This is a genomic window from Sphingomonas sp. RS6 (assembly GCF_054489705.1).
Window position 1 is genome coordinate 1 of the sequence record NZ_JBTMWM010000007.1, and the last position, 114120, is coordinate 114120.

At 65.8% G+C, this 114120-nt stretch carries 99 protein-coding genes, 4 tRNA genes and 1 pseudogene (1 of these 104 only partly in view); 56 read left to right on the forward strand and 48 right to left on the reverse strand.

Translation table 11 applies throughout. The annotated features are described in order from the left end of the window. Positions 1 to 50: 50 nt before the first annotated feature. Complete coding sequence (gene ispH, locus ACX40Y_RS13060; RefSeq protein ID WP_459120169.1) at positions 51 to 995, reverse strand: 4-hydroxy-3-methylbut-2-enyl diphosphate reductase; 945 nt, start codon at positions 993 to 995, stop codon at positions 51 to 53. Positions 996 to 1131: 136 nt separating this feature from the next. Then, on the reverse strand, positions 1132 to 1602 hold the full coding sequence (locus ACX40Y_RS13065) for a TspO/MBR family protein (protein WP_459120007.1): 471 nt from the start codon (positions 1600 to 1602) through the stop codon (positions 1132 to 1134). 51 nt (positions 1603 to 1653) lie between these two features. Between ACX40Y_RS13065 and ACX40Y_RS13070 the strand changes: the two genes are divergently transcribed. Genes ACX40Y_RS13070 through ACX40Y_RS13085 form a run of 4 tightly spaced genes read left to right on the forward strand, consistent with a single transcriptional unit; the run spans position 1654 to position 5352 of the window. Beyond that, a complete protein-coding gene (locus ACX40Y_RS13070) occupies positions 1654 to 2658 on the forward strand; it encodes an ATP-binding protein (protein ID WP_459120008.1) in 1005 nt (334 codons plus the stop codon). Continuing rightward, a complete protein-coding gene (locus tag ACX40Y_RS13075; protein ID WP_459120009.1) occupies positions 2655 to 4352 on the forward strand; it encodes a magnesium chelatase subunit D in 1698 nt (565 codons plus the stop codon). Before ACX40Y_RS13070 ends, ACX40Y_RS13075 begins: the two co-directional genes overlap by 4 nt. Beyond that, positions 4349 to 5224 (forward strand): alpha/beta fold hydrolase BchO, encoded by an 876-nt coding sequence (bchO, locus tag ACX40Y_RS13080; protein ID WP_459120010.1) that lies wholly within the window; start codon positions 4349 to 4351, stop codon positions 5222 to 5224. Before ACX40Y_RS13075 ends, bchO begins: the two co-directional genes overlap by 4 nt. Beyond that, positions 5224 to 5352, forward strand: coding sequence for a hypothetical protein (locus tag ACX40Y_RS13085; RefSeq protein ID WP_459120011.1), 129 nt, complete (start codon positions 5224 to 5226; stop codon positions 5350 to 5352). Before bchO ends, ACX40Y_RS13085 begins: the two co-directional genes overlap by 1 nt. A gap of 4 nt (positions 5353 to 5356) precedes the next feature. Here the strand turns inward: ACX40Y_RS13085 and ACX40Y_RS13090 are convergent, their stop codons facing one another. Continuing rightward, positions 5357 to 6262: a hydratase gene (locus tag ACX40Y_RS13090; RefSeq protein WP_459120012.1), complete on the reverse strand. Its 906-nt coding sequence runs from the start codon at positions 6260 to 6262 to the stop codon at positions 5357 to 5359. Beyond that, positions 6190 to 7743: a 1-hydroxycarotenoid 3,4-desaturase CrtD gene (crtD, locus tag ACX40Y_RS13095; protein ID WP_459120013.1), complete on the reverse strand. Its 1554-nt coding sequence runs from the start codon at positions 7741 to 7743 to the stop codon at positions 6190 to 6192. Before crtD ends, ACX40Y_RS13090 begins: the two co-directional genes overlap by 73 nt. A 51-nt stretch (positions 7744 to 7794) precedes the next feature. Between crtD and ACX40Y_RS13100 the strand changes: the two genes are divergently transcribed. From ACX40Y_RS13100 to ACX40Y_RS13150, 11 genes are all read left to right on the forward strand, one after another. After that, the gene (locus ACX40Y_RS13100) at positions 7795 to 8919 is read left to right on the forward strand and encodes a methyltransferase (protein WP_459120014.1); all 1125 of its coding nucleotides are present in this window, start codon (positions 7795 to 7797) and stop codon (positions 8917 to 8919) included. A gap of 94 nt (positions 8920 to 9013) precedes the next feature. After that, the gene (gene bchC, locus ACX40Y_RS13105; protein ID WP_459120015.1) at positions 9014 to 9940 is read left to right on the forward strand and encodes a chlorophyll synthesis pathway protein BchC; all 927 of its coding nucleotides are present in this window, start codon (positions 9014 to 9016) and stop codon (positions 9938 to 9940) included. Positions 9941 to 9942: 2 nt separating this feature from the next. Continuing rightward, positions 9943 to 10920 carry a chlorophyllide a reductase iron protein subunit X gene (locus tag ACX40Y_RS13110; protein WP_459120170.1) on the forward strand — a complete coding sequence of 326 codons (978 nt, stop codon included), beginning with the start codon at positions 9943 to 9945 and terminating at the stop codon, positions 10918 to 10920. 2 nt (positions 10921 to 10922) lie between these two features. Next, complete coding sequence (bchY, locus tag ACX40Y_RS13115) at positions 10923 to 12437, forward strand: chlorophyllide a reductase subunit Y (RefSeq protein WP_459120016.1); 1515 nt, start codon at positions 10923 to 10925, stop codon at positions 12435 to 12437. Next, positions 12434 to 13879, forward strand: a complete 1446-nt coding sequence (gene bchZ, locus ACX40Y_RS13120) for a chlorophyllide a reductase subunit Z (protein ID WP_459120017.1) — start codon at positions 12434 to 12436, stop codon at positions 13877 to 13879. The genes bchY and bchZ overlap by 4 nt, the downstream gene beginning before the upstream one ends. 156 nt (positions 13880 to 14035) lie before the next feature. Then, entirely contained in the window at positions 14036 to 14191 is a 156-nt protein-coding gene (gene pufB / locus ACX40Y_RS13125; RefSeq protein ID WP_459120018.1) for a light-harvesting antenna LH1, beta subunit, read from the forward strand. A 45-nt stretch (positions 14192 to 14236) separates the two neighbouring features. Beyond that, a complete protein-coding gene (gene pufA, locus ACX40Y_RS13130) occupies positions 14237 to 14416 on the forward strand; it encodes a light-harvesting antenna LH1, alpha subunit (protein ID WP_459120019.1) in 180 nt (59 codons plus the stop codon). A gap of 124 nt (positions 14417 to 14540) precedes the next feature. Further along, positions 14541 to 15365 (forward strand): photosynthetic reaction center subunit L, encoded by an 825-nt coding sequence (gene pufL / locus ACX40Y_RS13135; RefSeq protein WP_459120020.1) that lies wholly within the window; start codon positions 14541 to 14543, stop codon positions 15363 to 15365. Between the two features lie 14 nt (positions 15366 to 15379). Then, the gene (gene pufM, locus ACX40Y_RS13140) at positions 15380 to 16354 is read left to right on the forward strand and encodes a photosynthetic reaction center subunit M (protein ID WP_459120021.1); all 975 of its coding nucleotides are present in this window, start codon (positions 15380 to 15382) and stop codon (positions 16352 to 16354) included. Continuing rightward, on the forward strand, positions 16351 to 17454 hold the full coding sequence (pufC, locus tag ACX40Y_RS13145; RefSeq protein WP_459120022.1) for a photosynthetic reaction center cytochrome PufC: 1104 nt from the start codon (positions 16351 to 16353) through the stop codon (positions 17452 to 17454). Before pufM ends, pufC begins: the two co-directional genes overlap by 4 nt. A gap of 61 nt (positions 17455 to 17515) precedes the next feature. After that, complete coding sequence (locus ACX40Y_RS13150) at positions 17516 to 18766, forward strand: DUF3422 domain-containing protein (RefSeq protein WP_459120023.1); 1251 nt, start codon at positions 17516 to 17518, stop codon at positions 18764 to 18766. Positions 18767 to 18855: 89 nt separating this feature from the next. Here ACX40Y_RS13150 and hemA read toward each other — a convergent pair whose 3' ends face one another. Genes hemA through bchF form a run of 14 tightly spaced genes read right to left on the reverse strand, consistent with a single transcriptional unit; the run spans position 18856 to position 34113 of the window. Then, positions 18856 to 20079 carry a 5-aminolevulinate synthase gene (gene hemA, locus ACX40Y_RS13155; protein ID WP_459120024.1) on the reverse strand — a complete coding sequence of 408 codons (1224 nt, stop codon included), beginning with the start codon at positions 20077 to 20079 and terminating at the stop codon, positions 18856 to 18858. 1 nt (position 20080) lies between these two features. After that, entirely contained in the window at positions 20081 to 20869 is a 789-nt protein-coding gene (gene puhE / locus ACX40Y_RS13160; RefSeq protein ID WP_459120025.1) for a putative photosynthetic complex assembly protein PuhE, read from the reverse strand. Continuing rightward, complete coding sequence (gene acsF / locus ACX40Y_RS13165) at positions 20866 to 21945, reverse strand: magnesium-protoporphyrin IX monomethyl ester (oxidative) cyclase (protein ID WP_459120026.1); 1080 nt, start codon at positions 21943 to 21945, stop codon at positions 20866 to 20868. The genes puhE and acsF overlap by 4 nt, the downstream gene beginning before the upstream one ends. After that, a complete protein-coding gene (locus ACX40Y_RS13170; protein ID WP_459120027.1) occupies positions 21942 to 22238 on the reverse strand; it encodes a hypothetical protein in 297 nt (98 codons plus the stop codon). Before ACX40Y_RS13170 ends, acsF begins: the two co-directional genes overlap by 4 nt. Next, positions 22235 to 22732, reverse strand: coding sequence for a photosynthetic complex assembly protein PuhC (puhC, locus tag ACX40Y_RS13175; protein WP_459120028.1), 498 nt, complete (start codon positions 22730 to 22732; stop codon positions 22235 to 22237). The genes ACX40Y_RS13170 and puhC overlap by 4 nt, the downstream gene beginning before the upstream one ends. Then, positions 22729 to 23379 carry a photosynthetic complex putative assembly protein PuhB gene (gene puhB / locus ACX40Y_RS13180; RefSeq protein ID WP_459120029.1) on the reverse strand — a complete coding sequence of 217 codons (651 nt, stop codon included), beginning with the start codon at positions 23377 to 23379 and terminating at the stop codon, positions 22729 to 22731. The genes puhC and puhB overlap by 4 nt, the downstream gene beginning before the upstream one ends. After that, the gene (puhA, locus tag ACX40Y_RS13185; protein WP_459120030.1) at positions 23376 to 24149 is read right to left on the reverse strand and encodes a photosynthetic reaction center subunit H; all 774 of its coding nucleotides are present in this window, start codon (positions 24147 to 24149) and stop codon (positions 23376 to 23378) included. The genes puhB and puhA overlap by 4 nt, the downstream gene beginning before the upstream one ends. A gap of 12 nt (positions 24150 to 24161) precedes the next feature. Further along, positions 24162 to 25667, reverse strand: coding sequence for a BCD family MFS transporter (locus ACX40Y_RS13190; protein WP_459120031.1), 1506 nt, complete (start codon positions 25665 to 25667; stop codon positions 24162 to 24164). Next, entirely contained in the window at positions 25664 to 26347 is a 684-nt protein-coding gene (gene bchM / locus ACX40Y_RS13195; protein ID WP_459120032.1) for a magnesium protoporphyrin IX methyltransferase, read from the reverse strand. Before bchM ends, ACX40Y_RS13190 begins: the two co-directional genes overlap by 4 nt. Then, complete coding sequence (gene bchL, locus ACX40Y_RS13200) at positions 26347 to 27252, reverse strand: ferredoxin:protochlorophyllide reductase (ATP-dependent) iron-sulfur ATP-binding protein (protein ID WP_459120033.1); 906 nt, start codon at positions 27250 to 27252, stop codon at positions 26347 to 26349. The genes bchM and bchL overlap by 1 nt, the downstream gene beginning before the upstream one ends. Positions 27253 to 27262: 10 nt before the next feature. After that, positions 27263 to 30799, reverse strand: a complete 3537-nt coding sequence (locus ACX40Y_RS13205) for a magnesium chelatase subunit H (RefSeq protein ID WP_459120034.1) — start codon at positions 30797 to 30799, stop codon at positions 27263 to 27265. Then, complete coding sequence (bchB, locus tag ACX40Y_RS13210; RefSeq protein ID WP_459120035.1) at positions 30789 to 32315, reverse strand: ferredoxin:protochlorophyllide reductase (ATP-dependent) subunit B; 1527 nt, start codon at positions 32313 to 32315, stop codon at positions 30789 to 30791. The genes ACX40Y_RS13205 and bchB overlap by 11 nt, the downstream gene beginning before the upstream one ends. After that, positions 32315 to 33592, reverse strand: a complete 1278-nt coding sequence (locus ACX40Y_RS13215; RefSeq protein ID WP_459120036.1) for a ferredoxin:protochlorophyllide reductase (ATP-dependent) subunit N — start codon at positions 33590 to 33592, stop codon at positions 32315 to 32317. The genes bchB and ACX40Y_RS13215 overlap by 1 nt, the downstream gene beginning before the upstream one ends. Then, positions 33589 to 34113, reverse strand: a complete 525-nt coding sequence (gene bchF / locus ACX40Y_RS13220; protein WP_459120171.1) for a 2-vinyl bacteriochlorophyllide hydratase — start codon at positions 34111 to 34113, stop codon at positions 33589 to 33591. Before bchF ends, ACX40Y_RS13215 begins: the two co-directional genes overlap by 4 nt. A gap of 246 nt (positions 34114 to 34359) precedes the next feature. On the opposite strand from bchF, the gene ACX40Y_RS13225 reads away from it, so the two are divergent. Genes ACX40Y_RS13225 through ACX40Y_RS13255 form a run of 7 tightly spaced genes read left to right on the forward strand, consistent with a single transcriptional unit; the run spans position 34360 to position 40963 of the window. Next, positions 34360 to 35268: a cobalamin B12-binding domain-containing protein gene (locus ACX40Y_RS13225; protein ID WP_459120037.1), complete on the forward strand. Its 909-nt coding sequence runs from the start codon at positions 34360 to 34362 to the stop codon at positions 35266 to 35268. 33 nt (positions 35269 to 35301) lie between these two features. After that, on the forward strand, positions 35302 to 36744 hold the full coding sequence (gene ppsR / locus ACX40Y_RS13230) for a transcriptional regulator PpsR (protein ID WP_459120038.1): 1443 nt from the start codon (positions 35302 to 35304) through the stop codon (positions 36742 to 36744). Positions 36745 to 36792: 48 nt separating this feature from the next. Beyond that, on the forward strand, positions 36793 to 37701 hold the full coding sequence (gene chlG / locus ACX40Y_RS13235; RefSeq protein WP_459120039.1) for a chlorophyll synthase ChlG: 909 nt from the start codon (positions 36793 to 36795) through the stop codon (positions 37699 to 37701). After that, positions 37698 to 39038 carry a BCD family MFS transporter gene (locus ACX40Y_RS13240; protein ID WP_459120040.1) on the forward strand — a complete coding sequence of 447 codons (1341 nt, stop codon included), beginning with the start codon at positions 37698 to 37700 and terminating at the stop codon, positions 39036 to 39038. Before chlG ends, ACX40Y_RS13240 begins: the two co-directional genes overlap by 4 nt. Then, on the forward strand, positions 39035 to 40222 hold the full coding sequence (locus ACX40Y_RS13245; RefSeq protein ID WP_459120041.1) for a geranylgeranyl diphosphate reductase: 1188 nt from the start codon (positions 39035 to 39037) through the stop codon (positions 40220 to 40222). The genes ACX40Y_RS13240 and ACX40Y_RS13245 overlap by 4 nt, the downstream gene beginning before the upstream one ends. Positions 40223 to 40226: 4 nt before the next feature. Next, positions 40227 to 40709, forward strand: a complete 483-nt coding sequence (locus ACX40Y_RS13250) for a TspO/MBR family protein (protein ID WP_459120042.1) — start codon at positions 40227 to 40229, stop codon at positions 40707 to 40709. A gap of 5 nt (positions 40710 to 40714) precedes the next feature. Continuing rightward, the gene (locus tag ACX40Y_RS13255; RefSeq protein WP_459120043.1) at positions 40715 to 40963 is read left to right on the forward strand and encodes a hypothetical protein; all 249 of its coding nucleotides are present in this window, start codon (positions 40715 to 40717) and stop codon (positions 40961 to 40963) included. Positions 40964 to 41009: 46 nt separating this feature from the next. Here ACX40Y_RS13255 and ACX40Y_RS13260 read toward each other — a convergent pair whose 3' ends face one another. The 11 genes from ACX40Y_RS13260 to ACX40Y_RS13310 all read right to left on the reverse strand — a co-directional run bounded on the left by ACX40Y_RS13260 (position 41010) and on the right by ACX40Y_RS13310 (position 55910). Further along, entirely contained in the window at positions 41010 to 41567 is a 558-nt protein-coding gene (locus ACX40Y_RS13260) for a c-type cytochrome (RefSeq protein ID WP_459120044.1), read from the reverse strand. Between the two features lie 274 nt (positions 41568 to 41841). Beyond that, on the reverse strand, positions 41842 to 43029 hold the full coding sequence (locus ACX40Y_RS13265) for a PepSY-associated TM helix domain-containing protein (RefSeq protein ID WP_459120045.1): 1188 nt from the start codon (positions 43027 to 43029) through the stop codon (positions 41842 to 41844). Positions 43030 to 43031: 2 nt separating this feature from the next. Further along, complete coding sequence (locus ACX40Y_RS13270) at positions 43032 to 45113, reverse strand: TonB-dependent siderophore receptor (protein ID WP_459120046.1); 2082 nt, start codon at positions 45111 to 45113, stop codon at positions 43032 to 43034. A 513-nt stretch (positions 45114 to 45626) separates the two neighbouring features. Further along, positions 45627 to 45941 carry a cytochrome o ubiquinol oxidase subunit IV gene (locus ACX40Y_RS13275; RefSeq protein WP_459120047.1) on the reverse strand — a complete coding sequence of 105 codons (315 nt, stop codon included), beginning with the start codon at positions 45939 to 45941 and terminating at the stop codon, positions 45627 to 45629. After that, on the reverse strand, positions 45938 to 46564 hold the full coding sequence (locus ACX40Y_RS13280; RefSeq protein WP_459120048.1) for a cytochrome c oxidase subunit 3: 627 nt from the start codon (positions 46562 to 46564) through the stop codon (positions 45938 to 45940). Before ACX40Y_RS13280 ends, ACX40Y_RS13275 begins: the two co-directional genes overlap by 4 nt. Further along, positions 46561 to 48645 carry a cbb3-type cytochrome c oxidase subunit I gene (locus ACX40Y_RS13285; protein ID WP_459120049.1) on the reverse strand — a complete coding sequence of 695 codons (2085 nt, stop codon included), beginning with the start codon at positions 48643 to 48645 and terminating at the stop codon, positions 46561 to 46563. The genes ACX40Y_RS13280 and ACX40Y_RS13285 overlap by 4 nt, the downstream gene beginning before the upstream one ends. After that, positions 48642 to 49514 carry a cytochrome ubiquinol oxidase subunit II family protein gene (locus ACX40Y_RS13290; protein ID WP_459120050.1) on the reverse strand — a complete coding sequence of 291 codons (873 nt, stop codon included), beginning with the start codon at positions 49512 to 49514 and terminating at the stop codon, positions 48642 to 48644. The genes ACX40Y_RS13285 and ACX40Y_RS13290 overlap by 4 nt, the downstream gene beginning before the upstream one ends. A 5-nt stretch (positions 49515 to 49519) precedes the next feature. Then, positions 49520 to 51811, reverse strand: coding sequence for an FdhF/YdeP family oxidoreductase (locus ACX40Y_RS13295; RefSeq protein WP_459120051.1), 2292 nt, complete (start codon positions 51809 to 51811; stop codon positions 49520 to 49522). A gap of 43 nt (positions 51812 to 51854) precedes the next feature. Next, positions 51855 to 52112, reverse strand: coding sequence for a hypothetical protein (locus tag ACX40Y_RS13300; protein ID WP_459120052.1), 258 nt, complete (start codon positions 52110 to 52112; stop codon positions 51855 to 51857). A gap of 133 nt (positions 52113 to 52245) precedes the next feature. Continuing rightward, positions 52246 to 54324: a beta-galactosidase gene (locus tag ACX40Y_RS13305; protein ID WP_459120053.1), complete on the reverse strand. Its 2079-nt coding sequence runs from the start codon at positions 54322 to 54324 to the stop codon at positions 52246 to 52248. A 44-nt stretch (positions 54325 to 54368) separates the two neighbouring features. Beyond that, positions 54369 to 55910, reverse strand: a complete 1542-nt coding sequence (locus tag ACX40Y_RS13310) for an alpha-L-fucosidase (RefSeq protein ID WP_459120054.1) — start codon at positions 55908 to 55910, stop codon at positions 54369 to 54371. Between the two features lie 457 nt (positions 55911 to 56367). Between ACX40Y_RS13310 and ACX40Y_RS13315 the strand changes: the two genes are divergently transcribed. Next, positions 56368 to 59247: a TonB-dependent receptor gene (locus tag ACX40Y_RS13315; RefSeq protein ID WP_459120055.1), complete on the forward strand. Its 2880-nt coding sequence runs from the start codon at positions 56368 to 56370 to the stop codon at positions 59245 to 59247. A gap of 161 nt (positions 59248 to 59408) precedes the next feature. Beyond that, on the forward strand, positions 59409 to 60911 hold the full coding sequence (locus tag ACX40Y_RS13320) for a tryptophan halogenase family protein (RefSeq protein WP_459120056.1): 1503 nt from the start codon (positions 59409 to 59411) through the stop codon (positions 60909 to 60911). 18 nt (positions 60912 to 60929) lie between these two features. Here the strand turns inward: ACX40Y_RS13320 and ACX40Y_RS13325 are convergent, their stop codons facing one another. Continuing rightward, complete coding sequence (locus tag ACX40Y_RS13325; protein ID WP_459120057.1) at positions 60930 to 61106, reverse strand: hypothetical protein; 177 nt, start codon at positions 61104 to 61106, stop codon at positions 60930 to 60932. Positions 61107 to 61474: 368 nt separating this feature from the next. Between ACX40Y_RS13325 and ACX40Y_RS13330 the strand changes: the two genes are divergently transcribed. Together ACX40Y_RS13330 and ACX40Y_RS13335 are read left to right on the forward strand one after the other, a co-directional pair. Continuing rightward, complete coding sequence (locus ACX40Y_RS13330; protein WP_459120058.1) at positions 61475 to 62017, forward strand: hypothetical protein; 543 nt, start codon at positions 61475 to 61477, stop codon at positions 62015 to 62017. A 250-nt stretch (positions 62018 to 62267) separates the two neighbouring features. Further along, positions 62268 to 62729, forward strand: a pseudogene (locus ACX40Y_RS13335) (tyrosine-type recombinase/integrase); the annotation flags it as partial. A 169-nt stretch (positions 62730 to 62898) separates the two neighbouring features. Here ACX40Y_RS13335 and ACX40Y_RS13340 read toward each other — a convergent pair. Continuing rightward, complete coding sequence (locus ACX40Y_RS13340; RefSeq protein WP_459120059.1) at positions 62899 to 63303, reverse strand: MerR family transcriptional regulator; 405 nt, start codon at positions 63301 to 63303, stop codon at positions 62899 to 62901. Positions 63304 to 63369: 66 nt separating this feature from the next. On the opposite strand from ACX40Y_RS13340, the gene ACX40Y_RS13345 reads away from it, so the two are divergent. Further along, positions 63370 to 64038 (forward strand): cation transporter, encoded by a 669-nt coding sequence (locus ACX40Y_RS13345; RefSeq protein ID WP_459120060.1) that lies wholly within the window; start codon positions 63370 to 63372, stop codon positions 64036 to 64038. On the opposite strand, the gene ACX40Y_RS13350 is transcribed toward ACX40Y_RS13345, so the two are convergent. The 4 genes from ACX40Y_RS13350 to gyrA form a co-directional block, all read right to left on the reverse strand. Continuing rightward, the gene (locus ACX40Y_RS13350) at positions 64001 to 65974 is read right to left on the reverse strand and encodes a TonB-dependent receptor plug domain-containing protein (RefSeq protein WP_459120061.1); all 1974 of its coding nucleotides are present in this window, start codon (positions 65972 to 65974) and stop codon (positions 64001 to 64003) included. The genes ACX40Y_RS13345 and ACX40Y_RS13350 overlap by 38 nt on opposite strands. 420 nt (positions 65975 to 66394) lie before the next feature. Then, positions 66395 to 66470 (reverse strand) — tRNA-Glu (locus ACX40Y_RS13355). Positions 66471 to 66538: 68 nt separating this feature from the next. Beyond that, positions 66539 to 66892: a DUF952 domain-containing protein gene (locus ACX40Y_RS13360; RefSeq protein WP_459120062.1), complete on the reverse strand. Its 354-nt coding sequence runs from the start codon at positions 66890 to 66892 to the stop codon at positions 66539 to 66541. 3 nt (positions 66893 to 66895) lie between these two features. Continuing rightward, positions 66896 to 69649, reverse strand: coding sequence for a DNA gyrase subunit A (gene gyrA / locus ACX40Y_RS13365; protein ID WP_459120063.1), 2754 nt, complete (start codon positions 69647 to 69649; stop codon positions 66896 to 66898). Between the two features lie 301 nt (positions 69650 to 69950). Between gyrA and ACX40Y_RS13370 the strand changes: the two genes are divergently transcribed. Further along, the gene (locus tag ACX40Y_RS13370; RefSeq protein WP_459120064.1) at positions 69951 to 71234 is read left to right on the forward strand and encodes a tetratricopeptide repeat protein; all 1284 of its coding nucleotides are present in this window, start codon (positions 69951 to 69953) and stop codon (positions 71232 to 71234) included. Between the two features lie 59 nt (positions 71235 to 71293). Here the strand turns inward: ACX40Y_RS13370 and ACX40Y_RS13375 are convergent, their stop codons facing one another. Beyond that, on the reverse strand, positions 71294 to 71761 hold the full coding sequence (locus ACX40Y_RS13375) for an Lrp/AsnC family transcriptional regulator (RefSeq protein ID WP_459120065.1): 468 nt from the start codon (positions 71759 to 71761) through the stop codon (positions 71294 to 71296). 182 nt (positions 71762 to 71943) lie between these two features. Here ACX40Y_RS13375 and ACX40Y_RS13380 point away from each other — a divergent pair, with 182 nt between their 5' ends. The 11 genes from ACX40Y_RS13380 to ACX40Y_RS13430 all read left to right on the forward strand — a co-directional run bounded on the left by ACX40Y_RS13380 (position 71944) and on the right by ACX40Y_RS13430 (position 85992). Next, the gene (locus ACX40Y_RS13380) at positions 71944 to 73575 is read left to right on the forward strand and encodes a sensor histidine kinase (protein ID WP_459120066.1); all 1632 of its coding nucleotides are present in this window, start codon (positions 71944 to 71946) and stop codon (positions 73573 to 73575) included. An 84-nt stretch (positions 73576 to 73659) separates the two neighbouring features. Beyond that, a tRNA-Ile gene (locus ACX40Y_RS13385) sits at positions 73660 to 73735 on the forward strand. A 44-nt stretch (positions 73736 to 73779) separates the two neighbouring features. Then, positions 73780 to 73856, forward strand: a tRNA-Pro gene (locus tag ACX40Y_RS13390). A 265-nt stretch (positions 73857 to 74121) separates the two neighbouring features. After that, positions 74122 to 77253, forward strand: coding sequence for a TonB-dependent receptor domain-containing protein (locus ACX40Y_RS13395; RefSeq protein ID WP_459120067.1), 3132 nt, complete (start codon positions 74122 to 74124; stop codon positions 77251 to 77253). An 85-nt stretch (positions 77254 to 77338) separates the two neighbouring features. Beyond that, positions 77339 to 78526 (forward strand): alpha/beta hydrolase, encoded by a 1188-nt coding sequence (locus tag ACX40Y_RS13400; protein WP_459120068.1) that lies wholly within the window; start codon positions 77339 to 77341, stop codon positions 78524 to 78526. Between the two features lie 46 nt (positions 78527 to 78572). Beyond that, the gene (locus ACX40Y_RS13405) at positions 78573 to 80213 is read left to right on the forward strand and encodes a carboxylesterase/lipase family protein (RefSeq protein WP_459120069.1); all 1641 of its coding nucleotides are present in this window, start codon (positions 78573 to 78575) and stop codon (positions 80211 to 80213) included. Between the two features lie 64 nt (positions 80214 to 80277). Next, complete coding sequence (locus ACX40Y_RS13410) at positions 80278 to 82566, forward strand: glycoside hydrolase family 3 C-terminal domain-containing protein (RefSeq protein WP_459120070.1); 2289 nt, start codon at positions 80278 to 80280, stop codon at positions 82564 to 82566. A 161-nt stretch (positions 82567 to 82727) separates the two neighbouring features. Next, complete coding sequence (locus ACX40Y_RS13415; protein ID WP_459120071.1) at positions 82728 to 83780, forward strand: LacI family DNA-binding transcriptional regulator; 1053 nt, start codon at positions 82728 to 82730, stop codon at positions 83778 to 83780. Between the two features lie 68 nt (positions 83781 to 83848). Continuing rightward, the gene (msrB, locus tag ACX40Y_RS13420; RefSeq protein ID WP_459120072.1) at positions 83849 to 84301 is read left to right on the forward strand and encodes a peptide-methionine (R)-S-oxide reductase MsrB; all 453 of its coding nucleotides are present in this window, start codon (positions 83849 to 83851) and stop codon (positions 84299 to 84301) included. 48 nt (positions 84302 to 84349) lie between these two features. After that, entirely contained in the window at positions 84350 to 85441 is a 1092-nt protein-coding gene (gene dinB / locus ACX40Y_RS13425) for a DNA polymerase IV (protein ID WP_459120073.1), read from the forward strand. Then, positions 85441 to 85992 (forward strand): alpha-ketoglutarate-dependent dioxygenase AlkB, encoded by a 552-nt coding sequence (locus ACX40Y_RS13430; protein WP_459120074.1) that lies wholly within the window; start codon positions 85441 to 85443, stop codon positions 85990 to 85992. The genes dinB and ACX40Y_RS13430 overlap by 1 nt, the downstream gene beginning before the upstream one ends. A gap of 54 nt (positions 85993 to 86046) precedes the next feature. Here ACX40Y_RS13430 and ACX40Y_RS13435 read toward each other — a convergent pair. After that, a tRNA-Arg gene (locus ACX40Y_RS13435) sits at positions 86047 to 86123 on the reverse strand. 138 nt (positions 86124 to 86261) lie between these two features. Here ACX40Y_RS13435 and ACX40Y_RS13440 point away from each other — a divergent pair. Both ACX40Y_RS13440 and ACX40Y_RS13445 read left to right on the forward strand, forming a co-directional pair. Next, a complete protein-coding gene (locus ACX40Y_RS13440) occupies positions 86262 to 87008 on the forward strand; it encodes a queuosine precursor transporter (protein WP_459120075.1) in 747 nt (248 codons plus the stop codon). A gap of 107 nt (positions 87009 to 87115) precedes the next feature. Continuing rightward, a complete protein-coding gene (locus tag ACX40Y_RS13445) occupies positions 87116 to 87895 on the forward strand; it encodes a sulfite exporter TauE/SafE family protein (RefSeq protein WP_459120076.1) in 780 nt (259 codons plus the stop codon). 5 nt (positions 87896 to 87900) lie between these two features. Here the strand turns inward: ACX40Y_RS13445 and purQ are convergent, their stop codons facing one another. From purQ to ACX40Y_RS13465, 4 genes are all read right to left on the reverse strand, one after another. Beyond that, positions 87901 to 88566, reverse strand: a complete 666-nt coding sequence (gene purQ / locus ACX40Y_RS13450) for a phosphoribosylformylglycinamidine synthase subunit PurQ (RefSeq protein WP_459120077.1) — start codon at positions 88564 to 88566, stop codon at positions 87901 to 87903. Then, entirely contained in the window at positions 88563 to 88793 is a 231-nt protein-coding gene (purS, locus tag ACX40Y_RS13455; RefSeq protein ID WP_459120078.1) for a phosphoribosylformylglycinamidine synthase subunit PurS, read from the reverse strand. Before purS ends, purQ begins: the two co-directional genes overlap by 4 nt. A gap of 206 nt (positions 88794 to 88999) precedes the next feature. Beyond that, the gene (purC, locus tag ACX40Y_RS13460) at positions 89000 to 89779 is read right to left on the reverse strand and encodes a phosphoribosylaminoimidazolesuccinocarboxamide synthase (protein ID WP_459120079.1); all 780 of its coding nucleotides are present in this window, start codon (positions 89777 to 89779) and stop codon (positions 89000 to 89002) included. 142 nt (positions 89780 to 89921) lie between these two features. Then, positions 89922 to 90767 (reverse strand): DUF4349 domain-containing protein, encoded by an 846-nt coding sequence (locus ACX40Y_RS13465; protein ID WP_459120080.1) that lies wholly within the window; start codon positions 90765 to 90767, stop codon positions 89922 to 89924. Positions 90768 to 90970: 203 nt separating this feature from the next. Here ACX40Y_RS13465 and ACX40Y_RS13470 point away from each other — a divergent pair, with 203 nt between their 5' ends. From ACX40Y_RS13470 to ACX40Y_RS13485, 4 genes are all read left to right on the forward strand, one after another. Then, positions 90971 to 91975, forward strand: a complete 1005-nt coding sequence (locus ACX40Y_RS13470) for a phytanoyl-CoA dioxygenase family protein (RefSeq protein WP_459120081.1) — start codon at positions 90971 to 90973, stop codon at positions 91973 to 91975. A 12-nt stretch (positions 91976 to 91987) separates the two neighbouring features. Next, the gene (locus tag ACX40Y_RS13475) at positions 91988 to 93970 is read left to right on the forward strand and encodes a hypothetical protein (RefSeq protein ID WP_459120082.1); all 1983 of its coding nucleotides are present in this window, start codon (positions 91988 to 91990) and stop codon (positions 93968 to 93970) included. A gap of 49 nt (positions 93971 to 94019) precedes the next feature. After that, positions 94020 to 96260: a DNA topoisomerase IV subunit A gene (gene parC, locus ACX40Y_RS13480; RefSeq protein ID WP_459120083.1), complete on the forward strand. Its 2241-nt coding sequence runs from the start codon at positions 94020 to 94022 to the stop codon at positions 96258 to 96260. A 168-nt stretch (positions 96261 to 96428) separates the two neighbouring features. Beyond that, positions 96429 to 98042: a putative bifunctional diguanylate cyclase/phosphodiesterase gene (locus ACX40Y_RS13485; RefSeq protein ID WP_459120172.1), complete on the forward strand. Its 1614-nt coding sequence runs from the start codon at positions 96429 to 96431 to the stop codon at positions 98040 to 98042. Here the strand turns inward: ACX40Y_RS13485 and ACX40Y_RS13490 are convergent. Genes ACX40Y_RS13490 through ACX40Y_RS13505 form a run of 4 tightly spaced genes read right to left on the reverse strand, consistent with a single transcriptional unit; the run spans position 97982 to position 101026 of the window. Further along, positions 97982 to 99220, reverse strand: a complete 1239-nt coding sequence (locus tag ACX40Y_RS13490) for a CCA tRNA nucleotidyltransferase (protein ID WP_459120084.1) — start codon at positions 99218 to 99220, stop codon at positions 97982 to 97984. The genes ACX40Y_RS13485 and ACX40Y_RS13490 overlap by 61 nt on opposite strands. Continuing rightward, complete coding sequence (locus tag ACX40Y_RS13495; RefSeq protein WP_459120085.1) at positions 99217 to 99813, reverse strand: CoA pyrophosphatase; 597 nt, start codon at positions 99811 to 99813, stop codon at positions 99217 to 99219. Before ACX40Y_RS13495 ends, ACX40Y_RS13490 begins: the two co-directional genes overlap by 4 nt. Next, positions 99810 to 100376, reverse strand: coding sequence for a DUF1285 domain-containing protein (locus ACX40Y_RS13500; RefSeq protein WP_459120086.1), 567 nt, complete (start codon positions 100374 to 100376; stop codon positions 99810 to 99812). Before ACX40Y_RS13500 ends, ACX40Y_RS13495 begins: the two co-directional genes overlap by 4 nt. A 53-nt stretch (positions 100377 to 100429) precedes the next feature. Further along, entirely contained in the window at positions 100430 to 101026 is a 597-nt protein-coding gene (locus tag ACX40Y_RS13505) for a GNAT family N-acetyltransferase (RefSeq protein WP_459120087.1), read from the reverse strand. Between the two features lie 113 nt (positions 101027 to 101139). Between ACX40Y_RS13505 and ACX40Y_RS13510 the strand changes: the two genes are divergently transcribed. Next, the gene (locus tag ACX40Y_RS13510; RefSeq protein ID WP_459120088.1) at positions 101140 to 101511 is read left to right on the forward strand and encodes a dihydroneopterin aldolase; all 372 of its coding nucleotides are present in this window, start codon (positions 101140 to 101142) and stop codon (positions 101509 to 101511) included. A 35-nt stretch (positions 101512 to 101546) separates the two neighbouring features. Here ACX40Y_RS13510 and ACX40Y_RS13515 read toward each other — a convergent pair whose 3' ends face one another. Next, complete coding sequence (locus ACX40Y_RS13515; RefSeq protein ID WP_459120089.1) at positions 101547 to 102383, reverse strand: hypothetical protein; 837 nt, start codon at positions 102381 to 102383, stop codon at positions 101547 to 101549. A gap of 226 nt (positions 102384 to 102609) precedes the next feature. Here ACX40Y_RS13515 and ACX40Y_RS13520 point away from each other — a divergent pair, with 226 nt between their 5' ends. The 10 genes from ACX40Y_RS13520 to ACX40Y_RS13565 all read left to right on the forward strand — a co-directional run bounded on the left by ACX40Y_RS13520 (position 102610) and on the right by ACX40Y_RS13565 (position 113242). Then, entirely contained in the window at positions 102610 to 103284 is a 675-nt protein-coding gene (locus ACX40Y_RS13520; RefSeq protein WP_459120090.1) for a TonB family protein, read from the forward strand. A gap of 73 nt (positions 103285 to 103357) precedes the next feature. Next, positions 103358 to 104152, forward strand: coding sequence for a MotA/TolQ/ExbB proton channel family protein (locus tag ACX40Y_RS13525; protein ID WP_459120091.1), 795 nt, complete (start codon positions 103358 to 103360; stop codon positions 104150 to 104152). An 85-nt stretch (positions 104153 to 104237) separates the two neighbouring features. Then, the gene (locus tag ACX40Y_RS13530) at positions 104238 to 104717 is read left to right on the forward strand and encodes an ExbD/TolR family protein (RefSeq protein WP_459120092.1); all 480 of its coding nucleotides are present in this window, start codon (positions 104238 to 104240) and stop codon (positions 104715 to 104717) included. 26 nt (positions 104718 to 104743) lie between these two features. Then, positions 104744 to 105172, forward strand: a complete 429-nt coding sequence (locus ACX40Y_RS13535) for an ExbD/TolR family protein (protein WP_459120093.1) — start codon at positions 104744 to 104746, stop codon at positions 105170 to 105172. Positions 105173 to 105331: 159 nt separating this feature from the next. Further along, positions 105332 to 105688 carry a tetratricopeptide repeat protein gene (locus ACX40Y_RS13540; RefSeq protein WP_459120094.1) on the forward strand — a complete coding sequence of 119 codons (357 nt, stop codon included), beginning with the start codon at positions 105332 to 105334 and terminating at the stop codon, positions 105686 to 105688. Between the two features lie 203 nt (positions 105689 to 105891). Continuing rightward, positions 105892 to 106503 (forward strand): TetR/AcrR family transcriptional regulator, encoded by a 612-nt coding sequence (locus ACX40Y_RS13545; RefSeq protein ID WP_459120095.1) that lies wholly within the window; start codon positions 105892 to 105894, stop codon positions 106501 to 106503. Positions 106504 to 106889: 386 nt separating this feature from the next. Further along, positions 106890 to 107300: a hypothetical protein gene (locus ACX40Y_RS13550; protein WP_459120096.1), complete on the forward strand. Its 411-nt coding sequence runs from the start codon at positions 106890 to 106892 to the stop codon at positions 107298 to 107300. Next, entirely contained in the window at positions 107278 to 108549 is a 1272-nt protein-coding gene (locus tag ACX40Y_RS13555) for an efflux RND transporter periplasmic adaptor subunit (RefSeq protein ID WP_459120097.1), read from the forward strand. Before ACX40Y_RS13550 ends, ACX40Y_RS13555 begins: the two co-directional genes overlap by 23 nt. A gap of 83 nt (positions 108550 to 108632) precedes the next feature. After that, positions 108633 to 111809: an efflux RND transporter permease subunit gene (locus tag ACX40Y_RS13560; RefSeq protein WP_459120098.1), complete on the forward strand. Its 3177-nt coding sequence runs from the start codon at positions 108633 to 108635 to the stop codon at positions 111807 to 111809. Between the two features lie 11 nt (positions 111810 to 111820). Beyond that, positions 111821 to 113242 (forward strand): efflux transporter outer membrane subunit, encoded by a 1422-nt coding sequence (locus ACX40Y_RS13565; protein ID WP_459120099.1) that lies wholly within the window; start codon positions 111821 to 111823, stop codon positions 113240 to 113242. Between the two features lie 39 nt (positions 113243 to 113281). On the opposite strand, the gene ACX40Y_RS13570 is transcribed toward ACX40Y_RS13565, so the two are convergent. Together ACX40Y_RS13570 and ACX40Y_RS13575 are read right to left on the reverse strand one after the other, a co-directional pair. Continuing rightward, positions 113282 to 113800, reverse strand: a complete 519-nt coding sequence (locus ACX40Y_RS13570) for an META domain-containing protein (RefSeq protein WP_459120100.1) — start codon at positions 113798 to 113800, stop codon at positions 113282 to 113284. Continuing rightward, on the reverse strand, positions 113769 to 114120 hold the end of the coding sequence (locus ACX40Y_RS13575; RefSeq protein ID WP_459120101.1) for a TrmH family RNA methyltransferase. The gene runs 452 nt beyond the window's last position; only the last 352 of its 804 coding nucleotides appear in the window; its start codon lies off the right edge, out of view; its stop codon occupies positions 113769 to 113771. The genes ACX40Y_RS13570 and ACX40Y_RS13575 overlap by 32 nt, the downstream gene beginning before the upstream one ends.

Below are 114120 nucleotides of genomic sequence, written 5' to 3' on the forward strand. Positions count from 1 at the left end.
CGTCGGCACCGTTTCTATCATTGGATGTCTTCCATCGATGGGCGCGCGCGTCAGGCGGGCGTTCTTTGGCGTCCCAGCCGCAGTCCGGCGGGCAGGGTAAATTCGATATTCTCCTCGACGCCCCCGAGTTCGGACACGACCACCGGCCTGATCCGGGCAAGGGCGGAGACGAGGCCGTCGACGATGACGTCGGGTGCCGATGCCCCCGCGGTGATCCCCACGGTGCGCACGCCTTCCAGCCATGCCGGATCAAGGCCGTCGGCATTATCGACGAGATGGCTGTAGACCCCCATTTCCGATCCGATTTCGCGAAGGCGATTGGAGTTCGAACTGTTCGCCGCCCCGACGACGATCAGCAGATCGCTGATCCGCGCCAGATCGCGCACCGCGCTCTGGCGGTTCTGCGTCGCATAGCAAATCTCGGAGACGTCCGGGCCGATCACATCGCTGAACCTGGCGTGCAGCGCTGCGATGATAGCGCGGGTGTCGTCGACGCTCAGCGTCGTCTGGGTGATATAGGCAATCGGCGTGTCAGGCTTGATCGGCAGCGTTGCGACGGCTTTGGCGCTTGCCACCAGATGGACCGGTGCATCGACCTGGCCGATCGTGCCGTCGACCTCGGCATGGCCGCGGTGGCCGATCAGCACCAGCGTGCGCCCCGACCGCGCATATCGGCGGCCCTGAAGATGCACCTTGGTGACCAGCGGGCAAGTGGCGTCGATGACGGGCAGGCGGCGCCGCGCTGCCTCCTGCTCGACCGACCGGGCGACGCCGTGCGCGCTGAAGATCGTCAGCGCACCGGGCGGAACCTCCGACAGCTCGTCGACGAAGATGGCGCCCTTGCGCCGCAGGGCGTCGACCACGTGACGATTATGGACGATTTCGTGCCGGACATAGACCGGCTCGTCCGACTGGGCGAGCGCCCGCTCGACGATGTCGATAGCTCGCACGACCCCCGCACAAAATCCGCGTGGCTTGGCAAGAACGACGTGCAGCTGAAGCTCAGCATCATCGCCGCGTTGTTGCCCGATGCTCTCCTGTCGACTGTCCACAATGTTGGACATATCCTCTATTGGCGGCTTTGGGAATTCGTCTATCGGGACAGCTTGGAAATTTCTTCGAACCTGTCGTTCAGGCGAAGGGACGATTGAGCCTGACGATCGCGCTGTTGAGCCATGCGGCAAAGCTGACCCATAACAGATAGGGCAGGATCAACAGGCTCGCGAACGGCGAAATCGGCCACAACCCGACAACAAGTGCGACCAGCGACGCCCAGAGAAATACCACTTCGACCAGCGCCCAATCGGGCCGCTTTGCGCGAAAGAACAACGGGCTCCACAGCGCATGAAATACCGCGTTGGTGGCGAACAGGATGACGACATCGGTGCGCGCGGCCGAATCAGGCGCCGAATTCCACGCGGTGACCGCCGACCAGGCCGCCAGACCCAGAATGATCGTCCATGCAGGCCCGAACAGCCAGTCGGGCGGCTGCAGCGACGGCTTTTTGAGGTTGCGGTACCACGGCCCGATCGGGGTCATCAGCCCACCGAACACGCCGAGGAAGATCGCCACCCCGGCGGAAATGATGATCGGTGTCCACATCAATGTCGTGTCCGTGTTTGTAGAGTGTCAACTCCGTGTTACAGCGTGTGAGTGCGCGTGTCGTTCCCCTTTTCCGCGATCGTCGGCCAGGACGAGATGAAGGCGGCCCTGCTGATCGCCGCGGTCGATGCGCGAATCGGCGGGGTGATGGTGTTCGGAGACCGCGGCACCGGCAAATCGACAGCGGTGCGCGCGCTCGCCGGACTGTTGCCGCCTGTGCCGGCGAGCGCGGCCGGCTATCAGGATGGCACGCCGCGAAAGGGCAATGTGCCGGTGCCCTTTGTCGATCTCCCGCTGGGGGCCACCGAGGATCGCGTGGTCGGCGCGCTGGACCTTGAGCGCGCGCTGAGCGCCGGCATCAAGGCGTTCGAGCCGGGGCTATTGGCGCGTGCGCATGGCGGTTTCCTCTACATCGACGAGATCAACCTGCTGGAGGACCATATCGTCGACCTGTTGCTCGACGTCGCCGCGTCGGGCGAGAATGTTGTCGAGCGCGAAGGGCTGAGCGTGCGGCATCCGGCGCGATTCGTGCTCGTCGGCAGCGGCAACCCGGAAGAGGGCGAATTGCGCCCGCAACTGCTCGATCGGTTTGGGCTCTCGGTCGAAGTGCGCACGCCACAGGCGCTCGACCAGCGTGTCGAAATCCTGCGCCGCTGCGATGCATTCGAGCGTGACCCGGCCGGCTTCGCAGATGCGTGGCGCAAGGCCGAGCGGAAAACGCTCAAGCGGATCGCCGCCGGACGGGCGGCACTGGCTGACATTACGATGTCCGACGATGTGCTCGCGTTCGCTTCGCGCCTGTGCATGGCGGTTGGCGCGGATGGCCTGCGCGGCGAACTGACGCTGATGCGCGCGGCGCGGGCGCTGGCGGCGCTGGACGGCGCGGAGGCGGCCACGACCGATCATGTCCGCCGGGTGGCGCCGCTGGCGCTGAGGCATCGCCTGCGCCGCAACGTGCTCGACGAAACCGGATCGACGGTGCGGATCGAGCGCGCGCTGGCGGAACTCGACGAGCCCGCGACGATCCGGCCGGTTGGCAGAGTCGCGGCGGCGTGACCGCGTCGGGCGACGCGCTGGCTGAGGCCTGCATCGCCGCCCGACTTTGCGCGATCGACCCCGGCCTTGGCGGCATGGTCCTGCGCGGCGGGGGCGAATTGCGCGACGCGATCGTGGCGCAACTGGCGGCCGCGCTGCCCACCGGCGCGCCGATACGGCGCGTGCCGCCGCATATCGACGACGAACGACTGCTCGGTGGCGTCGACCTGACGGCGACGCTGGCGAGCGGAAGGGCCGTCTCGCGGATCGGGCTGCTGGCCGAAGCGGATGGCGGAATCGTCGTCCTGCCGGTGGCGGAGCGGGCGGGCGACGCGTTGGCCGGGCGGCTCGCCGCGGTGCTCGACAGCGGAGCCCTGACGGCCGAGCGAGACGGCGTCGCGCTGCGCAGCGCGACCCGCTTTGTGCTCGTTGCATTCGATGACGGCATCGGTGAGGACGAGCGCGCGCCGGCATCGCTGTTCGAGCGAACAGCGTTCCATGTCGACCTGTCGGCTAGTCGCGCGGACGAACTGCCCCCAATGGCGGTGGCGCCGGCGGCGCAACTGCCGGCGGTGCCGCCCTTCGTGTTCGACGCGCTGGTTTCGGCAGCGGCGGCTCTGGGCATCGACTCGGCGCGCGCACCGATCTTCGCTCTTCGGGCGGCGCGGGCGGCGGCGCAGCTTGCCGGGCGGGCCACCGTCAACGAAGAGGATGTCACGCTGGCCGCGCGGCTTGTGCTCGCCCCGCGTGCGACCCGGCTGCCGGGACCGGCGGACTCCGAGCCGGCGGAGGCGACGGAATCCGAACCATCCCCGCCTTCATCCGGCGAGCAACCCAGCGGCGAGACCGGCCGGATCGAGGACAGGGTGCTGGCCGCTGCGCTTGCGGCTCTGCCGCCCGATGTGCTGGCGCGGATCGGCGAGGGCGGGGCACGCCGTGCGCGATCGATCAAGGGCGGCGGCGCCGGCGAGCGCCGCAAATCGCCCGAGCGTGGGCGCCCCATCGGTACGCGCTCGGGGGCGCCCGGCGGTGGCCGGCGGCTGAGCCTGATCGACACGCTGCGCGCCGCGGCGCCGTGGCAACGGCTGCGCGGCCGCGACGGCCGGATTCTCGTGCGCCGCGACGACCTGCGCATCCGCCGGTTCGAAACGCGCGCCGAGGCGCTGACGATCTTTGCGGTCGATGCATCGGGTTCGTCCGCGCTCGCGCGGCTCGCCGAGGCGAAGGGCGCGGTCGAGCTGCTGCTCGCCGAAGCCTATGTGAAGCGCGCGCAGGTCGCGCTAGTGGCGTTTCGCGGCACGGCGGCCGACCTGGTACTGCCGCCGACGCGATCGCTCACGCGCGCCCGCCGCTCGCTGGCCGAACTGCCGGGCGGGGGCGGGACGCCGCTGGCGGCGGGGCTGCAGGCCGCGCGCGAACTGGCGGAAGCGGCGAGGGCGCGCGGGCGCACGCCGTTCGTCGTGGTGCTCACCGATGGCCGCGCCAATATCGCGGCCGATGGCGGTGCGGTGCGTGCCGCCGCCGAGGCCGATGCCGCTGCCGCCGCCAGGGCCATCGCCGCGGCCGGAATCGCCGCCGCGTTCGTCGACATTTCGGTGCGTCCTCGCCCAGAAGGCGCTGCGCTGGCGGCGGCGATGCGCGCCCGTTACCTGTCCTTGCCGCGCGCCGACGCCGCCACGATGCACGCGGCGATCAGCGCCGTGCAGCGCGGGTGAGCGACGCCCCGCGCTGGTCGGTCGAGGGCCGCGACTGGCCCAATCGCACGCACAGCCAGTTTGTCGAAGCAGCCGGGTTGTGCTGGCACGTCCAGCGCCTCGGCGAAGGGCCGGTGTTGCTGTTGCTGCACGGCACCGGCGCCGCCACGCACAGCTGGCGCGATCTGGCGCCGCTGCTTGCCGAGGGATTCACGGTCGTCGCACCCGATTTGCCGGGGCACGGCTTCACCCGAGGCCGCCCGCGCGACGGCATGACGATGACGGCGATGGCCCGTGCGACAAGCGAGCTGATGCGCGTGCTGGCCCAGCCGCCCCAATTCATCGTCGCGCATTCGGCCGGCGCGGCGATTGCGGCGCGAATGGCGCTCGACCATCTCGCCGTGCCCGAGCTGATCGTCGGGCTCGGCGCGGCGCTGCTTCCGTTTCCTGGCGCTGCCGCCGCGCTGTTCCCGACGCTGGCCCGCTTGCTGTTCGTCAATCCGTTCGCGCCGCATCTGTTTGCCGGCTTTGCGCGGGGTGGTGGCGAGACAGCCCGTTTCCTGCTGCGCAGCACCGGCTCGCGGATCGATGATGTCGGCCTCGATTGCTACACGCGCCTGTTCGCAACGCCTGCCCACTGCGCCGGCGCGATCGCGATGATGGCGGATTGGGACCTCGACGCGCTGGCCCGCGATCTTCCCCGCCTTCATACGCCGTTGCGGCTGCTGCATGGTGACCGCGATCGGGCGATACCGATCGATCGGGCGCGGGCGGCGGTAGCGCTGGTTCCCGGTGGCCGGCTGACCATATTGCCGGGGCTTGGGCACCTCGCGCATGAAGAGCGTCCGATAGAGACCGCCCAGCGCATCAGGGCAATGGTGGAGGCACGATGATGGACCGCTATCTCAGCCTGCTCGATCTTGCCATCGCAGGCATTCCTGCGCTGGCATTCGGCATCTGGCAGCTCATTTCGGTGAACCGCGAGATCGCCGAGGACCGAAAGCCACCCGAAGAGCTTTGACTCGTCACCAGAAGGCGCGGGGCATCCGGTAAGGCAGCATCGAGAGCACGATCGGCGAGCGGAAGCGGCCGAGCGACAGGCTTTCGTGCACCGCCTGCACATCCTCGCCAAACAGCCGCGTCGACAGCGCGGATCGTGCATAGAATGGCGCGTCGATCCAGGTCTTGAGGATGCGCGGCCGGTGCCCGGCATCGGCTCTGGTCGCCCGTTCGACCAGCCATCCGCTGCGCGCCAGGCGCGCGGGCGCGGGCTGCACCATATCGTGCCAGCGCCCCTGGCGATCGACCTTGAGCGCGAGATCGAACGGCGTGCCGTCGCGCCGCCGCCCTTCGTACAGCACGGCGACGTCGTTCTTCAGGTGCGCGCGCGACCAGTGCCAATCGTTGAAGCCCGTCTCCAGCGGTTCGTCACCGAAGTTCGAATCGAAATAGCCGGTGCCGCGCCAACGCGTGCCGGGATGCGTCATCTCAACCTCTATCTGCGCGCGCGGCGCCACCGGGTGCCAGCGATGCCGGCCGGCGGAATCCAGCGCGAAGGCCGTGGTCGCGATCATTTCCGGATGGACGCGCACCGTGCCCCGAACGCGGTAAGGCAGGGGCGCCGAGATCTCGTCGATTTCGATCACCAGCGTGTCGCCGTCCCAGCGGATCGTGCTCGGACCAACGCTGAAATGGTCGCGGCCGCGATCGACGCGGCGCGCCGACCGCTCGGTCATCGCCCAGGCCGATCGCCGCGGCCCGTTCAGCGAAACGTTGATCGCGCAGTGATTGTCCGGCCGGGCGCGGCCCGAAAGCTTGTAATAGGGGGAAAAGACGCTGCCGATAAAGGCGATGATCGTCAGGCCGTGCGAGCCGTCTGCGCTCGTCGCGTCGACATACCACCAGGCATAGCCGTCCGCTGCGACCGCCACGTCGAAGCGAGGTCCTTGAGCAAGCATTCGGCGGCTAGCCGGCCGGAAAGCGCCGCCATCGGCACGCCAGCGCCGGGGTGCGTGCTCCCGCCCGCGCAGTAGAGCCCAGGGATCCGTGTCCGGCTGCCCTGGCGGCGGAAGGAGGCCGCCCACCCGTGCGAGGCCGGTCCATAAAGGGCTCCACCCGTCGACGGAAACAGGCGCTCGAACGCGCTCGGCGTCGTCAGCACCGCGCCGTTCCCCAGATCGAGCGAAAGCCCCGCCCGCGATACGCTGTCCAGCATCCGCAACCTGCATGTCTCGATCTCCGCTGGCGTGAAGTCCGCGCCGTCCCCGTTGGCGGGCGCGTTGACGATGATCTGGATACGCTCGCGACCCTGCGGCGCCCCCTGGGCGGTGCCGCGCTCCTGGGCGCAGAGATAGACGCTGGGCGCATCGGCGAGCCGGCCGGCGGCAAGCGCGGCGAATTCGCGCGCATAGTCGGCCGAAAAGAACACATTGTGGCGCTCGAGCGGAAAGCCGCCGGTGGCGGCATGCGCGGTCCACACCATCGCGCTCAGCGAGCGGCGGGCGGGCGGGACCGGCGCCACCGCGCGCTGGGCTGCCGCGCCCAGCCGGCCGGCGCCGATCGCCGCCGGATCGGCATTGCAGACCACGGCACCCGCAGCGATGCGCTCGCCATTCGCCAGGGTGACGCCCGATGCGCGCCCCTGGGCAATATCGATCGTGCAGACCGCTTCGCCATATCGGAACCGCGCGCCGTTCCGCTGGCCAAGCGCCGCCATCGCATGCGCCAGGCGGTGCATGCCGCCATCGATCAGCCAAACGCCGCTGGCCTCGACATGGGCGATCAGCATCAGCGTGGCCGGGCAGCGAAAGGGCGAGGAGCCGCAATAGGTGGCATAGCGGCCGAACAGCTGGCGCAGCCGCGGGTCGCGGAAATAGCCGCCGATCGCGCGCCACATCGAACCATAGGCGCGAAGGTGGAGATAGTCGCCAAAGCCGCGCACGCCCATACGAAAGCCCAGCGTGATCGGATCTGTCTTGGTATCGCGCAGGAACGGGCCTTCGAGCGCGTCGAACAGCCGCTTCGCCTCGCGGCGGAACCGGCGATAGCCGCGCGCCTCAACGGCGCCGGCAAAGTCCCCGATCGCCGCCTCGCTGGCCGCCGGATCGGCGAACAGATCGAGCCGCGCATCGCCCCAGGCATGGCGGGCGAGCGTCGTCGCCGGCCGGATCGACAGGCCGTCGTCGAGCGATCCGCCACAGGCATCGAACAGATCGTCGAACACGCTGCGCATCGTGAACACGGTGGGACCACCGTCGATATCGACACCGTCTGCGCTTACCGCACGCAGCTTGCCGCCGGGTCCGGCCGTAGCTTCGACGACGGTCACGTCGCAGCCGCGCGCGGCAAGGATCGCGGCGCTTGCCAGCCCGCCGACGCCTGCGCCGATCACGACGATGGGTTCGCCCGGCATTCCGCTACCTCCCGATTGACGATCCTAGCATATGTCAACACAATTGGACACATGAAAACGTCAAACAGTAGAAAATCGCGATGGCGGCGGCTCTGGATCGGGTTGCGGAACCGGGTGCTCTCGTCGCCTCGCTTTCAACGCTTCGCCAGCCACTCCATCCTCACCAGATCGGTCGCGCGGCGCCGTGCGAGCGGGATTTTCGATCTGGTGGCGGGCTTTGTCTATTCGCAGATTCTGCTCGCCTGCGTGCAGCTCAAGCTGCTCGACATTCTGGCCGAGGGACCAAGCGATACCGCGACGATCGCCAGGCGAGTCGATCTGCCGCGCGAGGGAGCCGAGCGGCTGCTTCGCGCGGCAGCGGCGCTCGAACTCGTCGAGCCGATCGGCGAGGAATGGGCGCTGGGCAGTGCAGGCGCGGCGCTCCGCGGCAATCGCGGCATTGCCGAGATGGTTGCACATCATCCGCTGCTCTATGCTGATCTCGCCGACCCGGTGGCGCTGCTTCGGCGTGGTGGCGGTGGGGGGCTGCTCTCGGGACACTGGCGCTATGCTGAGTCTGCCGGGTGCGGCGATGCCGAGTCGGTCGCCCCCTATTCAATGCTGATGGCGAGTTCGCAGCCAATGGTCGCGGCGCAGGCGATCGACAGCTATCCCTTTCACCGTCACCGCCGGCTGCTCGACGTTGGCGGCGGGGCGGGGGTCTTCGTCGAACAGGTGTCGGCGCGGGTGCCGGGGCTCGAACTGGGGCTTTTCGACCTGCCCGCCGTCGCTGCGCTTGCCACGAACCGGCTCCAGCACGCCGGACTGTCCGGCCGACTCGCAGTGTTCGGCGGCGATTTTTTCAACGATCCGCTGCCTGCCGGCTATGATCTCGTCTCGCTGATCCGCGTGCTGCACGATCATGACGACGCGCCTGCGCTGGCGTTGTTGCGCAATATCCATGCCGCGCTCCCACCCGGCGGACGGCTGTTCATCGCCGAGCCGATGGCGCGAAGCGATGGCGCCGCTCGAGTCGGCGACGCCTATTTCGGCATGTACCTGCTTGCAATGGGATCGGGCCGCGCCCGCTCGCCGTCAGAAATCGCAACGTTGCTGCGTCTGGCCGGCTTCCGCCAGTCGCGTCGACTCGCCACGGCCATGCCGTTGACCGCTAGTGCGATGATTGGACTGCGATAATTGCAACTGTCCAATCTTATTGACAACTATGGAAGTCTAGCGCAGTTTACTTAGGTGGATGCCCTGAAGGCCTCCCGATGGAAGGGGATGCTTGGTGGAATCGCTGGCGATCATTTTGGAAGCACCTGAACAGCTGGCATTGCGCCCGCTGGTGCTGACCGCGATGTCGCCCGCCGACATCTGCGTCGAGATCGATTGGAGCGGGATTTCATCGGGCACCGAAAAGCTGCTCTGGACCGGCCGGATGCCGAACTTCCCCGGCATGGGGTATCCGCTCGTCCCCGGTTATGAATCGATCGGTCGCGTGGTCGATGCCGGCGCGGACGCGCGGGCCAGGATCGGCGAATGGGTCTTCGTGCCGGGTGCGAACTGCTATCGCGATGCGCGGGGCCTGTTTGGTGGCAGCGCGCGCCGCGTGGTTCTGCCGGCAGCCCGGGCGATCCCGATCCGTGAGTCGCTTGGCCGCGACGGCATTCTGCTCGCGCTGGCGGCCACCGCGCATCATGCCATCGCGATCGGCGGCGTTCCCGATCTGATTATGGGCCACGGCGTGCTCGGTCGGCTGATCGCGCGTATTGCTGTGGGCAGTGGCGGCGGCGCGCCGACCGTATGGGAAACCGATCCGAAGCGGCGTGACGGCATCGACTATCCGGTCATCGATCCGGCTGAGGACGCGCGGCGCGATTATGGCGTGATATGCGACGCCAGCGGCGCTGCCGATGCACTCGATCTCGCCTTTCCGCGGCTGAGCAAGGGCGGTCAGGTGGTTCTGGCCGGGTTCTATGACCGGCTTTCCTTCGCCTTCCCGCCGGCCTTCATGCGCGAGGCGCGGATGCGCATCGCCGCCGAATTCACTCCTTCCGACGTCGCCGCGACACTGGCGCTGATCGATGCGGGCCTGCTCGATCTGGGCGGCCTCATCTCCCATGCGCGCCCGGCCGCGGACGCCGCCGAAGCCTATCCGCAGGCCTTCACCGACCCTGCGTGCCGCAAGATGGTGCTCGACTGGAGAATGATGTGAGCATGTTCGACCCGGAGCCGCTGCGCGAGGAAGCCTCGTTCGAACCCGATCCGGTGCCCACCGGCCCGGTGACGAAGGAAACGCAGATCATCGCCATCTATGGCAAGGGGGGCAGCGGCAAATCGTTCGCGCTCGCCAATCTGAGTTACATGATGGCGCAGCAGGGCAAGCGCGTGCTGCTGATCGGCTGCGATCCCAAGAGCGACACCACCAGCCTGTTGTTCGGCGGCAAGTCGACACCGACGATCATCGAAACGAGCGCGAAGAAGAAGCTCGCCGGCGAAGAGATCGGGATCGAGGATGTCTGCTTCCAGCGCGACGGCGTGTTCGCGATGGAGCTGGGCGGGCCGGAGGTCGGCCGCGGTTGCGGCGGACGCGGCATCATTCACGGTTTCGAGACGCTGGAGAAGCTGGGGTTCCACGAATGGGGCTTCGACTATGTCCTGCTCGATTTCCTGGGTGATGTGGTTTGCGGCGGGTTCGGCCTGCCGATCGCGCGCGACATGTGCCAGAAGGTGATCGTCGTCGCGTCGAACGATCTCCAGTCGCTCTACGTCGCCAACAATGTCTGCAAGGCAGTCGAATATTTCCGCAAGCTGGGCGGCAATGTCGGCGTCGCGGGCATGATCCTCAACAAGGATGACGGCACCGGGGAGGCGAATGCCTTTGCCGAGGCGGTGGGCATTCCGGTGCTGACGGCGATCCCGGCGAACGAGGATATCCGCAAGAAATCGGCGAATTACCAGATCATCGGCAAGCCCGGTGGCCAATGGGCGCCGCTGTTCGAGACGCTGGCGCGCAACGTCGCGGCCGCGCCGCCGCTGCGGCCGGCACCACTCGATCAGGATGGCTTGCTCGGGCTGTTCAGTGCCGATGTCACCGGCGCCGATTTCGCGCTTCGCCCGGCGACCCAGGCCGATATGCGCGGCGCCGACTATGTGCCCCGGCCGAGCCTCGAAGTCGTGTACGACGAGGTTTGATGATGGCGACGCAGGCTCCTTCCCGCGATCGCGATCGGATCGACCTTGCCGCCGAGGGCGGGTGCGGATCGAAGGCGACGCTTCAGGCGGCGGCGGTCGCGGCCGGCAAATCGGCGGTGCTCGATCGCTATGCCGCCGATTATCCGATGGGGCCACACGACCAGCCGCAATCGATGTGCCCGGCGTTCGGCTCGCTTCGGGTCGGGCTGCGCATGCGGCGGACCGCGACCGTGCTGTCGGGTTCGGCCTGCTGCGTCTACGGCCTCACCTTCACCGCGCATTTTTACGGCGCGCGCCGAAGCGTGGGCTATGTGCCCTTCGATTCGGAGACGCTGGTCACCGGAAAGCTGTTCGAGGACATTCGCGACGCGGTCCACGATCTCGCCGATCCCGCGCGGTACGATACGATCGTGGTCACGAATTTGTGCGTGCCAACGGCAAGCGGCGTGCCGCTGCAACTGCTGCCGGATCAGATCAACGGCGTCCGGGTGATCGGTATCGACGTACCCGGCTTTGGCGTGCCGACCCATGCCGAGGCAAAGGATGTGCTGGCCGGCGCGATGCTCGCCTATGCCCGCAAGGAGGCGGAGCAGGGTGCCGTGGCCGCGCCCGCCGAACGCACCGATCGGCCGACGGTAACGCTGCTTGGCGAGATGTTCCCGGCCGACCCGCCCGGGATCGGGCTGATGCTGGAGCCGCTTGGGCTGGCGGCGGGGCCTGTCGTTCCCACGCGCGAGTGGCGCGAGCTGTATGCGGCGCTCGATTGTGCCGTTGTTGGCGCGATCCATCCTTTTTACGCAGCCAGCGTGCGCGAGTTCGAGGCTGCGGGCCGAACCGTGGTCGGCTCGGCCCCGGTCGGCGCGGACGGGGCCGCCGCTTGGCTCGATGCGATCGGCAAGGCGTGCGGCGTCGCGCAATCGCGGATCGACGCATCAAAGAACCGTTTCATTCCGGCAATTCGCGGTGCGCTGGCGGCGAAGCCGATCCAGGGCCGGATCACCGTATCGGGCTATGAAGGTTCCGAACTGCTGGTTGCGCGGCTGCTGATCGAAAGCGGCGCGAGCGTCCCCTATGTCGGCACGGCCTGTCCGCGGACGGTCTGGTCCGATGCGGATCGCGACTGGCTGGAATCGCATGGTTGCCGCGTCCAGTATCGCGCGACGCTGGAACAGGACATTGCGGCCGTCGACGAGTTCGAGCCCGACCTCGCGATCGGCACTACGCCCGTCGTCCAGCACGCCAAGCAACGCGCGATTCCGGCGCTGTATTTCACCAATCTGATTTCGGCACGCCCGCTGATGGGCGTGGCGGGCGCGGGCAGCCTGGCGACCGTCATCAACGCCGCACTCGCCAACCGCGAGCGGTTTGATCGGATGACGGCGTTCTTCACCGGCGTCGGCGCCGGTGAGACAGCGGGCGTCTGGGAGCACAAACCGGCTGACCGAAGCGACTTCAAGGCAAAGTTCGCGGCCCGGCGGATCGCCGCCGCGAAGGCAGAAGGGCATATCGGCACATGACCCTGATCCTCGATCATGACCGCGCGGGCGGCTATTGGGGCGCTGTCTATGCGTTCACCGCGATCAAGGGGTTGCAGGTGATCATCGACGGGCCGGTCGGGTGCGAGAATCTGCCGGTCACATCGGTGCTCCACTATACGGACGGGCTGCCGCCGCACGAATTGCCAATCGTCGTCACCGGGCTGAGCGAGCAGGAACTGGGCCGCGACGGGACCGAAGGCGCGATGAAGCGCGCCTGGGCGACGCTCGATCCCGATCTGCCGGCCGTGGTCGTCACCGGCTCGATCGCGGAGATGATCGGCGGCGGCGTGACGCCGGAAGGCACCAATATCCAGCGCTTCCTGCCAAGGACGATCGACGAGGATCAGTGGCAATCGGCCGATCGCGCGCTGACCTGGCTGTGGACGCAGTTCGGCCCGAAAAAGGTGCCGGCGCCGCGCCCGGTTCGCGCGAACGAAAAGCCGCGGGTGAACATCATCGGGCCGATGTACGGCACCTTCAACATGCCGTCCGATCTCGCCGAGATCCGTCGCCTGATCGAAGGGATCGGCGCCGAGGTGGGCATGGTGTTTCCGCTTGGCAGCCATCTGGCCGATGTCGGCAAGCTGGCGCACGCACAGGTTAATGTCTGCATGTACCGCGAATTCGGTCGCGGCCTCTGCGAGACGCTGGAGCGTCCGTATCTTCAGGCGCCGATCGGGCTTGAATCGACCACGCTGTTCCTCCGCAAGCTGGGCGAACTCACCGGGCTCGATCCCGAGCCGTTCATCGGGCGGGAGAAGCACACGACGATCAAGCCGCTCTGGGATCTGTGGCGATCGGTGACGCAGGACTTCTTCGGCACCGCCAGTTTCGGCATCGTCGCGACGAGCACCTATGCGCGCGGCATCCGGAAATTCCTCGAAGAGGATATGGGGCTGCCCTGCAACTTCGCGGTTTCGCGATGCGCGGGGGTGAAGTCGGACAATCAGGCGGTCAGCGAGATGGTGGCGACCAATCCGCCGCTGATCCTGTTCGGCAGCGTGAACGAGCGGATGTACATGGCCGAATCCGGCGGCCGCGGGGTCTATATTCCCGCGAGCTTTCCGGGGGCCGTCATCCGACGCCACACGGGTACGCCGTTCATGGGCTATGCCGGGGCGACCTATCTGATCCAGGAAGTGTGCAACGGCCTGTTCGACGCGCTGTTTCACATTCTTCCGCTCGCCGGCCAGCTCGACAAGGTCGAGGCGACACCTGCGCGGATCGAGCGCGAGGTCACCTGGGACGAGGCGGCCAAGGCCGAATTCGACGCGATCATGGATCAGGCACCGGTTCTGGTCCGAATTTCGATGGCAAAGCGCATCCGTGATGCTGCCGAGCGCGCCGCGCGCCGCGCGGGCGAGGCTTCGGTCAGCAAGGAGCGCCTGACCCTCGCTATCACTGAAAGCCGACGCCTGTGAGCGCGGCCCGTCTTTCCCGCTCGTGCGCGGCAGCATCGCTGCCCGCATCGCCGATGCGGGGCACCCGATCCACGCGGACGACAGCCCGCGCGGATGCCGCCCGGGAGCGCGCTTCACGCTCCTGCCCTCGTTGGGAAAGTACGGAGACGTAGAGAAATGAGCGATCCAAACGACAGGATGGGGCCTGGAACTTACCTCACTCCTGAAGAAGCGAAAGAGTTCCACAAGCTGTTCATCACCAGCTTCCTGGTCTTCACCGTCGTGGCGGTCATCGCGCACGTACTGGTGTGGAACTGGCGGCCTTGGCTCTGACGAGCCGGGATCTGAGCTTGGACCATAACTAGGGAGTACCACGTCATGTGGAGACTATGGCTGATATTCGATCCGCGCCGGGCGCTGGTCGCGTTGTTTATCTTCCTGTTCGTGCTGGCATTGCTGATTCATTTCATCCTGCTCAGCACCGACAGGTTCAACTGGCTGGATGGTCCGCGCCAGGCAGCACCTGCTGCGATGGCGCCGGCGCAACCCGGCACCTGAGCGATGATGCCACCGCGTCGGCCGAGTGCCGGCGCGGTTGGACGGCGCCGGGTTCGCCTCGGACTCGTCCGAATTGGTTTGACGCGGCGATCCCTGGCGTGCCGCCGGGGGACGGAGACTTGCCATGGCACTGTTGAGCTACGAACGAAAATACCGGGTACGCGGGGGCACGCTGATCGGCGGCGACCTCTTCGATTTCTGGGTTGGTCCATTCTATGTCGGCTTTTTCGGTGTCACGGCAGCAATCACGGCCACGCTCGGCACGGCCCTGATCCTCTATGCGGCCTCGCTGGGGCCGACATGGAATCCGTGGCTGATCAGCATCGCGCCGCCCGATCTCAGCTATGGTCTGGGGCTCGCGCCGCTTCGCGAAGGGGGCTTCTGGCAGATCATCACGATCTGCGCGATCGGCGCGTTCGGATCATGGGCGCTGCGCCAGGTGGAGATCTGCCGCAAGCTGGGCATGGGCTATCACGTGCCCTTCGCCTTCAGCTTCGCGATCTTTGCCTATGTGTCGCTGGTCGTGATCCGTCCCTGGTTGCTCGGGGCGTGGGGCTTCGGCTTCCCCTATGGCATTTTCAGCCATCTCGATTGGGTGTCGAACACCGGCTACCAGTATCTGCACTTCCACTACAATCCGGCGCACATGATCGCGGTGAGCTTCTTCTTCGTAACCGGGGGGGCGCTGGCGTTCCATGGGGCGCTGGTGCTCTCGGCGGTCAATCCGGCCAAGGGCGAAGCGGTCAAGTCGCCTGAATATGAGGACGCCTTTTTCCGCGACACGATCGGCTATTCGATCGGCACGCTCGGTATCCATCGCCTCGGACTGTTCCTGGCGCTTTCCGCCGGCTTCTGGAGCGCGATCTGCATCATCATTTCCGGACCGCTGTGGACGCGCGGCTGGCCCGAATGGTGGACGTGGTGGCTCAACCTGCCGATCTGGTCTTGAAGGGGGGACGCGCGATGCTTCGCTATCAGAACATGTTCACCCAGGTTCAGCTGCGCGGCCCGATCGAAACGGGGCCGCCGCTGCCTGCCGGCTCGTTCACCCGCACGGGCGGGGGCCTCTACAATTACTGGGCGGGCAAGCTCGGTGCCGCGCAGATCGGGCCGATCTATCTCGGGCCGCTCGGCATCGCTTCGCTGATGTGCGCGTTCCTTAGCTTCGAGATCATCGGGCTGAACATGTTCGCGTCGGTGAACTGGGATCCGGTGCAGTTCGCCCGTCAACTGCCGTGGCTCGCGCTCGAGCCGCCGGGGCCGCAATGGGGCTTCCAGCTGTTCGTGCCGCTGGCCGAAGGCGGCTGGTGGCAGTTTGCCGGCTTCTTCATGGTCAGTTCGCTGGTGCTGTGGTGGGTTCGCACCTATCGGCGTGCTCGTGCGCTGGGGATGGGAACGCATGTCGCCTGGGCGTTCGCGGCGGCGATCCTGCTGATCGTGACACTTGGCTTCATCCGGCCGATGCTGATGGGCAGCTGGGCGGAGGCGGTGCCGTTCGGCCTCTTCCCGCACCTCGACTGGACGGCGGCTTTTTCGATCCGCTATGGCAACCTGTTCTACAATCCGTTCCACTGCCTCTCGATCGTCTTCCTCTATGGCTCCACATTGCTGTTCGCGATGCATGGCGCCACGATCCTGGCCGTCGGCCGCTATGGCGGCGAGCGCGAGATCGAACAGATCACGGATCGCGGCACCGCGGCCGAGCGCGCCGCGCTGTTCTGGCGCTGGACGATGGGGTTCAACGCCACGATGGAATCGATCCATCGCTGGGCCTGGTGGTTCGCCGTTCTGACGCCGCTGACCGGCGCGATCGGCATCCTGCTGACGGGAACCGTCGTCGATAACTGGTATCTCTGGGCCGTGCTGCACGGGTACGCGCCGAGTTACCCTGGGACCGGGGTGATCGACCCCGCCACCCTGCCGGGAGCGCCGCAATGAGCCGTTCGTTGAAGAGCATCGCCGCTGGCGCGGCCGCCGGCATCTGCGTCCTACTGCTCGGCGCCTGCGAGCTGGGGCCGAAACAGGCAACGCAGACCGGCTATCGCGGCGCCGCCATCGAGCAGATCGTCGACCTGGATACGGTCGCGAAGGCCAAGGCGATCCCACCCGAGCCCTATCCGCTGCCGCCGGACGGCGGGCCGACCGCCGGCGAGAGCTATGAGAACATCAAGGTTCTGACCGACCTCAGCAAGGACCGGTTCGACCATCTGATGGCCGAGATGAACCAGTGGATCGCGCCGCCGGCCGAAGGCTGCAGCTATTGCCACAATCCCGAAAACATGGCCTCGGACGAGAAATACACCAAGATCGTCGCGCGGCGCATGTTGCAGATGACACAGACGATCAATTCGCGCTGGTCGAGCCATGTGAAGGGCACCGGGGTCACCTGTTACACCTGCCATGGCGGCAATGCGGTCCCCGAAAACAAATGGGCGCTCGCCGAAGGTACGCCGCATCCGGGATCGATCCTGGGGAACCGGCACGGGCAGAATTCGCCGAACATCAACGTCGGCTATAGTTCGCTGCCCTATGATCCGTTCGCCGCCTATCTGAAGGGAAAGGCGCAGATCCGCGTGGCCAGCGCGAGTGCCTATCCTTCGCCGGATCACGTGGTTTCGATCAAGGATGCGGAAGGCAGCTACGGGCTGATGATGCATGTCAGCACCGCGCTAGGCGTCAACTGCACCTATTGCCACAACAGCCAGTCGTTCCGGGCGTGGAACCTGAGCAGCGCACAGCGTGCGACCGCCTATTACGGCATTCGCATGGTCCGCGACGTCAACGAGAATTACGTCGATCCGCTGCAAGGCGTGTTTCCGGCGAACCGCAAGGGGCCGAGGGGCGATCCGTACAAGGTGAATTGCGCAACCTGCCACCAGGGCCTTTCCAAGCCGCTTGGCGGGGTGAGCATGATCTCGCAAGCGCCGATCCTCAAAGGCTCGCTGCCGAAGGCGGTGCCGATCGGCGGGCCGGGGGCAGGGGAGGCGGTGCCAGAGGCGTTCGCCAGGCCGGCGGCGATGACCACCGGCACGAAGTGATCAGCGTGGGCGCCACCGTCCGATCCGGTGGCGCCATCTGCATGATCGCGGATTTCCGCCTGTGACGATCCGAAGCCATCCGCTGCGCGCTGCGCTCTCGGAAGAGATGCACGTCCGGCGGCTCCCGAGCTTCTCGGCGCCGTGCCGCCTTCTCCAGTTCGTGACGGTCCTCGGTGAGGGAGCGGCCGATTTCGCCGGCGCACATATCGCGGCGCTGGCGGGAACGGCACGGCCCGTGCCGCCATCGGCGCGTTATCTCGTCCTGGACCTGAAGGGGATGACGCTCGTCTGGGAGCGGCACACCGAATTCGTGACCTATACGCTGTTGTGTCCCGGTGCGTTCGAGGTGCCATTCGATCCCGCGCTGTTCGAGCCGGTTTGCGCCGAGATGCTTGCCGACATGCCCGGCGAAGTGATCCGCGCGACGCAGATTGCCTTTGTCGCCGCCGACCAGCCGGCGCCGACGCCTTCCGATCTCGATCGCTGGTTCGTGTCCGAGGCGCTGATCGTCTGCGACGTGTCTGCTGGGCTGGCGACGGTGACGTCGGATTTCCGGCTGCATGATGACGGGTTCGGCCGCCTACTGATCCATGATCGCGGCCTCGAGCGGGACGAGCCGGCACAGCTGCTGCTTCGGCTTCAGGAACTGGGCAATTATCGAAACATGGCGCTGCTCGGCTTGCCGCTCGCGCAGCGGCTGACGCCGGCGGTCACAAGCCTGGAGGGGCGGCTTGCCGGACTGACGCACGCCGTGTCGGAACGGACGTCAGAGGACGACCAACTGCTCGACGAGCTCAGCTTCCTGTCGGCCGAACTTGCGCGGCTCCTGGCCGAGACACGATACCGGATGAGCGCGACCCGGGCCTATGGGCAGCTCAGCATCGACCGGCTGGCGGGCCTCGGTATCGATGCGGTTCGCGGATATCAGACATTGGCCGATTTTACCGAGCGCCGCCTGATGCCAGCGCTGAGGACGTGCGAGTCATTTTCGGCTCGGCTCGACGATCTGTCGCGGCGGGCGTCGTGGACCAGCGAACTGCTCCGCACCCGGATCGACACCGCGCTCGCCAAGCAGAACCGCGATCTGCTGTCGTCGATGAATCGTCGCACACAGTTGCAACTGCGCCTCCAGCAGACGGTGGAAGGGCTGTCGATCGTCGCGATCAGCTATTATCTGGTGGCGCTGCTCAATTATGTTCTCGGCGCGCTGCCGGGCGTCAGCCATGATCTCGCGATGGCGGCAGCGGTGCCGATCGTGCTCGGCGCGGTGGCGTTGCTGATTTGGCGTGTGCGGCGCCACCTGGCCGAATAACCCGCACGGGTTTCAGCAGGCATTTCAGGGTTGGAGCGGCCATTCGCAACCCCCGCCGAAGCGGGGGCAGCGTCTTCGCGGCGCTCCGGTCAGGCAGCCACCGATTGCCGGGCCAGCGCGCATTGCGACCAGATCTCGCTCAACGCGGTGACGAGCCGGTCGACATCGCCATCGGTGTGCACCGGCGAGGGCGTGATGCGCAGCCGCTCGGTTCCCTTGGGCACGGTCGGATAGTTGATCGGCTGCACATAGATGCCGTGATTGGCCATCAGCCAGTCGCTGATCATCTTTGCGTGGTGCGGATCGCCGACCATCACCGGAATGATGTGGCTGGGATTGTCGAGATGCGGAATGCCGAGCGCGTCGAGCCGCCGCCGCACGGACGCTACCCGGTTCTGGTGCCGCAATCGTTCGATCTGGCTTTCCTTCAGATGCCGGATCGAGGCCGCGGCACCGGCGGCGACGGCCGGGGGCAGTGCGGTGGAGAAGATGAATCCGCTCGCGAAACTGCGCACGAAATCGCACAGGTTCTTCGACGCAGCGATATAGCCGCCCATCACGCCAAAGGCCTTGCCCAGCGTGCCTTCGATCACGTCGATGCGATCCATCAGCCCTTCGCGTTCGGCGATGCCGCCGCCGCGCGGTCCGTAAAGCCCGACTGCGTGGACTTCGTCGATATAGGTCAGCGCGCCGTGCCTTTCGCACACATCGAGGATCTCGGCGATCGGTGCGATATCGCCGTCCATCGAATAGACGCTTTCGAACGCCACCAGCTTGGCCCGCCCAGGCGCCACTTCGGAAAGCAGCCGATCGAGATCGGCAACGTCATTGTGCGCCCAGCGCTTGCACTCGGCGCGGCTGTGGCGGATGCCTTCGATCATCGAGGCATGGTTGAGCGCGTCGGAGAGGACGACGCAGTCCGGCAGCCGCGACGCGAGCGTCGAAAGCGCCGCCCAGTTCGAGACATAGCCCGAGGTGAAGATCAGCGCGGCTTCCTTGCCGTGCAGGTCGGCCAGCTCGGCTTCCAGCAGCACATGCTGGTGATTGGTGCCCGAAATGTTGCGCGTGCCGCCGGCGCCGGCGCCGCAGCGATCGAGCGTTTCGTGCATTGCCGAAAGCACCTTCGGGTGCTGGCCCATGCCGAGATAGTCGTTCGAGCACCAGACGGTGACGTCCGCGACCTGACCCTCATGGGTCCAGCGTTTCGCGCGGGGGAATTGGCCGGCCTGGCGTTCGATCTCGGCGAAGATGCGGTAGTTGCCCGCTTCCCGCAGCTGATCGAGCTGTCCGGCGAACACAGCCTCATAGTCCATTTTACCCTCTCCCCATGCGTCGGGTGGCGTCGTCCACCGTCTTGTTGTTGGAAGCCCAGCGCCACATCCGCGCATCGCGAAGCGGCAGTACCAGGAAAAGATGCTCGACCACGCCCAGCACGGCGAGCCCCGCGATCAGCGTCGCGCCGGCGCAGGCGGCGCTCCCCGCCGGCGCGCGTTCGGCGACCAGCCAGGCCCAGGCGGCGGCACCGCTGCCGAGCAGGATCGAAAACGGGAACAGCACATTGCAGCGCGCCTTGCGGAAGTAGCTTTTCAGATAGGCCAGGTGGGCCGGGAACACTTCGTCGCTCAGATTGGGCACGCCCAGATACAGGTTGAGCTTGGCCGAGACGCGCATCACGAACAAGAGCAGGAAGGTGAGCGGCGCGGTCTGGTCGGGCTGGCCCCATGTCACCGCGAACAGCAGGATCGCCGTGGCCGCGATCGCCAGATCATGGTGGATCACCGTGGCCGTCGCCGCGCGAAACCGCGCCCAGCCCTCCGCGCCCGCCGGGCACGTCGCGCGACTGGGCCCGGCGACATAGCCCATCAGGAAGCTCATTTCGTGCCAGCCCCAGATGATGATCGCCGCCGCGAAGCCGATATAGGCGTTCGCTGCATCGCTGCGCCCGGCATTTGCCCAGACGATCGCGATCGCCGCGATCGCAACCGTTCCGCTCAGCATCAGGCTGGTCCGGAACGTCTCGCGCGGTCGGCTGTCCAGCCACACGATCGTGGCTGTGCCGATGAACCACATCAGCAGCGCGAACAGGAGCGGCGGAATGCTCACCACGCCGGGACCAGGCGGACCGCCGCCGGCGCGGCGTTGCGCTTCACCGGCGTCAGGTACAGCCAGGCGAAGTTCGCGGCGGCGGCGCCGACGAATGCGGCGCGCTTGATCCGGCCGATGATGCCGCCCTGCTGCTTCGCCGCGTCGATCCGCGCCGCGATCTTGCTCATCCGCTGGAGTCCGCGCATGAACCGGGGGTTGTCGGTATCGAGCACGATCGGGAAGACCTGTCGCGTGATCTCCGAACAGATCGCGAAGACGCGGCGGTCGTAATCGGTGGGATCCATGCCCAGCGCCTTGTGGAACGCCGGGCGATTGTGATCGCGGACATACATCGTCGTATAGACCGCGACGAGGAAGAAGCGCACCCACAGCGCGTTGATGCCGCTGAGAAGCTTTGGATCGTTGCGCATCAGGATGGCGAACGCGTCGCCGTGGCGGAACTCGTCGTTGCACCACTGCTCGAACCAGTTGAAGATCGGGTGGAAACGCAGTTCCGGGTGCTTCGCCAGGTGGCGATAGATGGTGATGTAGCGCGAATAGCCGATCTTCTCGCTGAGATAGGTGGCGTAGAAGATGAATTTCGGCCGGAAATAGGTGTATTTCTTGGTCTTGGTCAGGAAGCCCAGATCGATGCCGATGCCGGCGTCCTTCAGCGTGTCGTTGATAAAGCCGGCGTGGCGGCTTTCGTCGCGGCTCATCAGGCGAAACAGCTGCTTGATGTCCGGATTGGTCGCGCGCTTGGCAATTTCGGCATAGAGGATGCAGCCGGAAAATTCGGCGGTCAGCGAACTGACGAGGAAATCGATGAACTCCTCGCGCAGGCCATCGGGCAGGCTTTCGATCACGCCGTCAAAAGCGGCCGTGCGCTTGAAATGCAGGCGGTTGGGGTCGGCGACCATCTCGGCGATCAGGGCGTCCCATTCGGCTCGCACGGCGGACACGTCGATCCGGTCCATCGCGGCGAAGTCGGTCGTATAGAAGCGCGGCGACAGCACCGTGCTCTCTCGCGCGATGGCCATGGTATCGGGTGCGCGCGACGCGGTGGCGGTGATGGCGGTGATGGCGGTGTTCATAGCTGTGTCCGATCCGTGAAGCTGACTTCATAGAGTTCGGCCATTTCGAAATGGCCGGCGAACTTGGTCCAGAGGCGTTCGATGGTGCTCGCGCGCTCGACGGTGGCGATCCGATCGACGACGCAGCGCTCGCCAAAGCCGACGCTGATCGGCGCACCATGGACGCGCACCCGGTCCCCCGGGCCGATCGGCACGTCGCCGGCGAGTTCGACATGGGCGCACAGAAACTCGTCGCTATGCTCGACCTCGACGCGGCAGGCAGTTTCGAAGCGGGTTCGGCGCAGCGCGATCATGACGCGGGATCCATCGAGCGGGCGTCGTGCGCATCGAGCAGTGCGGCGAATGTCGCGCGATTGGTCGATCCGAACGCGGTGAGTTCGAGCGCGCGTCCGGTGGCGCTGTCGACCAGCGATAGCTGCCCGTCCTGCCAGAGCGTCAGCCGGAATGCCGGACCGTCGCCGATGCCGCGGGCGCGGCGCTCGCGGGCGAGACCGCGCATCACGCCGCGCATGAAGCCGGTCTGTTGCCCCGGCACGACCACCGCGGCGATGCCGCCCTTCACGTCCTGGATGACGACGGCGCCGTCGCTGCGATCGATGAAGCGCAGATCGCGCGATTTGACCGGCCGGATTCCCGCCTCCGCGCGCATCAGCACGGGCGATGCGGCGGGCGGGATGTGCGCGATCCGGACGAAGCTCGCCGCGGCCAGCGCGAACAGCACCATCGCGCCGGCGATGACCAGCGTGCCGCGCGGCAGCATGTCGCCGTGATGATGGGTCCCGCTCATGCTGCCACCGCCGTACCAAGCGCGCGCGCCGGCATCGGCTGGGCCTGCGATGTGCCTGTCTGTGCTTCCGGATTGGCGGCGTTGCACGTCCGGGCGATCAGCGTGGCCACCCGCGCCGCATCCGGGATCGCGCGCAGCATCGGCTGGGGCCGGGCGATCTTCCAGGGCCGGGCGTGCGGCCAGAGCGCTAGATAGCCGAGCTTGGGCGAGCCGACGAGGGTGAGCGGCATGTCGCCCGATCCGTCGGCGCGGGTGCCCAGATCGACTGCGCCGATCATCGCGAGCGGCAGGTTGATGCATTTCGGGACGGCGATGCCGATGCGAAACACCATCCGCCGACTGGTCAGCGTATAGATCGTCGTGCGCGCGGAGGCCCAGGCGAGCAGGTGCAGCAACGCCACGCAGGCGGCACCCATCACCAATGTCATCGCCGCGCCGATCAGGCCAGCCGGGGATCGAACGCCGCCGACGATTGTATCGATCAGCGCCCATGCGGTCAGCAGCGCGAAATAGCCCGCGATCAGCCGCGTATGGAACGCGGTTCGTGCCAGTACTCGCCAGTCGGGCGAACCCTGCCAGAGGATCTGTTCGCCGGTGGGCGGCACGCCGGGCAGGCCGGGGATCGGCTCGATCTCATGCTCGGTCATATCAGTGGCTCCTGACGTTCGGGCGTCGCGTAGAGATAGCCGCCGCCGAAATAGGCCTGGACGCGCTCTTCCTCGTACAGCGTGATCGTGTCGGGGCCAGCGATGCGCGGTGCGCTGGCGAACTGGCCTGCGAGCAGCGCGTCGATCACCACCCGCCGGCGGCCGCGGTCGACCGCCGCCATCATCATCGGCGCCAGCACCGGGGCGATGCCGACGCCCAGCGCGATCTGGATGTAGCGCACCAGCCGGTCCGAACGGTCGATCCACAGATCGCTGACGGTGCCGGCGACCGCACCGTCGGCGCCGACCACGGGCCAGCCCGCGAGATCCGAATCCTGATGCGCGATCCAGAAGCCGGTGGCGGTGCTGAGCGGAACGATGCGGGGATGGCCCTCCATATCCAGGTCGGGGCGCTTCGCCCGGTTCGCCCATGCCGCCGGGCCAATGCCGTCGACGAGTGGGTTGCCGGTGGGGGCGTAGGGCGCCCCGGCGAAACGCTCGATCCGGCGCGCGGCGATGTCGACGGGTTCGCGACCATGCGTGGGCGCGGTGACGGTGCCGTGGCCAAATGGCAGCAGAAACGTCTTGGTCGATGCAGTGTGCAGCGGCCCGCCGAACGTATCAATGCGCCCGCTCGCTTCGTCTTCCAGCGGATAGCCTTCGCGCCGGTCCTCGCGTCGAAGGTAGAAGACGAGGCAGATGAAAAACAGCACGAACGCCCAGAAGACCAGAAGCGCTACGTCGATACCGGGGGTCAGTTGGGGATGCATGGCGGTGCCCTTTCAGATCGGGAATTCGCTGAGGCCGAAACGCGTATCGACGGGCCGGCGATCGTGATGACGGCCGACGAGCGGACCGAGCGCGACGAGCATCCCGAGCAACAGGACGATCTCGACGCCGTAGACAAAGGCATAGCCGGTCGCTGAGTTTGCCAGCGTCGGCCCGAAGTCGCGCGCGACGGCGGCGGCGGAGATCAGGTCGCGCAGAAAGGCGCCGATGGCGACGGCGAGCCCGGCGCAGCTCGCCTGCACGGCGCCCCATGCGCCCAGCGCCAGCCCGGTGCCGCCAGGCGCATCGCCACCGGCGAGCGCCATCGCGGCGGTCAGCGTTCCAACGGAAAAGAGGCCGCAGCCCAGGCCGATCAGCGTGGCGCCGATTCCAAGCATCGCGACGGATCCCGTCGGCCCTGCGAACATCACGAAGAAGAAGGCGACGATGCCCGCAACGCCGCCGAAGCCCGCCAGGCGATGCGGATCGCCGCCGCCGCCAAGCCGCCTCGCCGCATGGGCGAAACCGGCAAGCATGCCGAGCGCCCAGAGCGCGGTGAGCGATGTCGTCGCGCCCACGGTAAGGCCCAGAACCTGTCCGGCATAGGGTTCAAGCAGCACGTCCTGCATGCTGAACGCGGCGGCGCCGAGGCCGACCGTCACCAGCAGCCGAAGCGTCCTCGGCGTTGCGGCGAATGCGGCCCAGACGGCGCGGAAGGGCGGGTTGGGCGCGGCCACCCGGGGCGTGCGCTGGCGCGCCTCCTGCTTCCACAGCGCAGTGAGGTTGAGGATCATCGTCAGCGCGGCCGCACCCTGGACGATCTGGACCAGCTTTGTCGGCGTGAAATCGTCGAGCAGGCGGCCGACGACGAGGGCGCTCAGCATCATTCCGGCAAGCAGCATCATGTAGAGCAGGGCGACGACGCGCGGGCGGGCGGCCTCGGGCGCCAGGTCGGTCGCGAGCGCCAGCCCGGCGGTCTGGGTGGTGTGCATGCCGGCGCCGACCAGCAGGAAGCCCAGCGCGACGCAGACCTGCCCCACCGTCGACGATCCGGTGCCGTCTCCAGACATGACCAGCAGCGCGAAGGGCAGGATCGCAAGACCGCCGAACTGCATCAGCGTGCCGAACCAGATATAGGGCACCCGCTTCCATCCGAGCAGCGATGCATGATGATCGGAGCGGAACCCGATCAGCGCCCGCAGCGGCGCGAACAGCAGCGGGAGCGAAATCATCGCCGCGACCAGGCTCGCCGACATCTGCAGCTCGACGATCATCACCCGGTTCAGCGTGCCCGTGAGCAGCACCGCCGCCATCCCGACCGAAATCTGGAACAGCGCCAGCCGGAGGATGCGGCGCAACGGAAATTCGGCGCTGGCGGCATCGGCGAACGGCAGGAAGCGCGTTCCCAGCCGGTTCCAGAAAGCGCCGTTGCGCAAGGATGCCACGCCCCCGGCCACTGCCGTCCGTCCACCGGAAGGACCGCCGGCCAGCGAGGCCCGCAGGGCGCGAAGGTAGCTCACGGGATCAGCTCGATCGCATGGCTGGTGTAGAAGCTTGCCGAAATGCGCTGGCTTCGGCCGATGGTCGCGGCAGGGCGCGCATCCTGGATCAATCGCTGCAGCACGCGCTCGCGCACCGGAATGATCGCGGGCGAACGGTCCGCCCGCGGAAACAGCCGGCCGGCACCCAGCATCGCCATCAGCAGCGGCGTCTGCGGCGCGAAGGTGAGCAGCATCGATCGCGATGTGCGGCGTGCCAGCGTTCGAACGACGTCGACGATGTCGGTGGCCTGATAATGGATCAACGAGTCCATCGCGACGACATGGTCGAAGCGCCCCAGCATCGGATCGAGCATGTCGCCGACGCGCCAGTCGATCGCCAGCCCCGCCGGCGCCCGTTCGCGGGCGACGCCGATCAGGCTCGCGGCGACGTCGATCGCCACCACTTCCGCGCCGCGCTCCGCCGCTTCGATCGAGAGCGTGCCGGTGCCGCAACCGGCATCGAGCAGGCGCAGCCCGGTCATGTCCTCGGGCAGCCAGCCGAGCAGTGTCCGGCGCATTTCGGCGCGCCCGGCACGAACCTTTGCCCGGATGCCGCTGACCGGCGCATCCGATGTCAGCTGTTCCCAGGCCTTGGCGGCGGTGCGGTCGAAATAGGTTTCCAGATCGCCGCGGAAGCGCGCGTAGCTTGCCGTTGTCATCACTCGAACCCCAGAAATTCGAAGATGTCGCGATCCTTCATCGGTTCGGCATCGAGCGCGTCGCAGCCGGCCCACATCGCGGCCGCGAGCTGCTTGTATTCCGCGCAGGCGGCGGCGACTTCGGGCGTCTGCTCCATTTCGAACAGCGTGCATTTCTTGAGCCGCGAGCGGCGGATCGCATCGAGGTCCGGGAAGTGCGCGAGCGTCTTCAGGCCGGTCGCGGCGTTGAAGCGGTCGATCTCGTCGGTCGCGGCCGAGCGATTGGCGATCACGCCAGCCAGCCGAACGTCATAGTTCTTTGCCTTCGCCTTGATTGCGGCGACGATCCGGTTCATCGCGAAAATGCTGTCGAAGTCGTTCGATGCAACCACCACCGCGCGTTCGGCATGCTGGAGCGGGGCGGCGAAGCCCCCGCAAACCACGTCGCCCAGCACGTCGAACAGCACCACGTCGGTCTCCTCGAGCAGATGGTGCTGCTTCAACAGCTTGACGGTCTGCCCGACGACATAGCCGCCACAGCCGGTGCCGGCGGGTGGTCCCCCCGCCTCGACGCACATCACGCCGTTATACCCCTCGAACATATAGTCCTCGGGCCGCAGTTCCTCGGCATGGAACTCCACCGATTCCAGCACGTCGATGACGGTCGGCATCAGCTTCTTCGTCAGCGTGAACGTCGAATCATGCTTGGGGTCGCAGCCGATCTGAAGCACGCGCTTGCCGAGCAGCGAAAAGGCCGCGCTGAGGTTCGACGAGGTGGTCGATTTGCCGATCCCGCCCTTGCCATAGACCGCGAACACCTTGGCGGTGCCGATGCGATCCTTGGGATCGAGCGCCACCTGGACGCTCCCTTCACCGTCGAGGCCTAGTCTGTCGCGGTTGCGGGCGGGGGGATCGAGCAGGGCCATCATCAATTCCTTATGCCGCCACCGCAGTGACGCCTTCGAGGCGGTCTTCGAGTTCGTCGCTTGCCGCGTGCAGTGCGGCCAGGGTCGCTTCGTCGGGCGACCAGAATTGCCGGTCGCTCGCCTCGATGAGGCGATTGGCGACGCGCGCCGACGCCTTGGGATTGAGCGCTGCCAGTCGTTCGCGCATATCGGCGTCGAGCACATAGGTCTCGCTGATCCGCTGGTAGATCCAGGGGCTCACCTCGCCGGTGGTCGCCGACCAGCCGATCGTGTTGGTGACATGCGCCTCAATGGTCCGCACGCCTTCATAGCCGTGCTTGAGCATGCCTTCATACCAGACCGGGTTGAGCATCCGCGTGCGCGTTTCGAGATCGACCTGTTCGGCCAGCGTGCGGACCCGCGTTTTCCCCTGCGTCGCATCGACGATGTAGATCGGCGCAGCTTCGCCCTTTGCGCGGGCGATCGACCGGCTGATCCCGCCCAGCGCGTCGACATAATGGTCGATGTCGGTGACGCCGAGTTCGACCGAGTCGAGATTCTGATAGGCAAGGTCGACGCCGGCCAGCGCCGTCTTGAACAATTCGGCATGGCGCGCGGGGATGCCGCTTCGGCCATAGGCATAGCCCTTCTGGCGCTCGAACACCTCGGCGATCTCGTCGGAATCGGTCCAGGCGCCGTCGTCGATCAGCATGTTGACGTTCGCGCCATAAGCTCCCTCGGCGTTGGAGAAGACGCGTAGCGCCGCCGTTTCGAGGTCGCACTGGTGCTTTTCGGCATGCGCCAGGCTGTGCTTGCGGACGAAATTGCGGTCGAGCGGCTCGTCGGCGCTCGCGGCAAGCCAGGCGGCTTCGGCGAGCATCCGGGTCTGAAGCGGAAGCAGATCGCGGAAGATGCCGGACAAGGTGACGACGACGTCGATCCGCGGACGGCCGAGTTCGCCAAGCGGCACCAGTTCGGCACCTGCGAGCCGGCCAAATCCATCGAAGCGGGGCCGCGCACCGATCAGCGCCAGTGCCTGCGCAATCTGCGTGCCTTCGGACTTCAGATTGTCGGTGCCCCACAGCACCATCGCCAGCGTCTCGGGGAAGGGGGCGCCGGCCCCGGTGTGGCGGGCGATCAGTTCGTCGGCTTGACGGGTGCCCTCGGCTACCGCGAACGTTCCGGGGATACGAAACGGATCGAACCCGTGGATGTTGCGCCCGGTGGGCAGCACCTCCGGGTTGCGCAGGATGTCGCCCCCGGGCGCCGGACGGATGAACCTGCCGTCGAGTGCATGGACCAGCGCGTCGAGTTCGCCATTCCCGTGCGACAGCCGGTCTTCGTTTGCACCGGCGGCGATCAACTGCGCGCGTGTTTCCTCGGCGATCGGCGCGCCCAGCACGTGCAGCCCGTGCGGGATCAGTTCGCGTTCGATCTCGTAGAGCCGGCCGGCGAGCGCGGCGACGTCGGCGCCGTCGAGATCGAGCGTTTCGGCCGACGCGCGGATCAGCGGTTCCAGTGCCGCGCGTTCGTCTTCCGAGGGCGAGGAGCGCCAGCGCTCGACCAGCGGCTTGAGCTCATTCAGCCCCTTGTAGAGGCCCGCCTCGGCGAGCGGCGGAGTCATGTAGCTGACCAGGGTCGCACCCGAGCGCCGCTTGGCGATCAGTGCCTCGGACGGGTTGTTTGCCGCGTAGAGATAGACGTTCGGCAGGTCGCCGATCAGTCGTTCGGGCCAGCAATCGCCGCTCAGGCCGGTCTGCTTGCCCGGCATGAATTCCAATGCGCCGTGCGTGCCGAAATGCAGCACTACATCTGCCGCAAAGTCTTCACGCAGCCAGCGGTAAAAGGCGCTGAATGCATGCGTGGGGGTGAACCGCCCCTCGAACAGCAGCCGCATCGGATCGCCTTCATAGCCGAACGTAGGTTGGATGCCGACGAACACATCGCCGAACCGGGCGCCCAGCACATGGATGCTGCCGCCGTCGCTCTGCTGCTTGCCCGGCGCCGGCCCCCACTGTGCTTCGATCTGGGCGAGATGCGGTTCGCGGCGGACATGATCGTCGACCGGGATGCGCGCATGGACGTTCGCATCGGCGCCGTAGCGCGCAGCGTTGCCGGTGAGGATGGCGGCCCGCAGCGCATCCGCATCGGCCGGTACGTCGATCCGATAGCCTTCCGCCGCCAGCTTCGTCATCGTCGCGTGCAGCGATTCCCAGACCGCAAGGTGCGCCGCCGTGCCGGTGGCGCCCGCGTTCGGCGGGAAGTTGAACAGCACGATGGCGAGCTTGCGTGCGGCCCGCGCGGAGCGTCGCAGCGCGACAAGCCGGCTCACCTTGGCGGCGAGCGCTTCGGCTCGTTCGGGGCAACTCGTCATTGCTCTCGCCAGCCCGGCCGGGAACACGCAGCGCCGGTTGCAACCGGTGCACGGGTCGCCCGATCCGTCCGATCGCCCGCCCAAGACGCTGGGCAGCACCGCGCCGTCGAGTTCGGGAATGGCGATCATCATCGTCGCCTCGATCGGCAGCATCCCCTGACGGCTTGCGCCCCATTGCTGGAGCGACTGGAACTCGATCGGGTGCGCGGCGACATAGGGTACGTCGAGTTGGGCAAGCACGGCCTCGGCGGCGCTCGCATCGTTATAGGCGGGTCCGCCGACCAGGCTGAACCCGGTGAGCGAAACGACCGCGTCGACCGTCGCCCGCCCGTCCTTCATGAAAAAAGCGTCGATCGCCGGCCGCGAATCAAGCCCACTGGCAAAGGCCGGCACGACTCGAAGCCCCTGCGCCTCCAGCGCCGCGATCACGCCGTCATAATGGCCGGTGTCGCGGCTGAGCAGATAGGAGCGCAGCAGCAACAGCCCAACCGTCCCCTTCGCGTCTTTCACCGCCGGCAGCGCGTCGATCCGCTCTGCCATGCGGCCGGCGAGCCCGGGATGATAGACGCCGACCTCCGGATAGTCGCGCGGCGCCTCCGCGCGCGTCGCATGGCCAGCGTAGCGGTGTGCCAGCGCCAGCACCATGTTGACGACATTGTCGTCGCTCCCCGCCAGCCAATATTGCAGCGTCAGGAAATAGGCGCGGACGTCCTGGGCAGTGCCGGGCACGAAGCGCAGAATCCGCGGCAGGCGGCGCAGCATCCGCATCTGCCGCGCGCCCGCCGATGCCCCCGGCTTCGACGAGCCGCGCAGCCGCTTGAGCAGCGCGATCGGCCCCTTTGCGGGCCTGTCCATGCGATAGTCGCCCATGCGGGTCAGCTTGACGACCTCGCTGCCCGACATCAGCCCGAGCATCGCCGCACAATGTTCACGCCGCGCGGTCAGCGCCGGCATGACCGCGCGGATATGATCGTCAAGGAACAGCATCGTCGCGATGACGATGTCGCCACGCGCGATATCGGCGAGGCAGCGCCCCAGCGCATCCGGGTCGCGATCCCAGTCCGACGCGGCATGGAACCCGATCGTGATCGGCACCCCGTCGCGCGCGAACTGCGCCGCTGCGCGTTCGGCCGCGCCTGACAGGTGGTTGTCGAGCGTCACGATGACGACGTGGAGGGGTGCGCTATCGGGCATAATGCGCCTTTGCGTCGTAGAGCGTGGCGAGCGTGATGGTCGCCAGGCCTTGTTCTGCGGCGAATTTCTCGGTGTTGCGCCGCGCCTTGCCGCGAACGAAGAACGGGATCTTGAGCAGCTCGCGTTCCGCCTCGGCGCTCCAGCCGCCGATCGGCTCGGGCGCCACGGTTGCCGGCGCTGCCTCCACCGTACCGTGGCCGAGATGGCTGGCGCCGCTGGCATCGGAAAACTCGAAATCGTCGCGGAACATCGTCAGCAGATGTTCCTCCAGCCCCATCACCAGCGGATGCACCCAGCTGTCGAACAGAACGTTCGCGCCTTCGAACCCCATTTGCGGCGAATAGCGCGCGGGGAAATCCTGGACATGGACCGGCGCCGAGATCACCGCGCACGGGATCCGCAGCCGCTTGGCGATGTGCCGCTCCATCTGGGTGCCCAGCACCAGCTCCGGCTGGAGCGCCTGGATCGCTTCCTCGACGGCGAGATAATCGTCGGTGATCAGCGGATCGACGCCGTGATCCTTTGCTGCATCGCGCAACCCGCGGGCGAATTCGCGATTATAGCAGCCGAGCCCCACCACCGTGAAGCCGAGCTCGTCGCGCGCAACCCGCGCCGCTGCGATCGCATGGGTCGCGTCGCCGAAGATGAAGACGCGCTTGCCGGTCAGATAGGTCGAGTCGACCGAGCGGCTCCACCAAGGGAGGTTCGACGTGTCGACCGCGGCTTGCGGCACCGCGATGCCGGCGATTGCGGCGACCTCTCCGATAAAGTCGATCGTCGCGCCGTGGCCGATCGGCACGGTGCGGACGCAGGGCTGGCTGAAGGTCTTTTCCAGCCAGCGCGCGGCGGTGTCGCCGATCTCCGGGTAGAGGAGGATGTTGAAATCCGCCGCGCCGATCGTCGCGATACTCGCCGGCGATGCGCCGAGCGGCGCGACCAGATGGACGTCGACGCCGATCGTATCGAGCAGCCGAGTGATCTCGATCACGTCGTCGCGGTGACGAAAGCCAAGCGACGTCGGCCCGAGCAAGTTGGCGCGGGGACGCCGGCCTACGCGCGGATCCGGGCGGGCATCCTTGTCGGCAAGCGTGCGGACGATCTGATAGAAGGTCTCGGCCGCGCCCCAATGCTCCTTGCGCTGATAGCTTGGCAGTTCGAGCGGGATGACCGGGCAGGGCAGGGCCATCGCCTGCGCCATGCCGGCGGGATCGTCCTGGATCAGCTCGGCGGTGCACGACGCGCCGACCAGGATCGCCTGCGGCGCGAACCGGGCATAGGCATCGCGCGTCGCCGCCTGGAACAGTTCGGCGGTATCCTTGCCCAGGTCGCGCGCTTGGAAGCTGGTATAGGTGACCGGGGGCCGCTTCTGTGCGCGTTCGATCATCGTGAACAGCAGGTCGGCATAGGTATCGCCCTGCGGCGAATGCAGCACGTAATGGACCCCGTGCATCGCCGTGGCGACCCGGATCGCGCCGACATGAGGTGGTCCCTCATAGGTCCAGACCGTCAGCTGCATCAGACCCTCAGCACGTCGCGGCGCCGCAGCGGCCGCGCAAAGAGTTCGGCAAGATCGCCCGCCTGGTCGAAGCCGTGGACCGGCGAGAAGACCAGCTCGATCGCCCATTTGGTCGTCAGCCCCTCCGCCTCGAGCGGATTGGCGAGCCCGAGGCCGCAGACGGTCAGATCGGGCCGGGCAGCGCGCAGCCGATCGAGCTGCCGCTCGACATCCTGGCCCTCGCTGATGAGGGTGCCGGCCGGCAGTTGCGCCAGCTCCTGTGCCAGATGGCGGCGGTGGAGATAGGGGGTGCCCACCTCCACCGGGATCATGCCGAGTTCGGTCGCGAGGAAACGGGCCAGCGGCACTTCGAGCTGGGAATCGGGCAGGAAGGTGATGCGCTTGCCGGCAAGCTGCCCCGCGGAATGCGCGATCGCCCGCTTGGCCCGCTCGCGCGCCGGTGCGATCGTGCGGCGGAACTGCATCTCGTCGACGCCGAACGCGCTTGCCGCCGCCTGCAGCCAATGCGTCGTCCCCTCCGCCCCGAACGGGAACATCGCGTCGAGCCGGACGGCGCCGCGATCCTCCAGCATCCGCGCCGTCTCCCCCAGAAAGGGCTGGGCGAGCAGGAAGCGGGTGTTCGGCCCCACGGCGGGCATCTGCCCCGCACGGCGGGCCGGAAACATGCGGACATCGTCGATGCCGAGTTCGTCGAACAGCCGCAGGAACTGGTCCTCGACAATGTCGGGCAGCGCGCCGACGACCATCAGGTTCGGTGTGTCCGAGCGGTCCTCGGGAAGATCGGCGGCGAGCGCGGCCAGGCAGGCATCTTCGCCCTCGGTAAAGGTCGTCTCGATCCCCGAGCCCGAATAGTGCAGCACCCGCGTCGTGCCCGAATGCCGGATCGATAGTCGCGCCGCTGCGCGCGACAGGTCCAGCTTGATCACCTCGGATGGGCAGGAGCCGACGAGGAACAGCAACTTGATGTCCGGGCGGCGGGCGAGCAGCCGTTCGACCACTCGGTCCAGCTCCTCGTTACAATCGGCCAGGCCGGCGAGGTCGCGTTCCTCGATGATCGCCGTGCCGAAGCGGGGCTCGGCAAAGACCATGACGCCCGCCGCGGACTGGAGAAGATGTGCGCAGGTGCGTGACCCGACGACCAGGAAGAAGGCGTCCTGGACCTTGCGGTGCAGCCAGACGATGCCGGTCAGCCCGCAGAACACCTCGCGCTGCCCACGCTCCCGGAGCACCGGCGCGTTGTCGCATGCCAGCGACATGGCGGGCGCGGCGGGCATCATCCCGCCACCGCCAACGACGCCCCGGCGTCGTTCCCCTGAAGCCGTGCCGCGCGCAGCTTGAGCACGAACTGCCCCGCATTGATCGCGTAGGTCGCATAGGCAGCGAGTGCCAGCAGCATGCGCTCCCGCTCGGTGCCGATGCCTGCCAACAGCGCCACGAGATAGGCGGTGTGCAGCGCCAGCACGAGCATGCTGAACACGTCCTCCCAGAAGAAGGCGGGCACGAACAGCCATTTGCCGAACACGACCTTTTCCCAGATCGAGCCGGTGACCATGATCGTGTAGAGCACCATCGTCTTGACGACGATCGAGAGGGTGGCGGCAAACGCGCCTTCTCCGGTGGAGAGATAGCGCAGCACCAGTGCGACGCTGACGAGGAAGATGATGAACTGGATCGGCGCGAGGATGCCCTGCACCAGCGTCCAGCGTGTCTCGTCGCGACGACGCCGCTGATCGGGCGTGTACAGCGGCCGGATCAGCGCTTCACCTGTGCCCGAAAAGGAAGGGTCGCTCGATCGCATTGCATCCCGCCAGACCATTGCCAGTACGGCAAGACTATGCCCGTGACCAGCAAAGTGTCAATAATATTTGACGTCCAATAAAATTGACAAATGCTGCGGTGCGGCGGCGGATAGCGGTTGTAAGCTGCACGAAAATGATCGTATGATCCCGACTCGGTGGGTCAGGCTAAAGATGGCGGCACATCCGGTAATCGGGCGTCATCCACCAGGCCGTTTGGTCTGGCCCGAATTCGGAGGGGCATTAACATGCCGTCGCTGATGCGATCTGTTGGCAACGCCTCGTCCGACGACGATCCCGTCCTGACGTGTGACTGGAATGACCCGCCTGTTGGTCTTGCAGCATTCAGGACGCGGATTGATATTGAACATAGCCGTTCGCTTTCATCATTGATCGAAAGCGAAATTATTCCGCGGTTGATGATGGCACATGCTGTCGACCTGCCAGCGCCGGTGCGGCTTTCGGATGGCGACTGCGGCGCGATCGATCCCGCCGAAGTCGCCGAAATCGTGCCGATGGCGCTTCAGGTCGAGGCAGACGCGCTGCTGGCGCATGTCGAGGCGATCCTCGCGCGCGGCATATCCGTCGATACGGTGATGATCGATCTTCTTGCGCCTGCGGCCCGGATGCTCGGGAAATATTGGGAGGAGGATCGTTGCGACTTCATCGACGTCACGATGGGTCTTTGGCGGCTTCAGGAAATCGTTCACGAAATCGCCGTTCCGGCATCGCCGCGGCGGCATGGTGGCCACAGCCGCAGCGCGCTGTTTGCGTCGATGCCGGGCGATCAGCATAATTTCGGCACGGTCGTAGTGGAGGAGGTGTTTCGCCGCCATGGATGGGAAACGGCGCGGCTCAACAACGTTGAGGCACCCGATCTGCTCAAGCGCGTGGCCGAAGATTGGTTCGATCTGGTTGGATTGACGATCAGTTGCGACTGCCATATTGGCCAACTCCCTTCGCTTATCCTTGGTATGCGTAGTGTTGCGAGGAACTCGAGCCTTTGCGTAATGGTTGGGGGCGGTGTGTTGGTCGCGAACCCCGATCTCGCTGTGCAACTTGGAGCCGACGGTACTGCATGTGACGCGAAAGTTGCTCTCCAAATTGCCGACACGTTGGTGCATGAGCGGTCCAGGGGGGCTGTTCAACGCCGTTGACAACATTCTGCGGATGGAGCTTTGCGATCGTCGATGAACGAGCTTGCAGCCCAGCCCAAACACGCCAGCTTCGGCAATGCGGAATCGATTCCGGGGTCGTTGAGCGCCAGTAGCGCGGCTTCCCTGCTGGCAGCCGTCGGCGACGTGACGGTCATTCTCGGTATCGATGGAATCGTTCTCGACGTCGCGGTTGCGCCGAGCGAGCTTGCCGGTTGCGGCTTCGAATCCTGGGTCGGCGAAAGCTGGATCGACACGGTGACCGTGGATAGCCGGTCCAAGGTGCGTGAGATGGTTGCGTCGGCACGCGAACAGGGCACGGAGCCGCGCTGGCGCCAGGTCAACCATGCGGTGCCGGGCGGCGACGTGCCGGTGCGCTATCTCGTCATGGCGCTGGGCGACAGCGAGCGCCTGATCGCGATCGGGCGGGACATGCGCGGCGCCGCCGCGACGCAGCAACAGCTGCTGCGCGCCCAGCAATCGCTGGAGCGCGACTATATCCGGCTGCGGCAGGTGGAAACGCGGTATCGGATGCTGTTCGATATCGCGTCGGAGCCGGTGCTGATCGTCGATGCGCAGACGCGCCTGATCCGCGAGGCAAACCCGATGGCGCACCGTGCGCTGGGGCTGAGCGACGGCAGCCTGGCGGGCGTATCGGTGAACACGATCGTCGATCCGGCCGATCGCGACAGTTTCATCGCCCATCTCGGTGCCGCCGAAGTGACCGAGCATGTCGAGCCGATCACGGTGCACCTGCGCGAGCGGCGCGGCGTGGCGCGCATCTCCGCCCAGCTGTTCCGCGAGTCGCGTGTCCCGCTGCTGCTTATCCGTGCGCTGCCGATCAGCGCGGTGACGGCGGCTGACCGGGAAAAGGCGACGCTTGCCGAGGTGCTGGAGCGGATGCCCGACGCGTTCGTGTTGGTCGATCGCGACCTGGCGGTGCTCACCGCCAATGCGGCGTTCGTCGAGCTGGCCGAAATGCCGTCCGAGGACCGGGTCGTCGGCGCCAAGCTCGGCCGGTGGCTGGGTCGGCCGGGAATCGATCTCGACCTGATCTGCGGTCAGCTTCGCGAGCATGGCTCGGTGCGCAACGTCGCGACCATCCTCCGCGGCGCCGCCGGCGCGCAGGAGGAGGTGGAAGTTTCCGGCGTGGTGGCGCCGACCGCCAATGGCGAATGCTATGGCTTCACGATCCGCAATGTCGGCCGCCGGCTGCGCGATCTGCCGCCGGTGGCGCGCGGCGTGCCGCGTTCGGTGGATCAACTGACCGAACTCGTCGGACGGATGTCGCTCAAGGAAATCGTCCGCGAGTCGACCGATCTGATCGAAAGCCTCTGCATCGAGGCGGCGCTCAACTTCACGTCGAACAATCGCGCCTCGGCCGCCGAAATTCTGGGGGTGAGCCGCCAGAGCCTCTATTCCAAGATGCACCGGCACGGGCTGGGCAACCTTGCTCCGGGAGACGGCGCAGACGCGTGACTGTCAATTCAGTTTGACAGAAAGGCGTGTCATTCGTAGCATTCGTTCATGGATCGGTTGCTCGCCCGCAAAGCTTCGGACACGATCCCGCCAGCGCGTGACGTTGTCGAGCTGCTGAAGCCGATCACCTGGTTTCCGCCGATGTGGGCGTTCATGTGCGGCGTCGTTTCGTCCGGCGTTCCGCTCGCCGAGCGCTGGCCGTTTCTGATCGCCGGCATCCTGCTTACCGGGCCGCTGGTCTGCGGCACGTCGCAGGCGGTGAACGACTGGTTCGACCGCCATGTCGATGCGATCAACGAGCCGGGCCGGCCGATCCCCTCGGGCCGGATTCCCGGCAATTGGGGGCTGCGCATCGCGATCGCCGGCACGTTGCTGTCGCTTGCCGTTGCCGCGGTGACAGGCGCTTGGGTGCTGGCCGCCACCTGCCTGGCGCTGCTGTGCGCCTGGGGCTACAGCGCGCCGCCTTTCCGGTTCAAGGTGAGCGGCATCTGGGGGCCGGCGGTCGTCGCGCTGACCTATGAGGGGCTGACCTGGTTCACCGGCGCCAGCGTGATGGCGGGGACGCTGCCGCCCGCATCGGTGCTGGCGGTCCTTGCGCTCTATAGCTTGGGCGCGCACGGCATCATGACGCTCAACGATTTCAAGGCGGTGGAGGGCGACCGCGCCACCGGGCTGCGGTCGCTGCCCGTGCTGCTCGGCATCGGCCCGGCGGCGCGGCTCGCCTGCGTCGTGATGGCAGTGCCGCAGATCGCGGTGGTGGCGCTGCTGGCGGCTTGGGGGCATGTTGCCGTCGCGGGCATCGTCGCGTTGCTGCTGGGTGCGCAACTGATCCTGATGCGGCGGCTGTTGCGCGATCCGCGTGCCCATGCGCCCTGGTACAACGCCACCGGAACCACGCTCTATGTGCTCGGGATGCTCGCATCGGCGTGCGGCCTGGGCGGCGTGCTCGGCCTGTGACCCCGCGCCCGCTCGCCTGGGTGGGGATCGTCCGGCTGGGGCTGGTGCAAAGCGCGATTGGCGCGATCGTGATGCTCGCGACGTCGCTGCTGAACCGGGTGATGGTCGTCGAATATGCGCTGCCCGCGGCGCTGCCTGCCGCGCTGGTGGCATGGCATTATGCGGTGCAGCTTTCCCGCCCGATCTGGGGCCATGGATCGGACCTCGGGCGGCGGCGGACGCCATGGATCCTGCTCGGTATGGCCGTGCTGGCGACGGGCGCGCTGCTCGCGATCGCGGCGATCGCGCCGCTGGCAGCACGATCGCCCTGGGGGCTGGTGCTTGCCGCCACCGGCTTTTCGCTGATCGGGGCGGGAGTGGGCGCGGCTGGCACGTCGCTGCTCGCGCTTCTTGCCACCCGGGTTGCGCCCGAACAACGGCCCGCGGCGGCATCGATCACCTGGATCATGATGATCGCCGGCATTGTCATCACTGCCGGTATCGCAGGCGCGCTGCTCGATCCCTTTTCGTTCGGCCGGCTCGCCCGCGTGGGCGCGGGCGTGGCCGGCGGCGCGTTGCTCGTGGCGACGCTGGCGGTTTGGGGCGTCGAGGGCCGCGCCATTCCGAACGTGCCCGCTCGCCCGGTGCCGGCAGCATCGCCCGCATCGGCCGGCTTCGCCGACGCGCTGCGCGACATCTGGCGCGATCCCGAAGCGCGTCGCTTCACGCTGTTCGTCTTCCTGTCGATGACGGCCTATTCGATGCAGGATCTGGTGCTCGAGCCCTTTGCCGGGCTGTTGTTCGGCCTGACGCCGGGCCAGTCGACGCGATTGTCCGGGCTGCACCATGCCGGCATCCTGGCGGGCATGATCCTGGTCGGGGTCGGTGCCAGTGCCTTCGGCTCGCGCAGCGCGACCGGACTGCGGCCCTGGATCGTCGGCGGATGCATCGGCTCGGCGCTCGCGCTCGCAGGGCTGGCGCTGTCGGCACATGCGGAGGGTGCGTGGCCGCTGTCCGCGAACATCGCGGGGCTCGGCTTTGCCAACGGCGTGTTCGCGGTCGCCGCGATCGGCATGATGATGGGGCTGGCCGGCAAGGGCGGGGCGGGGAGCGATGGCGGTGGGCGTGAGGGCATTCGCATGGGCGTCTGGGGGGCGGCGCAGGCGATCGCGTTCGGGCTCGGCGGCTTGATCGGCGCGGGCGGTGTCGACATTGCGCGGGCGTTCACCGGCTCGCTGCCCGACTCCTTCACCTTGGTGTTCGGTGCGGAGGCGCTGCTGTTCGTCGCCGCTGCCTCGCTGGCGCTGCGCGCGCCGCCGCGGCCGGCGCCGGCGGTGCTGGTCGGCAACGCCGCATGAGCATGCCACGCTATGACTGTGTCGTCGTCGGGGGCGGGCCCGCCGGCGCGACGGCCGCGACCGATCTGGCCGCATCGGGCCATTCGGTGCTGCTGCTCGATCGCGGCGGCCGCATCAAGCCCTGCGGCGGCGCGATTCCCCCGCGCCTGATCGCGGATTTCGCGATACCCGAGGAACTGATCGTCGGCCGTGCCACGCTCGCGCGGATGATCGCGCCGTCGGGCAATGTCGTCGACATGCCGGTCGGTGAGGGCTTTGTCGGGATGGTCGATCGCGAGACGTTCGACGAATGGCTGCGCGCGCGTGCCGCCGCCGCCGGTGCCCATCGCCGGACGGCGACATTCGATCGCATCGACCGCGATCGTAACGGCGATGCCGTGGTCGTCTTCACCGATGCGCGGGGCGGGCCGGAGCAGCGCGTCGGCGCCCGCTGCGTGATCGGCGCCGACGGCGCGCGCTCGCGGGTTGCACGCGCGGCGCTTCCCGGCGTTCGCGAGACGCCGTGTGTCTTCGCTTATCATGAGGTGATCCGGTCGCCGGCGCCTGCCGCGGCCGCGCGCTTCGATCGTGGCCGCTGCGACGTATTTTACCAGGCGGTGGTATCGCCCGATTTCTATGCCTGGATCTTTCCCCATGGTGACACCGCCAGCGTCGGGGTCGGCAGCGCGCGCAAGGGCTTTGCACTGCGCGCGGCGGTCGGCCGCGTGCGGACGCGCGAGGGGCTTGCCGGTTGCGAGACGATCCGCCGCGAAGGCGCGCCGATCCCGCTGCGCCCGCTGCGCCGATGGGACAATGGCCGCGACGTGCTCGTCACCGGCGACGCGGCGGGCGTGGTCGCGCCGGCATCGGGGGAGGGCATCTATTATGCGATGGTCGCCGGGCGGGGCGCCGCGACGGCGGTGGCTTCGTTCCTCGCCAGCGGCGATGCAAGGGCACTCGCGCAGGCGCGACGCGCCTTCTTGCGAGCGCATGGCGGCGTGTTCTGGGTGCTGGGGATCATGCAGCATTTCTGGTACAGAAACGATCGGCGGCGCGAACGCTTCGTCACCATGTGTGAGGATCGGGATGTTCAGAAACTCATCTGGCCGGCCTATATGAACAAGCGGCTCGTCTATGCCCACCCGCTCGCCTATCTGCGCATCTTTATGAAGGACATGCGCCACCTTCTCCAGACGATCGGCTGACGCGATGAGCCGCGCCTGGCCGCTGCCGGTCCTGATCGCCGCGCTCGCCGCGACCATCGTCGCCGTGCTGGGCGCGAGCATCACCGATACCGGCCCCTGGTACCGCAGCCTGATCCAGCCTTCCTGGGCGCCGCCCGACATGGCGTTCGGCATCGCATGGACGGCGATCTTCACCTGCACCGCGCTTGCCGGGGTGACCGGCTGGCTGTCGATGCCTGATTGGCGCGAGCGCGAATGGCTGATCGGCCTGTTCGCGCTGAACGGTGCGCTCAACCTGTTGTGGAGCCTGTTGTTCTTCCGGCTGCATCGGCCGGATTGGGCGCTGTTCGAACTGCTGGGCCTGTGGCTCTCGATCGCGGCACTGATCGTGTTCGTGTGGCGGCGATCGATGACGGGGGCGGTGCTGCTGCTGCCCTATCTGCTATGGGTCACGTTCGCCGGCTATCTCAACATGTACATCGTCAAGCTCAACGGGCCGTTCTTCTGAGCGCGATGGCCGCCTGGTTCGCCAGCGGACACGCGGTCGATCTGGTGCTGGCGGTGATCGCGGCGGAGCTTTGCTGGCTGGTCGCGGCGCGCGGGTGGCGATTGGGCGATGCGCTGTTGCGGCTGTTGCCGGGCGCGCTCATGCTGGTAGCGCTTCGCGCGGCGCTGGTGGGGGCGGCCTGGCCGTGGATCGCGCTCGCGCTGGCGCTGTCGTTCCCAATCCACCTCGCCGACCTGTCGCGGAGCCGCCGGTAAGTGCAGGCCCGCCCGACGCGTGCAGCGACGCCGGGCGGGCGGGCGTTCAGGAAATCGACTTCAGATAGGCGATGACGTCGGCCCGCTTCTGCGGCTCGGGAATGCCGGGGAAGATCATCTTCGTGCCGGGCACCACGCGCGCCGGCTTCTCCAGATACTGGAACAGCTTCTCCGGCGTCCAGGTGATGCCGCTGTTCTTGTTCGCATCCGAATAGTTGAACCCGGCGACGGTGCCGGCTTCGCGTCCCACGATGCCGTGGAGCGACGGACCGATCTTGTTCACGCCCGGGTCGGCCGAATGGCAGGTCTGGCACGTGGTAAAGGCGGTCTTGCCGGCATCGACATTGCCGGTGAACGAAGCGAGTTTCACGCCGGTGAGCGTATCGGTGTTGTCAGCAGCGGGGGCCGCCTCTGCCGCCGGCGCGGCGGGTGCAGCAGCAGGCGTCGTCGCAGCGGTGGCTGCCGTGTCGCTGGCGGCGGCCGCCGGCGTTGCCTGGCTGGCGCTATCCTGCTCGCTCTGCTTGGAGCATGCGGCCAGCGCGAGCGCGGAGGCCGCGACGCAAAGCGCCATCGAGCCAAAACGAGACTTCGATCCCGACTCCATCATATCGATCCTCTCCGTTGCTGACCGTCCCCACTCGTTGCGCGAGCGCTTCGGTGTTCATGTCCAATAAAGCGTACATCTGAAAGCATCCAGCGAAATGTTCAAGACGCGCCCCTGGTTCCCCTTGGTTCAGGTGGCGCGTTGATTTGACGCGGGACTCGGGCATGTCGTCCATGTGTCTGGACGTTTCCATGCGACATCTGGGCGGGAATTGCTGGTTGGATCGCAATGATTTGGCCGGCAACTTTCAGGGCGTCATGCGAATCGCCGGCGGTCAGTTCGTCCCGCCGATGGCGATCGGGGTCAGCACGAGCGCCGTGATCACCAGCCCGGTCGCGACATAGCCCCATGCGCCCATGCCGGCCAAGGCGATGCGGCCCGCGCCGGTGCGGTGCCCGCCGGCCTTTTCCAGCCGCTTTGCATAGATCACGACGCCGGTGATCGAGATGCCGGTCAGCGCCAGGCCGAACAGGAACCAGATCAGTTTGGTCACCAGTCCGCCAAAGGTGCCGAAATGCAGCGGATCGGCCATTTCGGAAATCCGCTGATGCGCATTGAGCGTGCGCCCATCAAGCGAGGCAAGCACGCGGCCGTCCGCTGGATCGATCGCCACCAGATTGGCTCGATCGCGAACCAGCCACGCCTGGTCTTGGCCGAGCAGGACAACGCCGTTGCGCTCGGTGAAGCGGATTTCGCGGATTTCGAGCGACCGGCGGGCGGTCTGCGCCACCGCGACGAGGCGATCGAGCGCCGGGCCGGTGGGGGCGGGGGCACTGACCGGCGTCTTCGGCAGGCGCGGCACCGCCGCATGACCGCCCAGCGTCTCGACCAGATACCAGAGCCCGGTGCTCGCGATCAGCGCGACGAACCACAGGCTCCACAGCGCCGCCAGCCGGTGGAGGTCGCCGCTGAGCCGGCGCAGATCGCCCGAGCGGGGGCGGCGGAAAAAGCCGCGCCACCATTTCTTGTAGGTGACGATGCCCGTCACGAGCGAGGCGAGCAGCAGCAGCGCGAGCGAGGCGACGATCGGGATGCCGATCCGGGTCGGCAGCATGAGGTGGCGATGAACCTGCCGCAGAAATCGGTGGACATTCGCCCAGCTGTGCGTGCCCGTGACGGCGCCGCTCCACGGATCGACATAGACGCGCCGGCGGATGCCGCCGTCCGTCTCCACCAGCGCTTCGGCCGTGAACCAGGGATCGATCGGCGCATAGATCGTCTCAAGCCGGCCGCCCGGTTCGGCGCGGGCGGCGGCAGCAGCAATCGTGCCCCAGCTGGCGCGCGGGCCCTCCTGCGGCACCGCGCGCATCGCCGGCGTCACCAGCCAGTCAATCTCATGCGCGAACACGGCCAGCGTGCCGGTGGCGAGCACGAAGGTCATGAAGATGCCGAGCTTCAGCCCGGCCCAGCTATGGACCCGCCACCAGAGCGATCGTTCCGCTCGCCTGCCGGCCGTCGACATCGTCAGAAACGCATGCGCAATTCGGTGAGGAAGGTGCGCGGCTCGCCCGGGAAATGCCCGCTGCTCGCCGAAAAGCCCGATGCGGCATAGACTTCGTCAAAGATGTTGTCGACGCGCAGCAACAGTTCCGCAAAGCCGAGCTGCTTGGTGATCGACGCATCGAAGATCGTGTATGGCTTCACCGTCTGGCCCGAAAGGCTGATCCGGCTGGAGACATATTCGCCGCCGAACGCGAAGGCGGCGCCGATCGCCGGCACCTGGTAGCGCGTCCAGAAACCCAGCTGATGCTCGGGGGCGTTGGCGAAGCGATCGCCGACCGCGTTGGTGATCGACTGGCCGGGCGCGGTGCCGGTGATCCGCGTGTCGTTATAGGCATAGTTCGCCATCAGCACCCAGTTCGGCGTGAGATCGGTGGCGAGATCGAACTCGATGCCCTTGCTCGTCACTTCGCCGATCGGTGCCAGCGGGTCGACGCCGTTGACCGGCGTGCCGGCGGGATCGATCTGGAGGATGTTGCGGCGGACGATGCGGTAGGCGGCGGCATTCGCCTGGAGCCGCCCGCCGAACAGCTGGGTCTTCACGCCGCCCTCGAGCTGGTTGCCGGTCACCGGCGCGAAGGGGCCGCCGGCATCGCTGTTCTGATCGGCGGCGCTCTGCGGCTCGAAGCTCTGCGACCAGCTGGTGTAGAGCGATACGTCGCGACGTGGCTTGAAGATCACGCCGCCGCGGAAGGTGAAATCACCATCGGTGTAGCTCGATCGCGCGGTCACGGTGTCGCCCGTGCTGGTGGTGACCCCGTCCTCAAACCGGTCATAGCGCATGCCCGCGACGATCAGCAGCGCGTCGGTGAGGCTGATCTGATCCTGAAGATAGGCGCCCCGGCGCTTCGTGCGGGTGTCCGTGGTGGTGAAGGGCAATTGTGCGGCGCGGGCGACGTCGTCCGCTGCGGTGCCGTACACCGGGTTGCTGAGGCTGAGCGACGTCACGCCGCTGCGAAGGATGCGCGAGTGCAGGATGCTGGTTTCGTCATACCAGTCGACCCCCGCCTGAAACTTGTTCGCGAGGCCGAACAGGTCGACCTTCGCCGTCGCATTGGCCATAAACGACAGCCCGTCGACCGGGCGGATCTGATCGCGAAACTCGCGGCGGACGAGATCGGGGTTCGAGGGATCGAGCCCGCGCGGCTCATGATATTGCTGCGTCTCCTTCGCCTTGAAATAGCGCGCACCGGCATCGAAGGTGACGTTGTCGCCGATCGTCGTCGCATAACGCGCCTGATACGCCTCTGAGCGAAGATGCAGGAAATCCGTCTTCTCATTGGCGTTCCAGCGGATGCTGGTCAGGAAGTTGCCGTCATCGTCGACCAGCACGCCGCGCAGGCGATTGGCCTGGTAGCTGCTGTCGTAGATCGTCGCCTGGAGCGTGAGCTTGCCGCCGTCGTTGGTCTTGATCGACAGGCCGGCGTCGCCGATGTGCGACTTGTTCTGCGTGTTCCGGCGGAACGGGTCCATCGATTCGTAGAACCCGCCGAGCCGATAGGTGACGATGCCGTCGCGATCGACCGGGCCGGTCGCCTCTGCCGAAATGCCGATGCGATCGTAATTGCCCGCGGTGACGACGGTGCGCAGTCCGGTCTTGTCCGAAGGCGTCTTCGACACATAGTTGATGATTCCGCCCGGCGATCCGGGACCAAAGAACAAACCGGCCGGCCCTTTCAGCACCTCCACCCGGTCGATGTTGAACAACTGAGGCACCGAAAAGCCGATAAATGGATTGCCCCGCTGCCCATCATAGAAGGACTGGTCCTGGCGGAAGCCGCGGAAAGTGACGCCGGCATAGCTGAAGGCAGTGACGCCGGAGATGTTGCGATAGATGTCGGTCGCGTCGCGCGCGCCCTGATCGGTGAACAGATCGGAATTGATCACCTGAACCGACTGGGGAATGTTCATCGGGTCTTCGGCGACCTTGCCGACCGTGGTCTGATCGACCCGATAGAGTCGCTGGGCGCGGCCGGTGACGGTGATCGTCTGATCCTCGCCAGCCGCTGCCGCCGGATTGTCCTGCGCATGCGCAGGCAGCGACAACAGCGATACGGACGCGAACAGCGTAGCTCTCAAAATCACGAATGAACCCCCTTTTTTATGCGAATTGTTCGCAACAGCCCCTAGCGGCCGAAGCGCATGATGCCAAGTCTTTTGAGAATTGTTCGCGATAGCAGTGCGAGAGCAATACGAATATGCGTCCGCCGCAACGAACCCGCCGGGGCGCGGCGACGTTTCCCAGGAGCCATACGAGAGGCGGAGCAACCAAAATGACCGGCGCCACGTCGTCGCGGCGCCAGGAGGGGTTCGCCACGACGCAGGGTCGCAGGGCGAGCCCTATACCGGCTGGGTGCTCGCCACGATGGTTATGGCGTCAAGCCTCGCCTCGTCGACGGATCGGTCGTCAATGTCGCGCTGCCCGCGATCGGGTGCAGTTTCGATACGGGTACGGCCGGGAGTCAGCGGACGGTGAACGCCTGTCTGCTGCCGTTCCCGCCCGTCATTGGCATCGCCCCGCGCGCCATTGGACAGGTCGCCGCTCGCCGCTCTGCGCCTTCACATCATGCGCATGCGCAGGTTGAAGAGGATGACCAGCGTGCCGCCCACCATCAGCGCGACGATCAGCGTGGAGAACAGGATCAGTTGCAGATCGTCGCGCGCCGATCGCTGCAGGCTGATGTGCAGGAAGCAGCGGAACTGGACGATCATCTGCACCAAGGCGAGGCCGAGCACGGCCGCGAACGTCGCCTGCCCGGCCAGCGCTGGCCAGTGGACCAGGGCAAAGGCGGCAGCCGTCAGCACCAGCGCGGCAGCATAGCAGATAAGATAGATGCGGATTTCGCGCCGCCGCTCGTCGTTCGCGCCACTCATGCGAGCATCCCGGGCAAATAGACGGTGGAAAAGATCGCGATCCAGACGATGTCGAGAAAGTGCCAGAACAGCCCGAGCCGCAGCAGGTTGATCTTCACCCGCGGATCCAGCCCGAACACCCTAAGCTGAACCATCATCACGACGATCCACAAGCAGCCGGTCAACACGTGGAGGAAGTGCAGCGGGACGAGGCCGAAAAAGGCAGAGAGAAAGCCGCTTCGCGTCGGATAGGCGCCGTGTGCGAACATCTCGTTGAAATCGCTGACCTCCATGCCGATAAAGGCCAGCCCGAGCAGGAGCGTTGTGGCCAGCCACCCCAGGATCACGGGCTGCCTGCCGCCATGCTTCATCGCCACCGATGACATGCCATAGGTGAGGCTGCTGGTCAGCAGGATCAGCGTCTCGATGAACACCGGCCCGATCTTGTATTCGCTCGCCGGAGTGGGACCGCCGGCGGTGGCGGGCAGCATCACGCCATAGGTGGCGAAGAGCAGTGCGAACAGCACCGCATCGCTCATCAGGAACACCCAGAAGCCGAACACGTCCCGGCCGGCCTCGGCATGGGTTTCGCTATCGGTATGGCCCAGGTTCAGGCCGGCATGTGCAACCTCGTTCGCGCTCATTGCTGCACCAGTGCGAGGCCGCGATTGGCGCTGCTCGTCTCGATCTCGCGCGGGATCGGCCAGGTGGAGGCGACCGCGCCAAGCCAGGCGCGCTCGGTCTGCTCCACCGTCTCGGCAGGAATAATGCGGTGGGTGTCGCGCGCAAAGCTGCGTGCGATCACCGTCGCGATGATGATAAGCGTGCCGAGGATCGCGAGCCACCACATATGCCATACCAGCCCGAAGCCGACGGCGCCGCCGGCGATGCCGATGATCGGGGCGACCGCGGTGTTTCGGGGCATTTCGATGTCGTGATAGCGCGATGCTGGCGCATAGGGGGCTTCGCTGCGCTTGGCGTCGAAGAACCAGTGCGCCTGATCCACCTCCGGGCGACGCCCGAAATTATATTCGGGCGGCGGGGCCGATGTCGACCATTCGAGGCCGCGGCCGTCCCACGGATCGCCGGCGAAGACGCGGTTTGCCTCGCGCTCGCGGATGCTCACCCAGAGCTGCACGATCAGCGCGGCGAGCGCGCAGAACAGCACCACTGCGCCTGCCTCCGCGACATAGAGCCAGGGGCGATAGGCGGTCTCAACGATCGAATGCGTCCGGCGCGCCATGCCCGCGGCACCCAGCACGTAGAGCGGCATGAAGGCGAGGTAGAAGCCTAGCACCCAGCAGGCGCAGGAAATCCGCCCCCAGGTTTCGTTCAGGCGAAAGCCGAACGCCTTGGGAAACCAGAACGTATATGCCGCGAGCATGCCGTAAAGCGTGCCGGGGATCAGCATGTTGTGGAAATGCGCGACGAGGAACAGCGTGTTGTGGACGACATAGTCGAGCGGCGGAAACGCCAGGATGATGCCGGTGAGGCCGCCCAGCACGAAGGTCATCATGAAGGCGAGCGCATACCACATCGGCGTGGTGAAGCGGACCTGCCCGCGAAACATCGTCCAGATCCAGTTGTAGATCTTCACGCCCGTCGGCACGCCGATCGTCATCGTCGCGATGCCGAAGGCGGCGTTGATGCTCGGGCTTTGGCCCATGGTGAAGAAATGGTGGAGCCAGACGGTGAAGGAGAGAACCGCGATCGCCATCGTCGCGATCACCAGCGAGTTGTATCCGTACAGCTCCTTGGACGAGAAGGTGGAGACGACTTCGGAATAGATGCCGAAGGCGGGCAGGATGACGATGTACACCTCCGGATGGCCGAACATCCAGAACAGGTTGGCATAGTTCATCATGTTGCCGCCCAGCGCATTGGTGAAGAAGTGGAAACCGAGATAGCGGTCGAGCGCGAGCAGGGCGGTGGCGATGGTCAGCGGCGGCATTGCGAAGATCATCAGGATCGCGGTGCACAGGCTGGTCCAGGCGAACAGCGGCATGCGCATCAGTTTCATGCCCGGGCAACGCATCTTGTAGATGGTGACGGCAATGTTGATGCCAGTGAGCGTCGAGGCGATCGAGCCGAGCGTCACCGCCCAGATCCAGTAATCGGGGCCGACGCCCGGGTTGAAGCCGATCTCCGTAAAGGGCGGATAGCCGCTCCAGCCGCCGGTCGAGAAGCGGCCGATCACGAGCGAGGCCATCATCAGCGCCGCGCCCGCACCCGTGAGCCAGAGCCCGACTGCGTTGAGCAGCGGAAAGGCCACGTCGCGCGCGCCGATCTGCAGCGGCACCAGATAGTTGATCAGGCCGGTCAGAAACGGCATCGCCATGAAGAAGATCATGATCGAGCCGTGAGTGCTGAACAGCTCGGCAAAATGCTCGGGCGCGACGATCCCCGGATTGCCGATCGCCACCGCCTGCTGCAGCCGCATCAGATTGGCCTCGATCAGCGCGCGCGACAGCATCACCAGTGCGATGACGACATACATGATGCCGATCTTCTTGTGATCGAGGCTGGTGAGCCATTCCGACCAGAGCCAGCGCCAGCGGCCGAGCACGGTAAGCAGCACCACCACGAACAGCGCACCCGCCACCACCATCCCCCCGGCCGCAGCGGCGATCAGTTCGTTGATCGTGGGGTTTTCCCAGGCGCGGACAAAGGGCAGCGAGTCCCAGGCGAAGCGGCCGAGCAGCGCAGGCAGGACGGGATCGCTCATCGTGCGTGCGCCTGGGTCGACGCCATCATCAGATGTTCGAACAATGCTGGCGGCACGGCCGAGTAGAAGGCGGGGCGAGGGGAAACCGAGCGGCGCGTCACCTCGGCAAGCGCGCGGGCGTCGAGTGGCTGCTCTGCCGCGCGCACGCGAGCGAGCCAGCGGCGATAGTCGGACGGCGGCAGCGCGATCACGTCGAACTTCTGCTTATGGAAGCCCTCGCCATTATATTGGGTGTTTTGCCCGAGGAAAACGCCCGGCCGGCTGGCGGCGAGGTGCAGCTGGGTCTTCATGCCGGCCATTGCGTAAATCTGTCCGGCGAGTTGCGGGATCAGCAAAGATTGCATCACGGTTCCGCTGGTGAGGCTGAGATGGACCGGCCGGCCGACGGGAATCGCCAACTGGTTGACCGTGGCGATCCGCTCTTCGGGATAGATGAACAGCCATTTCCAATCGAGCGCCACCACCTGCACCTCCACCGGCGGCTGGGGGGAGGCGAGGGGGCGGTAAGGGTCGAGGCGGTGCGTCGAGTTCCACAGCAGGAAGCTGAGGCCAATGACGATGCCGATCGGCGGCAGCCAGATCAGGATTTCCAGCGGCCAGGAGAAGCCCCAGTTCGGCCGAAAGGCATCGTCCTTGTTCGAAAGCCGGTAATGATAGGCGATGATCGGCACGAGCAGCAGCACCGGCCCCGCGACGAAGATCAGCACCACGGCGAGGATCAGGTACACATGCCATTCGTCCGCCGCGACCGGGCCGGCATGGTTCATTACGCCCAGCTTCAGTGCCGCGCAGCCGCCGAGCAGCACGGGCAGGGCGGCGAGCGATGCCGCCGCCCTGATCCGCCGGCATGGGGCTCCGGCCGGTCGCATCCCGATCAGGCGGCGTCTGCCTGCGTGACGATGCGCACCGGCACCCCCTTGGCCGCCGGCGTCTTCGACAGCTTGTCGTGATACCAGAGCGGGATCAGCGGATTCATCTCGGGATAATAGGCACCCACACAGCCATCGGGCAGATCGAAGGGCGTGACGGTCAGCCCGCCGACCTGTCGATCGACGCCATCATCGGCATCGCTGGCGAGGCCGACCACCTGGCCCGCGCGAAGGCCCGCGGCCTCGATCTCCTTCGGGCTCATCAGCAGCACGTCGCGCGTGCCTTCGATGCCGCGCAGGCGATCGGAATAGCCATAGATGGTTGTGTTGAACTGATCGTTCGAACGCATCGTGATCAGCCGGTAGCGGCCGGGCTTGTCGGGCACGCCCACGCTGGCCAGCGTCGTCGGCGTGGTGAACTCCGCCTTGCCGCTTTCGGTCTTCCAAATCCGTTCGCGCGCCTCGTTCCCCTTGAAGAAGCCGCCGGGGGTGAACTTGCGGGCGTTGAAGTCCTTGAACTTGTCCGGATAGGTCGCCTCGATCAGGTCACGCACCTTCTCGTAGTCCCCGACCCATTCGTCCCACTTGACCGTCGGCTTGGGCGGCAGCGTCGCCTTGGCGATGCCGGCGACGATCGCCAGTTCGGAGCGGAGATGCTCGCTCGCCGGCTTGCGCTTGCCGACCGAGCCGTGGACCATCGAGAGCGAGTCCTCCATCGTCACGACCTGCGGGCCGCCTTCCTGCATGTCCTCCTCGGAGCGGCCGAGGCAGGGCAGCAGATAGGCGACTTCGCCGTTGATCAGGTGGCTGCGATTGAGCTTGGTGGCGATTTGGACGGTGAGGCGCATGCTGATCCACGCCGCCTCCATCTTCTCGCGCTCGGGAATGGCGCGGACGAAATTGCCGCCCAGACCGATGAACGCCTTGATGCTCCCGTCGAGAATGCCTTCGCACGCCTCGACCGTGTTCACGCCCTTTTCGGGCGGCGGATCGAAGTCGAAAATCCGTTTTAGATAGTCATAGGGTACCAGCTCAGGCTTTTCAGAAATGCCGACTGTGCGCTGACCCTGCACGTTGGAATGGCCGCGCACCGGGGAGATGCCCGCGCCCTCAACACCGATATTGCCGCGCAGCAGCAGCAGGTTGACCAGCATCCCGATCGTCTGCGAGCCATGAACGTGCTGGGTGACGCCCATGCCATATATCCCGATCACCTTCTCCGCGTCGCAATAAACCTGGCCCGCCGCTTCCAGATCGGCGCGGCTGAGGCCGGATTCATGCTCGATCTCCTCCCAACTGGTCGCGCGGACCTTCTCCACAATTTCCTCGAAACCGTGGGTGTGCTGGGCGATGAAATCGACGTCGAGCAGATGATGCTCCTGCTCGGACCATTGCCGGTCCTCCACCGCCAGGACGTGCTTGATCATGCCCATGATCGCGGCAATGTCCCCGCCCGGTTTCACCTGATAATAGAGGCAGGAAATCTGGGTGGGGTTCTGCGTGACCATCTGGATCGGGTTCTGCGGATCGACGAACTCGACCAACCCTTTTTCCCGCACCGGATTGAAGGTAACGATCTTGCAGCCGCGCTCGACCGCCGATTTCAGCGTGTGGAGGAAGCGCGGACTGTTGGTGCCGGTATTCTGCCCGAAGAAGAAGATGGCGTCGCAGAGGTCAAAGTCCTTGAGCTGGCAGGTGCCGACTGGCGAGCCGGTGACCTTCTTCAGCCCCACGGACGTCGTCTCGTGACACATGTTCGAGCTGTCGGGCAGGTTGTTGTGCCCGTACAGCCGGGCGAACAGCGCAAACAGATAGGAAGTCTCGAGGCTCGCGCGGCCCGAGGCGTAGAAAACCGTCGACTTGGGATCGAGCGCCTTCAGTTCAGCGCCGATCGCCGCGAACGCCTCGTCCCATTCGACCGGCACATATTTGTCGCTGGCCCGATCGTAGCGCATCGGGTGCGTCAGGCGCCCGGTCTGCTCGAGATCGTAGTCCTTCCAGTCGCGCAGCTCGGTGACGGTGTGCTTGGCGAAGAAATCGGGCGTGCAGGTCCGCGTGGTCAGCTCCCACAGCGTTGCCTTGGCACCGTTCTCGCAAAATTCAGCGGGGTGCGGGTGCTCGGGCTTGGTCCAGGCGCAGGAGATGCACATGAAACCACCGGGCTTGTTCTGCCGCTCGAGCGTTTCGAGCGCCATCGGAGTGGCCCATTCCTTGCCGAAAATACGGGCAACGCCCTTCAGCGATCCGAAACCGCCGGATGGACCGTCATAATGGACGGTTTTATCGTCTTGCGCCATAACGAGATTTCTCCGTCTCGGCGCCCCCCAGCGACATGCTTTGTTACAATTCGGGCCGGGAGATGCAACCCCCAACGAGGGTGAAGCAGGTTTTTTTGAGAACAGGGCTCAGCTGTGCCGAGGTGTAGCGATACGGGTCTTCGGTGCGCAAGTCGGCGATGTCGAAGTGGAAGTAGTAGCCGATTGGGTTGACCTTGAAACGCTTCTTCTTTGCAGTTCGTCCGTCAAGCGCTGGCAATCGGCTGATGTCGTGGCGCTGGAGGCAGGCGAACGCTGTCAGCGAGATCAGCGAAACGGTCAACGCCAGGGATCGAACGACACAGCCGCGTAGGTCGGGGGCTGCTGGCGTTTGAGACCGACCTTGTCGGCTTCGCGACTCTCGCCGTCCCGCCGGAGGGCGTGAGCGCCGCTAGCCGCGGAAATCGCCCCGGGGATTATTCGAGCAGTTCCACGCCGTACGCCGGCAAATCGATCCTGCCGGTATAGGATCGGCGGGTGAGGATGCCCTTTCTGGTGCCGTCGAATGGCACCGAAACCGGCGCGTTGGCGGTGTTCACATACAGCGTGCGACCGTCGACGACGCGGGCGACGACACCTTCCGGCGTCTTTGGCCCGCGTTCGATACCGAGTGACGGGTAAAGCGAGCGGACCAGCGGGCCGATCAGGCCGGGCTGTGCCGCCGTGGCGAGATAGATTGCCTGACCCTTGCCATAGCGATTGACCGTGATCGCGGGGCTTTTCTTCGGCGTGTTTTCGAAACGCGCCAGAACGCGGGCGGTCGACGGTTCGAGCACTTCGTAATAGGCGTCGCTGCCGGTAAGCGTCTGATCGCCGAAGCTTACCTTGAGCGGTACGTCCGACCGGTAGAACTCGTTCGTCCGCAGCCCGAACACGTCGGTCAGACGCCCAGGTAGCGGCGTGGCGAACCATTTGCCGGTCTCGTTGACCTTCGCCGAATAGCCGGTCATGATCACAGTGCCGCCCTTTTCGACGTAGCTGCGGACGGCGTCGCTCGTCTGCTGGTCCATCAGATAGGCGCTGGACAGCATGACGAGCTTGTACCCGTCGATCCGGTCGTGCCCGACATCGATCACCGCCGCGTCGATATTGTCGCGGAAGAAGGGCTCGAACGCGGCCTTCACCTGATTGCCGTAATCGCCCTTGAAATACTCCTTCATCGTGTTCGGCCCTGACGGCGGACTGGTCAGCCAGTTGGTATCGAACGAATAATGGACGGCGATTTCGGGCTGGTTATACCGCGGGAAGCCCAGCGTGCGGAGCTGTTTGAACTCGCGGGCGATCTGCGCGAATTCGTCCACCTTCCACGATGGCCGGTCGTCATGATCGATCAGGCCGAACAGCGCCTGCTCCTCTCCGCCGATATGCGAATTGAACGTCCAGGCGAGGAAGGTCTGGGCATAATAAGCGAGCCCGAAATAGGCCCACATCCGCGAACGGCCGGGCGTGCCGTAATAGCCGCCGCCGCCGGCCGTGAACTCGTTGAACCAGACCGGCGTCTCGTGCGACGCCTTGTTCATCATCACCTCGAACGCCGCGCCCATTGGGTCGCCGGGATAGAAACCCTGTGCGCCATAGGTGGAGATTTCGTCCCAGGAGCGCAGATAATCGAAACCCTTGGTCCAGGCGGTCGGCCACAGGTTCGACGCGACGGGCAGGTTGGGGGCAAAGCGCTTGCGGACGGCCTCCAGATCCTTGAGCGCGCCGATCGTGTCTTCGGACCAGAATCGCCGGAGATCGAGATAGCGTTCGTTGGGGCCGGGGCCGTGGAAATAGGGCAGGTCCACCTGATCCCAGCTATTGATCCGGCGCGACCAACGCTGCGTCGCCCAGGCGGTGTTCAGCGCCTCGATCGAACCGTATTTCCGTTTCAGCCAGTCGACGAAGCGCAGCCGGTCGGCCTCGGAATAGGAAACCTGGCCATTGCCGATTTCATTGTCATAGCCGATCGCGATCACCGCCGGGTGCTTCGCGTAGCGCTGCAGCATCTTCTCGGCGAGCCGTTTGGCGAGGCGGCGGTAATCGGGATCGGCGATATTGTCCCAATAGCGCGAGGCCGCATTGTGCCGCACGCCATCCTGGCCGACGATGTCGACGCCGGGATAGGTCTTGTGCAGCCAGATCGGCGCGGGCTGGCCCGGAATGTCGACGATCACGCGGATGCCCGCAGCGTGCATCTGCTCGATCACCTTGTCGAACCATTCGAAGGTGAAGCGGCCTTCCTCGGGCTCAAACGAGTCCCAGGAAAGATCGCCCATCCGCACCATGTTGAAGCCGGCGGCCTTCATCACCGCGATGTCCTGGCGGATCTGTTCGGGGCTGCGATCGACCGGCTGGTAGCAGGTGCCGACGAACAGATCGCCCTTGCCCGGCCAGCCGGGGTGTCCCTCGGCACTCTGGGCGTGGGTAGCGGGGGCGGGGGCAAGGGCCGCAACACCCGCGCCGAGCGCTGCCAGCAAGGCGGTGCCGGCCAGTCTGACGGTCCGGTGCTTCATGCGTGTCAATTCCTCTTGAAGTTCGAAATATATGGTCGGCCAGCTCAGGCGAAATCGATCCTGAACGCGATCGCATGGCGGCTGGGAAGGCGGGCGGGCAGATCGATGGCGAGTCCATCGCTGCGCTGCCGGAAGCCCAGCGAGCCACGCGCGCCGAGCAGTTGCACGCGCGCGATCCGGTGCCGCTCATGCGGGTTGCTTGCGCCGAGCGACTGGATCGTAAAGGCGGTGCCGCCCTGGGGAACGCCCAGCACGATGGCATAGAGGGCCTGCCCGCGCGTCGTGAACCGGATGTCGCGTGCGGTATATTCGGCCTTTTCCTTGAACATGCCGGCAGCGGTTTCGGTCGGCCCTTCGCCGAAGATCTTCCAGGGCCGCGTTCCGTGGATCGCCTCGCCGTTCATCTTCATCCAGTCGGCGAGTTCGGCGAGCAGCTGGTCGGAGGCGCGGGGCAGGCTGCCGTCCGGGTCCATCACGACGTTGAGCAGCAGGTTGCCGTTCTTGCTGACGATATCGGCCAGCATCGTGATGACTTCCGCCGGTTGCTTGTAGCCGTAATTCTCGTTGAAGAACCAGTCGCCGTTCGAACTGCACGTCTGCCAGGGATAGGGATTGATGCCTTCCAGCACGCCGCGTTCGACATCCTGGACGGCGGCCCCGCGGTGAAACTCGCCCGAGCCCGTGTCCTTGCACGTGTAGACTGCATCGAGCTTGCCGCTGCGGGCGATGCTGGCATTGTACAGATGCGCGACCAGCGAGCGACCGACCTCGCCAAAGGGCAGGCCGCCATCGGAATAGAGCAGATCGGGCTGATAGGAATCGACCAGATCGCGAATGCGCCTGAGCCAGAGCGCGTGGAAGGCGGGGTTCTGCGTGTACCAGGATTCGGGGGTGTTCAGGAACGGTTCGTCGCGATTGTCGTGATAAAGATCGGCAAAGCCAGGATTCGCGCCGTCATAGCGGACGCCGAGCTTGGGCCAGAACTGATCGTAGAGGTGGTTCGGATGCCACCAGGTATAACTGGCGCCAAGATGCTCTGACACGCCGAAACGCAGTCCGCGCCGATTCGCTGCCGCCTTGAACGCGCCAACGATGTCGCGCTTCGGGCCCATCGCGGCCGCGTTCCAGCGATGGTGCTTCGAGTTCCAGAGATCGAAATTGTCGTGATGAACGCCCATCGACACGAAATAGCGGGCGCCCGCCGCCGCATAGCGGGCCATCAGCGCATCGGGATCGAACCGCTCGGCAGTCCACAGCGGAATGAGGTCCTTGTACCCCTTCTCCGACGGATGGCCATAGGTCTTCAGATGATGATCATAATGCCGGTGCCCGGGCACGTACATGAAGCGCGCGTACCAATCGCCCTGCCGGGGCAGCGCCTGCGGGCCCCAATGCGCCCAGATGCCGAACTTCGCGTCGCGGAACCAGTCGGGCGTGCGATAGGTCTTGAGCGACGCGACCGTCGGGTTGAACGGCCCCGATTCGATCGCCGGCAGGCGCTGCTGACGAACGGCCGCAGCGGCACCGCGTCCCGCCAAGGCGGTCGCCAGGGGGGCAGCCAGTATCTCGCGTTTGCTGAACAGCATTCGAACACCTCTCCCGGATGATTGCTTTACCCTGCCTATTGCGGCCGGCTCGATCGCCGTTTCTCAGTAGGTTGCATATCTGCAAATGGCATTTCAACCTATCTGTGGCCTTTTCGGGCGTCAACCCGCGCGCGCTTGCGGCGCCAGCTTTGGATTGCGACTCGCGATCCGCACTAGGGCACCGGTGGTCTCGGCGCTCACCTTAAGGTGAGTCGAGGCGGGCGCCGAAGCGCCTTCGAAGCACGCCGTGGCGGTTTCCGAGCGGAGCAATTACCTAGCCGACACGCGAAAAATCATCTTTCACAGGTGAATGTATATTTTCATTTCCCAAAAAGTCCGTTAAGTCTGACAAATATCGATGGCGAAGACCGCAGCAGCGGCCGCCGGGAGAGAGGGGAGAGCGATGAGGGGTTTTGCGAGAATTGCCTGTGGTGCGTCGGCCGTCGCGTTGACGGCAATGCTGTCGCCGGCCGCGGTTGCGCAGACGGGCGGCGCCGCGTCTGCGGGTTCGAGCGGCGAGGTACAGTCCGACGATGCCGATGCTGCGAACGAGCAGGAAATCGTCGTCACCGGGCTGCGGGAAAGCCTCGCCTCGGCGCAGGCGATCAAGCGCAATGCAGAACAGTTGGTCGATTCGATCACCGCCCAAGACATCGGCCGCCTGCCGGACACCAACGTGGCCGAGGCGCTACAGCGGATTTCGGGCATCCAGATCCAGCGCAACCGCGGCGAAGGCAGCGGGATCGCGATCCGCGGGCTCACCCAGATCCGCACCGAGATCAATGGGCGCGACATCTTTTCCGCCAATGGCGGCCGCGGCCTCTCGTTCGAAGAGGTCGGCCCGGACCTGCTGGCGGGCGTCGACGTTTACAAGAACCCGTCGGCCGAACTGATCGAAGGCTCGCTGGGCGGTACCGTCAACCTCAAGACCCGGATGCCGTTCGACGCGCCGGGACGGGTGTTCTCGGTCACCGGGTCGTACACCCGCTACGATCTGATCGAGGACGATGGAAAAGGGCTTTCGGGCCTGCTCAGCGATCGCTGGAACACCGGAATCGGCGAAATCGGCGTTCTGGTGAATGCATCGTGGCAGACCACGGCGTTCCGCGAGGACGCCGTGCAGGTTGAGCCCTATTATTTCCATGGGCCGACGCCGATCGACGGCGCGATTGTGCAGAACACGCTCGTGCCGGGCTATGAGGATCAGAATGTCCAGGTGCCGCACGGCGGAGGCTTCAACATCGGTGCCGGCAATCGCAAGCGGTTCAGCGCGGCGGCCGCCGTGCAATGGCGACCGGCCGATAACCTGGAAATCTACGGCCAGTTCCTGACGGCGCATTACCGGTTCCACGACTACGGCCTGTCCTTCTTCGCGTCGGGCAGTTCGATGACGCCGGACCCGGATTCGACCTTCACCATCGAGGACGGGGTCGCGACGTCCGGTGCGCTTCTGAACCCGGGTTCGTCTGACGTCGTCTATGGCAACAACCGCCAGACGCTGACCAATGACTTCGCTGGCGGGCTGAAGTGGGACGTCAACGACCGGCTGCGCTTTTCGGTCGATTACCAGCATATCCATTCCACTGCGCAGCAGCAGTCGATCAACCTGACGCTGGGCGTGTTCAACCCGAACGAGTCGCTGGCGGGGCTGGGGCGCGACTGGACGCTCCAGTTCGACACGCGCGGCGATTTCCCGTCGTTCCTGCCAACCGACCCCACTTATCTGTCCGATCCCGCCAATTACGGCTTCACTGCGATCCTGCCCTATGCCGAGGACAATACGGCCGATGCCGATGCCATCCGCGGCGATCTGGAATGGGATTTCGACGACGGGTCGCTGCTGCGCAAGCTGAGCGTCGGTGGCCGCTATTCGGTGAAATCGGCGATCAACCGCAACACGACCTATGGCACCTGGACGGCCATCGGATCGACCTGCGCCAACTGGTCGAGCGCTGGCGGCTGCTACCGCGCGTCGGGCTATCCGGAGTTCATCGAGCTCAACCCGCTCCAGAGCTCGCTGCTGCGTGGTCGGGCGAGCGACCTTGTGTTCGGCCCGGTGGTCGAATGGCGGCTCTCTTCCGCGCGCAATCCCGAACAGGCTTTTGCCGACGTGAAGGCGATTTCGGGACAAGACATCGGCTTCCGCGCGTTCGACGATCCCAATTCGTTCAACGGGACGGTGGATGAGAAAGACATCTCCGCCTATGCGCGCGCCGCGTTCGGGTCGACGGTGTTCGGGCTCGATTGGGACGGCAATGCCGGTCTGCGCTATGTTCGTACGATCGAGGAAGGGCACGGCTTCCAGATTCTCAACTACCGCGCGCCCGGCTCGACGCCGGTGACAAATCCGGACGGCAGCGTCACCGCGCCGCCGACCGTCACCGTGCGCGAACCTTTCGACGGCGGACGCGATTACACCAAATGGCTGCCAAGCGTGAACCTGAGGCTGCACGTCACCCGCAATCTGCAAGCGCGTTTCGCCTTTTCAAAGAACATCTATCGCCCGGATTTCAGCCAGCTCAACCCCAGCTACAGCCTCGGGCCGACCTATACCGGCACGTCGAGCACGCCTGATCTCGTCAATCCGAACCTGCCCTATGATCCCGCCACCAATCCCTATGCGGGGACCGGAAGCGTGGCCGGCAATGCCGATCTGAAGCCGCAGCGGGTGACGTCGTTCGACGCCGCACTCGAATGGTATTTCTCGAGGACCGGCTTCGTCTACGGCACGATCTTCAAGAAGAATCTCTACGACCTGCTCGATAACCGTACCTATGCGGTCACCCGCAACATCGAAGGGCTCGGCAACGTCCAGTTTAACGTCACCTCGGTGGTCAACGTATCGAAGGGCGAGGTGAAGGGTTTCGAGCTCGGCGGGCAACGGTTCTTCGATTTCCTGCCCGGCTTCCTGTCCGGCCTGGGGGTTCAGGCCAACTACACCTATGTCGACAGCAACGCCGGTCAGGTGGCGCAGGGGACGGTGGGAAGCACCAACCTGATCACCGTGCCGATCGCCGGTCTTTCGAAGCACAGCTACAATCTGGTCGCGCTGTACGACAAATACGGCATCAACCTGCGCCTCGCGTATAACTGGCGTGGCAAGTATCTGATCACGACGACCGGTGTCGGTACGCAGACGTTGCCCGAATTTCACCAGCCATATGGTGTGCTCGACGCATCGGCGAGCTATGACATCAACAAGAATCTCGCGATCACGATCGATGCCGCAAACATCAACGATGCGGTGTATCGAAGCTATTTGGCGGTTCCGAGCAACCCGCGCGACTATAAGCTGAACGACCGGCGCGTTTCGGCGCGAGTCCGCCTTCGGTTCTGAGGGCCATGGCGTCCTGAAAGAGACCCTCCTGGCGCGGTGGCACCCTCACCCGGGCTACCGCGTCTTTTTGTGAAATCCGATGCCAAGCGCGTTCCGCCTTCACATGATCCCGCGGCGCGCGCAGTGTGGCCGGGGCGCCCGCTGCCGGGGGAAGGGATTGCATGTCTGATCGCCTGATCAAACACGTGGTTGTCGTCGGCGGCGGCACGGCCGGCTGGATGGCGGCTGCCGTGCTCGCGAATGGCCTTGCCCGCACCGACAGAACCATCACCGTGATCGAATCCTCGGAAATCGGCACGGTCGGTGTCGGCGAAGCGACGATTCCGCCCATTCTCACGCTCAACCGGCTGTTGGGGCTCGACGAGGACGAACTCGTTCGCCGGACTCAGGCAACCTACAAGCTGGGCATCGAGTTTCGCGACTGGGGCGCGGTGGGGGAGCGCTATTTCCACCCATTCGGTGTGTTCGGCGCCGATCTCGGCGGCGTCCAGTTTCATCAGCATTGGCTTCGTCTGCGCGAGGGGGAACTCGCCGATTACTCGCTGCCGACAGTCGCGGCGATGGCAGGGAAATTCGCGCGTCCGTCAGACGATCCGCGCAACGTGCTCTCGAAACTGTCCTATGCGCTGCATTTCGATGCCAGCCTCTACGCCGGCTATCTGCGCGAGAAGGCGGTTGCGCAAGGCGTTCGCCAGATCGACGCGCGGATCGTCGACGTTGCCCTCTATCCCGAGACGGGGTTTGTCGACGGGCTGATGCTGGCGGACGGGCGCCGCATTTCGGGCGACCTGTTTCTCGACTGTTCGGGGTTTCGCGGGCTGCTGATCGAGCAGGCACTTTCGACCGGCTATGAGGATTGGTCGCATTGGTTGCCGATGGATCGTGCCATTGCGGTGCCCTGCGAAAATAGCGGCGAACCGCGCCCCTATACGCGCTCGACGGCGGGCGAGGCCGGGTGGCGGTGGCAGATCCCGCTCCAGCATCGCACCGGCAACGGCCATGTCTATTGCAGCCGCTACCTCGACGACGCCAGGGCGGAGGCGCAGTTGCTGGCGGGGCTTGAAGGCCGCGCCCTCGCCTCGCCACGGCAACTTCGCTTCACGACCGGTCGGCGGAAGCTGGCCTGGAACCGCAATGTGATCGCGCTCGGGCTGGCATCGGGCTTTATCGAGCCGCTGGAATCGACATCGATCCATCTGGTGCAACAGGGGGTGACGACGCTGATGTCGCTGTTCCCGAGCGGGCGGATCGAGCCTGCCGAGGTCGCGCAGTATAATCGGCTCACCCAGGCCGATTATGAGCGCGTCCGCGATTTCGTGATCCTCCATTACAAGCAGACGCGCCGGCGCGACACGGCCTTCTGGCGCGATGTTTCGGCGATGGCTGTGCCCGACAGCCTGGCGCAGCGGATGGATGTCTTCGCAAGCCACGGCCGCCTCTTCATCGAACCCGGCGAACTGTTCACCGAAGCGAGCTGGGTCGCGGTGATGACGGGGCAGGGGCTGATGCCGCGCGGCCATGATCCTCAGGCGGACGCATTGCCCTCGGACGAGGCCAGGGCGATGTTGCGGCGGATGCAGTCGGTGATCCGGCGCGGTGCCGATGCGCTTCCAAGTCATGCGCGTTTCCTTGCCGATCGTCGTCTGGCGGCGGTCCCGGCGTAGCCGCGCCGCTCCGCGCGCTCACATCATGCGCATGCGCAGGTTGAAGAGGATGACCAGCGTGCCGCCAACCATCAGCGCGACGATCAGCGTCGAGAACAGGATCAGTCGCAGATCGTCGCGCGCCGATCGCTGCAGGCTGATGTGCAGGAAGCAGCGGAACTGGACGATCATCTGCACCAGGGCGAGGCCGAACATGGCTGTGATTGAGACTAAGCCTGAATGCACGCCATTCGAAGCACTACCGGATCAACGTTGAGGAACTGGCGAGGCTTCCCGAGGGGCGGGCGCTTGTTGTCTGCGTAGCCGTTGGCGCCTACCACAATCGCAGAAATGGCGATTCGTGGTACATCTTGTATTGCCTTGGGAAGCGCGCTGGTGACCCCGACGGGACTCGAACCCGTGTTTTCGCCGTGAGAGAATGGCCCCCCAGAGGGTTCGGCGTCCATGTGGACGCCTATGGATCCTTTGTTTTTCAATGCTTTGCGAAATTTCAGTCCTTTCGCATCCATGCAATTCCTGCTACACTTTTGCAGTAATTTTGCAGTAAGTTCGAGGGGCTCGCCATGGCGCGGATCGTTCGCAACCACAGGCTCGACAGCAGGACTGCACGTGCGCTGTTGCCGAAGCGTCACGCCCCCTATTGGCACGCGCTGACGCGCGGCAGGGCGCTCGGGTATCGCAAAGGCGCCAAGGGCGGCGTCTGGTTCGCCAAGTACCGCACCGCGGACGGCAAGCGCGAGCAGTTGCTCCTGGGCGTCGCTGACGATGCGTTCGACAGCGAGACCTCTGACGTGCTGAGTTTTGCTGCGGCGCAGGTCAAGGCGCGCGACTGGTTCGAGGCGCTGGACCGCGATGCGGGCCGGCGGCGACCGCGCTACACGGTCGAGGAGGCCCTCGACGACTACCTCGAGAATTTCGCGGGCAAGTCGCTCGACAAGACCCGCTTATGTCGTCGAGCGGTTCGTTCGGCCCGAGTTCAAGAATGTGCAGGTGAGCGATCTCACCACCGAGCGACTGCGCGCGTTTCTGGAGAAGATCGCGTCGCGCCGTTCCGTGTACCGTGCGAACAAGAAGGGCATCGCCAAGGAGCGGCCGCTTCGCGATGATGCTGCACGCGTCCAGCGGGCAAACGCCGATCGCGCGTTCACCCCGCTTCGGGCTGCGCTCAATCGAGCCTTCGCCCTCGGCAAGGTCGCAGATGGACGGCGTGGCGGCGCGTGAAGGCCCACGCGAAGGTCAGCGCGCCCAGGATTCGCTATTTCACAGGGCCGGAGATCCACCGCCTGATTGAATGTGCGCCGGACTGGTTCCGCCCGCTGATCCAGGGGGCGCTGCTGACCGGCGCGCTGGTCCGAGCTACATCGTGTTCGTGTGCGCGACGTCGATCTGATGACCGGCGTGGTGACGTTCCCCGACACGAAGAGTGGTCGGCCCCGCTTCGTGCATCTGAGCGACGAGGGCATTCAGCTATTTCGTGGCCTGTGCACGGGAAAGCGGATGGATGCGCTCGTCTTCTTGAACCAGCACGATCGCGGGCTGGGCACCTCCCGCCAGATCAGGCCGATGCGTGAGACCTGCGAAGCGGCGGGCGTGGAACCAGCCGGGTTTCACATCCTTCGGCACACCTATGGGTCGCGGCTCGCCATGGCAGGTGTCCCCATGGCGGTTATCGCTGAAGCGCTTGGCCACGCTGACGAACGGATCACGCGGAAGCACTATGCACACTTGTGCCCATCCTACGTTCGAGACGCCGTCCGGGCGGGGCTTGGAGATCTCGGGATTGTTCAGAAGCCCTCGGGCCTGCGTCTTGTACGATGAGACGCATCGAAGCCGAGTGACGTGTGCAGGTTGAATTTGCCGTACTGATTCAAATGGTCCCGGCACACATTCGTTGTTGCTCGCACCGGGGGGGCGGGTCCGTTCTCGACCAACTCAGGACGTACCCCTCCGCGTCCCCAGCGTCAGCTTCCGGCCCGAGAGCCGACGATCAAGTAGATATTTCCGGCCCCAGAGCTTCGATAATGCGGCATTCAGCGACAGTTCCTCCGTCGCACGAGTCAATCACCGCCTTCAATTCCCTTCTCAGCGCTTGGAGGTCAGCAATCTTGCGATCCACCTCCACCAGATGCTGGTGGGCGATACGATCAATCCCAGCACAGTCGCAGCTCTTGTCGTCGGAAAGGCCGAGTAGCGCGCGCACTTGATCCAGCGAGAAGCCGAGGTCGCGGGACCGCCGGATGAATGACAGGCGGCCAAGCTCAGCCTGCCCATAGTCCCGGTAGTTGCTCGACGTTCGCGCGGGCTTTGGCAGCAGGCCGATCCGCTCATAGTAGCGGATCGTCTCGATCTTCGTGTTTGTGGCCTTTCCCATTTCCCCGATCGTCAACGCCATGCTCTTGACCCTGTAGTTGCTACAGGCCCTATATAGCCTGTCATCGACGTGAAAAGGTGATGACACATGGCTGGCGGCTGCTGCGGCGGAACACCCGACAATGGCGGAAAGACAGACGATCGCGTCTGGCGCCGCGCGCTCTGGATCGCGCTGATCATCAACGCCGGAATGTTCGGTGTCGAAATCGTCGCCGGCGTCACGGCAGGATCGGCATCGCTCAAGGCTGACGCGCTCGATTTTCTGGGCGACGCGGCCAACTATGCCATCAGCCTAGGTGTTGCCGGGCTTGAGCTACGCTGGCGCGCCCGCGCGGCCCTCGCCAAAGGCATATCGCTGCTGTTCCTAGGCGTTTGGGTCATCGGCAGCATGGCCTGGATGGCATCCAAGGGCACGCTGCCCACAGCCGAGACCATGGGAATCATCGGCGTTCTCGCGCTCGTTGCCAACCTGATCTGCGCCGTGATGCTGTGGCGGCACCGGGAGGGCGATGCCAACCGCAGGTCGGTCTGGATCTGCTCGCGCAACGACGCAATCGGTAACATCGCAGTGGTCGCGGCTGCACTGGGCGTCTTCGGCACCGGCACCGCATGGCCCGATATCGCCGTTGCGTCGGTGCTGGCCGGTCTTGGCGTCTCGGGCGGCTGGCAGATCATTCGCCAGGCATGGCTGGAATTGAGAAGCCTCGACCACAGTCATGCTACTCCCCGCCAAACCGGAACCGCACACCCCCGTTGAGGACCAAGCCATCGGTCGGTGCCCATGCGTCGACCGTCCATGCCCCACTCGGCGCGCGGTTGCGCAGGAGCAACGGGTCGAATTTGGTCTGCCGGACATTGAGCAGGTTCTCGGCGTTCAGGAAAAGGCTGACCTTGCCGAGGACGAGCTCGCCCATGGCGCCGAGCTGGACATAGGGTCGGCTGCGAGTGCGATAGGGATTGTCGTCCAGCGACTGGTGCCCGGTGTAATAGGCTTCGATCCCGAAACGCCCGCGCCCATTCTTCTCCCACATCGCAACAAGCCCGGCGCTGTCGCGGGGTGTCAAGGGGACTATGCGGCGACCCGCAGCATCGGGGTCAGGCTCTCTCGCATCGACGTGAACATAGCTGCCGGTCAGTGTCACCGCGTTCCAGCGGTAGCGGAGCAATACCTCCGCGCCTCGCGTCTTCGTCAGGCCGGTGGCGTTGATGAGGGTAACGTGACTGGCATCGACCATCTGGAGTTGCACGGCATTGTCGATGTTGGACGCGAACAGGCTGACATTGGCTTCCAACGGACCGTGCGCATAGCCGAAATCAAGCGAGGCGCTGTCCGCCACCTCGGCCTTCAACCTGGCATAGGGCACGACGCGCGAAAGGCCGTTGGCCTCAACCTCTTCAACAAATGGCGTCGGCGCGTAGAATCCGCGTCCAAGCGACGCGCGGATCGTCCACGGTCCCGGCTTATAGAGAGCCGACACGCGTGGACTGATGCGTGAACCATAATCGCTGTGGCCGTCCCATCGTGCGCTTCCCGCAAGGGTCAGACTGTCACCCAGCTTATGCTCCCCCTGAACGAAGAGCGAGGGCACGGTGTAGCTATAGTCGAAGGCAGAATAGACCTTTGAGCGATAATCATCCGTCTGGATGGCCGCGCCCGCCAGCCATGTGGTCGCGTCAACCTCACCGCCGACCGATGCCTCGGCCAGACCGGTCCGATGCCGGTCATTCTCAATGACGTCGCCGAAGCGATGGCGATGGGACTGGGTCACGCCGGACGCGCGCAGGTGAAGTGCGCCGATGCCTTCCAGCGGCGTCTCTGCCGTCAGGCCGAAGTCATATCGACGGCTACGCTGCGCCTGCACGAAAGGTTGCCCATCCGGCGCGGTGGCGCCCGGCATGGTGCCCCCGTCACGCTGTTCGGCCATCGCGCCGAACGTCAGCAGCGCCTTCGATCCGTCAGCGCCATCCCAGAAGAGCCGGGGCCGGACAGTGAAGCGCTTAAAGCCGGGCATATCCGCCCAACCATCATCGTTGAGGTCCTGGCGGCTCTGCCGATCATAGCCTGCTGTGATCGACGCGCTCAGCGTGTCGCTGATCGGCGAGGCGGCGTAGGCCGTGACATCCTGGCCGTTCCGACTTGTCGCATTCAGCAGTAACTCTCCCTGTGGTTCGCTCGCCGGTCGGCGCGACACCAGATTGATGACGCCGCCAAGGGCCGAAGGTCCATAGAGGGCCGATGCGGCGCCCTTGATGATTTCCACCTGACCCAGATCGGTAGGTGGGATCTGAAGCAGGCCGATGGAGGGCGTCTGTCCGCCGTAGAGCGGCAGGCCATCGGCGAGGATCTGTGTATATCGGCCCTTCAGGCCCTGAATCCGCACATTGGCAGCACCCAAGGCGGGCGATGTGGTCTGGACCCTGACGCCGGGGGTTTCGCTGACCAGCATGGCGATGTTGCCCGGCCGCATGAGGAGCTTTTCCTCGATCTCCTCCCGGTTCACCACATCCACACGGACCGGCTCGTCCTGAACGCGGCGGCCTGTCCGCGTCGACTGCACGACGATCTCGGGCTCTTCTTCCCCGTCGGCGTCGGTATCTGCCTGCGCATAGGCCGTCGCGGGCCATGCAGCCCCCAAGAGAAGTGAGAGCAGGACGTAGTTCGCCGGTCGGTGCGTTCGAGAACCAGACTTCAATGCCAACCCCTGTTCGATCAGACTTACGATCTCGGGGCGCCTCATAGGGCCTGTAGCAACTACAGGGTCAAGGCAAAGGTCACCACTCGCGTGATATGGCTAGCGAACACACATGGCCTCGTTACACGCTGAGCGGCAGGTTCCATCAGAACCTGCCGCTCAGCGGCTCATTCGGGAATGGCAACAAAGTCCCATGGCCGGTCAACCTCACAAGCAGGTTCGACCTCAGCAATGGCGGCTTTTGAAGCTCGACCCATGAAGGAGCGGAGCAGGCGAATCTCCTAGGTGAGAATCAGTTTAACTGCTCAAGACGCATCACATCATGCCGCTAAAGCAACCAGAATGTGTGGGACCAATTGTGGGGTGCCATCAAGCCAAACCACCCAGAAGGGCTATATTGCGCCATTTTCTGCTTGAAAATGGTGACCCCTACGGGACTCGAACCCGTGTTTTCGCCGTGAGAGGGCGACGTCCTAGACCGCTAGACGAAGGGGCCATTGCTTGGCGGAGGCGGCCAATTACGGGGTGGGGCCGGTCCCGTCAAGCGATGAATTTAGGGTTCGTTCACCCCGCGACCGGAAGACGCAGGCTGCCATCCTGCTCATAATGAACTTCGCCATAGGCCGTCACCGCATCCAGCGGAAGCGGGCCGTAGAGGTGGGGGAACAACTGGCCCCCGCGCGAGGGTTCCCAGCGGACGGCATCGCCCAGCGTCGCCAGGTCCACCGCAGCCAGCCACAGCCCCGCCTGGCCTGCGAAATGCTTGTCCAGCGTCTCCTCCACCTGCGCGGCGGTGGAGAGGTGGATATAGCCGTCAGCCAAGTCGATGGGCGCACCGGCGAAGACGTGCTCCTGCTCCAGCACCGCCATCTGCTCGGCGGTCAGGATCTTGTAGGCGGTGAGGGGCAGGTCGGCCATGGTTCAGGCCTCGCCGCCATCGGCAAGGTCTTCGCCCGGCACCGCGTCCGGCGTCGCTTCGCCTGCCACGGCGCCGTCGCCCAGGTTCATCTCGGCCTCGTCCTCGCTCTCTTCGACGCGCGCCGCAGAGACGACATGCTCGTTCGCCGCGACGTTGAACAGCCGCACGCCCGCCGAGTTCCGCCCGATCACGCGCAGGTCGCCCAGCGACATGCGGATCATCTTGGCCTGGTCGGTCACCAGCATCAGCTGGTGCCCCTTGGTCGCCGGGAAGCTCGCCACCACCGGCCCGTTGCGGGCGATGTTGTCGATGTTGGTGATGCCCTGGCCGCCGCGACCCGTGCGGCGATATTCATAGGCCGAGCTGAGCTTGCCGTAACCATTGGCGCAGACGGTGAGGATGAACTGTTCCTTGTCCTTCAGCTCCTCGTAGCGCGCATCGTCCATGCGGCGCGGCGCGCGATCGGCATCCTCGCCCTTCCATGGCGCGTGGCGCAGATAGTCCTCGCGCTCGTCCTGGTCCTTGATGCCGGCCTTGTGCAGGATCGACAGCGACATGACCTGATCGCCATCCGCGAGGCGCATGCCGCGCACGCCGGTGGAGGCGCGGCTCTGGAAGGCGCGGACGTCCTCGCCGGGGAAGCGGATCGCCTTGCCGGCGCGGGTGGCCAGCAGCACGTCGTCGCCCTCATTGAGCAGCGCGACGCCGATCAGGCGATCGTCCTCGTCCTCGCCTTCGAACTTCATCGCGATCTTGCCGTTCGAGGGCACGTTGGTGAACAGGTCCATGCTGTTCCGCCGAACGTTGCCCTTGGCGGTGGCGAACATCACATGGAGGTTCGCCCACTCGTCCTCGTCCTCCGGCAGCGGAAGCACCGTCGAGATGGTCTCGCCATTGGCGAGCGGCAGCAGGTTGATCATCGGCCGGCCGCGGGTGGCCGGGCCGCCCTCGGGCAGCTTCCACACCTTCATGCGATAGACGCGGCCCAGCGTCGAGAAGAACAACACCGGCGTGTGCGTCGAGGTGACGAACAACTCGGTGATCGCATCCTCGTCCTTGGTCGCCATGCCGGCGCGGCCCTTGCCGCCGCGCGCCTGGGCGCGGAAGGCATCGAGCGGGGTGCGCTTGATATAGCCCTGGACCGTCACGGTGACGACCATGTCCTCGCGCTCGATCAGGTCCTCGTCGTCGATGCCGTCGGCGGCAGCGGCGATTTCGGTCTTGCGCGGGGTGGCATAGGTGTCGCGGATCAGCACCAGCTCGCCGCGCAGCACTTCGTAGAGCTTGGCGCGGTTGCCGAGGATCTCGAGCAGTTCGGCGATCGAGTCGGCGAGTTCCTTGAGCTCGTCGCCGATCTCGTCGCGGCCCAGCGCGGTGAGGCGGTGCAGGCGCAGGTCGAGGATCGCGCGGACCTGGGTGTCGGACAGGCGATAGGTATCACCGGTCACCTCGGTGTCCACCGCCTCGACGAGGCGGATATAGGGCGCGATCTCGGCGATCGGCCATTCGCGGGCGAGCAGGGCTTCGCGCGCGGCCGCCGGGCTCGACGAGCCACGGATGATCTTCACCATCTCGTCGAGATTGGTGACCGCGATCACCAGGCCGAGCAAGATGTGCGCACGGTCGCGCGCCTTGGCCAACTCGAACTTCGAGCGACGGGTGATGACCTCCTCGCGGAACTTGACGAAGGCCTCGATGATGTCGCGCAGGTTGAGCAGTTCCGGCCGGCCGCCGCGGATCGCGAGCATGTTGGCCGGGAAGCTCGATTGCGCGGGGGTGTTCCGCCAGATCTGGTTGAGCACCACCTCGGGCGTCGCGTCGCGGCGCAGGTCGATGACGATGCGCACGCCCTCGCGCGAGCTTTCGTCGCGGATGTCGGAGACGCCTTCGATCCGCTTTTCTTTGGCGGCCTCGGCGATCTTCTCGACCAGCGCGTTCTTGCCCTGCTGGTAGGGGATCTCGGTGAGCACGATCGAGCGGCGCTCGCCGCGCTGCTCGAACTCGTGGCGCGAGCGGACCAGGATCGAGCCGCGGCCGGTCTGATAGGCCGAGCGGCAGCCCGAGCGGCCGAGGATCACCGCGCCGGTCGGGAAGTCCGGGCCGGGCACCAGCTCCATCAGCTCCTCGAGCGTGACCGCGCCGTTGTCGATGTACGCAAGGCAGGCGTTGATCACTTCGCCGAGATTGTGCGGCGGGATGTTGGTCGCCATGCCGACCGCGATGCCGCCCGCGCCGTTGACCAGCAGATTGGGGAAGCGGGCAGGGAGGACAGCCGGCTCGCTTTCCGAACCATCATAGTTCGGCACGAAGTCGACCGTGTCCTTCTCGATATCGTCGAGCAGGGCCGTCGCCACGCGGGCGAGGCGCGCTTCGGTGTAGCGCATCGCGGCGGGAGGATCGGGGTCCATCGAGCCGAAATTGCCCTGGCCGTCGATCAGCGGCACGCGCATCGCCCAGTCCTGCGCCATGCGGGCCATCGCGTCGTAAATCGAGCTGTCGCCGTGCGGGTGGTATTTACCCATCACGTCACCGACCAGGCGGGCAGACTTGCGGTAGGGCCGTCCCGCCACATAGCCGCCTTCCTGGGCGGCATAGAGGATGCGGCGGTGGACGGGCTTCAGGCCGTCGCGAACGTCGGGCAGGGCGCGCGCCACGATCACGCTCATCGCGTAATCGAGGTACGAGGTCTTCATCTCGTCGACGATCGAGATCGGAGTAATGTCGGAAGGGTCGGCGAGCATGCTCTCGTCGGTCAATGCAACGGACTTTCGGGTTTTTGTTACGCTGCGATGGCTCTAGCCGCCCGCATGCCTCCTGCCAACCCCGCGCCCGCGCGTACGTGCGCGCGCGAGTCTGTGCGGTCGGGCCGTGTACCGGCGCGGTGGTCGAACGCGCGAGCTCGCGGGAGCCGATGCGTCGACGAGACGTTTCTCGCCGTCGACGGGCGCGTTCAATCGCCATTCAGCGGGCTTGCGCCATCGGCAAGTCTGCTTGAATGGCGAACAACGCACCTTTAGAGGGACGGCGATGCCGTCAGGCGGACGAGGAGAGTTTCACATGAAGTTTGTTTCGAAGCTGGCGCTGACCGCGATGCTCGCGCTGGGCTCGACTGCGCTGGCGACGACGCCCGCTCTCGCCCAGAAGGGTGGCAAGAAGGACGGGAAGGAAGAATCGAACGCGCTGAAGGTGAGCGATGCCTTCCGCAAGGCGGTGGCGCCCGCGCAGGCGGCGGTTGAGGCGAAGAACTGGGCCGCCGCAGGCCCCGCGCTCGACGCGGTCGATCAGGTTGCGCAGAATGACGACGAAAAATATTATGCGGCCTGGCTGCGTTCGCGGATGGACGCGGCGCAGAACAATGTCGAAGGGCTGATGAAGAACCTGGCGGTGCTGATCGCCAGCCCGCGCACGCCGCCCGAAGACGCCCAGGCGTACAAGCGCCAATATTATTACATGGTCGGCGATGCTGCCGTTCGCGACAAGAAATATGCGGAAGGCATCGATGCGCTCCTGAAGGCGCGTGAAGCTGGCAACACCCAGTTCGACATCTCGATCGCGCTGGCAAATGCCTATGCCCAGACCGGCAAGCCCGCTGAATCGGTTGCCGAGGTGGACCGGGCAATCAAGACCGTGAAGGCAAGTGGCCAGCAACCGCCGGTCGCCTGGTATCAGTTTGCCATCCCGCGCGTCTATGCGACGGGCAATCGCGCGGCGACCGCCGACTGGCTCTCGCGCATGATCAAGGACTATCCCACCGCGCAGAACTGGCGCTGGGGCGTGATGGTGATGCGCAACAGCGCCGATCAGAGCGGCAACAAGCTCACCAATGCGCAGCGCATCGATCTGTATCGACTGATGCGCGCCACCAAAGTGCTGGCCGATCAGAACGACTATCTGGACTACGCGCTGAGCATGAACACGGCGGGCCTGCCGTGGGAAGCCGTCGCGGTGATCGAGGAAGGTCGCGCCGCTGGCAAGGTCCAGAGCGGCAATGCCGATGCCAACCAGATCCTTTCAACCGCGCAGAATCGCGTCAAGGCGGAAGGATCGCTGGCACCGCTCGCCAAGCAGGCCGAAAGCGCTGCGAACGGCAAGCTCGCGGCGCAGACGGCGGATGCGTATCTGTCCTCGGGTGACTATGCCAAGGCGCTGCAGCTCTATGATCTCGCGCTGCAGAAGGGCGGAGTCGTTACGGATGAGGTGAACCTGCACCGCGGCGTCGCGCTCTATCATCTCGGTCGGAAGGACGAGGCGCGGACCGCGTTCGGCCAGGTGAAGGCTGCGCCGACGGCCGATCTGGCGCTGCTCTGGACGGTGGCGCTCGACCTGCCGGCGCTTTCCTGATCCGCAACGCCTGCGATGGAATGGAAAGGGGCGGCCGTTGCAGGCCGCCCCTTTTCGTATCAGGGCTGCGGCACGGGCACGCCGGGTAGCGCTTTCGATGTGCGAATCGTCAGCGATGTCTTGATGTGCTCGACATTCGGCGCGGTGGTCAGCTGGGTGGTGAGGATCGTCTGGAAGCTCTGCAGATCCGGCGCGACGATCTTCAGGATGAAGTCGATTTCGCCGTTGAGCATATGGCACTCGCGGACCTGCGGGATTGCCGCGACCAGTTGTTCGAACGCGCGCAGGTCGCTTTCGGCCTGGCTTTTTAGGCTGACCATTGCAAAGACGGTCAGATTATAGCCGAGCGCGGCGGGATCGAGGGCCGCGTGATAGCCGGTGATCGCACCTTCCTGCTCGAGCGAGCGGACGCGGCGCAGGCACGGCGGTGCCGTCAGGCCGACGCGATCGGCCAGCTCGACATTGGTCATCCGGCCGTTATCCTGCAGAAGTCCGAGGATACGGACGTCGATCTCGTCGAATCGCATGATGGGGTGACGCTCCTTGGGGGATTCGTTTCTTGTTGATCCCCGCTATCATAATAATATTGCGCGGCAAGGCAATTGTCCCACATTGCGACGTGCCGAAATGAACAGTTCCCTCCGCTGCGGCGAAGTCGTTAAGAGGTTCGGGGCGCCGATTTCGGCGTGGCGGATGATGGGCTTTGGCGTTGCGCTTCGATGATACCCTGGAAACGGTGCTCGCCGGCGACCTGCGTTCCGCTCAGGGTGTGCAGTCGGCCTGGCGCCAGATCGTCGATCTGATCGGCCGGCGCCGCGCGCCGGCTGATCAGCGCGCGATGGCCGTCCTGCGCGAGATCCGGCCGCACGTGCCGCGCACCGTTCGCGCCGCGAGCGCGAAGGCGCTCGAATTTGCCGATCCGCCGCCGCCGCTCGTTCGCCTGCTGGCGCTCGACGATCTGCCGGTCGCGATGCCGGTGCTGCGCAGCGCCCGGATGTCGGCGACGGCGTGGATCGAATTGCTGCCGGAACTGGAGCCCGCTGCGCGGAACGTCCTGCGCAACCGCCGCGATCTCAGCCCTGCTGTGCAGCGCGCGTTGGAAAGTTTCGGCGCAGCCGATTTCGTGCTGCCCGACGGTCGCGCGCTGCCAGCCGAGCCTGCCGCGCCGGCGCCGTCCGCGCCTGCCGTCGCATCGGCGCCGCTTACCCCGGTTGCGGCCACGTCAGGCGCGGCCGGGCCATTCGAGGTCGCCGATGTCGTGGCGCGGATCGAATCCTTCTGGCGCGATCGCGAAGCGGGCGTGTCGCGAGCCGCCCCGCCCAAAAAACGAGCAAGCGAATTCCGGTTCGAGACCGATGCCAGCGGCACGATCCGCTGGGTCGCTGGCGTCAGCAGAGCGCCGCTGATCGGCCTCTCGCTCGATTTGCAGGGTATGCCGCAAGGCAGCCGTGTCGACGGCATCGCGGCCGGCGCATTCCGCCGGAAGGCAAGTTTCGCCAACGCGCGCATGACGATTGAGGGCGAATCGGATGCAGCAGGCGACTGGCTGATTTCCGCCATTCCCGTGTTCGAATCCGCCAATGGCCGGTTCAGCGGCTATCGCGGCACCGCACGGCGGCCGCGCGTCGACGAACGCGCCGAACCGGCTCGGGCGCCGATCGAAGTCGATGCACTGCGGCAATTGGTTCACGAACTCCGCACGCCCACCAACGCGATCGCCGGCTTTGCCGAGATGATCGAGGCACAGATGCTGGGGCCGGTTTCCGATCCCTATCGCGAACGCGCCGCGATCGTTCGCGAACAGGCGCGCGAACTGATGGGGGCGATCGACGATCTCGATCTGGCCGCGCGGATCGAAAGCGCTGCGCTGTCGCTTGCTCCGGGCCGGGTGGCGCTGCGGCCGATGATTGCCGCTATCGCCGGCGATCTGGCCCAGCTCAGCGAGTTGCGCGGTTCGATGATCGCGCTTCCCGTCCATGATCTGGCTGTTTCGGGCGATCATCGTGCGGTCGAGCGGCTGCTTGCCCGGCTTATGGCGACGCTGGTGTCCGCGAGCACCGTTGGCGAGCGCATCCGGGTGCAGCTGGCACTGGAGGGCGAGCAGATGGTGGCGATCACCATCGATCGCCCCCGCGCGCTTGCCGATTATCCGGGCGAGTCGGTGCTTGGCATCGACGACGAGGAAGAGGATGTTACCCTGCTCGGCACCGGTTTTGCGCTGCGGCTTGCCCGCAATCTGGCGCGGGAGCTTGGCGGAACGCTGGTGATCGCGCCCGAAAGCCTGACGCTGCGACTGCCAGCGGCGGCAAGCGGCCAGATGGGCCATGTCAGCCGCAGTTGAGCGTCGGCGGCGGACGATGTCGCTGACGGCAATCGACATCGCTTGCGGCGAAGGCATGACCTCCGCTAGGGCCGTCGAGGCTGGGGGCCTGTAGCTCAGCGGTTAGAGCTGGCCGCTCATAACGGCTAGGTCGCGGGTTCGAATCCTGCCGGGCCCACCAGCACTTGTGCGCGGCGCCGCTTGTCTCTAAGCGGCCGCAAGCGTCGGGGAGTGGCGCAGTCCGGTAGCGCGCCTGCTTTGGGAGCAGGATGTCGCAGGTTCGAATCCTGTCTCCCCGACCATTACCCTGATGAAACATCTCGGGATCGCGCGATGACGCGGTTTTAGCGCCTGGCGCCCGAGCGCCGCAACGGCCGTTTCCGCGCGTCCGAATATGCCCCAGCGCGCGCCCTACGCGCGTCCTTCAGTCGCCAACCCCATTCTCCGTAAGCCGACATCGTTGTCTGATTTTCTATAGACACCGATGTCTAGACGTGCCTAGACATCGGTGTCTCGCATAACCGGACACCGGGGCGAGTCGCAAAAAGATATATCAGGGAGAGGGTGATGAAGGGATTCGCACGCGATTTTCGCGTCTGCGCGAGTGCTGCAGCCATTGCGGTAGCACTGCTTTCGGGAAGCGGGGCCTGGGCACAGACGGAAAGCGCCGATCCGCCGCCAACGCAAGATGCCGCGGCCGTTTCGGTACCCGAGGCGGATCAGGCGGCATCCGGACAGAACGAAGAGATCGTTGTCACGGGATCGAACATTTCCGGTGTCCGTCAGGTCGGCAGCCAGGCCGTCACCGTGGGGCGTGAGGAGATACTGGCCAGCGGCAAGAATTCGGTGGCCGATGTGTTGCGCACGCTGCCGCAGGTTCAGAATGTCGGCGGATCGTTCGACGCCGCGAGCTCGGGTGCGAGCGGCAGCGCCCAGTCCGGCGGCAATCCCACGCGCGGCACCGCGATCAACCTTCGCGGGGTGGGGCAGGGCGGTACGCTGACGCTGGTCGACGGCCACCGCGTCACGCCGTCGGGCACCGCCAGTGCGTTCACCGAGGCCAATCAGGTGCCGATCGCCGCTGTCGAACGCATCGAGGTGATCCTCGACGGCGCATCGGCGGTCTATGGATCGGACGCGATCGCCGGCGTGATCAACTATGTCCTGCGCAAGGATTTTACCGGGCTGGAACTGAGCGGGCGCTACACCGCTGCCGAACACGGCAATGACGAATGGGCGTTGAGCGGCGTCGGCGGCGCCCGGTGGAACATCGGCGGCGGCGAGGGTAACATCATCGCGACCTTCGAATATTCGCATCGCGACCCGTTTCTGCGCGCCCGCAATGCTCGCCTGAGTGAGGATCAGCGGCGCTATGGCGGCAACGACAACCGGGTCACCACCGGCGGTACCGCGACGGTGCCGCTGACCGGCAACATCGTCATCCCGACCGTCGATCCGAGCAATCCGTTCGGCGCCGGTCCGATCAATCCCTATTTCCCACTTGGCGGCAGCAACACCTATTATGCGCTGCCATCCAACCCGACCGGCCGTATCCTGAGCGTGGCCGACCTTCAGGAAGTCCGCACCGGCTCGTGCGAGGGCGCCGCGACGCCGACCTGTACCAGCTATCCCAACGTCGCCGATCGGGCGCAATATGAGGATTATCTCAGCCGGCAGACGCGCAAGCAGGCGGCCATCCTGATCAATCAGCAGGTGGGCCGAGTCAGCTTCTACAACGAGTTTTTCTGGAGCCGGACCGATCAGTTCAGCCGCACCTATGCTGGCAGCAATGCGGTCACCAATCCCACGCTGAGCATCAATCCCGACAGCGACTATTACGCCCCGCTGGCGAGTCTGCCCGACCTGTTCCGGTTCAGCACCACCAATTTCAATTTCGGCTATCAGCCGATCACGGTGCAGTACAATCTTGTCGACCGGCTGCCGGCGAACATCCGGATCGGCAACCAGAATTTCGACGAGAGTTTCAACAACACCTTCGGCGCCCGCGCGCCGCTGGGTGGCGACCTGATTGCCGAGGCCTATTATAATTTCGGGCAGAACAAGACCTGCGGCATCTGTTACCTCGGCAACTTCATCTCGTTCGAAGCGAATGACCTCGCCGGTATCGCGGCGACAAGCGCGATCCAGCAGCTCGTCAACCTGCCGTCGAGCGATCCGCTCGCGCTCAATCCGCTGTCGACCGCTCCGCTGACCCAGGCACAGCTGGACTATGTGCTCGGCAACAACGAGCAATATGCCCAGAACTGGAGCCATGACGTGATCGCCAAGATCAACGGCACCTTGATCGACTGGGCGCCCGGCCGCTGGAAATTCGCGATCGGCGGCGAATATTACGCCGGCATCCAGAAGCTGCAGAATAGCGGCAACCGCCCGCCGGATCCCGGCCCCGTCACGACGCCCGATGCCAATGCGCGCACAACGCGCACCCAATATGCCGCGTTCGGCGAACTCTACATGCCGGTCATCAATCCCGCGATGGGCGTTCCGCTGGTGCAGGACCTGACCGTCAGTTCGGCGCTGCGCTACGATCATTACTCCGATTTCGGCAGCACCACGAACACCAAGGTCAGCGCAACCTGGACGTTGAACGACTGGTTCAAGATCCGCGGCTCCTGGGGCACATCATTCCGCGCGCCGGGCCTTCCCGAGCTCAATTCGGGTGCGTTTTCGTTCGCGCTGGGCGGCAACATCAATGCGCCCGCAGCGGTGGACGCGGTGTTGGGCGGCACGCGCCAGCCCAACGGCTCGATCAACGTGATCAACATCATCGGCGGCAACCCGAATCTGAAACCGGAAACCGGCACCAACTGGCAGCTCGGTGCCGATTTCACGCCGCTGTTCGCCCCTGGACTACGGCTGTCGGGCACCTATTACAACCTGACCTATGCGAACAAGCTGGGCACGGCGGGGGTGCCGTTCACGATCAACGACTTCGTGCCCGGCGCGCTCGCCAACCTCGATCTGTACAATCGCTATGCCGGGTACATCATCCCGCTGAACAATGTGCGCACCGCCACGGGGTGCAGCTCGATTGATCCGCGCGCCGAGGAATTTTCGAATTTCCTCTACACCTCGATCGCCGGCTTCAATCCGCGCGACATCTGCAATGCCGACCTGATCATCGACGGTCGCAGCATCAGCGCCGCGAAGACGGAGCAGCAGGGAATCGACTTCTCGGTCAACTACACCAAGGCGACCGAGATCGGCGCGTTCAACGTCAACCTGTCGGTCAGCCATATCCTCAAAAATGCCGAGGCGACCGTCGCGGGGGCGCCGCTGGTGAGCCGGCTGGATACCGTCGGCGATCCGATCAGCTGGCGCGGACGTGGCAGCGTGACCTATACCAGCGGGCCGTTCACCGCGACGCTGTTCGGCAATTATACGGGCAGCTACCTCAACGATCTGCCGATCACATTGAGCGGCGCGTCCGAACCGTTGCCGGAAACGCGCGTTCCTTCCTGGACGACGTTCGACCTGAACCTCGCCTTCACCTTCCCGCGCGGCGACGAACGCTGGGCCGCCATGCGCGGCGTTAGGCTCGCACTTGCAGTGACCAATCTGTTCGGCAGCGAGCCGCCGATCGTGCTGTCCACCGCCAATGGCAATTCGTCCATCGATCTGTTTGCGCACAACGCCTTCGGGCGTTCGCTTCAGCTATCGGTCACCAAGGCATTCTGAAAAATTCGGGTACAAGGTCTGGTCTTCCGGCGGGGAGACCAGGACAAGTCAGGGGAGAGATGGCGTGAGGATATCAGGGATCAGAATGGCGGTACTGGCCGTCGCGGCAATGGCGCCGATCGCCGCAGCGGCGCAGCCGGCGGGCGGCGGGCAGGGGGCATCCTGCCGTCCGCAGGGCTTCTTTGCGCCGCCGCCAAGCTATCGCTCGGTCGAGCAATTGCCCGACGGGCGGGTGACGTTCCGACTCTGCGCGCCCGAGGCACACGAGGTGAAGGTCACGAGTACTGACAGTGCCGACGCGATTCCGATGGGCTATCCGCCGGGCTCGCCGGTGGGACTGGCGATGACGCGCGACGCGACCGGCTTGTGGACGGCGACCACCGCAGTGGCGGTCCCTGCCGATACCTATCGCTTCAATTTCCAGGTCGATGGCGCGCGCGTGCCCGATCCGATGGGGACGACCTGGTCCGAGGAGCGGCGCGGCATCAATTCGACGTTCGAGACGATGGGGCCGGAAGGCGCCTTCCAGACCTATCGCAAGGAAGTGCCGCACGGAGCGGTTTCCGAAATCGAATATTGGTCGGAATCGATCGGCGGCAAGCGCAGGGCGCATGTCTATACGCCGCCGGGCTATATGAACGGGACGGCGCGCTATCCGGTGCTTTATCTGGTTCACGGTGCGGGCGACAGCGACGACAGCTGGACCAGCGTCGGCCATGCCCATTACATCCTCGACAATCTGATCGCTGCCGGCAAGGCGAAGCCGATGATCGTGATCATGCCGTTCGGCCACACGCCCGACCGGCCGGGCGTCGACATGCTGAGCAACAATGATTTCGGCAACGATCTGCTCAAGGATCTGATGCCCTATGTCGAGCAGCATTTTCGCACGCTCAATACCCCGGATACGCGCGCGATGGCCGGGCTTTCGATGGGCGGCGCACACACGATCCGCAACGGCCTGACCCATCCCGAGCTGTTCCACTATATCGGCATCTTCTCGATGGGGCTGGGCTTTGGCGACGACGCCGCGAAGCAGGTCACCGATTATGAAACCGCCAACGATGCTGCATTGAAGCGCGGGTCAAAGGAATTTCGACTGGTCTATTACGCGATGGGCAAGGACGATTTTCTGCACGGCACCGTCGCGCCGACGCGCGGCATGCTGAACAAATACGGGATCGCCCATGTGTACAACGAGACGCCTGGTGGTCACACCTGGATCAACTGGCGCCGTTATCTTGCGGATTTTGCGCCGCGCCTGTTCAAATAAGCGATCGACCGATCTGGAGGGGAGTAACCATATGAAACGAACGCAGATGATCCTGACTTCTGGCCTGTTGTGCCTGATGGCGCCGGCCGTGGCGGCGCAGGAGGTAAAGACCAGCAACGGCATCGTTGCCGGCACCAGCGACCAAGGGGTCATGAGCTGGAAGGGCATTCCCTTCGCCGCGCCGCCGGTCGGTCCCTTGCGCTGGCGGGCGCCGCAACCGGCGGCGAAATGGAACGGCGTCCGTTCCGCCAAGGCCTATGGCAATGATTGCATGCAGGTGCCGTTCCCCAGCGACGCGGCACCGCTCGGCACGCCGCCGGCCGAAGATTGCCTCTACGCCAATGTCTGGCGTCCGGCGGGCGCGAAGGCGAAGCTGCCGGTGATCTTCTGGATCTATGGCGGCGGCTTCGTGAACGGCGGCGCTTCGCCGCCCACTTATTCGGGTGCGGAACTGGCGAAGAAGGGCGTCGTCTTCATCAGCGCCAATTACCGCGTCGGCCGCTTCGGCACCTTTGCCCATCCGCAACTGACAAAGGAAAATCCCGATGACGGGTTGATCGGCAATTACGGCTTTCTCGATCAGATCGCGGCGCTGAAATGGGTGCGGGAGAATGCGGCGGCATTTGGCGGCGATCCGGACAATGTGACGATCATCGGCGAGTCCGCCGGTGGCATGTCCGTCCACGCACTCGTCACGTCGCCGCTCGCAAAGGGGCTATTCGAGCGCGCCGTCGTGATGTCGGGCGGGAATGGCGATTCGAGCCAGAGCCCAAGCCTCGCCGAGGTCGAGCGCATCTATCTCGACTTCGCCAAGTCGAAGGGCATCGCCGAGGATGATCCTAAGGCGCTGGCAAAGCTGCGTGCGCTCAGCGCCGAGGAAGTGACCGACGGGCTGAGCATGATGCAGATGTTCCAGCCCAAACCGGGCCCCAAGACGTTCAGCGGCCCCTTTGTCGACGGCAAGATCGAGGTCGATCTCGCCAAGGCTTATTCCTCAGGCAATTTTGCGCAGGTGCCGATGATGATCGGCGCGACCGACGCGGATATGGGCGGCAAGACCGGCTTCATGATCGCCGGCGCCCGCAGCGCCGCCGCGACGATCGCCCAAAAGGGGGTACCGGTTTGGGCCTATCGCTTCTCCTATGTCGCGGACTCGGTGGGCCAGCCGGGGGCGCAGCATGCCACCGACATCCCGTTCTTCTTCGACACGCAAGCGATCAAATATGGCGCGCAGACCAGCGCGCGTGACAATCAGATGGGCGATACGATCAGCAGCTATCTGGTGAACTTCGCGCGCTCGGGCAATCCGAACGGCGAGGGCCTTCCGGCTTGGCCGAAATATGATCCGGCGGCCGATGTGATCATGGACTTCTCGGCGGACGGCAAGCCTGTGGTAGAGAAAGATCCCTGGGGGGCGGAGATCGATTCCGCGCAAAAGCGGCTCGCGGCTGCCACCGCTTCGGGCAAGTATAATAGCCTGACGACGCCGCTCGGCACGCTGCTAGACGATCCGGCCGCACGCGCGGTGCTCGAAAAGCATATCCCGCAGATCATCAAGAGCGAGCAGATCAACATGGCGCGCGGCATCACGCTCAGCGCGCTGCAATCCTATGTGCCGCAAGTGCTGACGGATCCGATGCTCAAGACGATCGATGCGGAACTGGCTGCGCTGCCCGCCAGCCACTGACGATTTGTTTCTCTTCCTCGGGGTCGGGCTGTGTGCCCGGTCCCGCATTTTCTTGGAGCCAAAGATGAAGACTCTGATCGCCATTACCGCTGCCCTGCTCGCGGGAAGCGCAATGGTCGCGGGCCAGCCGCTGGCCGCGCAAGAAGCCGGCGCAACCCAGACGAACCGTCCGTGGATGGACACACGACTTTCCCCCGACCGGCGCGCGGCGTTGCTGCTTGCTGCCATGACGCTGGATGAGAAGATCGCGCTCTTGCACGGGCCGATGGCGCTGGCGCTCGGACCGCAGATGCCGCTGCCGAAGGGGGCAGTCGGATCGGCGGGCTATATCGCCGGCAACGAACGGCTCGGCATTCCGGCCTTGCAGGAAAGCGACGCCAGCCTGGGCGTCACCAACCCAATGATGGTGCGCGGCGCCGGTGACATGTCGACGGCGCTGCCCGCCAGCCTGTTGCTTGCCGCAACCTTCAACCCCGAGATTGCGCGCGAGGGCGGGGTGGTCGTCGGTACCGAGGCGCGCGCCAAGGGGCTCAACGTCCAGTTGGCCGGCGGCGCGAACCTGCTGCGCGATCCGCGCGGTGGTCGCAATTTCGAGTATCTGGGCGAAGACCCGCTCGTGGCCGGCCTTCTTGCCGGCGCGGCGATCCGCGGCATCCAGTCGACCGGCATGGTCTCGACGATGAAGCATTTCTCGATCAACGGTCAGGAGCATAACCGCATGACGGCGGACTCGGTGATCGGCGAGGCCAATCACCGCGAAAGCGACCTGCTGGCGTTCGAAATCGCGCTCGAAAAGGGCGATCCCGGATCGGTGATGTGCGCGTATAATCTGGTGAACGGCGTCTATGCCTGCGAAAACGACACGCTGCTCAATCGCACGCTCAAGCAGGATTGGGGCTTCAAGGGCTGGGTGATGTCCGATTGGGGCGCGGTCCATTCGCTGGGGGCGATGACCAACGGGCTCGACCAGCAATCGGGCGAGCAGCTCGACAAGCAGGTGTTTTTCGACAAGCCGCTCAAGGCCGCCGTGGCGGACGGGTCGATTCCCGAAGCGCGGGTGAACGATGCGGCGCGGCGCGTGCTGCGCGCGATGTTCGCCAACGGGCTGTTCGATAATCCGCCCTCCAAGGCGGAGATCGACTTCGCCGCGCACGCCAAGGTTGCGCTGGCCGAAGCCGAACAGGGCATCGTTCTGCTGAAGAATGATGGCGTGCTGCCGCTGGCGCGCACCGCGAAGAAGGTCGCCGTGATCGGCCAGCAGGTCGAGGCGGGGGTGCCGTCCGGCAGCGGTTCGTCGCAGGTCACCAATCCCTGGCGCCCCAATCCGGCGATGCCGGTTCGGACGGTGCCGATCGGGGGCGAGGGGATGATGGCGGCGTGGTCCAATGTCGTGTTCCACCCCTCGTCGCCGCTCACCGCGATCCGGGCGCGTTTCAGGCCTGCCGGCGCATCCGCCGCCCCGGCCAATCCGTTCGGGCCGCCCGAACCGTCGCCGGTGACGTTCGACAACGGCATCTATCCCGAAGCGGCGGCGGCCGCCGCGCGCGATGCCGATGTGGCGGTCGTGTTCGTCTATCAGCCCTCGGGCGAGGGCGACGACGTGCCGAACATGGCGCTGCCATTCGGCCAGGATGCGCTGATCGAGGCGGTGGCTGCGGCCAATCCCAACACGATCGTCGTGCTCCAGACCGGCAATGCCGTGCGGATGCCCTGGGCGGACAAGGTGAAGGGCATCGTCGAGGCCTGGTATTCGGGTGGCATGGGCGGCGAGGCGATCGCGCGCGTGCTGTTCGGCGAGGTCAATCCGTCGGGGCGCCTGCCGCTCACCTGGCCGGTCGACGAAAGCCAGCTGCCGCGCCCGACGATCCCCGGCTGGGGCGAGGCGCCGGACGCGAAGGTGAAGGTCAACTATGACATCGAGGGATCGGATGTCGGCTATCGCTGGTTCGCCCGCGAGAACAAGACGCCGCGCTACTGGTTCGGCCACGGCCTGAGCTATACCAGCTTCAGCCACAGCGGCCTGGCGGTAAAGGGCGGCGACACCGTCACTGCCAGCGTCGACGTGGAAAACACCGGCAAGGTCCCCGGCAGCGACGTCGTCCAGCTTTATCTGGTTGGCAAGCCGGACGGGCCCGCCCGGCGGCTGCTGGCGTTCGAGAAGGTCGCGCTCCAGCCCGGCGAGAAGAAGCGCGTGACGATGACGGTGGACGGCCGACTGCTCGCCGACTTCGACGAAAAGGCGCATGGCTGGCGGATCGATGCCGGCGCGTACCGGATCGGGATCGGTTCCGATGCCGGCTCGGTCGAGCAGGTCCAGACGGTGAAGCTGGCCGCCAGGCGCATGAAGCCGTGAATGCTGGCCGCGTTTCGTGGATTGCCCGATTCGCGACACGCGGCTAGCGCTTTTGACGTTCCCGAAGGCCGTTCGATGCACGGCCTTCGGGGCTGCTTGGCAAGTTCCCATGGTAGCGGTAACCACCAGATTGCCCATGCGCGACGAGGTGCGGACGCCAAATGACCAAGCGAGGATCTTCGCTGACCATCTATGACATTGCCCGGTCGGCGGGCGTGTCGCCCAAGACGGTGTCGCGGGTAATCAATCGCAATCCTCAGGTCGGCGCCGAACTTCGCGACCGGGTGAACAAGGCGATCGCCGAGCTCGGCTACGAACCCAATCCGCTGGCACGAGCGCTCAAGGGACAGCGCGGCTATACGCTTGCGATGCTGGCCCTGATGGATCTGCCGGCGGACGACGAGTGGCAGCTTATCCCCTATGTCCATGCGCTCGAGGTCGCGGCGCTGCGGGCTGCGCAGCAATTCGGCTATCGCTTCATGGTCGAAAGCATCGACTGCGATCCGGCGGCGATGGCGGAGGATCTGCTGAGGCTCGAGCAGCGCCAGATCGATGGCGTCGTTCTGCTGGCGCCGCTTTGCGACGACGCGGCGTTGCTCGACGCACTCGACGCGCAAGGCACGCCGTTCGTTCGCCTGGCGCCCGGGACAGCGCCTGACCGGGGGGCAACCATCGCGATCGACGAGCGCGGGGCTGCGCGGACCGCGACTGAACATCTGATCGGTCTCGGCCATCGCCGGATTGCGATGATCGCGGGCCCGACCGAGCATGGCGCCGCCGATGCGCGAGTCGACGGCTTTCGCGACGCGTTGGCTGCGGCCGCGATTGACTGGACACCGCCGATCGAGCGCGGGGATTTCCGCCAATCGTCGGGCTATCGGATTGCGACCGAACTGCTCGCCCGCGCCGAGCCGCCGACGGCGATTTTCGCCGCGAACGACAGCATGGCGGCAGGCGTGATCGCCGCCGCGATCGACCGGGGCCTGAGACTCCCTCGCGACCTTTCGGTCATCGGGTGCGACGATGCGGAGGTGGCGAAATACACCTGGCCGCCGCTGACCACGATCCGGCAGCCCTTTACCGAGATGGCGCGCGCCTCGATCGAGTTGCTCGTCTCGATGGTCGACGGGGTCGCCGATTCGCCCGCGAATCTCCGGCTGGATCACGCACTGATCGTGAGGCGATCGACCTGCCCGCCGCGCGGGCTCGACTGAAGGGGGCCTGCGCTCGAGTGGATTGCGAACCGCAGCCCGATCCCCACATCGGGGCAAAAGGAGCCAGCATGACCGACTATCGAAAGACCGAGCAAGCCATCGCGGCGCTGACGCCCGAGCAGTATCGGGTGACGCAGGAGAGCGGCACGGAGCGCCCGGGCACCGGCGAATATCTCTACAACAAGCGGCCCGGCATCTATGTGGACATCGTTTCCGGCGAGCCGCTGTTCGCGTCGTCCGACAAATATGAATCGGGCTGCGGCTGGCCCAGCTTCACCAGGCCGATCGAGCCCGCCAACGTCGCCGAACTGCGCGACCTGAGCCACGGCATGGTGCGTACCGAGGTGCGGTCCGCCAATGGCGACAGCCATCTCGGCCATGTGTTCGACGATGGCCCCGTCGATCGCGGTGGCCTGCGCTATTGCATCAACTCCGCTTCGCTGCGCTTCGTGCCGCGCGAGGACATGGCGGCGCAGGGCTATGGCGCCTATCTCGATCAGGTAGCGGTCCCGGCCGAGTAGCACCGTTTTGGTGTTCTCATTTCGTTCTATTGATGCTAGGGGCGGCGCATGGCTGATGCCGGCATCCGCAAGATCATCCATGTCGACATGGACGCATTCTTCGCGTCGGTGGAGCAGCGCGACGACCCTTCGCTGCGCGGCCGCCCGGTCGCCGTCGGCCATGCCGCGTCGCGCGGCGTCGTCGCCGCTGCCAGCTACGAGGCGCGCAAGTTCGGCGTGCGATCGGCGCTGCCTTCGGTCACGGCGCTGCGGCGGTGCCCGGAACTGGTGTTCGTACGACCGCGCTTCGACGTGTATCGTGAGGTCTCGCGTCAGATCCACGCGATCTTCGCGCGCTACACCGATCTGATCCAGCCGCTGTCGCTCGACGAAGCCTATCTCGACGTCACCGCGAGCAGGGCGGGGATCGAGACGGCCTGGCGCACCGCGAAGGCGATCCGTGCCGCAATCCTGGCCGAAACGGGTCTCACCGCTTCGGCCGGCATTTCGTACAACAAGTTCCTGGCGAAGCTCGCCTCCGATCATCGCAAGCCGAACGGCCAGTTCGCGGTGACGCCGGAGATGGGCCCGGCCTGGGTCGAATCGCTGCCCGTCAGCCGGTTTCACGGCGTCGGTCCGGTGACGGCGGCGAAGATGTGGCGGCTGGGAATCGAAACAGGCGCCGATCTGCGCGCCAAGCCGATCGAATTCCTTCAACGGCACTTCGGCAGCTCGGCCGACTGGTATCACGCGATTTCGCGCGGCGAGGACGATCGTCCGGTCAATCCCGATCGCGTGCGCAAATCCTCTGGCTCCGAAACGACGTTCGATCGCGATCTGACCGACCCCGGGGAGATCGAGGCGGGGGTGCTGAACATGGCCGACGATGTCTGGGCATGGTGCGAGCAGCGGCAGTCGTTCGGACGGACGGTGACCGTGAAGATCAAATATGCTGACTTTCAGCAGATCACCCGCAGCCGCAGCCAGCCCGTCGCGGTCTCGACCCGGGCCGACTTGCACCGGCTTGCGATCGATCTCGTCCGCTCCGTCCTGCCGCCGGCCAAGGGAATTCGGCTGGTGGGCGTGACCGTCTCCAATTTCGTCTCCGATGCAGCTGACGAAAGCGTCCTGCCGATTTTCGCGAAGGTCCGCGCGGCGTGATGCTCGACCTGTTCGACACGCCGGTGTTGCCAGGCCTTCAGGTTCGCGCCGGCCTGATCGAGCCGCGCGAGGAAAGGATGTTGATCGAGCGTATCGATGGGACCGATCTGACCCCGTTCCGGTTCCAGGCCTGGACCGGCAAGCGGATGACGGCTTCGTTCGGCTGGAGCTATGATTTCGAGCTCGGCCGCCCGCGCGAGGCGCCGCCGATGCCCGATTGGCTGCTGCCCTATCGCGATCGGGCCGCCGCCTTTGCCGGTATCGACTCGAAGGCGCTGATCCAGGCGCTGCTGATCCGATATGATCCCGGTGCAGGCATCGGCTGGCATCGCGATCGTCCGATCTATGGTCATGTGATCGGCATCTCGCTCGGCGAACCGGCGACGATGCGCTTCCGGCGGCGGCGTGAGGCGCGGTTCGATCGTGCGGCTGCGCCGCTCGAACCACGCGGCATCTATCATTTGAGTGGCCCGGCGCGGCACGAATGGGAACACAGCATCGCGCCCATGGAGCGGACCCGCTGGTCGATGACCTTTCGCAGCCTTTTGTAGTCGATGTGAAGAACGCCTTGCGCGCAAGCCCGATGCGGTTCGCATCGATGGCGGTGGCGACCCCGGCGTGATTCGAACACGCGACATTCGGTTTAGAAGACCGATGCTCTATCCAACTGAGCTACGGGGCCCCAACGCCGTCCGCTACACGCATCCCGGGATGATCGGCAACGGCAAAGCGACAATTTCGCGCCACTCGGCATGGCGGATGGCCCCGCGGCCACAGGGGCAGATTGCGCCTTGCGCCGCCGCTGCGCATAGTGGCGGCGATGAACGAGGGGTTGGGCAGACCGGCGCATGTCGCCGCGCGCGAACTGGCGGGGAGCCAGTTTCGCTATTTCGATTTCGTGATGGCGGCGTTCGTCGCGATCCTGCTGCTTTCCAATGTTCTGGGCGCGGGCAAGGTCGCGCAGATATGGCTGCCGGGAATCGGCTATTGGCCGTTCGGCGCGGGCATCCTGTTCTTCCCGGTCTCCTATGTGATCGGCGACGTGCTGACCGAGGTTTACGGCTATGCCCGTGCCCGCCGGGTGATCTGGGCGGGCACCGTGGCGGTGCTGTTCATGGCGTTCATGTCGTGGGTGGTCGTCAAGCTGCCGCCCGCGCCGGACTGGACCAACCAGCCCGCCTATGACGTGATCTTCGGCCAGGTGCCTCGGATCGTGCTCGCCTCGGTATGCGCCTTCTGGGCGGGCGAATTCGTCAACGCCTATGTCCTCGCGCGGATGAAGCTGTGGACCGGCGGGCGCATGTTGTGGACGCGCACGATCGGCTCGACGATCGCGGGGCAGGCGGTCGATAGCCTGATCTTCTATCCGCTGGCCTTCTGGGGCGCGACGGGGTGGACCAACGCGCTGGTGGTGAAGGTGCTGCTGACGCAATGGGTTCTCAAAGTGGGCTGGGAAGTGCTGCTGACCCCCTTCACCTATCTGATCGTCGGCTTTCTGAAGCGGCGCGAGGGCGTCGATGTGTTCGACGACGGCACCGATTTTACCCCATTTGCGACGCGGGTGTGATAGGGGCGGACGATCACCCGTGCGGTTTGCGCGCGACTGAAACCAAATCTATCTGGCGCCGATGCGAAACCGCGCCAAGGTGACCCGGGAATTTTTCAGGAGCGACCGTGTTCGCGATTAATCCGCTCTATTCGGTTGCCGGCGTGTTCGTTGGATTGCTCGTGGGGATGACCGGCGTCGGTGGCGGATCGCTGATGACGCCGCTGCTCGTCCTGCTGTTCGGCTTTCACCCGGCCACCGCAGTCGGCACCGATCTGCTCTACGCTTCGGCCACCAAGACGGTGGGCGCCGGTGTGCATGGGCTGCACGGCACGATCGACTGGCGCGTCGTGCGGCGGCTGGCGACGGGCAGCGTTCCTGCCGCGGCGCTCGCCCTGCTGTGGCTCAGCTATTCGAACCAGAAGCCGGAGGGGAGCGCGGCCGCGATCTCGCTCGTGCTTGGCTGCACGCTGATCGCCACCGCCGTCGCCACCTTCTTCCGCGCGCGGCTCGTCGCGGTCATGGCGCCGCGGTTCGAGCGGCTGGGCGAACGGGGCATTGGCGGCGTTACTGTCGCCCTGGGCGCGGTGCTCGGCGTGCTCGTGTCGCTGACCTCGGTGGGGGCAGGGGCGCTGGGGATGACCGCGCTGCTGATCCTTTACCCGCATCAACCGGTCAATCGGCTGGTCGGATCGGACATCGCGCACGCCGTGCCGCTCACGCTGCTCGCCGGCACCGGGCACTGGCTGCTCGGATCGGTGGACGGCGCGCTGCTCCTGTCGCTGCTCGCCGGATCGGTGCCGGGGATCATCATCGGCAGCCTGCTGGCGACGCGGACCACCGATCGTGTGCTGGTGCCGATCCTCGCCGCCACGCTCGGGCTGGTCGGCATCAAGATGCTGTTCTGACGCGGTCAGGCAACCGCGGCGAGCAACCCTTCGAACAGTCGGCGTCCGTCGCTGCCGCCATGCGCGGCTTCGATCTTGCGCTCGGGGTGCGGCATCATGCCGAGCACATTGCCGGCGGCGTTCATCACCCCGGCGATGTTCCGCGCCGAGCCGTTGATGTTCTCCGCATAGCGGAACGCGACCCGGCCTTCGCCTTCCAGGCGGTCGAGCGTCTCTGCATCGGCGAAATAATTGCCGTCATGGTGCGCGACGGGGATCGAGAGCGTCTCGCCGGCCTGATAGGCGCTGGTGAAGATCGACTGGCTGTTCTCTACCGACAGCGGCACGTCGCGGCAGACGAAATCCAGGCCGGCGTTGCGCATCAGCGCGCCGGGCAGCAGCCCGGTCTCGGTGAGGATCTGGAAGCCGTTGCAGATGCCGATCACCGGCGTGCCGCGGTTTGCGGCCTCGATCACCGCCTTCACCACCGGCGAGCGCGCCGCGATCGCGCCGCAGCGCAGATAATCGCCATAGGAGAAGCCGCCGGGCAGGGCGATCAGCCCCAGGCCTTCCGGCAGTTCGCTGTCGCCATGCCACACCATGTGCGGCTTGGTGCCGGTCACGCTCTCCAGCGCGACCGCGATGTCGCGATCGCAGTTGGAGCCGGGGAAGACGATGACCGCGGTCTTCACAGCTTTTCGGCCCGGTAGTTCTCGATCACCGTGTTGGCGAGCAGCTTGCGGCACATCTCGTCAATGGCGGCATCGCTGGTCGAGTCGGCGACCTCCAACTCGAAGATCTTGCCGGCGCGGACATCCTCGACGCCCTCGAAACCGAGGCCGCCAAGCGCGTTCTGAATGGCCCTGCCCTGCGGATCGAGCACGCCGTTCTTCAAGGTGACGATGATGCGGAGTTTCATGGGCGCGCCTATGGCGCGGCGGGGGCAAAGTCGCAATCGGAAATCGTCTTGAAGCGTCTCCTCCACCGCGAAGCGGGGGAGGGGGACCGCCGCCGCAGGCGGTGGTGGAGGGGGAGAACGACAAGGGGCTCGCGCACGGCGAGCCCCCTCCACCATTCGCTTGCGCGAATGGTCCTCCTCCCCGTGCCGGGGAGGATCTAAATGGTTTACTTGCCCCGCTTCTTGCGGTGCGTCTCGAGATCGAGCACGTCGGACGCGTCGCCCTCCGGGAACAGGCCCAGACGGCGGGCGACTTCCTGATAGGCTTCGACCTCGCCGCCCAGATCGCGGCGGAAGCGATCCTTGTCGAGCTTTTCGCCCGTGGCGATGTCCCACAGGCGGCAGCCATCGGGGCTGATCTCGTCGGCCAGGATGATACGACCATAGTCGTTCTCCCAGATCCGGCCGAATTCCAGCTTGAAGTCGACCAGGCGGATGCCGATGCCGGCGAACAGCCCCGAAAGGAAGTCGTTCACGCGAATGGCCATGTCGGCCATGTCGTGCAGCTCTTCCTGGCTGGCCCAGCCGAACGCAAGGATATGCTCGTCGGTGACCATCGGGTCGCCCAGCGCGTCGTCCTTGTAATAATATTCGACGATCGTGCGGGGCAGCGGGGTGCCTTCCTCGATGCCGAGCTTCTTCGCGAGCGAGCCGGCAACGACGTTGCGGACCACGACTTCGATCGGCACGATCTCGACCTGGCGGATCAGCTGCTCGCGCATGTTGAGGCGGCGGATGAAGTGCGTCGGGATGCCGATGCCTGCAAGCAGCGTGAACACATGCTCGCTGATCCGGTTGTTCAGCACGCCCTTGCCGTTGATCGTCCCCTTTTTCTGGGCGTTGAAGGCGGTGGCATCGTCCTTGAAATACTGGATCAGCGTGCCGGGCTCGGGACCCTCGTAGAGAATCTTAGCCTTGCCTTCGTAGATTTGCCGGCGGCGTGCCATGTCGGCCTAGTCCCTTGGAAATGCGTTGCCCCGGTGGCACGGGATTTCTCCACGCGACAGCCGGGGCTCTGGAAGGTCTGGCCCTATACCGGAAGGGGGGCGGGCGCGCAATCCGGCGTACGTCGTTCGCGGGCCGGAATGGTCATGTCGCGGATCGCTTGCGCCGCAACAGCGTCACGATCGCCGCGCCGCTGCCGAACAGCGCTGCCCAAGGCAGCAGATAGATTGCGAGCGACATCAGCGCCTGCACGCCCCAGACAAAGGTTGCCGCGGAGCCTGCGATCGCTTCACCGAGCGCGGCCACGACGCTGTTGCCCGAAGCAGGCGCCGCCAGCGGCCGATATCGAATCTCGATGTCGGCCATCGCGACCCTGCCGCGCAATTCCTTCAGCCATGCGCGGGCCTTGTCGAGTTCCTCCTGTGCCGCGGCGACGCTGCGCTCCGCCTCGACCAGTTCCCCGACTGATCCCTTGCGGGTCCGCAGCGTCTCGGTGAGTCGCGCGACCAGCAACTCGCGCTGGCGGATGCGCGCGGCGGTATCGCTCAGGTCTTTTGACACGTCCTCGCCGACGACCCGCGTGCCGGTCGAGCGGCCGCCCTCACTATTTATCTGTTGCTCGGCCTCGCCCGTGAAACCGGATGCGTCGGCCGCGGCGACGCGCAGCCGCAACAGGGCATCGCCGGCACGATCGTCCTCGCCGGTGCGCGATAGCGTCACAAGCTGGCACCTGGCAGGCCCCATCCGTTCGCAGAGTGCGCGATGGCCATCCTGCACCTGCGCCAGCCGGGCTTCGGGGACAAGAAAGGTCAGCGAATAGCGATAGGCAAGTTGCGGCAGGGCGACCTTGAGTGCGTCCGCGCCGTGGGCCTTCGCATCGGCCGGCGCATCGGCCGCCACTTCTGCCGCCTCGCCGCCCGTCGGGTCGATTTCGTTGCTTGAGCAGCCCGCAAGCAATGCAGCGGCCGTCAAGACAAGAAGCATGCGCATTCGACTTCCTCCTCCCTCAGAGACTGTCGAAATCCTAGTGCACTACTAGGAGAAGGCAAGACACATTTTTGCCATAAATAAGGCAGGATTGGGGCGGTCCATCCAAGGTCGCGCTAGGCAGAATTTTCCGGCTCGGAAGCCTCTGCGCCGCCGCCGCGTCCTAAAATGCGAAGGTACGGTTAACGGCAGAGACTGGATTGCAGATGGCACGGCTGGGACAGCTCAACCGCGTAGGCTTCGATCATGCGCCCGAAGGCGGCGTCAAACCCTATGCGCAGCAAGTCGCCGAGGGAATTCGCCGCGATTCGTGGCTGGGCCGCAAGCGCTTCCTCGCCCGGCTCAACTATGCGCACAACTACATCTGGTGGCTGCGCGCTGCCAGCAACGACCCCGAGCGGCTCGCCCGGCTGGCGCGGATCGAGCGGCTGGTCCGGCAGCCCTTTGCCCGGCCCTGGAAGACCGAGCGCGCGGCCGAGTTCCGAAAGCTCGATTTCCACTTCGAAGAGAAGCTGCTCGATCCTGAGGTGGTGGGTCGCCTCGCACACGACCTCGTCCAGCCGCAGACGTACAGCGATCCCTACATCATGGGATACAGGCATGTCGGGCTGCCGCAGCACGATCCGCATCCGTTTCTCTACATGGATCCGCAGACGCTGTTCCTGAACCCTGCCTTCCTGGAAATCTGTTCGAACCAGGGGATCATCGACTTTTGCCGCGAGGCGTTGGGGCCGCGTGCTGCGCTCAGCTGGGCATGGACCTGGATTTCGCAGCCCGCCGGCTTCGCCTATCAGAACCAGAACTGGCACCGCGACGCGGCCGAGCCGCTGAACTTCGTGCGCATCTTCGTGCCGCTCTCGCCCATCCTCGCGCGCGAAGATGGTGCGACCGAACTCATCCCCGGCACGTCCCGGCTGCGCCAATGCTACGAACGGCGCCGCTTCGGCGATCATGAGGTGGAAGCGCTGAAGCAGGAACGCGGCGCCGGGGTCGTGCTCGCGGATGTCGGCGACGTCTATTTCATCAACACGTTCGCGCTGCATCGCGGAACGCCGCCGACGCAGCGGCGCGGACTACTGTCATTGCTCGTTTCGATCGGTCCGTCGCATCGCACGCCCTTCATCCGAAAGCTCCACATGAACGAGATACCGGAACATCTGCGCGAGCGCTTCCGGCGCAACCGCAGCTTCTTCCGCCGTCTCGTCCGCTGATTGAGCCGCGCGATGGTCAAGCTCGTCATCTGGGACCTCGACGATACGCTCTGGCAGGGCACGCTGGCCGATGGCGAGGCGGTGGTGCCGTTTGCGCATCGCTTCGATCTGGTCCGCCGGCTGAACGACCACGGGGTCGTCTCGGCGATCTGCTCCAAGAACGATCCCGCCCGGGCCGAGGCGCATTTGCGCGAATTCGGCCTGTGGGACCAGTTCGTCTTCCCCAGCATCGCCTTCGCACCCAAGGGGCCGGCGGTGGCAGGGATTATCGGCGACATGCAGTTGCGCGCGCCGGACGTGCTGTTCGTGGACGATAATCGCGCGAACCTGCAGGAGGTGGGGCACATGGTGCCGGGCATCCAACTGCTCGACATCACGGCGCCCGATGCCGATGCCGTGCTGGAAGCGATCTTCACGAGCCAGAAGGCGTCGCGAAACCGCGTCGGCGAATATCGCATCCTCGAAGCGAAAAAGCGCGACCGGGTGGACGCGAATCTGTCCAACGAGGATTTTCTTTTCAGTTGCAGTGTCGAGGCTTGCGCGCCGTTTCTGATGGACAATCTCGACTTCCTCGACCGCGTCGTCGAACTCGTCAACCGGTCGAACCAGCTCAACTACACCCAGTCGCGGGTCGAGCCGGCGGCGCTGCGGAGCGCGATCATCGATGTGGTCCGCTATGACAGCTGGTCGATCTTCGCCTGGGACAAATATGGCGATTACGGGCTGGTCGGCTTCGTCATGGTCGATCGCGCCAGCCAGCGCTTCGTGCATTTCACCTTTTCCTGCCGCGTCATGCACATGGGGCTGGAAAGCTATGCGCTGCGCAAGGTGCGGGAGAAATGGCCGGCGATCGATGCGTCGCACTGGGCGGATCGCTTCTCGCTCGTCCCCCCGGGCTGGATCGCCGATCGATCGTTCCACGATCCGGCGATCCGCGCCCAGCGGCTCGCCTCGCTGGGCGGCGAAGCGGGCGGCGAGGTCCGTGCGCGGATCATGTATGACTGCCAGTCCGGCGGCATCGCGCATTTCAGCCGGCATCGCGCTGCGATCGAATTCGACAACAACCCGCGCCTGTTCGGCATGCGTCATGTGCTCGATGGCACGCATCGCCGCCAGCGCTACCCCGATGCGATCATTTTCGGCCCGGGCATCGATTACAGCAACCCGCGCTGGCCGGCCCAGATGATCCCGCATCTGGGGCAGGTCTATGGCGACTGTGTCGATGCGTTCTGCAGCTATTTCGCACCGCGAGTGACCGGCGCGCTGATCCTGCTGTGCCCGGAGGCGATGCCCGACGCGAAATATCGCCCGCATATGGGCCATACGCGCGAACGGACGGTCGCGCTCAACGCCGAATGGCGGCGGGCGGCGGCTGCGCATCGCTGGATCACGCTGGTCGAGCTGGATGCCATCGTTGCGCCGGACATGCTCTCGGACGTGAGCCATTATCATCCCACCGCGCTTCAGCAGATGGCGGACACCGTGGACGCCTGGCTCGACGGGGTCGCGCGACAGGACGATGCGAGCTTTGCCGGCCTGTCGGACGAGGCGTTCGTCACGGCCGGCCAGGCCGTGCTCGCGGAAAACCGCCTCGCCGTCCTGCCGCAGTTGCTGGCGTCGCTCGCGGCGCGCGAGGCGCTTGCAGGTGGCGAGGCGGGCCAGACATTGCTGATCCAGGCGCTCGTCGCGATCGTCGGCATGTGCGGCGCGGGCGAGGTGGCGATTGCCGCGCGTTCGATTCGTGCGGGTGGCGCCGATCTCGCTGCGCTGGGTGCGGCACTGCTTGAGCAGGCAGTGACACCCGGAGGCGCGCTCGTTCTTTCCGAGCTGGCCGATGGAACGCTGCTGGCGCTGGCCTTGCTGATCGGCATCGGCGGCGATCCGGCGCGCGCGGAAGCGATGCTGGCGGAGGCGGGGCCGGCGCGTGCCGGCGGGGACTTCCCGGCGGCCGCGGCGATGGTTCGGGACGAAATCGCGGAGGCGGTGAGACCATAAGGGGAACGCTCTTGGCGTTTCCCCTCCGGGCCTGCTATCCGGAGCAGCGATGACCCTCGACACCGACGTTTCCGAACCCTCCGGCGCCTCCGACGTCCCCTTCGACAGCGCGCTTTCCGAGCGCTACCTCGTCTATGCGCTGTCGACGATCACGGCGCGCTCGCTGCCGGACGTGCGCGACGGGCTGAAGCCGGTGCACCGCCGACTGCTCTGGGCGATGCGGCTGCTGCGGCTCGATCCGGCGAGCGGCTACAAGAAATGCGCCCGCGTCGTCGGCGACGTGATCGGTAAATACCACCCGCATGGCGACGCCTCGGTCTATGACGCGATGGTGCGCTTGGCGCAGACCTTTGCGCTCCGCTATCCGCTGGTCGACGGGCAGGGCAATTTCGGCAATATCGACGGCGATAACGCCGCCGCCTACCGCTACACCGAGGCCCGGCTGACCCAGGTCGCGATCGACCTGATGGACGGCCTCGACGAAAATGCCGTCGATTTCCGCCCGACCTATAATGGCGAGGACGAGGAGCCCGAGCTCTTCCCGGGCCTGTTCCCCAACCTGCTCGCCAATGGCGCGGCCGGCATCGCGGTGGGCATGGCGACCAGCATCCCGCCGCACAATGCCGCCGAATTGATGCAGGCCGCCGTCGCGCTGATCGACAATCCGCAGGCCAACGTGCTCGATTTCGTGAAGGGCCCGGACTTCCCGACCGGCGGCATCGCGGTCGACAGCCCCGCCGCGATCGCCGAGGCCTATGCCACCGGCCGCGGCAGCTTCCGCGTGCGCGCCAAGATCGAGAAGGTGACCGAGAAGGGCGGCGGCTGGCACCTGATCGTCAGCGAGATCCCCTACGGCGTGCAGAAGGGCAAGCTGATCGAGGGCATCGCTGCGCTGGTCAACGACAAGAAGCTGCCGATCCTCGGCGACGTGCGAGACGAATCGGCCGAGGACATCCGCATCGTCCTCGAACCGCGCAGCCGCACGGTCGACGCCGACACGCTGATGGACAGCCTCTACCGCCTGTCCGATCTCGAAGTGCGCGTGCCGCTCAACCTCAACGTGCTCGACAAGAACCGCACACCGCGGGTGATGAGCCTCGCCGAGGCGCTGGCTGGCTGGCTGGAGCACCAGTTCGTGGTGCTCCAGCGCAAGTCGCAGCACCGGCTGGAGAAGATCGCCGACCGGCTGGAACTGCTGCGCGGCTATATCACTGCCTATCTCAATCTCGATCGGGTGATCGAGATCATCCGCACCGAGGATGAGCCCAAGCCGATCATGATGGCCGAGTTCAGCCTCACCGATCGTCAGGCCGAGGCCATCCTCAACATGCGCCTGCGCTCGCTGCGCAAGCTGGAGGAGATGGAACTCCGCCGCGAGCAGGACAAGCTGGAGAAGGAACAGGCCGAGCTGGAGACGCTGCTCGGCTCGGAGGCCCGCCAGCGCACCTGGATGAAGCGCGCGCTGGGCAAGATGATCACGCGCTACGGCCTAGACACCCCGCTCGGCGCCCGCCGCACCGCGATCGTCGAAATGGCGCCGGCGCGCGAGATCCCGCTGGAGGCGATGATCGAGCGCGAGCCGATCACGGTCATCCTCTCACAGCGCGGCTGGATCCGTGCAATGAAAGGGCATGTCGAGGATACCAGCGGCGAGGCGCTGAAGTTCAAGGAAGGCGATGGCCCCTTCCTGGCCTTCCATGCCCAGACCACCGACAAGCTGCTGCTCGCCGCCGACAATGGCCGCTTCTACACGCTGGGGGCGGACAAGCTTCCCGGTGGGCGCGGCTTCGGCGAGCCGGTGCGCCTGATGATCGACCTGGAGGCGGAGCGGCAGATCGTCAACCTGTTGCCTGCAAGCGCGGCGCCCAAGCTGCTGGTTGCGGCGAGCGACGGGCGCGGCTTCATCGTGAGCAGCCAGGAAGTGATCGCCGAAACGCGCAAGGGCAAGCAGGTGGTGACGCCGCGGCCCGGCGCGCACCTCAAGCTCGTGCGCCCGATCGGCGCCGAGGACGATTTCGTCGCGGCGATCGGCGACAATCGCAAGATGCTGGTCTTCCCCCTCTCCGAAGTGGCGGAGATGACGCGCGGGCAGGGGGTGCAGCTCCAGCGCTACCGCGACGGCGGACTGTCCGACGTGATCACCTTTAAATTCGCCGAAGGGCTGCGCTGGCGGATGGGCGGCGAACAGGAACGCTATCGTTCGGAGACCGATCTGAGCCCGTGGCGTGCGGCACGCGGCGCGGCCGGGCGGATGCCGCCGACCGGTTTTCCCAGGGACAATCGATTCTGACGTCCTCGGCCCATAAAGTTTGGGCTTGCTTCAGAACGCTTTAACCACTGACGCTCTAAGAGACGCAGAATGGCGTTTCGTAGGGTCAGAGCTCTCAGCGTGCAGACTGTGGACCCCGCTCCGCAGGTTGATCCCGCCTATGTAAGTTCGCCGGACATGGCAGAGGTGATGCTGGACCTGCTGCCAGTCCCGGCGGTGTTGATCGAGGTGAATGGCGACCGCTTCGTCTTTCTGGCGACCAACGGGCCGTTTCGCCTCGCGGGACTCGGCGCGAATGCTGACGAATCGCCGCTTGTCCGGCTGCTGGCTGCACGTATCCAGGCCTTCCTCGAATCGACGGCGACGCATCTTCAGATCGCATGGCGCTTCGGCGATGAGGTCGACAGCCGCTACTTCCGGGTCCAGTTCGCGCGCCGCGACCGCAATGATCCCACGCGCTGCCTGGTAACGCTGGTCGATCATACGTCGGAGTTGCGCACCGAACACAGCCTGCGCCGGGAGATGGCGACCGACAGCCTGACCGGGCTGCCGAACCGCTCCGGCTTTTCCGACGAGATTGAAAGCCGGGTAACGCCCGATGAGGCCGTCTATTACGCCGTGCTGGTGGTCAACCTCGATCGCTTCAGTCGCGTCAATGCGTGCATGGGCGGCTTGGCCGGGGACGAACTGCTGATCTCTGTGGCGCGGCGCCTGAAAGGGGCATTGCGCGCCCGCGACATGCTGGCGCGGCTCGGCGGGGACGAGTTCGCGGTGCTGATGTACCTCGACGACGGTCTGAACGATGCGATGCACGTCGCCAAGCGCATCCATGCCGCGCTCGGCAACCCGTTTCGCCTGTCCAATTTCGAAATCCGCGTCGATTGCTCGATCGGCGTCGCGATGGGCGCGGACAATGATGGCGATCCCGAAGACCTGATTCGCAACGCCCAGTTCGCCGTTCGTCGGGCCAAGAAGAGCGGCCGCACCGAAATCTATCATACCCGCGCCTTCGATCTGGCCCGCGAGCAGTTCGCGATCGAAACCGAACTTCGCCGCGCGATCGAGAATGGCCAGATGACGCTGAGCTTTCAGCCGATCTGTGATCTGGCCAGCGGGCATATCTGCTCGTTCGAGGCGCTGGCCCGCTGGACCAACGAGGACGGCGTCCGCCTCTCGCCCAATGACTTCATTCCGGTTGCCGAGGAATCGGGTCTGATCGTGCCGCTCGGCCGCTGGGCGATGGCGGAGGCGGTGCGCACGCTGGCCGCCTGGGACGTGCGCGCCGGCGGCGATTGTGGCGTGAAGATCGCGGTCAACCTGTCCGCGATCCAGCTCCAGCGCGATCAGATCGGCGCGATGGTCAAGGCGGCGCTCGATGCACACCGGATGCCGGGTTCGCGCTTTACGCTCGAACTGACCGAAAGCGCGATCGTCACCGATCCCGATCGCATCGCCCAGACGATGCGGGTGCTGAAGGATCTCGGCACCACGCTGGCTATGGACGATTTCGGGACGGGCTATTCGAACCTCGCCTATCTCCAGAAGCTGCCGATCGACCTGCTGAAGATCGATCGCAGCTTCGTGACGGGCATGCTCGCCGATCGCGACAAGGTGGCGATCGTCCGTGCGATCCTCAGCCTCGCCCAGGCGCTTGGCATGCAGACCACCGCCGAGGGGATCGAGACCAACGAGCTGGCCCAAACTCTTGCGGCGCTGGGATGCAGCTATGGCCAGGGGTTCTTTTATTCGCGGCCGGTTCCCGCCGACGAAGCCTTTGCACTGATCGCCGCCCGTAACGCCTGAGCCACGGCGTCGTCGGCGAGGGCGGCCACCCGGCTCGCGTCCGGAAAACCTTCTGCGATCCAGCGGTCCTCGACGGCGCGCAGCGCCCGGGCGACGTCTGGCCCGCGCGCAAGTCCGCGTTCGACCAGCGCCCCGCCGCTGAGCGGGAGAACCGGCACCTGCCACCCGGAAAGCGCCTGCCAGTCCGCTGCCAGCTGCGCCGGATCGGCGCTGTGGAGCAGCATGCGATCCTCGGCCGAGGTCGTGCCGACACGATAGGCAAGACCTCGCGGGTCGGCCAGGCCGTCGCCCGACATCGCCGTGAGCAGCCGCTTGCGCTGCGCGTTGGACAGCTTGAGGCGACCGGCGATCGCGGCGCCATCGGCGTTGCCGGGTAGCAGCAGCGCCGCCAGCCGCCGGATCGGGTCGGGCGCCGCGCGCATCCGGGCTTCACGATCCGCCAGGATTTTCAGGCGATCCGCGCTGACGATTTCGGGGAGCACGGGCGCGAGAATGCCCTGTTCCAGCATCAGCGTCACCACGCTGACCGCGTCCGCCGCCACCAGCAGCTTGAGCAACTCGTCGCGGATGCGCTCGCGGCTGAGCGCCATCAGGTCGCGGGCGCGCGCCGTACACGCGGCAAGGCCTTCGGGGTCCGGCCTGTCACCGAAGCGCGCGAGGAAGCGGAAAAAGCGCAGGATGCGCAAGTGATCTTCTGCAATTCGGCGCATCGGATCACCGATAAAGCGGACTCGGCGTGCAGCGAGATCGTCGAGACCGCCGAAAAAGTCGAACAGCGCGCCGCTCACGGGATCGGCGTAGAGCGCATTGATCGTGAAATCGCGGCGCGCGGCATCCTCTCGCCATTGGTTCGTGAAGGCGACCTTGGCGTGCCGGCCATCGGTGGAAACGTCGCGGCGAAGCGTGGTCACTTCAACGGGGCCATCCGGCAGCACGGCGGTGACGGTGCCGTGCTCCAGGCCCGTCGGCACCGCCCGAATCCCGGCCGAGGCGAGGCGTTCCATCACCTGTTCGGGCAACAGCACGGTGGCAATATCAACGTCGGCAACATCGACGCCGAGGACCGCATCGCGCACGGCACCGCCGACGAATCGCGCCAGCCCGTCACATGCGCCGAGCACGCCGGTCAGGCGATCAAGCCCCTCGCGGCGGCGCCATTCGACGTCGGGAAGGATCATGCCAGCCACGCCAGTCGCTTCGAAAGATTGACGATCACGGCCGCGGTGGCCCCCCAGATTCGACGATTCTGCCATTGGATCTCATAGTATCGACGTTCGACGCCGCGATACTCGGCGCGCCGTTGCACCTGATTCGTCGGGTCGAACAGGAAATCGACCGGCACCTCGAACACGTCCGCAACCTCGCCCTCGGCTGCGAGGAGGGGCAGGGCCGGGGGCACGACGCCCAACACGGGCACCAGATCGAACCCGGTGATCGTCCGATAGGAGTCGGCGGTGCCGACGACCTCGACATGGCGGCGCGGCAACGCGATCTCTTCCTCGGCCTCGCGCAGGGCAGCGTCGATCGCGTCGCGATCTTCGGGATCGATCTGGCCACCCGGAAAGGCGATCTGACCGGCATGGTTGCGCAGATTTGCGTTTCGCACCGTCAGGATCACGCTGGGACGCGGCTGATCGGTGATTGCGACGAGCACGGCGGCCGCGCGAGGCACCAGCGTCTCGTCGAACGGAAAACTGTCCCCCTCCAGCAGCGGCACGTTCGCAGGGTGCGGCTGGACGAGCGCCGTTCGCAGGCGTTCGGCGAGCGTCATGAGCCGGGCTCGAGCGGGAAGAAGGCGCCTTCGCTCCAGACACCGGGGGGTGACGTCCCGTTTTCGACGGCGATCTGCGCCAGTTCGTAATAGACGTTGCGATGGATCAGCGCATCGAGGCCGCCGCGCGCGCGCAGATAGGGCCGCGGCCCGTCCGCACCCTGGATGATGTGCAGCGGGTGCGCCGGGCCGGCGACGATCAAGTCGTCGGTGTTGAGGCGAAAGGCGAGCCGCGCGGCGTCGCCGGTGCCCTCTTGCTTGACTTCCACGGCGACGAACGGCGCGTCCTCGACCTGGATGTCGAGCTTCTCGACCGGGGTCACCAGCACGAAGCGTCCGTCCGCTTCCCGGCGCAGGATTGTCGAGAACAATCGTACCATCGCGGGACGCCCGATCGGACTGCCCTGGTGAAACCAGGTGCCGTCGCGGGCGATGCGCATGTCGCTGTCGCCGCAATGCACCGGGTTCCACCGCTCGACCGGCGGCAACTGCTTCGCCTCGGCCAGGCGCGCGATGTCTGCGAGCGAAAGGTTGCTGAAATCGGGGGGCGGCGGCATCGGCATGCGGCGTCTTTAACCCGAATGCGCGGCACTGTCGAAACGCGGCGATCGTTCGATCAGGCGGCGGCGCCCGGTCGCGCGACGAGATCGCCAGCGCAATCGGGAACGCCGGTACCGCGCGCGAGCAACCGGTGCCGCTCGAACGGGCCGGGCAGCCGCCAATGCTGCGTCGATGCGGCGTCGAAGCCGAAGAAGCGGGCATAATATTCGGGATCGCCGATCAGCATCAGCGCGTCCGTGCCGGGCAGGGCGCTCGATTCGGCAAGGTCCAGCACATGCCGCATCAACTGACGGCCGATGCCGCTCTGCTGCAATCGCGGCTCCACCGCGACCGGCCCGACCATCACCATCGGCACGACCGGACCCGAATCGCAGGCAAGGGCAACCGGCCAGCACTGGATTGTCCCGGACAGTCTGCCGCGTTCATCGAGAGCCGCGAAGCTGAGCGCAGCAATCGCGGTGGTGCCATGACGTACACGGTAGGCGGTCCGCAGGTGCCGATCCGGGCCGAACGCACGATCCAGCAGCTCTTCGACCGCAGGCGAAGCGATGGAATCGAGCGGAACCAAGTCAGTCAAATGCGTCACCCCGGTTGCGTCGCGGATGGTGACGCAGTGGGCGGCGGCCTGTAGCGCGACCCGCGTCAGGTGCAAGCATGAATTGCCGGCCGGCCGGTACCGCGGAAACAAGGCGGGCATCGCCGAGGCTTTTCCTCGCCCCGGCATCTGCTATGGGCCGCATCAATTCTCGACGAAAGGCTCCTTGATTGCCAGACCTATTGCAGCTTCAGGTCCACGACCTCGAGGTGGAAGTGCTGACCGGTGTGTATTCCGAGGAAACGCATCTGCCGCAGCCGCTGCGTATCTCGGTTACCGCCGATATCGACATTCCCGAGCGATTCGCGCCGGATACGCCGCTTGGCGCGTCGAAAAGCTATATCGACCTGAAGCATGCCGCGACCGGTGCGCTTCCACGAGACGTTCATTTCACGCTGATCGAGGCGGTGGCCGAGCATATCTGCGAAACGTTGTTCGTCTCGGATACGCGCGTGCGCCGGGTTGAGGTGCGAATCGTCAAGCTCGCCATTGCCGAGCGTGACGAATCGATCGGCATCACGCTGGTCCGGCACCGCCGCTGAACGATAAAGCGTTCAGCGGCGTGTCAGCGCCTGGATCAGGCGCAGCGGCCGAGCTGGCTTAGGACGAACGCATAGTCGTCACGCGCGCCTGCGGCGTTGGCGGGCGTTTCCGCGTCCAGGCTTGCGTCGGGCAGCGTGGCCGGCAGCCCACAGGCTAGGCGATACCAAAGCAGCGTGTCCCTGGCCGGTGCCCCGGCGCTGTTGTCGACGATGTCGCCGAGTGACACCGCCCAGCGCGGCCGCTCGCCGGGGCGCCGCAGAATCTGAAGCGAAATCGGCGCGCCGTTCGCTGTTTTCAGGAAAACCTGCGTCTCGCTCTCGCCGGGCAGGGCGCCGGGCACATGGAAGGCGTTGCCGATGCCCGTGATCGCGGGCGGCGCATCGGCGGCCAGAAGGTCGCGGGTGATGGCTCGTGCGCGCGCATCGAGTTCGGGCGTCCAGGGATATTGGCTGTCGATACCGGTGAGCTGAATCTGCCCGGCGCGGCCGGCGACGTCGCGCGCGAACAGCAGGACGCGCTGCTTCTTGAGTTTCGGCACACGCCCGCGTGCGTCCAGCGGCACGTCCGTCACATAGGCGATCTGGGCGGGCAGGGGATTGCTACCGCGAATCAGTGCCAGAACATCGGCCTCGACGTAGAGGCGAGCGCGTCCCGGCGCGAGATCGGCAGCATCTTTGTCCTTGATCCGGATCACATCGCGAATGCGCGCGTCGATCACGAGCGGCGCACCGGCGACGGCGTTCGCGACGGTGGCGTAAGTTGGTAATACACTTCCGGCTTCCTCGCGGTTTTGCGAGGTTTGCGGGGCGGAATGCACAACAGTGGCCGGCACGGCTGCGCAACAAAACAGCAGGGCGAGGGTGACTTTCATGCCCCGCCGTTATCGGATTGTGCCGTTCTTATACAGAAATATTTCTGCCATGGTCGCGTTGTAGGACCAATTCGTCCGACAAAGAGTTTGCGTAGCTCGGATGCCCGCGATACAGACTCGGCGCTCTCGTCGTTAAGGACACCGAAGCGGTTCACGGCGGGCGGACTTGTGCGCGGCAGCCAGCCGGCCAGGGTCGCATGCAGGATTAGAGGAGTGACGTTGCCGAATGGCTTACGCTGACCGGAATGTAAGTGGCAGCCGCGTCGTCGCGATCGTAATGGTCGCGATCATCGTTGCTGGCATGGGTTATGCCTTCGTCACAGGTCTGGCATACCAATATATCAAGAAGAAAGCGGAAGAGCTGAAGACCTTCGAGGTCGAGGAGCCGCCGCCCCCGCCGGAGGAGATTCCGCCGCCGCCGCCGCCGCCTGACACGCCGGTGCCGCCGCCCCCGACCCAGGTCGTGGTGCCGCCGGCGATCGTGCAGACGGTGTCGCCTGCGCCGCCGATCCAAAGCACCCCCATCATCCCGCCGCCGCCGCCGATTTCGCCGCCGGCGCCGCCAGCGCCTCCGGCTCCGCCGGCGCCGCCAGCGCCTCCGCGGATTGCGAAGGGCCTGAAGCCGCGCACCCCGCCGGGTTCGTGGGTGACGGACAGCGACTATCCGTCGGCCGCGACGCGTGCAGGCGATGAAGGAACCGTGGGCTTCCGGCTTGACGTGGACGCGACCGGCAAGGTGACCAATTGTACGGTCACCTCTTCCAGCGGATCGTCGCTGCTCGACAGCACGGCGTGCAACCTGCTCAAGCGCCGCGCCCGGTTCACGCCGGCGGAGGACGCGAACGGGAACAAGATCCCGGCGCCGTTCGTCAGCCGGTTCACCTGGCGGCTCCAGAAGTAACTCCGTTTTTCAGCCCGCCCGCGCGGCGGGCTGACATGCGCAACACGCTATATTGTTAGAGGAAGAACCCAAAATGCTCACGACCATTCTCGCTGCTGGGTCCACGGCAGCCCAGGGCGAAAACCCCTACGGCCTCATCCCGGCGCTCAAGGAAGGCGGCCTGATCTCGCAGTCGGTCTTCGCGATCCTCGTGCTGATGCTCTTCGTCTCGCTCTACATCCTGTTCACCAAGCTGTTCGAGCAGCAGAAGATCATTAACCAGGGCAAGCGCGTCAGCAGCACGTTCTGGACCTCGACCAGCCTGCGCGAAGGTGCGGCCAAGCTCGAGAAGAACTCGGCCTATCGCCAGATCGTCGATGACGGCCTGCAGGCGCAGGACCAGTACAAGCTGCTGACCGACCCGGTCGAAGCGCATGACTGGCTGCACGGTTCGCTGGCGCGTTCGGAAGCGTCGATCAACTCGGCGCTTGCCGGTGGTCTCGCCTTCCTCGCGACCGTCGGTGCGACCGCGCCGTTCATCGGTCTGTTCGGTACGGTTATCGGTATCTACCGCGCGCTCATCAAGATCGGTTCGGCCGGTCAGGCCTCGATCGACGCCGTCGCCGGCCCGGTCGGTGAAGCGCTGATCATGACCGCACTCGGCCTCGTCGTCGCCGTTCCGGCGGTGCTTGCGTTCAACTTCCTGCAGCGCCGCAACAAGGCGATTGCCGAGCATCTGAACGCCTTCTCGAACGACGTGCTGGGCTTCCTCGCTTCGGACGGCCGCGTGAAGCCGGTCACTTCGGCGAAGGCGCCGGCCTCGACCGCCGCCAAGCCGGCGACCACCACCGCCGGTCAGGCCGGTGGCGTCCAGACCCCGCGCGCGTAAGCATCAAGGTGCGGGGCTGCCGGTGTCGCGCAGCCCCGCCGCCGGGCATTCATGGCCGGCGTAAAGAAGGATAGGATAACGCCCAATGGCGATTAGCACAGGCAGCGGCGGCGACGACGTTCCGATGTCGGACATCAACACCACGCCCCTCGTGGACGTGATGCTGGTTCTCCTGATCATCTTCCTCATCGCCGTTCCCGTTGTGATCCAGACGATCGACCTGCAGTTGCCCAAGGTGCAGTTCGAACCGACGACCACGAAGCCGGAGAATGTGTCGCTTTCGATCACGGGCAGTCCCGAAGGCTGCAAGGTCTATTGGGGCATGACGCAGGTGAACCACGGCGAGTTGCTCGACCGTGCGGTTGCGAAGCTGAAGGCGGAAATCGATAAGCAGGGTGGCCCGAATGCGGTTGGCCTCGAACTGCCGGAAGTGCATATTCGCGGCGACGTGAATACGCCCTATCGCTGCATCGGCGCAACGATCTATACGATGCAGATGGCAGGCTTCGCCAAGGTCGGCTTCATTTCCGAACCGGAGCCCGGTTCTTCCACGACGCGGATGTGAACGGCACCGTTTGAGGAGTTTTTAACATGGCAATGAGCGGTGGCCGCGACGACGGCGAACCGATGATGGATATGAACACGACGCCGTTGATCGACGTCATGCTCGTTCTCCTCATCATGTTCATCATCACCATTCCGATCCAGACGCATGCTGTGAAGGTCGATCTTCCGCAGCCTAGTCCGGACAGTCAGAACACGCCCGTTGAGCCGGACAAGAACAAGGTCTATATCGACGCGCAGGGCCAGGTGTTCTGGAACAGCATGCCGATCAACGATGTCATGCTGCGCCAGTATCTCGATGCGTCGCTGCAACAGTCGCCCGAGCCGGAGTTGCACTTCCAGCCCGACCCGCAGGCGCGCTACGACGTGGTCGATCGGGTTCTGGCGATCATCAAGCGTGCGAACGTGACGAAGCTGGGCTTTGTCGGCAACGAGCAGTATCGCAACGACTTCTGATCGATCGCGAGACGGAGCATTTTGGGAAGGCGGCCCTTCGGGGCCGTCTTTTTTTATGGCCTTTTCCGGGGTTGCGCGGCTGAAACTTTACTGTCACGTTGATGTCATCCAAGTGTCACAAAAAAGCAAACTTGGTGTAACGTTGGACAGGAGACGGCTATGCGTATGGAAATTGTCGTTGCGGCGCTGGCGCCGATGATGCTGATCGCGGCTCCCGCTGCCGCCCAGGACCGCCGGGTGGCGAGCGAGCAGATCATGTACCGCGCCTATGCGCCGGCTGAGCAGAAGCTGCTGGGTACGCTGCGGACGAACCCGGACCTTCCCGAAGCGCTTCTCAACCTCGCCGCTGTTTACAGCGCGACCGGCCGAACCGATGAAGCACGAGCCGCCTATCAGCGCGTGCTTGCACAGCAGGATGTGACAATGAATCTGGCGAACGAGGATGTGGCAGGTTCGCATTCGATCGCCCGCCGCGGTCTGCGCCGGCTCGACACGGTGCAATTTACCGCGCGCTGACCGGATATCGGGGGCGCCGTCAGCGGACGACGCCTCCGTCCGTCGCCAGAGTAAACAGCTGGCTCGAAGGCGATGGGTGCACCTTAGTGGCTGCAAATCTACCTGATGCGCATGAGCGTAGAAAGCTTTTGTCGCCGAATCAGGAGCTTACGGAAATCGTCGGTACTGGACGTTTGCGCCGGAATGCATATATACCGATCGATATGAAAGCTGACCTGCATTGCGCCCCGAAGGGGCGGCCTCGCGAGTTCTGCGTCGATCAGGCGCTGACGGCGGCGCTCCGCGTGTTCTGGAGCAAAGGCTATGAGGGGGCGTCGCTCAACGACCTGACCGAGGCAATGGGCATTACGCGGCCCAGCCTTTATGCGGCGTTCGGCAACAAGGAGGCGCTGTTTCGCAAGGCGCTCGACCTCTACGAGCGCGAAAAGCTCGATTATATGAGCAAGGCGCTGGAGGCGCCGACTGCACGCGGCGTGGCCGAGCGGCTGTTGCACGGCGCGCTCGAGATGCAACTGAGCAGCTGCGATCCCAAAGGCTGCATGGGCGTCATCAATTCGATGGCATGCGGCGCCGAGGCGGAGTCGATCCGCGCTGAGGTGATCGCCCGCGGCGCTGTCGCGAAGAAAGCGCTTGTCGAACGATTCGAGCGTGCCCGTGCCGAAGGCGACCTGCCGGCCGATTCAGACCCGAAAGCGGTGACCAGCTACCTGCTCGCCATCCTTCAGGGCCTCGCCGTGCAGGCGGGCGCGGGCGCCACCTGTCAAGATCTTCAGGGATTGATCACGGTCAGCCTGTCGATGTGGCCGGGCCGCTAGACAAAAAATACCGACCGGTATAAAAACCGGTTGACGTTGTGCAGTGCAATTAATATACCGATCGGTATGAAAGAGGTCCAGGCAATTCGGTTCCTGGATCAGGCCGAAAGGTAGCTGCGATGCGCCGATATCCAGAGTGTGGAGATCATAGCGGGCCCTGACCCGCGAACCTCTATCGCCAACGCCGATCGTCTTTATCTGCATGGCATGGCGCCGTGCATTGTCGATCGCGCACGGCATTTCAAACAGTTGTGACACGGAATCGCGGCCGCACGCGCGGCACGCAACTGATTTCGCACGCCAGGACGGGGCAGCCTAGCGCCGGTGGATCGACGCCACCGGGGGTAAGGGCGCGTCTGCCCGACCGCCGAACAGGGAGAATGGCCATGGCCTATCTGAACTTTACTTCGCTTGAAGGCTCGCCCGCGACACCCGCCAGTCTGTCCGTGCCGCGTTCGGCCGTCGGGTTGACCGCGCTCGAATGGCAGGTTGTGGCGATCGCGCGGGGCGATCGGCTTTCGTCGCTGGAATCGCCGAGCCGGATGGCGATCGCGCTTGGCGCGATTTTCGGCGGAGACCGCGGGAATCCGCGGTTGGCGGACGCGCGGCTGGAGGCGTTGCGGCGCCTGTCGGTGCTCGCTTGGCACAAGGGCTATCATCTGCCGGCATCCGAAATTCGCGCGTTTCACGCGGCCGGCTTCACAAACGAACAATATGAAACGCTGCTCGCCAGCATCAGCCGCGGTCGCGCGGCACTCAATCAGGGGAAACGACGTGAACATGATCGGACGCATTGATCCTGCCGATCCGAAGGCGACCGAGCGGACGCCCGACGCTGGAAAACGCATGTCCCGCTGGCAGCGCGGCGCGCTGGTGGCGCTGCCCGTGGCGCTCGTCGCGGGCGGCGTCGCGATATTCGATCGCGACTCGCCCGCAATGGCCGCGCCGCCGCCGCCGGTGGTGACCGTCGCGAAGCCGCTCGTCCGCGAGGTCAGCGAGTTCGACGACTATATCGGCCGTTTCGAGCCGAGCCGTTCGGTCGAGGTTCGCCCCCGCGTCTCGGGGGCGATCGTCGGCGTGCATTTCAAGGACGGCGCCGTTGTGCAGAAGGGGCAGCTGCTTTTCAGCATCGATCCACGCCCGTTCGCGGCGGCGCTTGCGGAAGCGCGGGCCGGCCTCGCCAGCGCGCAAAGCTCGTTCGCGCTGGCCAAGTCCGATCTCGCGCGTGCCGAGCGGCTCGTCGACGTCGAGGCCGTGTCGAAGAGCGATGTCGAGCAGCTTCAGGCGCGCGTCCGCGCCGCCAGCGCATCGGTTGCGGCGGCCGAGGCGCGGGTGAGGGCACGGCAGCTGGACATGACGTTCACGCAGGTGCGCGCACCGATCGCCGGACGCATTTCGGACCGCAAGGTCGATGCCGGCAATCTGGTAGCGGCGGGCGAGGGGCAGGGCGGCACACTGCTTACCACGATCAACGCGCTCGACCCCATCTATTTCAGATTCGACAGTTCGGAGGCGCTGTTCCTCAAGGCGAAACGCGCCCATGCCGAAGGTAGCGCCACATCGCCGGTGGAAATCCGGTTGCAGGACGAGGCCGATTATCGCTGGAAGGGGCAACTCGATTTCACCGATAACGGGCTCGATCCGCGCTCGGGCACGATCCGTGCCCGTGCCGTGCTGCGCAATCCCGATCTGTTCCTGACGCCCGGCATGTTCGGCAACATGCGGCTTTCCACCGGAGGCACGACCCGTGCCGTGCTGGTGCCCGATGCGGCGATCCAGGCCGATCAGGCGCGCAAGGTGGTGATGGTGCTCAGCAAGGACGACAAGGTGGAGCCGCGACCGATCGAAACCGGGCCGCTCGTCGACGGCCTTCGCATCGTCCGTACCGGCTTGTCGCCCGACGATCGGGTGATCCTGGCCGGCGCGCAGATGGTGCCGCCGGGAACGCAGGTTCAGCCCAAGCCCGGCAAGATCGCCCCGGCGCCGGACACGCCCGAACCGAGCATCGCCACCCCGGCCGCCGGCGGCGCGACCTTCGCGCGCTGACGCTTCGCCGCCGCCTGCACCGCGCGGGCCGGCGGCGACTTGCCCCTCGCAATTCAAAGATATCCTCAAACGGGGAGACGGCCATGCGCCTCTCACGCTTCTTCATCACGCGCCCGATCTTCGCGGCGGTGATCTCGATCGTCATCACCATTCTTGGCGCGATCGCCTATTTCGCGCTGCCCATTTCGCAATATCCCGACATCGTCCCGCCGACGGTGACGGTCACCGCCAGCTATCCCGGCGCATCGGCCGAGACGGTGGCGGAGACCGTCGCCGCGCCGATCGAGCAGGAGATCAACGGCGTCGACGACATGCTCTACCAGTCGTCGCAATCCACCGGCGACGGCAACGTGACGATCACGGTGACGTTCAAGCCGGGCACCGATCTGGATGCCGCGCAGGTGCTGGTGCAGAACCGCGTCGCGGTGGCCACCCCGCGCCTGCCCGAAGAGGTACAGCGGCTGGGCGTCGTCACGCGCAAGACCACGCCCGACTTCCTGATGGTGGTCAACCTGATCTCGCCCGACAAGTCGGTCGATCGCGGCTATATCTCCAACTACGCGCTCACCCAGGTCAAGGACCGGCTGGCCCGCGTCGAGGGCGTGGGCGACGTGCGGATGTTCGGCGCACGCGATTATGCGATGCGCGTGTGGATCGATCCGGGCCGGGCAGCGGCGCTCGACCTGACCGCCGGCGACATCGTCCAGGCGCTGCGGGCGCAGAATATCCAGGTCGCGGCGGGTTCGCTCGGCCAACCCGGCTCGACGCCGACGGGAAGCGCGTTCCAGCTCAACGTCCAGACGCAGGGGCGACTGAAGGAGCCGGCGCAGTTCGCCGACGTGGTTGTCCGCACCGATGCGGATGGCCATCAGGTTCGTGTTCGCGACGTGGCACGGGTGGAGCTGGGCGCGGCGGACTATTCATCGAATACCTATCTGTCGAACGAACCGACCGTGATCCTTGGCGTGTTCCAGCGCCCCGGCTCGAACGCGCTGGCCGCTGCCCAGGCGATCGAGGCCGAGCTTCAGTCGATGTCGAAGGACTTCCCGAAAGGCCTTGAATATCGGGTGATTTATAACCCCACCGCGTTCATCGCGCAGTCGATCGATGCGGTGTATCACACGCTAGGCGAAGCGGTCGTGCTGGTCGTGCTGGTGGTGATCGTGTTCCTCCAGAAATGGCGCGCAGCGATCATCCCGGTGGTCGCGATCCCAGTGTCGCTGATCGGCACGATGGCGGTGCTGCTCGCGCTCGGCTATTCGCTCAACAACCTTTCGCTGTTTGGGCTGGTGCTGGCGATCGGGATCGTCGTCGACGATGCCATCGTCGTCGTCGAGAATGTCGAGCGCAACCTGTCGAACGGCATGACCGCGCTCGAGGCGGCGCGGACCTCGATGGACGAGGTTTCGGGCGCGCTGGTGGCAATCGTGCTGGTGCTGCTGGCGGTGTTCCTGCCGACGCTGTTCCTGACCGGCTTGTCGGGCGCATTCTACAAGCAGTTCGCCGTGACGATTTCCGCCGCGACGGCCATTTCGCTGCTCGTGTCGCTCACCCTGTCGCCAGCGCTCGCGGCCGTGCTGCTGCGCGATCACACGGCCAAGACGCCGGGGCGGATCGGCCGCGTGCTCCAGGGCGCCGCCGATCGGTTCAACCGCGGCTTCGATCGCATGGGGGCAGGCTATGCCCGCCTGACCGCGGCGTTGGTGACGCGGCCCAAGCGGATGATGCTGGCCTATGCCGGCCTCATCGCCGCGACCGTCGGCATGTTCTGGGCGACCCCGGTCGGGTTCATTCCCGCACAGGATCAGGGTTATTTTCTGACGGTCATCCAGTTGCCGCCGGGATCGTCGCTCGAGCGGACCGACGCGGTAATGCGCAAGGTGGTGGCGCGCATCCTGCCGATACCGGGCGTGAAGGGATCGGTGATGCTGGCCGGCTTTGACGGCCCGTCGCAGACGCTCGCACCCAACAGCGCCGCCGCCTATGTGCCGCTGCTCTCGTTCGAGGAACGCGCCAGGCTGGGCGTGACCTATGCCGGGATCATGGACGAGGCGCGCAAGCGCACCGCGGACATCAACGAGGCGATGCTGATGGTAGTGCCACCGCCGGTGATCCAGGGCATCGGTTCGGCCGGCGGCTATCGCATGATGATCGAGGATCGCGGCGAACATGGCTATGCCGAGCTTGGCAAGACCGCGTTCGGGCTGATCGGAAAGGCGAACCAGACCAAGGGGTTGAGCCAGGTCTATACCTTCTTCAACACCGCCACGCCGCGCATCTTTGCCGACATCGATCGCCGCAAGGCCGAGATGCTGGGCGTGCCCCCGGAACGCGTGTTCGAGGCGCTGAGCGTCTATCTCGGCTCCACCTTCGTCAACGACTTCAACATGCTCGGCCGCACCTATCGCGTGACCGCACAGGCCGATGCGCCGTTCCGCGCGACCGAGGCCGATATCGCCAATCTGAAGACCCGTTCCAGCTCCGGCGCGATGGTGCCGATCGGATCGGTATCGACCTTCGAGAACCGGACGGGCCCGTACCGTGTGACGCGGTACAATCTGTTCCCAGCGGTGGAGGTCGATGGCGATACCGCGCCCGGTTACAGCTCGGGCCGGTCGCTCGACACGATGGAGAAGCTCGCGAGCGAATTGCCCGACGGGTACAAGGGCGAGTGGACCGGAATCGCCTATCAGCAGAAGGCGGCCGGCAACACCGCCGGGCTGGTGTTCGCGCTGGCCGTGGTATTCGTCTTCCTGGTGCTGGCGGCGCAATATGAAAGCGTGGTGCTGCCGCTGGCGATCATCCTGATCGTGCCGATGTGTCTGCTGGCGGCGATGCTGGGCGTCAACCTGCGCGGGATGGACAATAATGTCCTCACCCAGATCGGCCTGGTCGTGCTGATCGCGCTGGCGGCGAAGAACGCGATCCTGATCGTCGAGTTCGCCAAGCAGGCGGAGGATGTCGACGGGCTGTCGCCGGTCGAGGCGGCGGTGCGGGCGGCGCGCGATCGTCTGCGCCCGATCCTGATGACGTCGTTCGCGTTCATCCTCGGCGCGGTGCCGCTGCTGATCGCAAGCGGGGCGGGGGCCGAGCTTCGCCAGGCGCTGGGCACGGCGGTGTTCTTCGGGATGATCGGCGTCACCGGCTTCGGCCTGCTCTTCACGCCCACCTTCTACGTCGTGTGCCGCACGCTCGGCGAGCGTCTGGCGCGCCGGCGCCGCGCAGGCGGTCACGACGCCACGCTGCAACCGGCGGAATAAGGACAACGCAGATGCGCATGATTTTCGCAACCGCTTCGGCACTCGCGCTCGCTGCGTGCGCCGCCGGGCCCGACTTTGTCGCGCCCATCCACCCGCAGACCGCCGCCGGGGCATTCGTCGCCAGCGGCCCTGCCGTCACCCCGGCGCCGGTCGAAGGCGCGTGGTGGCGCCTCTATGACGATCCGGTGCTGGACGCGCTGGTGCAGGATGCGCTCGCCGCCAACAGCGATATCCGGGCTGCCGTCGCCCGGATCGAGCGCGCCCGGGCGGGGCTTCGCGGGGCACGGGCCGATCGCCTTCCCCAGGCGGAGGCGAGCAGCAGCGCCAATTACGGGCGGCTGCCGGCCGCCCAGCGCCTGCCCGGCACGCGGCGCGAGGACTGGCAGGTCGATGCCGGGCTGGACGTCAGCTACGAGGTGGATCTGTTCGGACGCGTCTCCCGCAATATCGAGGCGGCGCGGGGCGACCTGAACGCCGCGCAGGCCGATGCCGACGCGGTTCGCGTGATCGTCGCCGCAGACACGGCCCGCGCCTATGCCGATGCGACATCGGCGGCGGAGCGGCTGACCGTCGCTCGGCGCATCGTCGACCTGCTCGATCAGTCGATCTCGCTCACCGAGCAGCGACGCAGCGTCGGCATGGCGACACGGCTCGATACGGCGCGGATCGGGGCGCTGCGGAACCAGCGCCAGGCCGATGTGCCGGCGCTGGAAGCGGCGCGCGACGCCGCGTTGTTCCGGCTGGCGACGCTCACCGGCCGGGCGCCCGCCGACCTGCCGGCGGTGGTCCGCGCCCGCGACACGACGCTTCGGCTCGATCGGCCGATCCCCGTCGGCGACGGAGCGGCGCTGCTTGCCCGGCGGCCGGACGTGCGCGCGGCCGAGCGCCGGCTTGCGGCGGCCACCGCCAGGATCGGCGTCGCCACCGCCGCGCTCTATCCGCGGATCAGCCTGGGCGGGTCAGGCGGCTCGACCGGCATGGGCTTTGACGACCTGTTCGGGGCGGGGCCGCTGCGTTGGCTGGTGGGCGGGCTGATCAGCTGGACCGTCAATCCCGAACCGGCACGCGCGCAGATTGCGGCAGCCGAGGCGAGCAGCCGCGAGGCGCTCGCCGAGTTCGACGGGACGGTTCTTCGCGCGCTGGGCGAAGCGGAGACGGCGCTTTCCGCCTATGGCCATTCGCTCGAGCGGCGCACCGCGCTGAAGGCGGCGCTGGACGAGGCGCAGGCGGCGGCCACCATCGCCCGGGCGCGCCAGCGCGAAGGCGATATTGATTCGCTGGCGCTGCTCGACGCCGAGCGAACGCTGGCGGATGCCCAGGCGGCGCTGGCCGCGGCGGATGCGCAGATCGCGGCGAACCAGGTCGATCTGTTCCGGGCGCTTGGCGGCGGGTGGCAGCAGGACGCCGTTCGGGACGCCGTCGCCATGCGATGACGCCGGCCGGGCACGAGCGGCGCGGCCTGCGCCGGGCGGCTATGTCGTGGAACTGGCGTGGGTGTCGCGAACCAGGATCAGTTGCCTGCCATCGCGGGCGGAAAGGATCAGTCGGCCCCGGTGGCTGGGGCGAACCTCCAGCCGCTGGTCGAGCATCGTCAGCAAGGCCTTTTCCTGCCGCGCGAGATCGCCCGAGCAGCCGCGCCGCGTGGTGATGATGCCGCCGGTGGTGAGAAAACCGCGCTCGAACCGATAGCTGCCGCCGAGCGAATTGCAGCCGGTGCTGCCGCTGAGGCGCAGTCCGTCTAGGCTGAGTGCGGCCCGGCTGCCCGACACGGCGGGGCGACCGGCAATGGCGGTGATGCGCCAGCGGCCGAGCAGCAGTCGCTCCTCGTCGGCAAGCGTCGTCGCCTGGACAGGTCGGATTGCGGCACGAACGGGGGCTGCGTCCGATGGGCGGGCGAGCGCGACCGGCGCGACGCCCGATGCGAGCGCGGCGGCGATCAGCGCTGCCGCACCGTGTCGCCTAGTTGCGCCGGAACTGATTGCGTACTTCATAAGCCATCACCGCCGTAGCCACCGCCGCGTTCAGGCTGTCCGCCTTTCCCAGCATCGGGATCTTGACGAGCAGATCGCACGCCTTGGCCATAAATTCAGGCATTCCTTGTGCCTCGTTCCCGGTCAAAAGGAAAGTCGGCGCGGTATAGCGGGGCGCCTGATAGTCGTGTTCGGTGTCGAGGCTGAGCCCGACGAGCTGCCCGGGACCGGCGCGGAGCCAGGTGGCGAAGGCGGCCCAGGAGGTCTGTACCACCGGCACGGTGAACAGCGCGCCCATGCTCGCGCGCACGGCCTCGACCGAGAACGGATCGACGCAATCG

What these genes read in the sequence shown, in the direction of transcription:
- ACX40Y_RS13065 (WP_459120007.1), bottom strand. Translation starts at nt 1,602, where the DNA reads ATGTGGACACCGATCATCATTTCCGCCGGGGTGGCGATCTTCCTCGGC.
- ACX40Y_RS13085 (WP_459120011.1), top strand. Translation starts at nt 5,224, where the DNA reads ATGGACCGCTATCTCAGCCTGCTCGATCTTGCCATCGCAGGCATTCCT.
- crtD (WP_459120013.1), bottom strand. Translation starts at nt 7,743, where the DNA reads ATGCCGGGCGAACCCATCGTCGTGATCGGCGCAGGCGTCGGCGGGCTG.
- ACX40Y_RS13100 (WP_459120014.1), top strand. Translation starts at nt 7,795, where the DNA reads ATGAAAACGTCAAACAGTAGAAAATCGCGATGGCGGCGGCTCTGGATC.
- ACX40Y_RS13110 (WP_459120170.1), top strand. Translation starts at nt 9,943, where the DNA reads ATGTTCGACCCGGAGCCGCTGCGCGAGGAAGCCTCGTTCGAACCCGAT.
- bchY (WP_459120016.1), top strand. Translation starts at nt 10,923, where the DNA reads ATGGCGACGCAGGCTCCTTCCCGCGATCGCGATCGGATCGACCTTGCC.
- bchZ (WP_459120017.1), top strand. Translation starts at nt 12,434, where the DNA reads ATGACCCTGATCCTCGATCATGACCGCGCGGGCGGCTATTGGGGCGCT.
- pufB (WP_459120018.1), top strand. Translation starts at nt 14,036, where the DNA reads ATGAGCGATCCAAACGACAGGATGGGGCCTGGAACTTACCTCACTCCT.
- pufA (WP_459120019.1), top strand. Translation starts at nt 14,237, where the DNA reads ATGTGGAGACTATGGCTGATATTCGATCCGCGCCGGGCGCTGGTCGCG.
- pufL (WP_459120020.1), top strand. Translation starts at nt 14,541, where the DNA reads ATGGCACTGTTGAGCTACGAACGAAAATACCGGGTACGCGGGGGCACG.
- pufM (WP_459120021.1), top strand. Translation starts at nt 15,380, where the DNA reads ATGCTTCGCTATCAGAACATGTTCACCCAGGTTCAGCTGCGCGGCCCG.
- pufC (WP_459120022.1), top strand. Translation starts at nt 16,351, where the DNA reads ATGAGCCGTTCGTTGAAGAGCATCGCCGCTGGCGCGGCCGCCGGCATC.
- hemA (WP_459120024.1), bottom strand. Translation starts at nt 20,079, where the DNA reads ATGGACTATGAGGCTGTGTTCGCCGGACAGCTCGATCAGCTGCGGGAA.
- acsF (WP_459120026.1), bottom strand. Translation starts at nt 21,945, where the DNA reads ATGAACACCGCCATCACCGCCATCACCGCCACCGCGTCGCGCGCACCC.
- ACX40Y_RS13170 (WP_459120027.1), bottom strand. Translation starts at nt 22,238, where the DNA reads ATGATCGCGCTGCGCCGAACCCGCTTCGAAACTGCCTGCCGCGTCGAG.
- puhC (WP_459120028.1), bottom strand. Translation starts at nt 22,732, where the DNA reads ATGAGCGGGACCCATCATCACGGCGACATGCTGCCGCGCGGCACGCTG.
- puhB (WP_459120029.1), bottom strand. Translation starts at nt 23,379, where the DNA reads ATGACCGAGCATGAGATCGAGCCGATCCCCGGCCTGCCCGGCGTGCCG.
- puhA (WP_459120030.1), bottom strand. Translation starts at nt 24,149, where the DNA reads ATGCATCCCCAACTGACCCCCGGTATCGACGTAGCGCTTCTGGTCTTC.
- bchM (WP_459120032.1), bottom strand. Translation starts at nt 26,347, where the DNA reads ATGACAACGGCAAGCTACGCGCGCTTCCGCGGCGATCTGGAAACCTAT.
- bchL (WP_459120033.1), bottom strand. Translation starts at nt 27,252, where the DNA reads ATGGCCCTGCTCGATCCCCCCGCCCGCAACCGCGACAGACTAGGCCTC.
- ACX40Y_RS13205 (WP_459120034.1), bottom strand. Translation starts at nt 30,799, where the DNA reads ATGCCCGATAGCGCACCCCTCCACGTCGTCATCGTGACGCTCGACAAC.
- bchB (WP_459120035.1), bottom strand. Translation starts at nt 32,315, where the DNA reads ATGCAGCTGACGGTCTGGACCTATGAGGGACCACCTCATGTCGGCGCG.
- ACX40Y_RS13215 (WP_459120036.1), bottom strand. Translation starts at nt 33,592, where the DNA reads ATGATGCCCGCCGCGCCCGCCATGTCGCTGGCATGCGACAACGCGCCG.
- bchF (WP_459120171.1), bottom strand. Translation starts at nt 34,113, where the DNA reads ATGCGATCGAGCGACCCTTCCTTTTCGGGCACAGGTGAAGCGCTGATC.
- ACX40Y_RS13225 (WP_459120037.1), top strand. Translation starts at nt 34,360, where the DNA reads ATGCCGTCGCTGATGCGATCTGTTGGCAACGCCTCGTCCGACGACGAT.
- ppsR (WP_459120038.1), top strand. Translation starts at nt 35,302, where the DNA reads ATGAACGAGCTTGCAGCCCAGCCCAAACACGCCAGCTTCGGCAATGCG.
- chlG (WP_459120039.1), top strand. Translation starts at nt 36,793, where the DNA reads ATGGATCGGTTGCTCGCCCGCAAAGCTTCGGACACGATCCCGCCAGCG.
- ACX40Y_RS13245 (WP_459120041.1), top strand. Translation starts at nt 39,035, where the DNA reads ATGAGCATGCCACGCTATGACTGTGTCGTCGTCGGGGGCGGGCCCGCC.
- ACX40Y_RS13250 (WP_459120042.1), top strand. Translation starts at nt 40,227, where the DNA reads ATGAGCCGCGCCTGGCCGCTGCCGGTCCTGATCGCCGCGCTCGCCGCG.
- ACX40Y_RS13255 (WP_459120043.1), top strand. Translation starts at nt 40,715, where the DNA reads ATGGCCGCCTGGTTCGCCAGCGGACACGCGGTCGATCTGGTGCTGGCG.
- ACX40Y_RS13260 (WP_459120044.1), bottom strand. Translation starts at nt 41,567, where the DNA reads ATGGAGTCGGGATCGAAGTCTCGTTTTGGCTCGATGGCGCTTTGCGTC.
- ACX40Y_RS13265 (WP_459120045.1), bottom strand. Translation starts at nt 43,029, where the DNA reads ATGTCGACGGCCGGCAGGCGAGCGGAACGATCGCTCTGGTGGCGGGTC.
- ACX40Y_RS13275 (WP_459120047.1), bottom strand. Translation starts at nt 45,941, where the DNA reads ATGAGTGGCGCGAACGACGAGCGGCGGCGCGAAATCCGCATCTATCTT.
- ACX40Y_RS13280 (WP_459120048.1), bottom strand. Translation starts at nt 46,564, where the DNA reads ATGAGCGCGAACGAGGTTGCACATGCCGGCCTGAACCTGGGCCATACC.
- ACX40Y_RS13285 (WP_459120049.1), bottom strand. Translation starts at nt 48,645, where the DNA reads ATGAGCGATCCCGTCCTGCCTGCGCTGCTCGGCCGCTTCGCCTGGGAC.
- ACX40Y_RS13290 (WP_459120050.1), bottom strand. Translation starts at nt 49,514, where the DNA reads ATGCGACCGGCCGGAGCCCCATGCCGGCGGATCAGGGCGGCGGCATCG.
- ACX40Y_RS13295 (WP_459120051.1), bottom strand. Translation starts at nt 51,811, where the DNA reads ATGGCGCAAGACGATAAAACCGTCCATTATGACGGTCCATCCGGCGGT.
- ACX40Y_RS13305 (WP_459120053.1), bottom strand. Translation starts at nt 54,324, where the DNA reads ATGAAGCACCGGACCGTCAGACTGGCCGGCACCGCCTTGCTGGCAGCG.
- ACX40Y_RS13310 (WP_459120054.1), bottom strand. Translation starts at nt 55,910, where the DNA reads ATGCTGTTCAGCAAACGCGAGATACTGGCTGCCCCCCTGGCGACCGCC.
- ACX40Y_RS13315 (WP_459120055.1), top strand. Translation starts at nt 56,368, where the DNA reads ATGCTGTCGCCGGCCGCGGTTGCGCAGACGGGCGGCGCCGCGTCTGCG.
- ACX40Y_RS13320 (WP_459120056.1), top strand. Translation starts at nt 59,409, where the DNA reads ATGTCTGATCGCCTGATCAAACACGTGGTTGTCGTCGGCGGCGGCACG.
- ACX40Y_RS13325 (WP_459120057.1), bottom strand. Translation starts at nt 61,106, where the DNA reads ATGTTCGGCCTCGCCCTGGTGCAGATGATCGTCCAGTTCCGCTGCTTC.
- ACX40Y_RS13330 (WP_459120058.1), top strand. Translation starts at nt 61,475, where the DNA reads ATGGCGCGGATCGTTCGCAACCACAGGCTCGACAGCAGGACTGCACGT.
- ACX40Y_RS13340 (WP_459120059.1), bottom strand. Translation starts at nt 63,303, where the DNA reads ATGGCGTTGACGATCGGGGAAATGGGAAAGGCCACAAACACGAAGATC.
- ACX40Y_RS13345 (WP_459120060.1), top strand. Translation starts at nt 63,370, where the DNA reads ATGGCTGGCGGCTGCTGCGGCGGAACACCCGACAATGGCGGAAAGACA.
- ACX40Y_RS13360 (WP_459120062.1), bottom strand. Translation starts at nt 66,892, where the DNA reads ATGGCCGACCTGCCCCTCACCGCCTACAAGATCCTGACCGCCGAGCAG.
- ACX40Y_RS13370 (WP_459120064.1), top strand. Translation starts at nt 69,951, where the DNA reads ATGAAGTTTGTTTCGAAGCTGGCGCTGACCGCGATGCTCGCGCTGGGC.
- ACX40Y_RS13375 (WP_459120065.1), bottom strand. Translation starts at nt 71,761, where the DNA reads ATGCGATTCGACGAGATCGACGTCCGTATCCTCGGACTTCTGCAGGAT.
- ACX40Y_RS13395 (WP_459120067.1), top strand. Translation starts at nt 74,122, where the DNA reads ATGAAGGGATTCGCACGCGATTTTCGCGTCTGCGCGAGTGCTGCAGCC.
- ACX40Y_RS13400 (WP_459120068.1), top strand. Translation starts at nt 77,339, where the DNA reads ATGGCGGTACTGGCCGTCGCGGCAATGGCGCCGATCGCCGCAGCGGCG.
- ACX40Y_RS13405 (WP_459120069.1), top strand. Translation starts at nt 78,573, where the DNA reads ATGATCCTGACTTCTGGCCTGTTGTGCCTGATGGCGCCGGCCGTGGCG.
- ACX40Y_RS13410 (WP_459120070.1), top strand. Translation starts at nt 80,278, where the DNA reads ATGAAGACTCTGATCGCCATTACCGCTGCCCTGCTCGCGGGAAGCGCA.
- ACX40Y_RS13415 (WP_459120071.1), top strand. Translation starts at nt 82,728, where the DNA reads ATGACCAAGCGAGGATCTTCGCTGACCATCTATGACATTGCCCGGTCG.
- msrB (WP_459120072.1), top strand. Translation starts at nt 83,849, where the DNA reads ATGACCGACTATCGAAAGACCGAGCAAGCCATCGCGGCGCTGACGCCC.
- dinB (WP_459120073.1), top strand. Translation starts at nt 84,350, where the DNA reads ATGGCTGATGCCGGCATCCGCAAGATCATCCATGTCGACATGGACGCA.
- ACX40Y_RS13430 (WP_459120074.1), top strand. Translation starts at nt 85,441, where the DNA reads ATGCTCGACCTGTTCGACACGCCGGTGTTGCCAGGCCTTCAGGTTCGC.
- ACX40Y_RS13440 (WP_459120075.1), top strand. Translation starts at nt 86,262, where the DNA reads ATGAACGAGGGGTTGGGCAGACCGGCGCATGTCGCCGCGCGCGAACTG.
- purS (WP_459120078.1), bottom strand. Translation starts at nt 88,793, where the DNA reads ATGAAACTCCGCATCATCGTCACCTTGAAGAACGGCGTGCTCGATCCG.
- purC (WP_459120079.1), bottom strand. Translation starts at nt 89,779, where the DNA reads ATGGCACGCCGCCGGCAAATCTACGAAGGCAAGGCTAAGATTCTCTAC.
- ACX40Y_RS13465 (WP_459120080.1), bottom strand. Translation starts at nt 90,767, where the DNA reads ATGCGCATGCTTCTTGTCTTGACGGCCGCTGCATTGCTTGCGGGCTGC.
- ACX40Y_RS13470 (WP_459120081.1), top strand. Translation starts at nt 90,971, where the DNA reads ATGGCACGGCTGGGACAGCTCAACCGCGTAGGCTTCGATCATGCGCCC.
- ACX40Y_RS13475 (WP_459120082.1), top strand. Translation starts at nt 91,988, where the DNA reads ATGGTCAAGCTCGTCATCTGGGACCTCGACGATACGCTCTGGCAGGGC.
- parC (WP_459120083.1), top strand. Translation starts at nt 94,020, where the DNA reads ATGACCCTCGACACCGACGTTTCCGAACCCTCCGGCGCCTCCGACGTC.
- ACX40Y_RS13485 (WP_459120172.1), top strand. Translation starts at nt 96,429, where the DNA reads ATGCTGGACCTGCTGCCAGTCCCGGCGGTGTTGATCGAGGTGAATGGC.
- ACX40Y_RS13490 (WP_459120084.1), bottom strand. Translation starts at nt 99,220, where the DNA reads ATGATCCTTCCCGACGTCGAATGGCGCCGCCGCGAGGGGCTTGATCGC.
- ACX40Y_RS13495 (WP_459120085.1), bottom strand. Translation starts at nt 99,813, where the DNA reads ATGACGCTCGCCGAACGCCTGCGAACGGCGCTCGTCCAGCCGCACCCT.
- ACX40Y_RS13500 (WP_459120086.1), bottom strand. Translation starts at nt 100,376, where the DNA reads ATGCCGATGCCGCCGCCCCCCGATTTCAGCAACCTTTCGCTCGCAGAC.
- ACX40Y_RS13515 (WP_459120089.1), bottom strand. Translation starts at nt 102,383, where the DNA reads ATGAAAGTCACCCTCGCCCTGCTGTTTTGTTGCGCAGCCGTGCCGGCC.
- ACX40Y_RS13520 (WP_459120090.1), top strand. Translation starts at nt 102,610, where the DNA reads ATGGCTTACGCTGACCGGAATGTAAGTGGCAGCCGCGTCGTCGCGATC.
- ACX40Y_RS13525 (WP_459120091.1), top strand. Translation starts at nt 103,358, where the DNA reads ATGCTCACGACCATTCTCGCTGCTGGGTCCACGGCAGCCCAGGGCGAA.
- ACX40Y_RS13530 (WP_459120092.1), top strand. Translation starts at nt 104,238, where the DNA reads ATGGCGATTAGCACAGGCAGCGGCGGCGACGACGTTCCGATGTCGGAC.
- ACX40Y_RS13535 (WP_459120093.1), top strand. Translation starts at nt 104,744, where the DNA reads ATGGCAATGAGCGGTGGCCGCGACGACGGCGAACCGATGATGGATATG.
- ACX40Y_RS13540 (WP_459120094.1), top strand. Translation starts at nt 105,332, where the DNA reads ATGCGTATGGAAATTGTCGTTGCGGCGCTGGCGCCGATGATGCTGATC.
- ACX40Y_RS13545 (WP_459120095.1), top strand. Translation starts at nt 105,892, where the DNA reads ATGAAAGCTGACCTGCATTGCGCCCCGAAGGGGCGGCCTCGCGAGTTC.
- ACX40Y_RS13550 (WP_459120096.1), top strand. Translation starts at nt 106,890, where the DNA reads ATGGCCTATCTGAACTTTACTTCGCTTGAAGGCTCGCCCGCGACACCC.
- ACX40Y_RS13560 (WP_459120098.1), top strand. Translation starts at nt 108,633, where the DNA reads ATGCGCCTCTCACGCTTCTTCATCACGCGCCCGATCTTCGCGGCGGTG.
- ACX40Y_RS13565 (WP_459120099.1), top strand. Translation starts at nt 111,821, where the DNA reads ATGCGCATGATTTTCGCAACCGCTTCGGCACTCGCGCTCGCTGCGTGC.
- ACX40Y_RS13570 (WP_459120100.1), bottom strand. Translation starts at nt 113,800, where the DNA reads ATGAAGTACGCAATCAGTTCCGGCGCAACTAGGCGACACGGTGCGGCA.